At 58.2% G+C, this 113762-nt stretch carries 116 protein-coding genes, 1 tRNA gene and 1 pseudogene (2 of these 118 cut by a window edge); 63 read left to right on the top strand and 55 right to left on the bottom strand.

Going from position 1 to position 113762, the window contains the following annotated elements; translation table 11 throughout:
* The 4 genes from tig to clpP form a co-directional block, all read left to right on the top strand.
* On the top strand, window positions 1-316 hold the end of the coding sequence (gene tig / locus K6117_RS07675; protein ID WP_221793753.1) for a trigger factor. It extends 1265 nt beyond the left edge of the window; 316 of the gene's 1581 nt are visible here — the last part of the coding sequence; the start codon falls outside the window, past its left edge; its stop codon occupies window positions 314-316.
* Entirely contained in the window at window positions 313-2013 is a 1701-nt protein-coding gene (locus K6117_RS07670; RefSeq protein ID WP_221793558.1) for a hypothetical protein, read from the top strand. The genes tig and K6117_RS07670 overlap by 4 nt, the downstream gene beginning before the upstream one ends.
* Window positions 2006-2983, top strand: coding sequence for a glycosyltransferase family 2 protein (locus tag K6117_RS07665; RefSeq protein WP_246604935.1), 978 nt, complete (start codon window positions 2006-2008; stop codon window positions 2981-2983). The genes K6117_RS07670 and K6117_RS07665 overlap by 8 nt, the downstream gene beginning before the upstream one ends.
* A 115-nt stretch (window positions 2984-3098) precedes the next feature.
* Entirely contained in the window at window positions 3099-3722 is a 624-nt protein-coding gene (clpP, locus tag K6117_RS07660) for an ATP-dependent Clp endopeptidase proteolytic subunit ClpP (RefSeq protein WP_221793556.1), read from the top strand.
* Here clpP and ubiA read toward each other — a convergent pair.
* Window positions 3719-4657: a 4-hydroxybenzoate octaprenyltransferase gene (gene ubiA, locus K6117_RS07655; RefSeq protein WP_221793554.1), complete on the bottom strand. Its 939-nt coding sequence runs from the start codon at window positions 4655-4657 to the stop codon at window positions 3719-3721. The genes clpP and ubiA overlap by 4 nt on opposite strands.
* Before the next feature lie 15 nt (window positions 4658-4672).
* On the opposite strand from ubiA, the gene K6117_RS07650 reads away from it, so the two are divergent.
* Window positions 4673-5419 carry a 16S rRNA (uracil(1498)-N(3))-methyltransferase gene (locus tag K6117_RS07650; RefSeq protein WP_221793552.1) on the top strand — a complete coding sequence of 249 codons (747 nt, stop codon included), beginning with the start codon at window positions 4673-4675 and terminating at the stop codon, window positions 5417-5419.
* Between the two features lie 55 nt (window positions 5420-5474).
* The gene (locus tag K6117_RS07645) at window positions 5475-6848 is read left to right on the top strand and encodes a glutamate--cysteine ligase (protein WP_221793550.1); all 1374 of its coding nucleotides are present in this window, start codon (window positions 5475-5477) and stop codon (window positions 6846-6848) included.
* Window positions 6849-6990: 142 nt separating this feature from the next.
* Here K6117_RS07645 and ybgC read toward each other — a convergent pair whose 3' ends face one another.
* The 8 genes from ybgC to K6117_RS07605 form a co-directional block, all read right to left on the bottom strand.
* Window positions 6991-7443, bottom strand: coding sequence for a tol-pal system-associated acyl-CoA thioesterase (gene ybgC, locus K6117_RS07640; RefSeq protein ID WP_221793548.1), 453 nt, complete (start codon window positions 7441-7443; stop codon window positions 6991-6993).
* Window positions 7436-8464, bottom strand: coding sequence for a Holliday junction branch migration DNA helicase RuvB (gene ruvB / locus K6117_RS07635; protein WP_221793546.1), 1029 nt, complete (start codon window positions 8462-8464; stop codon window positions 7436-7438). Before ruvB ends, ybgC begins: the two co-directional genes overlap by 8 nt.
* Window positions 8461-9066 carry a Holliday junction branch migration protein RuvA gene (gene ruvA, locus K6117_RS07630; protein WP_221793544.1) on the bottom strand — a complete coding sequence of 202 codons (606 nt, stop codon included), beginning with the start codon at window positions 9064-9066 and terminating at the stop codon, window positions 8461-8463. Before ruvA ends, ruvB begins: the two co-directional genes overlap by 4 nt.
* Window positions 9067-9111: 45 nt before the next feature.
* Window positions 9112-9969: a formyltetrahydrofolate deformylase gene (purU, locus tag K6117_RS07625; RefSeq protein WP_221793542.1), complete on the bottom strand. Its 858-nt coding sequence runs from the start codon at window positions 9967-9969 to the stop codon at window positions 9112-9114.
* A gap of 87 nt (window positions 9970-10056) precedes the next feature.
* Entirely contained in the window at window positions 10057-10986 is a 930-nt protein-coding gene (locus K6117_RS07620; protein WP_221793540.1) for an electron transfer flavoprotein subunit alpha/FixB family protein, read from the bottom strand.
* Window positions 10983-11729, bottom strand: coding sequence for an electron transfer flavoprotein subunit beta/FixA family protein (locus K6117_RS07615; protein WP_221793539.1), 747 nt, complete (start codon window positions 11727-11729; stop codon window positions 10983-10985). The genes K6117_RS07620 and K6117_RS07615 overlap by 4 nt, the downstream gene beginning before the upstream one ends.
* A 117-nt stretch (window positions 11730-11846) precedes the next feature.
* Window positions 11847-13046 (bottom strand): ADP-forming succinate--CoA ligase subunit beta, encoded by a 1200-nt coding sequence (sucC, locus tag K6117_RS07610; protein ID WP_221793536.1) that lies wholly within the window; start codon window positions 13044-13046, stop codon window positions 11847-11849.
* Between the two features lie 158 nt (window positions 13047-13204).
* Window positions 13205-13522, bottom strand: a complete 318-nt coding sequence (locus K6117_RS07605) for a hypothetical protein (RefSeq protein WP_221793533.1) — start codon at window positions 13520-13522, stop codon at window positions 13205-13207.
* A 59-nt stretch (window positions 13523-13581) separates the two neighbouring features.
* On the opposite strand from K6117_RS07605, the gene K6117_RS07600 reads away from it, so the two are divergent.
* Window positions 13582-14085, top strand: a complete 504-nt coding sequence (locus K6117_RS07600) for a sterol desaturase family protein (protein ID WP_221793532.1) — start codon at window positions 13582-13584, stop codon at window positions 14083-14085.
* Here the strand turns inward: K6117_RS07600 and K6117_RS07595 are convergent.
* Genes K6117_RS07595 through K6117_RS07580 form a run of 4 tightly spaced genes read right to left on the bottom strand, consistent with a single transcriptional unit; the run spans window position 14082 to window position 18537 of the window.
* Complete coding sequence (locus K6117_RS07595; RefSeq protein WP_221793529.1) at window positions 14082-14624, bottom strand: hypothetical protein; 543 nt, start codon at window positions 14622-14624, stop codon at window positions 14082-14084. The two genes, K6117_RS07600 and K6117_RS07595, sit on opposite strands and share 4 nt — an antisense overlap.
* Window positions 14625-14660: 36 nt before the next feature.
* On the bottom strand, window positions 14661-15344 hold the full coding sequence (locus K6117_RS07590; protein ID WP_221793527.1) for a lysophospholipid acyltransferase family protein: 684 nt from the start codon (window positions 15342-15344) through the stop codon (window positions 14661-14663).
* Between the two features lie 17 nt (window positions 15345-15361).
* Window positions 15362-15667 (bottom strand): hypothetical protein, encoded by a 306-nt coding sequence (locus K6117_RS07585; RefSeq protein ID WP_221793525.1) that lies wholly within the window; start codon window positions 15665-15667, stop codon window positions 15362-15364.
* Complete coding sequence (locus tag K6117_RS07580) at window positions 15664-18537, bottom strand: M16 family metallopeptidase (protein ID WP_221793523.1); 2874 nt, start codon at window positions 18535-18537, stop codon at window positions 15664-15666. The genes K6117_RS07585 and K6117_RS07580 overlap by 4 nt, the downstream gene beginning before the upstream one ends.
* 140 nt (window positions 18538-18677) lie before the next feature.
* Here K6117_RS07580 and K6117_RS07575 point away from each other — a divergent pair, with 140 nt between their 5' ends.
* Entirely contained in the window at window positions 18678-19130 is a 453-nt protein-coding gene (locus tag K6117_RS07575) for a nucleoside deaminase (RefSeq protein WP_246604934.1), read from the top strand.
* Window positions 19131-19301: 171 nt separating this feature from the next.
* Here K6117_RS07575 and K6117_RS07570 read toward each other — a convergent pair whose 3' ends face one another.
* Genes K6117_RS07570 through K6117_RS07555 form a run of 4 tightly spaced genes read right to left on the bottom strand, consistent with a single transcriptional unit; the run spans window position 19302 to window position 21997 of the window.
* Entirely contained in the window at window positions 19302-19556 is a 255-nt protein-coding gene (locus K6117_RS07570; protein ID WP_221793521.1) for a hypothetical protein, read from the bottom strand.
* Between the two features lie 15 nt (window positions 19557-19571).
* The gene (gene zapE / locus K6117_RS07565) at window positions 19572-20738 is read right to left on the bottom strand and encodes a cell division protein ZapE (protein WP_221793518.1); all 1167 of its coding nucleotides are present in this window, start codon (window positions 20736-20738) and stop codon (window positions 19572-19574) included.
* A 9-nt stretch (window positions 20739-20747) separates the two neighbouring features.
* Window positions 20748-21215: a PaaI family thioesterase gene (locus K6117_RS07560; RefSeq protein WP_246604933.1), complete on the bottom strand. Its 468-nt coding sequence runs from the start codon at window positions 21213-21215 to the stop codon at window positions 20748-20750.
* Between the two features lie 2 nt (window positions 21216-21217).
* Window positions 21218-21997 (bottom strand): succinate dehydrogenase iron-sulfur subunit, encoded by a 780-nt coding sequence (locus K6117_RS07555; RefSeq protein ID WP_221793516.1) that lies wholly within the window; start codon window positions 21995-21997, stop codon window positions 21218-21220.
* A gap of 211 nt (window positions 21998-22208) precedes the next feature.
* Between K6117_RS07555 and plsY the strand changes: the two genes are divergently transcribed.
* The 9 genes and pseudogenes from plsY to lpdA all read left to right on the top strand — a co-directional run bounded on the left by plsY (window position 22209) and on the right by lpdA (window position 32827).
* Complete coding sequence (plsY, locus tag K6117_RS07550; RefSeq protein ID WP_221793514.1) at window positions 22209-22817, top strand: glycerol-3-phosphate 1-O-acyltransferase PlsY; 609 nt, start codon at window positions 22209-22211, stop codon at window positions 22815-22817.
* A gap of 36 nt (window positions 22818-22853) precedes the next feature.
* Window positions 22854-23639 (top strand): annotated as a pseudogene (gene dprA / locus K6117_RS07545) (DNA-processing protein DprA); the annotation flags it as partial.
* A gap of 289 nt (window positions 23640-23928) precedes the next feature.
* Window positions 23929-24732 carry a DUF7946 domain-containing protein gene (locus K6117_RS07540; protein WP_484771505.1) on the top strand — a complete coding sequence of 268 codons (804 nt, stop codon included), beginning with the start codon at window positions 23929-23931 and terminating at the stop codon, window positions 24730-24732.
* A 74-nt stretch (window positions 24733-24806) separates the two neighbouring features.
* Window positions 24807-25118 carry a DprA-like winged helix domain-containing protein gene (locus K6117_RS07535; RefSeq protein ID WP_343211755.1) on the top strand — a complete coding sequence of 104 codons (312 nt, stop codon included), beginning with the start codon at window positions 24807-24809 and terminating at the stop codon, window positions 25116-25118.
* Between the two features lie 210 nt (window positions 25119-25328).
* Entirely contained in the window at window positions 25329-26291 is a 963-nt protein-coding gene (gene mdh / locus K6117_RS07530; protein ID WP_221793508.1) for a malate dehydrogenase, read from the top strand.
* Between the two features lie 49 nt (window positions 26292-26340).
* Window positions 26341-27225, top strand: coding sequence for a succinate--CoA ligase subunit alpha (gene sucD / locus K6117_RS07525; protein WP_221793506.1), 885 nt, complete (start codon window positions 26341-26343; stop codon window positions 27223-27225).
* Window positions 27226-27372: 147 nt separating this feature from the next.
* Complete coding sequence (locus K6117_RS07520; protein ID WP_221793504.1) at window positions 27373-30189, top strand: 2-oxoglutarate dehydrogenase E1 component; 2817 nt, start codon at window positions 27373-27375, stop codon at window positions 30187-30189.
* Window position 30190: 1 nt separating this feature from the next.
* The gene (odhB, locus tag K6117_RS07515) at window positions 30191-31420 is read left to right on the top strand and encodes a 2-oxoglutarate dehydrogenase complex dihydrolipoyllysine-residue succinyltransferase (protein WP_221793502.1); all 1230 of its coding nucleotides are present in this window, start codon (window positions 30191-30193) and stop codon (window positions 31418-31420) included.
* Between the two features lie 12 nt (window positions 31421-31432).
* Window positions 31433-32827: a dihydrolipoyl dehydrogenase gene (gene lpdA, locus K6117_RS07510; RefSeq protein WP_221793500.1), complete on the top strand. Its 1395-nt coding sequence runs from the start codon at window positions 31433-31435 to the stop codon at window positions 32825-32827.
* Window positions 32828-32885: 58 nt separating this feature from the next.
* Here the strand turns inward: lpdA and K6117_RS07505 are convergent, their stop codons facing one another.
* The gene (locus K6117_RS07505; protein WP_221793498.1) at window positions 32886-33572 is read right to left on the bottom strand and encodes a DUF4197 family protein; all 687 of its coding nucleotides are present in this window, start codon (window positions 33570-33572) and stop codon (window positions 32886-32888) included.
* A gap of 136 nt (window positions 33573-33708) precedes the next feature.
* Here K6117_RS07505 and K6117_RS07500 point away from each other — a divergent pair, with 136 nt between their 5' ends.
* The 6 genes from K6117_RS07500 (at window position 33709) to rbfA (ending at window position 42242) form a co-directional block, all read left to right on the top strand.
* Window positions 33709-35892: a primosomal protein N' gene (locus K6117_RS07500; protein ID WP_221793743.1), complete on the top strand. Its 2184-nt coding sequence runs from the start codon at window positions 33709-33711 to the stop codon at window positions 35890-35892.
* Between the two features lie 170 nt (window positions 35893-36062).
* Window positions 36063-36587, top strand: a complete 525-nt coding sequence (gene rimP / locus K6117_RS07495; RefSeq protein ID WP_221793496.1) for a ribosome maturation protein RimP — start codon at window positions 36063-36065, stop codon at window positions 36585-36587.
* 9 nt (window positions 36588-36596) lie between these two features.
* Entirely contained in the window at window positions 36597-38213 is a 1617-nt protein-coding gene (nusA, locus tag K6117_RS07490; RefSeq protein WP_221793494.1) for a transcription termination factor NusA, read from the top strand.
* A gap of 127 nt (window positions 38214-38340) precedes the next feature.
* Window positions 38341-39036, top strand: a complete 696-nt coding sequence (locus tag K6117_RS07485; RefSeq protein WP_221793741.1) for a DUF448 domain-containing protein — start codon at window positions 38341-38343, stop codon at window positions 39034-39036.
* Window positions 39037-39045: 9 nt separating this feature from the next.
* Complete coding sequence (gene infB, locus K6117_RS07480) at window positions 39046-41823, top strand: translation initiation factor IF-2 (RefSeq protein ID WP_221793492.1); 2778 nt, start codon at window positions 39046-39048, stop codon at window positions 41821-41823.
* Window positions 41823-42242 (top strand): 30S ribosome-binding factor RbfA, encoded by a 420-nt coding sequence (gene rbfA, locus K6117_RS07475; protein ID WP_221793490.1) that lies wholly within the window; start codon window positions 41823-41825, stop codon window positions 42240-42242. Before infB ends, rbfA begins: the two co-directional genes overlap by 1 nt.
* 32 nt (window positions 42243-42274) lie before the next feature.
* Here the strand turns inward: rbfA and K6117_RS07470 are convergent, their stop codons facing one another.
* Window positions 42275-42673 (bottom strand): hypothetical protein, encoded by a 399-nt coding sequence (locus K6117_RS07470; RefSeq protein ID WP_221793488.1) that lies wholly within the window; start codon window positions 42671-42673, stop codon window positions 42275-42277.
* Between the two features lie 159 nt (window positions 42674-42832).
* Between K6117_RS07470 and K6117_RS07465 the strand changes: the two genes are divergently transcribed.
* Window positions 42833-43834 carry an adenosine kinase gene (locus K6117_RS07465; RefSeq protein ID WP_221793486.1) on the top strand — a complete coding sequence of 334 codons (1002 nt, stop codon included), beginning with the start codon at window positions 42833-42835 and terminating at the stop codon, window positions 43832-43834.
* A 23-nt stretch (window positions 43835-43857) separates the two neighbouring features.
* Here the strand turns inward: K6117_RS07465 and K6117_RS07460 are convergent, their stop codons facing one another.
* Together K6117_RS07460 and K6117_RS07455 are read right to left on the bottom strand one after the other, a co-directional pair.
* Window positions 43858-44073, bottom strand: coding sequence for a hypothetical protein (locus K6117_RS07460; protein ID WP_221793484.1), 216 nt, complete (start codon window positions 44071-44073; stop codon window positions 43858-43860).
* Between the two features lie 118 nt (window positions 44074-44191).
* On the bottom strand, window positions 44192-45175 hold the full coding sequence (locus K6117_RS07455) for a cysteine synthase A (RefSeq protein WP_221793482.1): 984 nt from the start codon (window positions 45173-45175) through the stop codon (window positions 44192-44194).
* Between the two features lie 92 nt (window positions 45176-45267).
* Between K6117_RS07455 and K6117_RS07450 the strand changes: the two genes are divergently transcribed.
* The 11 genes from K6117_RS07450 to K6117_RS07400 all read left to right on the top strand — a co-directional run bounded on the left by K6117_RS07450 (window position 45268) and on the right by K6117_RS07400 (window position 57896).
* Window positions 45268-45537 carry a DUF3297 family protein gene (locus tag K6117_RS07450; RefSeq protein ID WP_221793480.1) on the top strand — a complete coding sequence of 90 codons (270 nt, stop codon included), beginning with the start codon at window positions 45268-45270 and terminating at the stop codon, window positions 45535-45537.
* A 73-nt stretch (window positions 45538-45610) separates the two neighbouring features.
* A tRNA-Ala gene (locus tag K6117_RS07445) sits at window positions 45611-45686 on the top strand.
* Between the two features lie 559 nt (window positions 45687-46245).
* Entirely contained in the window at window positions 46246-46695 is a 450-nt protein-coding gene (locus K6117_RS07440) for a hypothetical protein (RefSeq protein ID WP_221793478.1), read from the top strand.
* A gap of 711 nt (window positions 46696-47406) precedes the next feature.
* Window positions 47407-47823: a hypothetical protein gene (locus tag K6117_RS07435; RefSeq protein WP_221793476.1), complete on the top strand. Its 417-nt coding sequence runs from the start codon at window positions 47407-47409 to the stop codon at window positions 47821-47823.
* Between the two features lie 21 nt (window positions 47824-47844).
* A complete protein-coding gene (locus tag K6117_RS07430; RefSeq protein WP_221793474.1) occupies window positions 47845-49425 on the top strand; it encodes an AAA family ATPase in 1581 nt (526 codons plus the stop codon).
* A 667-nt stretch (window positions 49426-50092) separates the two neighbouring features.
* Window positions 50093-52318 (top strand): TonB-dependent receptor, encoded by a 2226-nt coding sequence (locus K6117_RS07425; RefSeq protein WP_221793472.1) that lies wholly within the window; start codon window positions 50093-50095, stop codon window positions 52316-52318.
* Between the two features lie 33 nt (window positions 52319-52351).
* Window positions 52352-53152 (top strand): acid phosphatase, encoded by an 801-nt coding sequence (locus tag K6117_RS07420; protein WP_221793470.1) that lies wholly within the window; start codon window positions 52352-52354, stop codon window positions 53150-53152.
* A 57-nt stretch (window positions 53153-53209) separates the two neighbouring features.
* Entirely contained in the window at window positions 53210-53782 is a 573-nt protein-coding gene (locus tag K6117_RS07415; RefSeq protein WP_221793467.1) for an RNA polymerase sigma factor, read from the top strand.
* A 2-nt stretch (window positions 53783-53784) separates the two neighbouring features.
* Entirely contained in the window at window positions 53785-54720 is a 936-nt protein-coding gene (locus tag K6117_RS07410) for a FecR family protein (RefSeq protein WP_221793465.1), read from the top strand.
* 269 nt (window positions 54721-54989) lie between these two features.
* On the top strand, window positions 54990-57326 hold the full coding sequence (locus K6117_RS07405) for a TonB-dependent receptor (protein WP_221793463.1): 2337 nt from the start codon (window positions 54990-54992) through the stop codon (window positions 57324-57326).
* A 108-nt stretch (window positions 57327-57434) separates the two neighbouring features.
* Window positions 57435-57896: a terminase small subunit gene (locus K6117_RS07400; RefSeq protein ID WP_221793461.1), complete on the top strand. Its 462-nt coding sequence runs from the start codon at window positions 57435-57437 to the stop codon at window positions 57894-57896.
* Window positions 57897-57935: 39 nt separating this feature from the next.
* On the opposite strand, the gene K6117_RS07395 is transcribed toward K6117_RS07400, so the two are convergent.
* Window positions 57936-59096: a tyrosine-type recombinase/integrase gene (locus K6117_RS07395; protein WP_221793428.1), complete on the bottom strand. Its 1161-nt coding sequence runs from the start codon at window positions 59094-59096 to the stop codon at window positions 57936-57938.
* Between the two features lie 232 nt (window positions 59097-59328).
* A complete protein-coding gene (locus tag K6117_RS07390; protein ID WP_425514690.1) occupies window positions 59329-60078 on the bottom strand; it encodes an SDR family NAD(P)-dependent oxidoreductase in 750 nt (249 codons plus the stop codon).
* A gap of 310 nt (window positions 60079-60388) precedes the next feature.
* On the opposite strand from K6117_RS07390, the gene K6117_RS07385 reads away from it, so the two are divergent.
* Window positions 60389-61174: an SDR family NAD(P)-dependent oxidoreductase gene (locus K6117_RS07385; protein WP_221793424.1), complete on the top strand. Its 786-nt coding sequence runs from the start codon at window positions 60389-60391 to the stop codon at window positions 61172-61174.
* A 34-nt stretch (window positions 61175-61208) separates the two neighbouring features.
* On the top strand, window positions 61209-61994 hold the full coding sequence (locus K6117_RS07380; RefSeq protein ID WP_221793422.1) for an SDR family NAD(P)-dependent oxidoreductase: 786 nt from the start codon (window positions 61209-61211) through the stop codon (window positions 61992-61994).
* A 48-nt stretch (window positions 61995-62042) separates the two neighbouring features.
* On the opposite strand, the gene K6117_RS07375 is transcribed toward K6117_RS07380, so the two are convergent.
* A complete protein-coding gene (locus K6117_RS07375) occupies window positions 62043-62477 on the bottom strand; it encodes an acyl-CoA thioesterase (protein ID WP_221793420.1) in 435 nt (144 codons plus the stop codon).
* Between the two features lie 94 nt (window positions 62478-62571).
* Between K6117_RS07375 and K6117_RS07370 the strand changes: the two genes are divergently transcribed.
* Genes K6117_RS07370 through K6117_RS07360 form a run of 3 tightly spaced genes read left to right on the top strand, consistent with a single transcriptional unit; the run spans window position 62572 to window position 66723 of the window.
* Window positions 62572-63675 carry an NAD(P)/FAD-dependent oxidoreductase gene (locus tag K6117_RS07370; protein ID WP_221793418.1) on the top strand — a complete coding sequence of 368 codons (1104 nt, stop codon included), beginning with the start codon at window positions 62572-62574 and terminating at the stop codon, window positions 63673-63675.
* Window positions 63672-65291, top strand: a complete 1620-nt coding sequence (locus K6117_RS07365; protein ID WP_221793415.1) for a GMC family oxidoreductase — start codon at window positions 63672-63674, stop codon at window positions 65289-65291. The genes K6117_RS07370 and K6117_RS07365 overlap by 4 nt, the downstream gene beginning before the upstream one ends.
* Window positions 65284-66723 carry an NAD-dependent succinate-semialdehyde dehydrogenase gene (locus K6117_RS07360; RefSeq protein ID WP_221793413.1) on the top strand — a complete coding sequence of 480 codons (1440 nt, stop codon included), beginning with the start codon at window positions 65284-65286 and terminating at the stop codon, window positions 66721-66723. Before K6117_RS07365 ends, K6117_RS07360 begins: the two co-directional genes overlap by 8 nt.
* Window positions 66724-66733: 10 nt before the next feature.
* Here the strand turns inward: K6117_RS07360 and K6117_RS07355 are convergent, their stop codons facing one another.
* The gene (locus tag K6117_RS07355) at window positions 66734-67753 is read right to left on the bottom strand and encodes a LacI family DNA-binding transcriptional regulator (RefSeq protein WP_221793411.1); all 1020 of its coding nucleotides are present in this window, start codon (window positions 67751-67753) and stop codon (window positions 66734-66736) included.
* 105 nt (window positions 67754-67858) lie between these two features.
* Between K6117_RS07355 and K6117_RS07350 the strand changes: the two genes are divergently transcribed.
* Window positions 67859-68632: an esterase/lipase family protein gene (locus tag K6117_RS07350; protein WP_221793409.1), complete on the top strand. Its 774-nt coding sequence runs from the start codon at window positions 67859-67861 to the stop codon at window positions 68630-68632.
* A gap of 69 nt (window positions 68633-68701) precedes the next feature.
* On the opposite strand, the gene K6117_RS07345 is transcribed toward K6117_RS07350, so the two are convergent.
* From K6117_RS07345 to K6117_RS07300, 10 genes are all read right to left on the bottom strand, one after another.
* Window positions 68702-69292, bottom strand: a complete 591-nt coding sequence (locus K6117_RS07345) for a GNAT family N-acetyltransferase (protein ID WP_246604932.1) — start codon at window positions 69290-69292, stop codon at window positions 68702-68704.
* Complete coding sequence (locus K6117_RS07340; RefSeq protein WP_221793407.1) at window positions 69289-70368, bottom strand: alpha/beta fold hydrolase; 1080 nt, start codon at window positions 70366-70368, stop codon at window positions 69289-69291. Before K6117_RS07340 ends, K6117_RS07345 begins: the two co-directional genes overlap by 4 nt.
* Window positions 70365-70736, bottom strand: coding sequence for a hypothetical protein (locus tag K6117_RS07335; protein WP_221793405.1), 372 nt, complete (start codon window positions 70734-70736; stop codon window positions 70365-70367). The genes K6117_RS07340 and K6117_RS07335 overlap by 4 nt, the downstream gene beginning before the upstream one ends.
* 144 nt (window positions 70737-70880) lie before the next feature.
* Window positions 70881-71654: an SDR family NAD(P)-dependent oxidoreductase gene (locus tag K6117_RS07330; protein ID WP_221793402.1), complete on the bottom strand. Its 774-nt coding sequence runs from the start codon at window positions 71652-71654 to the stop codon at window positions 70881-70883.
* Window positions 71655-71694: 40 nt separating this feature from the next.
* Entirely contained in the window at window positions 71695-72228 is a 534-nt protein-coding gene (locus K6117_RS07325; protein ID WP_246604931.1) for a nuclear transport factor 2 family protein, read from the bottom strand.
* A gap of 7 nt (window positions 72229-72235) precedes the next feature.
* Complete coding sequence (locus K6117_RS07320; protein ID WP_221793400.1) at window positions 72236-73267, bottom strand: NADP-dependent oxidoreductase; 1032 nt, start codon at window positions 73265-73267, stop codon at window positions 72236-72238.
* A 37-nt stretch (window positions 73268-73304) separates the two neighbouring features.
* On the bottom strand, window positions 73305-74336 hold the full coding sequence (locus K6117_RS07315; protein ID WP_221793398.1) for an NADP-dependent oxidoreductase: 1032 nt from the start codon (window positions 74334-74336) through the stop codon (window positions 73305-73307).
* Window positions 74337-74439: 103 nt separating this feature from the next.
* The gene (locus tag K6117_RS07310; RefSeq protein ID WP_221793396.1) at window positions 74440-75201 is read right to left on the bottom strand and encodes an SDR family NAD(P)-dependent oxidoreductase; all 762 of its coding nucleotides are present in this window, start codon (window positions 75199-75201) and stop codon (window positions 74440-74442) included.
* Window positions 75202-75299: 98 nt separating this feature from the next.
* Window positions 75300-76505: a cytochrome P450 gene (locus K6117_RS07305; protein WP_221793394.1), complete on the bottom strand. Its 1206-nt coding sequence runs from the start codon at window positions 76503-76505 to the stop codon at window positions 75300-75302.
* A 158-nt stretch (window positions 76506-76663) separates the two neighbouring features.
* Window positions 76664-78448, bottom strand: a complete 1785-nt coding sequence (locus K6117_RS07300) for a carboxypeptidase regulatory-like domain-containing protein (RefSeq protein ID WP_221793392.1) — start codon at window positions 78446-78448, stop codon at window positions 76664-76666.
* A 405-nt stretch (window positions 78449-78853) separates the two neighbouring features.
* Between K6117_RS07300 and K6117_RS07295 the strand changes: the two genes are divergently transcribed.
* From K6117_RS07295 to K6117_RS07280, 4 genes are all read left to right on the top strand, one after another.
* On the top strand, window positions 78854-79396 hold the full coding sequence (locus K6117_RS07295; RefSeq protein WP_221793390.1) for a TetR family transcriptional regulator C-terminal domain-containing protein: 543 nt from the start codon (window positions 78854-78856) through the stop codon (window positions 79394-79396).
* 291 nt (window positions 79397-79687) lie between these two features.
* Window positions 79688-80320, top strand: a complete 633-nt coding sequence (locus K6117_RS07290; RefSeq protein ID WP_221793389.1) for a Dabb family protein — start codon at window positions 79688-79690, stop codon at window positions 80318-80320.
* Window positions 80321-80344: 24 nt separating this feature from the next.
* A complete protein-coding gene (locus tag K6117_RS07285; RefSeq protein ID WP_221793387.1) occupies window positions 80345-80650 on the top strand; it encodes a putative quinol monooxygenase in 306 nt (101 codons plus the stop codon).
* 60 nt (window positions 80651-80710) lie between these two features.
* Window positions 80711-81889, top strand: a complete 1179-nt coding sequence (locus K6117_RS07280; protein WP_221793385.1) for an aromatic ring-hydroxylating oxygenase subunit alpha — start codon at window positions 80711-80713, stop codon at window positions 81887-81889.
* Between the two features lie 9 nt (window positions 81890-81898).
* Here K6117_RS07280 and K6117_RS07275 read toward each other — a convergent pair whose 3' ends face one another.
* From K6117_RS07275 to K6117_RS07260, 4 genes are all read right to left on the bottom strand, one after another.
* Window positions 81899-82642, bottom strand: a complete 744-nt coding sequence (locus tag K6117_RS07275; RefSeq protein ID WP_246604930.1) for a TetR/AcrR family transcriptional regulator — start codon at window positions 82640-82642, stop codon at window positions 81899-81901.
* Window positions 82643-82736: 94 nt separating this feature from the next.
* Window positions 82737-83564 (bottom strand): SDR family NAD(P)-dependent oxidoreductase, encoded by an 828-nt coding sequence (locus K6117_RS07270; RefSeq protein WP_221793383.1) that lies wholly within the window; start codon window positions 83562-83564, stop codon window positions 82737-82739.
* 23 nt (window positions 83565-83587) lie between these two features.
* Complete coding sequence (locus K6117_RS07265) at window positions 83588-84082, bottom strand: VOC family protein (protein ID WP_221793381.1); 495 nt, start codon at window positions 84080-84082, stop codon at window positions 83588-83590.
* The gene (locus K6117_RS07260; RefSeq protein ID WP_221793379.1) at window positions 84079-85455 is read right to left on the bottom strand and encodes an aromatic ring-hydroxylating oxygenase subunit alpha; all 1377 of its coding nucleotides are present in this window, start codon (window positions 85453-85455) and stop codon (window positions 84079-84081) included. The genes K6117_RS07265 and K6117_RS07260 overlap by 4 nt, the downstream gene beginning before the upstream one ends.
* A 220-nt stretch (window positions 85456-85675) precedes the next feature.
* On the opposite strand from K6117_RS07260, the gene K6117_RS07255 reads away from it, so the two are divergent.
* The 4 genes from K6117_RS07255 to K6117_RS07240 are packed head-to-tail and all read left to right on the top strand — an operon-like array spanning window position 85676 to window position 91311.
* The gene (locus tag K6117_RS07255; protein WP_246604929.1) at window positions 85676-86143 is read left to right on the top strand and encodes an energy transducer TonB; all 468 of its coding nucleotides are present in this window, start codon (window positions 85676-85678) and stop codon (window positions 86141-86143) included.
* Window positions 86144-86198: 55 nt separating this feature from the next.
* Complete coding sequence (locus tag K6117_RS07250) at window positions 86199-88427, top strand: ATP-binding SpoIIE family protein phosphatase (RefSeq protein ID WP_221793377.1); 2229 nt, start codon at window positions 86199-86201, stop codon at window positions 88425-88427.
* Complete coding sequence (locus K6117_RS07245) at window positions 88411-88743, top strand: STAS domain-containing protein (protein ID WP_221793376.1); 333 nt, start codon at window positions 88411-88413, stop codon at window positions 88741-88743. Before K6117_RS07250 ends, K6117_RS07245 begins: the two co-directional genes overlap by 17 nt.
* 57 nt (window positions 88744-88800) lie before the next feature.
* Window positions 88801-91311 carry a patatin-like protein gene (locus K6117_RS07240; RefSeq protein ID WP_221793375.1) on the top strand — a complete coding sequence of 837 codons (2511 nt, stop codon included), beginning with the start codon at window positions 88801-88803 and terminating at the stop codon, window positions 91309-91311.
* 115 nt (window positions 91312-91426) lie between these two features.
* Here K6117_RS07240 and K6117_RS07235 read toward each other — a convergent pair whose 3' ends face one another.
* Window positions 91427-91600 carry a Flp family type IVb pilin gene (locus K6117_RS07235; protein WP_221793374.1) on the bottom strand — a complete coding sequence of 58 codons (174 nt, stop codon included), beginning with the start codon at window positions 91598-91600 and terminating at the stop codon, window positions 91427-91429.
* A 248-nt stretch (window positions 91601-91848) separates the two neighbouring features.
* Here K6117_RS07235 and K6117_RS07230 point away from each other — a divergent pair, with 248 nt between their 5' ends.
* From K6117_RS07230 to K6117_RS07210, 5 genes are all read left to right on the top strand, one after another.
* Window positions 91849-93120 (top strand): dipeptidase, encoded by a 1272-nt coding sequence (locus K6117_RS07230; protein ID WP_246604928.1) that lies wholly within the window; start codon window positions 91849-91851, stop codon window positions 93118-93120.
* 52 nt (window positions 93121-93172) lie between these two features.
* Window positions 93173-93577, top strand: a complete 405-nt coding sequence (locus K6117_RS07225) for a VOC family protein (protein ID WP_221793373.1) — start codon at window positions 93173-93175, stop codon at window positions 93575-93577.
* 108 nt (window positions 93578-93685) lie between these two features.
* Complete coding sequence (locus tag K6117_RS07220; protein WP_221793372.1) at window positions 93686-94153, top strand: ferritin-like domain-containing protein; 468 nt, start codon at window positions 93686-93688, stop codon at window positions 94151-94153.
* A gap of 34 nt (window positions 94154-94187) precedes the next feature.
* Window positions 94188-94478, top strand: a complete 291-nt coding sequence (locus K6117_RS07215; protein ID WP_221793371.1) for a hypothetical protein — start codon at window positions 94188-94190, stop codon at window positions 94476-94478.
* 36 nt (window positions 94479-94514) lie between these two features.
* Entirely contained in the window at window positions 94515-94904 is a 390-nt protein-coding gene (locus K6117_RS07210) for a c-type cytochrome (RefSeq protein WP_221793370.1), read from the top strand.
* A 9-nt stretch (window positions 94905-94913) separates the two neighbouring features.
* On the opposite strand, the gene K6117_RS07205 is transcribed toward K6117_RS07210, so the two are convergent.
* The gene (locus tag K6117_RS07205) at window positions 94914-95330 is read right to left on the bottom strand and encodes a cupredoxin domain-containing protein (protein WP_221793369.1); all 417 of its coding nucleotides are present in this window, start codon (window positions 95328-95330) and stop codon (window positions 94914-94916) included.
* A gap of 213 nt (window positions 95331-95543) precedes the next feature.
* Between K6117_RS07205 and K6117_RS07200 the strand changes: the two genes are divergently transcribed.
* Together K6117_RS07200 and K6117_RS07195 are read left to right on the top strand one after the other, a co-directional pair.
* The gene (locus K6117_RS07200) at window positions 95544-96596 is read left to right on the top strand and encodes an NAD(P)-dependent alcohol dehydrogenase (RefSeq protein WP_221793368.1); all 1053 of its coding nucleotides are present in this window, start codon (window positions 95544-95546) and stop codon (window positions 96594-96596) included.
* 50 nt (window positions 96597-96646) lie between these two features.
* Window positions 96647-97222: a hypothetical protein gene (locus tag K6117_RS07195; protein WP_221793367.1), complete on the top strand. Its 576-nt coding sequence runs from the start codon at window positions 96647-96649 to the stop codon at window positions 97220-97222.
* Here K6117_RS07195 and K6117_RS07190 read toward each other — a convergent pair whose 3' ends face one another.
* From K6117_RS07190 to K6117_RS07180, 3 genes are read right to left on the bottom strand one after another with little or no spacing between them, the layout of a single operon-like run.
* A complete protein-coding gene (locus K6117_RS07190) occupies window positions 97223-97447 on the bottom strand; it encodes a hypothetical protein (protein WP_221793366.1) in 225 nt (74 codons plus the stop codon).
* Window positions 97448-97777, bottom strand: coding sequence for a cupin domain-containing protein (locus tag K6117_RS07185; RefSeq protein ID WP_246604927.1), 330 nt, complete (start codon window positions 97775-97777; stop codon window positions 97448-97450). It lies immediately after the preceding gene.
* Window positions 97778-97800: 23 nt separating this feature from the next.
* A complete protein-coding gene (locus K6117_RS07180) occupies window positions 97801-98721 on the bottom strand; it encodes a LysR family transcriptional regulator (RefSeq protein ID WP_221793364.1) in 921 nt (306 codons plus the stop codon).
* A 103-nt stretch (window positions 98722-98824) separates the two neighbouring features.
* Here K6117_RS07180 and K6117_RS07175 point away from each other — a divergent pair, with 103 nt between their 5' ends.
* Genes K6117_RS07175 through K6117_RS07155 form a run of 5 tightly spaced genes read left to right on the top strand, consistent with a single transcriptional unit; the run spans window position 98825 to window position 101843 of the window.
* On the top strand, window positions 98825-99523 hold the full coding sequence (locus K6117_RS07175; protein ID WP_221793363.1) for a pirin family protein: 699 nt from the start codon (window positions 98825-98827) through the stop codon (window positions 99521-99523).
* Window positions 99524-99579: 56 nt separating this feature from the next.
* Complete coding sequence (wrbA, locus tag K6117_RS07170; RefSeq protein ID WP_221793362.1) at window positions 99580-100179, top strand: NAD(P)H:quinone oxidoreductase; 600 nt, start codon at window positions 99580-99582, stop codon at window positions 100177-100179.
* A 60-nt stretch (window positions 100180-100239) separates the two neighbouring features.
* Window positions 100240-100866 (top strand): YceI family protein, encoded by a 627-nt coding sequence (locus K6117_RS07165; RefSeq protein WP_221793361.1) that lies wholly within the window; start codon window positions 100240-100242, stop codon window positions 100864-100866.
* A gap of 40 nt (window positions 100867-100906) precedes the next feature.
* A complete protein-coding gene (locus tag K6117_RS07160; RefSeq protein ID WP_221793360.1) occupies window positions 100907-101137 on the top strand; it encodes a hypothetical protein in 231 nt (76 codons plus the stop codon).
* Between the two features lie 25 nt (window positions 101138-101162).
* Window positions 101163-101843 (top strand): spermine/spermidine synthase domain-containing protein, encoded by a 681-nt coding sequence (locus tag K6117_RS07155; RefSeq protein ID WP_221793359.1) that lies wholly within the window; start codon window positions 101163-101165, stop codon window positions 101841-101843.
* A 10-nt stretch (window positions 101844-101853) separates the two neighbouring features.
* On the opposite strand, the gene K6117_RS07150 is transcribed toward K6117_RS07155, so the two are convergent.
* The 11 genes from K6117_RS07150 to K6117_RS07100 form a co-directional block, all read right to left on the bottom strand.
* A complete protein-coding gene (locus K6117_RS07150; RefSeq protein ID WP_246604926.1) occupies window positions 101854-102468 on the bottom strand; it encodes a DUF938 domain-containing protein in 615 nt (204 codons plus the stop codon).
* Window positions 102469-102611: 143 nt separating this feature from the next.
* Window positions 102612-103262: an RBBP9/YdeN family alpha/beta hydrolase gene (locus K6117_RS07145; RefSeq protein ID WP_221793357.1), complete on the bottom strand. Its 651-nt coding sequence runs from the start codon at window positions 103260-103262 to the stop codon at window positions 102612-102614.
* A 194-nt stretch (window positions 103263-103456) separates the two neighbouring features.
* Window positions 103457-103888 (bottom strand): RrF2 family transcriptional regulator, encoded by a 432-nt coding sequence (locus K6117_RS07140; protein ID WP_221793732.1) that lies wholly within the window; start codon window positions 103886-103888, stop codon window positions 103457-103459.
* A 41-nt stretch (window positions 103889-103929) separates the two neighbouring features.
* Window positions 103930-104634 carry a glutamine amidotransferase gene (locus K6117_RS07135; protein ID WP_221793356.1) on the bottom strand — a complete coding sequence of 235 codons (705 nt, stop codon included), beginning with the start codon at window positions 104632-104634 and terminating at the stop codon, window positions 103930-103932.
* A 77-nt stretch (window positions 104635-104711) separates the two neighbouring features.
* On the bottom strand, window positions 104712-107132 hold the full coding sequence (locus K6117_RS07130; RefSeq protein ID WP_221793355.1) for a TonB-dependent receptor: 2421 nt from the start codon (window positions 107130-107132) through the stop codon (window positions 104712-104714).
* A 122-nt stretch (window positions 107133-107254) separates the two neighbouring features.
* Window positions 107255-107464 carry a YezD family protein gene (locus K6117_RS07125; protein WP_221793354.1) on the bottom strand — a complete coding sequence of 70 codons (210 nt, stop codon included), beginning with the start codon at window positions 107462-107464 and terminating at the stop codon, window positions 107255-107257.
* Between the two features lie 105 nt (window positions 107465-107569).
* Window positions 107570-108652, bottom strand: coding sequence for a sulfate/molybdate ABC transporter ATP-binding protein (locus tag K6117_RS07120; RefSeq protein WP_246604925.1), 1083 nt, complete (start codon window positions 108650-108652; stop codon window positions 107570-107572).
* The gene (cysW, locus tag K6117_RS07115; RefSeq protein WP_221793352.1) at window positions 108613-109455 is read right to left on the bottom strand and encodes a sulfate ABC transporter permease subunit CysW; all 843 of its coding nucleotides are present in this window, start codon (window positions 109453-109455) and stop codon (window positions 108613-108615) included. The genes K6117_RS07120 and cysW overlap by 40 nt, the downstream gene beginning before the upstream one ends.
* Window positions 109452-110303 (bottom strand): sulfate ABC transporter permease subunit CysT, encoded by an 852-nt coding sequence (cysT, locus tag K6117_RS07110; RefSeq protein ID WP_221793350.1) that lies wholly within the window; start codon window positions 110301-110303, stop codon window positions 109452-109454. The genes cysW and cysT overlap by 4 nt, the downstream gene beginning before the upstream one ends.
* A 42-nt stretch (window positions 110304-110345) precedes the next feature.
* Window positions 110346-111377 carry a sulfate ABC transporter substrate-binding protein gene (locus K6117_RS07105; protein ID WP_221793348.1) on the bottom strand — a complete coding sequence of 344 codons (1032 nt, stop codon included), beginning with the start codon at window positions 111375-111377 and terminating at the stop codon, window positions 110346-110348.
* Between the two features lie 197 nt (window positions 111378-111574).
* Window positions 111575-112177 (bottom strand): glutathione S-transferase family protein, encoded by a 603-nt coding sequence (locus K6117_RS07100; RefSeq protein ID WP_221793346.1) that lies wholly within the window; start codon window positions 112175-112177, stop codon window positions 111575-111577.
* A gap of 266 nt (window positions 112178-112443) precedes the next feature.
* Here K6117_RS07100 and K6117_RS07095 point away from each other — a divergent pair, with 266 nt between their 5' ends.
* Both K6117_RS07095 and K6117_RS07090 read left to right on the top strand, forming a co-directional pair.
* Window positions 112444-112962 (top strand): flavin reductase family protein, encoded by a 519-nt coding sequence (locus K6117_RS07095; protein WP_221793344.1) that lies wholly within the window; start codon window positions 112444-112446, stop codon window positions 112960-112962.
* 371 nt (window positions 112963-113333) lie between these two features.
* Window positions 113334-113762 carry the 5' end (the start) of a phosphoenolpyruvate carboxykinase (GTP) gene (locus tag K6117_RS07090; RefSeq protein WP_343211754.1) on the top strand. Its footprint extends 1416 nt past the window's final position, so 429 of the gene's 1845 nt are visible here — the first part of the coding sequence; it begins with the start codon at window positions 113334-113336; its stop codon lies off the right edge, out of view.

Genomic DNA, 113762 nt, shown 5'->3' with positions numbered 1-113762 from the left:
GGCCAGCATTTCCGACCGCGCCGTGACGCGTGACGAATTGGAAGCAGCGATCGAAGCCGATTCGGACGTCAAGCCGCACGTGCATGGCCCGAATTGTGGTCATGACCATGGCGACGCGCCAAAGGCGAAGAAGCCAGCCGCGAAAAAGGCTGCTGCTGCTGCTGCTGAACCTGCGGCTGAAGCTGCGGAGCCTGCCAAGAAGCCTGCGGCCAAAAAGGCCAAGGCAGCAGACGCCGAACCGGCTGCTGACGCTGAAAAGCCAGCCGCTAAAAAGCCTGCTGCCAAGAAAGCACCGGCCAAAAAGGCTGATGCATGATATCTGACGTGATTGGTGGCAGGGGGCGCAAATCGCGCTCCCTGCCACCGGTCGCGTTGATATGCGCATGGGCAGTGTTGCTCATGCTGCCGGAAATAATTGCCGGCCCGATTTATGTTGAAAGCGGTGGCTATAATCTTGTCTGGGGCGAGCAAATCGCGGCCCTGATGCGGCAAGGTGAATTTTACCCGCGCTGGCTGCCCGAATCATGGGACGGCTTTGGTAGCCCCAGCTTCTATTTCTATGCGCCGCTTTATTTTCTGACATTGGGACTGGTTAGCCTGTCCGGCGTCAAGCTGGTGGCTGCGTTGTCGATCACTTCCCTGTTTTTTCTTGGCCTGTCTGGCCTGACGATGCGGGCGTGGCTGGCGGGCTTTGCTTCGCCGCGTGTCGCCCTGATTGGCGCGCTGGCTTATATGGCCGCGCCTTATCACCTCCATGACATTTACGCCCGTGCGGCGCTGGCCGAGGCCTCCGCCTTTGCGATGGTCCCGCTGGTGGCGCTGGCGATGCGGCGAGTGGCGGCGCGGCAGTCCTATGGCGTGTCATTATTGGCGCTTGGCTATGCCTTGCTGCTCCTTGCCCATTTGCCGGTTGCCTTGTTGGCGACGGTGATATTGATCCCGGCCTATGCGGGGTTTTTGTTGATAAGTGAGGATGCAGGGCGGCGCGGTCTGGCCGGTCGGTTATTGATCGGCGGGGTGGTTGGCCTTGGCTTGAGCGCGGTATTTTTATGGCCTGCTTTGGCGCTCCAGCCATATATTTCCGTCGATAAATTGTTCGGGCCGTTTTTCCAGCCGCAGAACTGGCTGTTCCTGACCGGCAGGTTCGGGCTGTTCGGCGCGGAGTTGTTTGAGCGCACGCTTGGCGGTGCTGCGCTGGCGGCGGGCTGCGCTGTGGTGGCGGTGATGGCGTGGCGGGCGGCGGGCGATCGTAAGCCGGTCAAATTCTGGGCAGGATATATATTCATTTGCGTCATGCTGATGACCGGATTGGTGCCGTTTTTCTGGGAGTTGCCGGGCATCAGGCAGGTCCAATTTCCGTGGCGAATATTTCCGCTGGTCGAATTCGCGATGATCAGCCTGTTGGTCATGACAGGATTGCAATTTCCTCGCTTGGTCAGATTTTTTGCGGCGCAATTGCTAGCCATCGGCATGCTTTTTTATCTGTACATGTCGGGCGCGTTGGTAGGGCAGGCCTTTTCCAACGGTGCGCAGATGCGGGCCTATTATGTACACCGGAAATATGATGCGCCGGAATATCTGCCGCCGGGCTATCCCTTGGGGGTGGATGAATATGGGCGGCCCGCATCGTATATGATCGACCTGCCCAAGATGCCGCTGGCGGTTATTGGCCAAGGGCGCGTTTTGGAGGCCCGTGATTTTCCGGATGGCGCGATGGAGGTCCTTGTCACCGCAGAAGCGCCGACCGAATTGGTCGCGCGGCGATTCTTCTTTCCCCATTGGCGGCTGATGGAGTTGGAACGCACTTCCGCTGCCACTTCGCTGACCTATCATCGGGGGCCGCAGGGTCTGGTGCGTTGGCAAGTGCCCGAAGGGGTGCATCAATATCGGCTGGAGCGAGGCTGGGCACCTTTCGAACAGGCGGGCCTGGTGATTTCGGCGATTTCCTGCTTGCTCTTGTTGCTGGTCTCGCGCATCGACCGTGCAGGCAAGAACCGAATATTGCATGGGTAATTCTGCAATGATTGAAGGGCATTTCATGACCGCCAAGACAATATCATCGCCACGCGTGGCGGTGGTCCTGCCCTGCTATAATGAAGAAGCGGCAATTGGCCGGACGGTCGCTGATTTCCGCGCGGCGCTGCCAGATGCGGTGATTTATGTCTATGACAATAACAGCCGGGACCGCACGGTCGAGGTCGCGAAAGCCGCCGGGGCGATTGTGCGGAGTGAACGCGGGCAGGGCAAGGGCCATGTCGTGCGCCGGATGTTTGCCGATGTCGATGCCGATATTTATGTGATGGCCGATGGCGATGCGACCTATGACGCCGCCGCCGCGCCGCGCCTGATCTCCCGATTATTGGATGAGCAACTTGATATGGTCGTCGGCGCGCGCGAGAGCGAAGTGCAGGCAGCCTATCGTCGCGGACATCGTCTCGGCAATGCGATGCTGACCGGGATTTTGACGCAATTATTTGGCCGGTCGTTCAGCGATATTTTGTCGGGCTATCGCGTGTTTTCCCGCCGCTTCGTCAAATCCTTCCCGGTCTTGTCGCAAGGGTTTGAAATCGAAACCGAGATCAGCGTACATTCGCTGGAATTGCGGATGCCGGTGGCGGAAGAAGTGACGGCCTATGGCGCGCGCCCGGAAGGGTCGGAGTCGAAGCTGTCGACCTATCGCGATGGCTGGCGCATCCTGAAAACGATCCTCAACCTGTTCCGCTTGGAAAAGCCGATATTGTTTTTCGGGCTGATCGGGCTGGCGCTGTTGCTGTTGGCGATTGGTTTTGCGGTGCCGTTGGTGCTGACCTATCTCGACACCGGCCTTGTCCCGCGCCTGCCCACGGCGTTGCTCTCGACGGGCTTGGTGATTTTGGCGACGTTGAGTTTCATGACCGGGTTGATCCTCGATACGGTCGTGCGCGGACGGCGCGAAGTGCGTCGCCTTTTCTATCTCGCTTATCCGGCCCCCGGCACGGATTGAACGATCATGCTGCTGCATCCACTTGCGTTTGTGCAGGTGGGTGCCCATAACATAAGACGATCCGCCGCTTTTTCTCCCTTTCCGGGAATTCAGGCCAGCAAGGAAAACAAAACCGATGAATCCGATTGATGCTCTTGTCCCGATCGTCATTGAACAGTCCGCCCGGGGCGAACGCAGTTTCGACATTTTCTCCCGCCTGCTGCGTGAACGGATCATCTTCGTCAGCGGTGGCGTGGAAGACCAGATGGCGTCCGTCATCGTCGCCCAGCTTTTGTTCCTTGAATCGGAAAATCCGAAAAAGGACATCTGGATGTACATCAATTCGCCGGGTGGCGTGGTGACGGCGGGCATGGCGATCCATGATACGATGCAATATATCCGCCCGAAGGTCGGCACCGTGTGCATCGGTCAGGCTGCATCGATGGGCAGCTTCCTGCTCGCGGCGGGTGAGCCGGGGATGCGGATTGCGATGACCAATTCGCGCATCATGATTCACCAGCCTTCGGGCGGTGCACAGGGTCAGGCGACCGACATCGCGATTCAGGCGCAGGAAATTCTCCGCATCCGCGCCAGCATGAATTCGCTTTATTCGAAGTATACCGGCAAGGACATCGACACGATCGAGAAGGCGATGGAGCGCGACAATTTCATGACCGCCGAAGAAGCCAAGAGCTTTGGCCTGATCGATCAGGTATTCGACCGTCGCCCGGTGACCGGCGAGGACGAAAAGGCTTCTTAAGCCGTCGTCCCCAATACGCCGCATGCCAAGGCCATCAACAGCCCGGCGAAGCGATTAGACCGAAAACGGGCGAGGGCATTCTCGCCCGTTTTTGTGTCTGTGCGACTGGTTTCAAGCGTGATCGCCTGCCACGCCAGATGCGAGGCAACCGGCAGCAATGGCAGCAGGGCAATCACCTGTGGCCGCATCTGCCAAAAGGCGATGGCCCAGCATAGGATCGCCACCGCATAAAAGCCGCAGATTCCGGCGCGGGCATGTTCGCCCATCCGCAGTGCCGAAGACCGGATGCCGACCAGCGCATCGTCCTCGCGATCCTGCAAGGCGTAGATCGTATCATAGCCGATCACCCACGCGATCGCGCCGCCATACAGCCACAGCATCGCCGGGTGGATGGTCCCCGTTACCGCGACCCAGCCGGTCGGCAAGGCCCATGCAAAGACAAGGCCGAGCCATGCCTGTGGCCACCATGTGATGCGCTTCATGAACGGATAACCCGCGACAAGGCCAAGGCTGGCGAGGGCGACGAGTTGCGCTTCCCAGCGCAATTGCACCAGCACGACAAGGCCGATGGCGCACAGGATCATCAACCACGCCCATGCGGCTTTCAGGCTGACCCGACCGGAGGCAACCGGGCGGGCGCGGGTGCGGGCGACCATCCGATCAAGATCGCGGTCGACAATGTCATTATAGACACAGCCCGCGCCGCGCATCGCCCATGATCCGAGCGCGAACCACAACAGCAACGGCCAATGCGATCTGCCCCCGCCTGCGAGCAGGATCGCCCATGCGCCGGGCCAATAGAGCAGCCAGCTCCCAATTGGCCGATCGATCCGCGCCAATTGGATATAGGGTCGCCATGCGGCGGGCAGCAGGCCGAGCAGGCCATGATACTGCGTGTCTGGCACGATCAAGGGTTCATCTGCGGCTATTGTCATGATAAGCGCCTCTTTATGCCCGCAACGCCCGCCTGGCCACCGCAATCGACACCGCGCCTGTTCACCAGTGAAATGCTGGTCGAAGGGGGCAGTATTCGTATCGACGGCCCACAGGCGCATTATCTGGCCACGGTGATGCGGACCAAGATCGGTGATCCGGTCAAATTATGCGATAATGTCTCGGGTGAATGGCTCGGCGTGGCGGAGGCGGTTGGTAAGCGCGATCTCGTGCTGCGGGTGGAGCGATTGCTGCGGGCGCGGGAGATCGTGCCGGATTTGTGGCTGTGCTTTGCCCCGATCAAAAAGGGGCGGATCGAGTTTTTGCTCGAAAAGGCGTGCGAACTGGGCGCGGCGCGGCTGGTGCCGGTGCTGACCCGGCGCTGCGTTGTCGATAAGATCAATCATGAACGCGCGATGGCGCAATTGACCGAGGCGGCGGAACAATGCAGCCGCACGGCCCTGCCCGAACTGGCCGAATTGGTGAAGCTGCCGCCATTGTTGCGGTCATGGCCGGAAGATCGCGTGTTGTTTTTCGCGGATGAAACTGGGGGTGAAGCGTTTGCCAAGGCGGCTGAGGCACGGCGCGGCCAGCCTGCCGCGATCCTGATCGGCCCGGAAGGGGGCTTTGACCCGGACGAGCGCGAAGCGATTCGCGCCTTGCCACAGGCGGTTGGCGTTGGTTTGGGGCCGCGTATCTTGCGCGCCGAAACGGCGGCGGCGGCGGCGTTGTCCGTCTGGATGGCGGCGGCGGGGGATTGGTGAGTGCGCGCAACTATTGCTTTGCGAGCGCCGTATTAGATGGGTAAAGCACTGCCCCATGAGCACGAAAACAGAATCCGCCGGAGAGGAACCGATGATCGACAGCCGGGATGACCTGCTGTCCGTTTTTGCCAAGGGCGAAAAGCCGGCTGCACGCTGGCGCATCGGGACCGAGCATGAGAAATTCGTCTATCGCACCGCCGATCATCGCGCGCCGAGCTATGACGAAAAAGGCGGGATTCGCGATCTGTTGATGGCGATGACGCGCTTTGGCTGGGAACCGGTGATGGAGGGCGATAATGTCATTGCGCTCACCGGCGCGGATGGCGCGATCAGCCTTGAACCGGCGGGCCAATTGGAATTGTCGGGCGCACCGCTCGAAAATCTGCACCAGACCTGTGCTGAAACCGGACGGCATTTGCGGCAGGTGAAGGAAATCGGCGCGGAAATGGGGCTGGGGTTCCTCGGTCTTGGCATGTGGCCGGACAAAACCCGCGCCGAATTGCCGATCATGCCCAAGGGCCGTTATGACATCATGCTCCGCCATATGCCGCGTGTCGGCAATCTTGGCCTTGATATGATGCTGCGGACCTGCACGATCCAGACCAATCTCGATTATGCGTCCGAAGCCGATATGGTGCAGAAATTCCGGGTCAGTCTTGCGCTGCAACCGCTGGCTACGGCTTTGTTCGCCAATTCGCCCTTCACCGAGGGCAAGCCGAATGGCAAACTCTCCTATCGCAGCCATATCTGGACCGATACCGATCCGCATCGCACCGGCATGCTGCCATTCGTGTTCGAAGATGGCTTCGGCTATGAACGTTATGCCGATTATATGCTCGATGTGCCGATGTACTTTGTTTATCGCGACGGCAAATATATCGATGCCGCAGGCCAGTCTTTCCGCGATTTTCTGAAGGGCGAACTGCCTGCGTACAAGGGCCAAAAGCCGCATATCGGCGATTGGAACGACCATTTGTCCACCGCCTTTCCGGAAGTGCGGTTGAAGAGCTTCCTCGAAATGCGCGGGGCCGATGGGGGCCGGTGGAACCGCATTTGCGCGCTGCCCGCATTCTGGGTGGGGCTGCTGTATGATCAGGCCGCGCTTGATGCCGCATGGGATGTGGTCAAGGGCTGGAGCATCGCCGACCATCATCGCATTCGCGCCGAGGTGCCGACCTTGGGTCTCAAGACTCTCGCCCCGGATGGCCGGACGTTCCAGCAATTGGGGCGTGCCATTCTCGACATTGCGCGGGCGGGACTTACGGCGCGCGCGCAGGTCAATGCGTTGGGTGAAAATGAAGCGTCATTCCTCAACCCGCTCGATGAGATTATCGACAGCGGCAAGACCAAGGCGGAATTGCTGTTGGAGCGCTATCAGGGCGAGTGGCAGGGCGATGTCCGTCATGTCTATGAGGAAATGAGTTTTTAAGGGGGGGCTTTTTTGTTTTAGCCTCAGTCGCCGGCGGCAACATCCGCTGCCTTAGGCTTTCGCGCCAATAAGGTGCGGCGACCGTTCGGCCTTGCGGCGCTTTGCGCCGTTGGTGGATTTTACGCAGTGTATGCTTGTCGCTTTACTCCGCCAGCACGCGTTGAAAAGCGGCCATCCATGCAGGCGGCTGGCGTTGGGGGCGGCCATCAAGGGTGATAAATGCCGCCGTCACCTCGGCGCGGGTGAGCTGTTCGTCACCGCGCCAGATTGCCTGATGAATCTTGCAGCTCGCATTTTTCAACTGCGTCACCGATGATTTGACGATCAGATCGTCATCCAGTCGCGCCGGGCGGAGATAGCGCAGCGCAATGTCCGCGACCGTATAGACGCCTTGGCCAGTCTCGATGGCCGCGCGTTGATCGATGCCGATCACGCGCAGCATGTCGGAACGCCCGCGCTCCATGAAACGCAGATAATTGGCGTGATAGACGATGCCCGAAACGTCCGTGTCTTCATAATAGACGCGCACCGGGAAATGATGGACTGGGCCGATAAACACGCCCGATGCCGGGCTGGGCAGGGTCGGTTCACTCATCGAACAGGCTGTCTTGCACATTGATGTCGCTCGGTGGATTGAGGCCGAGATGTTTCCACCCGCGCGCGTTCAGCATCCGCCCGCGGGCGGTGCGGGCGATCAGGCCGAGCTGGATCAGATAAGGCTCGATCACTTCTTCCACCGTGTCGCGCGGTTCGGACAGGCCCGCCGCCAGCGTTTCCACGCCGACCGGCCCGCCGCGATAAATATCGGCGATCATCATCAAATAGCGCCGGTCCATCGCATCAAGGCCAAGCGCATCGACCTCCAGCCGATTGAGCGAGGCATCGGCGATTTGCGCGGTGACCACCGTTTCACCCGCGACATTGGCGAAATCGCGCACACGACGCAGCAACCGCCCGGCGATGCGCGGGGTGCCACGCGCGCGCCGCGCCACTTCGCGCGCGCCATCATCGGCGATGCCAAGGTCGAGCAACCCGGCAGCGCGGCGCACGACCTGTTCCAGTTCATCGACGGTGTAGAATTGCAGCCGCACCGGAATGCCGAAACGGTCGCGCAACGGTGTGGTGAGCAGGCCTTGGCGCGTGGTCGCGCCGACCAAAGTGAATTTCGGGAGGTCGATCCGCACCGAACGGGCGGACGGCCCTTCGCCGATCATCAGATCGAGCGCGCGGTCTTCCATCGCCGGGTAGAGCACTTCCTCCACCGCCGGATTGAGCCGGTGAATTTCATCGATGAACAGCACATCGCCATCTTCGAGATTGGTCAGCAGCGCGGCGAGATCCCCGGATTTCGCGATGACCGGCCCGGAGGTGGCACGAAAGCCCACGCCCATTTCGCGGGCGATGATCTGCGCCAGCGTCGTCTTGCCAAGGCCGGGCGGGCCAAAGAACAGCACATGATCGAGCGCATCGCCACGGCCGCGTGCGGCCTCGATAAACACGCGCAGATTTTCGCGCGCAGCCTTTTGCCCGACGAACTCATCGAGGGATTTCGGGCGCAGCGCCGCGTCCACATCTTCCGGGCGGCGATTGGCGGTGAGGAGGCGGTCGTCGGTCATCGTGAGGCCTTTTTCAGCGCGAGGCGCACCAGCGCATCAAGGCTGGCGCTATCGCCGAGTTCATCCTGTGCGGCCTGTACCGCATTGGCAGCCTCATTTGGCTTGAACCCGAGATTGGCGAGCGCCGAGACGGCATCTGCCGCATGGCTGCCCTTTGGCACGGGGGTGCTCCCCAATGCGCCGGGGCCAAGCAAAGCGAGCGACCCGACCTTGTCCTTCAATTCGCGCACGATGCGTTCCGCGAGTTTCGGGCCAACGCCATTGGCGCGGGCGACCATCGCCTTATCCTGTGCGCCGATGGCCCGGACCAGTTCATCCGGGGCGAGCGCGGTCAGGATGTTCAACGCGACCTTGCCGCCAACGCCTTGCACGCTGGTGAGCAGGCGGAACCAGTCGCGCTCCGCCGCCGAGCCAAAGCCGAACAGGGTGATCGCATCCTCGCGCACCTGCATATCGGTGAGGAGCAGCACATCATTGCCGATCTCGCCAATCGCGCTGAGCGTGCGTCCCGACAGCAGCACGAGATAGCCGACGCCTTGCACGTCGATCACCCCATGGTCCGTCCCTGTTTCGGCGAGTACGCCCTTGAGCCTTGCAATCATGTTATACGGGTTAGAGGGTGAAGGGGGGGCAGGGCAAGGGGAAGATCAGTCCTTGAATACGACCGTGCGATTGCCGTTCAGCAATACCCGGTCTTCGAGATGATGGAGCACGGCGGTGGACAGCACGCGGCGTTCGATGTCGCGGCCCTTGCGGACGAGATCGTCCGGGCTGTCGGCATGGCTGATCGCTTCGACATCCTGATGGATGATCGGGCCTTCATCCAGATCGGCGGTGACATAATGGGCGGTCGCGCCGATCATCTTTACCCCGCGTTCGAAGGCTTGATGGTAGGGCTTGGCCCCCTTGAAGCCCGGCAAGAAGCTGTGATGAATATTGATGCAGCGCCCGCGCAGGTCGCGCACGAATTCGTCGGAGAGGATCTGCATATAGCGCGCCAGCACCACCAATTCCGTGCCGCTGTCATCGATGATGCGGCGGATCATGGTCTCTTGTTCGGCCTTGTTGTCCTTGCTGATCGGCAGATGATGAAACGGGATATGATCGGCGAGCGTCAGGTTGAGCGCGCTTTGCGGATGGTTGGAGACAATGCCCGCCACATCCATCGGTAGTTCGCCGATACGGTGGCGGTACAAGAGATCGGCAAGGCAATGATCGAATTTGGACACGAGCAGCAATGTCTTGCGCGTCTTGTCCTTGGGCCGCAGATTCCAGTCGAGGCCGAGCTGCTGGCCGATCACGCCCAATTGGTGGCGTAGCGCATCGATGATCTGGCCGGGCGGCAAGGCGAACACGACCCGCATGAAGAAGCGCCCGCTCATCACATCGTTGAACTGCTGGGAATCGAGAATGTTGCCCTGATGATCGGCAAGGCAACCCGCCACGGCGGCGACAAGGCCGGGGCGATCATCGCAGGAAAGTGTCAGGATATGATGCGTCGACATGCGGGGCTTTATCCGTCGATATTAGTTTAAAAAGAAAGGGCGGCCATTGCTGACCGCCCTTTGCCTTATTCAGACTGATCTGACAATTCAGAGCTTGCCGACGAGTTCCGGTACGATCTTGAACAGATCGCCGACCAGGCCGAGATCCGCGACCTGGAAGATCGGGGCGTCTTCGTCCTTGTTGATCGCGATGATCGTCTTGGAGTCTTTCATCCCGGCGAGATGCTGGATCGCACCGGAGATGCCGATGGCGACATAGACTTCCGGGGCGACGATCTTGCCGGTCTGGCCGACCTGATAATCGTTCGGGACATAGCCCGCATCGACCGCAGCGCGCGATGCGCCGACAGCTGCGCCAAGCTTGTCCGCTAACGGGAAGATCACCTGCTGGAAGGTTTCTGCATCCTTCAGCGCGCGACCGCCGGAGACGATCACCTTGGCCGAGGTCAGTTCCGGACGTTCGAGCTTGGCGATTTCAGCACCAACGAACGACGATGTGCCTGCATCGCCCTTGCTGCCGATGGCTTCGATCGCCGCCGAACCGCCGGTGGCTTCTGCCTTGGCAAAAGCGGTGCCGCGCACGGTGATGACCTTCTTGGCATCCGCAGACTGGACAGTCGCAATCGCGTTGCCCGCATAGATCGGACGGGTGAAGGTGTCGGCGCTTTCGACCGACAGAATGTCCGAGATCTGCATGACATCGAGCAACGCGGCGACGCGCGGCGCGATGTTCTTGCCATGGGCGGTTGCCGGCGCAAGGAACGCATCATGATGGCCCATCAGGTCGACGACGAGCGTCGCGACATTTTCGGCCAGCTGATTGGCATAAGCCGCATCATCGGCCACATGGACCTTGGCAACGCCAGCGATCTTCGACGCCTGTTCGGCCACTGCGCCGCAGCCTTGACCGGCGACGAGCAGATGGACTTCACCGAGCTGCGAGGCAGCGGTGACGACGGCGAGGGTCGCATCCTTCAGCGATGCGTTGTCATGTTCGACATAAACGAGGGTCTTCATTGTGCGACTCCCATTTCTTTAAGCTTGGCGACCAATGCATCGACATCGGCAACCTTGATGCCAGCGCTACGCACCGGCGGCTCTGTGACGGTCAGCGTCTTGAGACGCGGCGCAACATCCACGCCGTAATCGGCAGGGGTCTTGGTCGCCAGCGGCTTGGACTTGGCCTTCATGATGTTCGGCAACGACGCATAGCGCGGCTCGTTCAAACGAAGGTCGGTGGTGATGATCGCCGGGGTCTTAAGGGCCACGGTTTCAAGACCGCCATCGACTTCGCGGGTCACGTTGACGGTGTCGCCAGCGACTTCGACCTTGGAAGCGAAAGTGCCCTGCGGACGGCCCGTCAGCGCGGCCAGCATCTGGCCGGTCTGGTTGCTGTCGTCATCGATTGCCTGCTTGCCGAGGATCACGAGGCCGGGCTGTTCTTCTTCGACAACCTTGGCGAGGAGCTTGGCAACGCCGAGCGGCTCCACATCTTCGGCGACGATCAGGATCGCGCGGTCCGCACCCATGGCGAGCGCGGTACGCAGGGTTTCCTGCGCCTTTTCCGGGCCGACAGAAATCGCGATGATTTCCGTGGCAACGCCCTTTTCACGCAGGCGAATGGCTTCTTCGACCGCGATTTCATCGAATGGGTTCATCGACATTTTCACGTTCGCCAGATCGACGCCCGTGCCATCGGCTTTCACCCGCGGCTTCACATTATAATCGATCACCCGCTTGACGGGGACGAGGATTTTCATGTCGCTTTCCTTTCCTGGACGGCGCGCCATTAAGAACGCTGCCCTAGTTTAAAGTAAGTCTGGTTGCCAAAACGCCGATAACGAACTGGAAGGGCCGATCAAGGCCCTTCCGTCGTATCAGGCGGCGTTGTTCACTTGTGCTACGATCTTTTGAGCGGCATCGCCCAGATCGTTGGCCGGGACAATCGGCAGGCCGGAATTGGCGAGGATGTCCTTGCCAAGCTGGACGTTGGTGCCTTCGAGGCGGACGACCAGCGGCACCGAGAGGTTCACTTCCTTCGCGGCGGCAACGATACCGGCAGCGATGATGTCGCACTTCATGATGCCGCCGAAGATGTTGACGAGAATGCCCTTCACGGCAGGATCGGACAAGATGATCTTGAACGCAGCCGTGACCTTTTCGGTGGTGGCGCCACCGCCCACATCGAGGAAGTTCGCCGGGAACGCGCCGTTCAGCTTGATGATGTCCATCGTGGCCATCGCCAGACCGGCACCGTTCACCATGCAGCCGATGTTGCCATCGAGCTTGATGTAGGCGAGGTCATATTTCGAAGCTTCGACTTCTGCCGCATCTTCTTCGGTTTCGTCGCGCAGCGCCATCACTTCCGGGTGACGGAACAGGGCGTTCGAGTCGAAGCTCATCTTGGTGTCGAGCACGAGCAGCTGGCCGTCCTTGCTTTCGACCAGCGGATTGATTTCGAGCATCGCGCAATCGAGCGAGACGAACGCTTCATACAGGCTGGCGGCAAGCTTTGCAGCCTGCTTGTTGAGGTCGCCCGACAGCTTCAGCGCGAACGCAACCGCGCGGCCATGATGCGGCATGAAGCCCTGTGCCGGGTCGATCACGATGGTCGTGATCTTTTCCGGGGTCGAGTGCGCGACTTCTTCAATGTCCATGCCGCCTTCGGTCGACACGATCATCGCAATGCGGCCGGTCTTGCGATCGACGAGCATCGAGAGGTAATATTCCTTGGCAATATCAACGCCATCGGTGACATAGAGGCGGTTGACCTGCTTGCCAGCGTCGCCGGTCTGGATGGTGACGAGCGTGTTGCCGAGCATTTCGGTTGCGTGGTCGCGGACTTCGTCCACCGACTTGGCGAGACGGACACCGCCCTTGGCATCAGCCGGCAGTTCCTTGAACTTGCCCTTGCCGCGGCCACCAGCATGGATCTGGGACTTTACGACATATAACGGCCCCGGCAGCGACTCGGTCGCCTTGACGGCTTCTTCAACGGTCAGCGCGGCAACGCCCTTTGGGATGGCGATGCCGAATTTAGCCAGCAATTCCTTGGCCTGATATTCGTGAATATTCATGTCGTTCGTGCCCCTTTCGGCTGCAATGCGATCTGGATCGCTTGGGGCTAAAGCATAGCTTGGCGAAAGAATCCAGCCCGCATTTCCGCTAAGTTCGCGTTTGCAGCATCGTAAAAGTGATAGGATCGAACATGTCTGCCCTTATGGTCGGGCGAGTCTTAGCCGTTCACCGCGCATAGCAATGCCGACGCGCTCGTCACCGACAGAATTTCCGGGTCCTTTAACGCACGGACATTGTGCAGAAATTGATCCATCGGCAGTTCGCGCCAGTCTTTGTCCTTCAAATTGCCAAGCGCGCCCAGTCGTTGCAACTGCGAGATCGACAAGCGCTCGACCATGCGCTTGGCCATGCAGCCCGCCATCGGGGGGCGTAGCCCTGCATTGATTAATCCGGTGCGGACCTTTTGTTCGGGCAGGCCGCATGCGGACAGCAACAACAAAGCGGGGACGATAAGGAGGCGTTTGTGTCGAAACATAAGGGCATGGATGCAGAAAATTGCTGACCGGCGCAAGCGGCGGGTTTAAGGCATGGGCCATGCATTCCATCCCCGGCCCTTTATTATTCCTGATGACCGTGATCGGCATGGAGGGCTTTGCCTATGCCGCCCATCGCTGGATCATGCACGGGCCGGGCTGGTTTCTGCACAAGAGCCATCACCGCCCGCGCACGGGCAGATTCGAACTGAACGATCTCTATGCGGTGATTTTCGCGCTGCCGTCGATCGGGCTGTTCTATTATGGCATCGGCCTTGGCCATGGGGCGGCATTTGCGTGGGTCGGTGGCGGGATTGCGGCCTATGGCGCGATCTATTTCGGGTTCCATGATGTGATCGTCCATCAACGGATCGGCCATCATTATGTCCCGCGTTCGGCCTATATGAAGCGGATCGTGCAGGCGCATCGGCTGCATCATGTGGTCGAAACGCGCGAGGGCAATGTCAGCTTTGGCTTTATCTATGCGCCAAGGCCGGAGGTCTTGAAGGCCGAACTGGCCAAGCGCGGGCGGGCAGGGGTGCGTGGCCCGCGCGATGGGGCCTAAGCGACTATTTCCCATCGATCAGCCGGGATGCGATTGAGCAGCAGCGGCCAGCCGAATTTGAACAGGATAAAGAGCAGACCGGCGTTCAACATCGGTTTCACCGGCAAAGTCGCGACCAGCACGAAGAGGGCTACCAGCCAGAGGCCCATTAGACCTGCGAACTTCGCCTCTTCCTCACGCGATAGGGCGGCTTGTAGCGGGCGGCTGTTGCGGGTGCGCCGGATCAGGAGGCGACCTTGATCGTCGCGGTTCTTGTATAAGGCCGACAGGCCATAAGCGCCCAATTGATGGAGCCAGCTATTATCACGCGGGGCAACGCCTGCCGATTCTGGTGGGCGGTTACTGGGCGAGGCGTTGGTCGTCGATACGGGTTCGGCCACCAGTCCATCGGGCTTGGCCATTGCACCGCCTTGCAGGTTCGCCTTGCCGCTTTCTGCCTGTGCCGCAAAGCCATTGACCGGCTGGCCATCGACCAGCACGATCAGCCGACCATGTTGTTCGAGCACCTGATAACGAGAGGGCGGCTTGTTCATCATCATGATCATATGGCTATATCAATCAGGTGAACAAGAGCTTTAGGCTTCCAACGCGTTGATCGCCTGATGCACTGCGGCCTCGATCTCTGCGCGGTCCTGTTTCGGCGGCAAGATCGGACGCAAGTCCCAATCCACCACGCCCGATTGTTTGATCAATCCGCGCGGCCATATTTTTCCGGCATTGAGCGCCACCGGCAGCACCGGCAGGCCGAGCATCTTGTACAAGGCGGCAAAGCCTGCGCGCACCGCTGGTTGTTCGCCGGGGGCGACGCGGGTGCCTTCCGGGAAAATGACGATGGAGCGGCCCGTTTTCACGGCCTCTTTCGCGTCCTGCATCAAGGCGCGTAGTGCGCTGGCAGATCCTTCGCGGTCCACCCCGATCACGCCATATTGCCGCGCGACCCAGCCCCAAAGCGGCATTTCCGACAATTCGCGCTTCATCACCACCACGGGATGATCGAAGATGATCAATGCCTCGATGGTTTCAAACATGGATTGATGCTTGCAGGCGATGAGATATTGGCCCGCAGGCACAGGCGCGGACAGGCGGCTGCGAATGCCGAGCAGAAAACGGGCGCAAAAGCGGTGCCAATGCGCCCAGACGATCACCACCCCGCGCACCGCGCGTGCGCCAAAAGGGGCCGCCGGAAAGCCCGACAGCACGATGAGCAGCGAGCCGGGATAGCAGATCAGCATGAACAGGAGCGAACGGATGAGCGCCATCGTCTTGAACAGCCCTGTCAGCGCCGCTTGGCCGAAATCGTGAACTGGCCAAAGCCGCCTGCCTTGGCATAGCCCTCCAACCGGTCCTCATCGATTTGCGCGGTGCAGATCAGCAGCATCTTCATTGGCTTGGTCAGGCGCATTTCCCAATGAATTTCATCGCCATCGATCCGTCCTGCCTCAATGTCGAGCGAACCCATTTCGGCGCTATTGATGCCGGTAAAGCGGTCGCCATCGACATCGAAATGCATTACCGATTTCTGTTCGCCCATCGGCGTTTCGGTCACGCAGTCCCAATCGCCTGCCAATATGATGCTGCTCATTCTGGTGCCTCCACATTTTCGACCGGGATTTTAAGTGTGCGCAATTGCGGGCCGACCTTGGCCGCATCGCCGACGATCACCCAAGTAAAGCGGGCAGGATCGATCACGGCGCGGACAGCCTTGTCGAGTTCGCCTGCGGTCATGCCGCGATAGCGGCTGGCGAGACCGTCGTAAAAATCGTCTGGACGCTGGAACAGGGCGTTGCGCTGCATCGCCGTCAGCACCGCGCCCGCCGTTTCAAAGCTGCCCGGCAGTTTCAGGATATTGTCCGAGATGCGGCGGCGGAATTCATCCGCAGTGATGCCCTTGGTCGTGCGGAATGCCATCACCTGCGACAGGATTTCGGCAATGGCCGGGCCGGTCTTGTCGGCCTGCACCGGGGCGGTGATGATGTACGGCACTTGCCCTTCAAACTGGGTCACGCCGCCGCGCACGCCATAGGACCAGCCCTTGGTTTCGCGCAGGTCCATGTTGAGGCGGGACAGGAAATTGTTGCTCAACACCTCGATCCCGGTCTGGAGCGGCAATAGTTCATCCGTGCCGTTCAACGGCAGTACCTGCCCGGCCAAGATCACCGATTGAGGCGAATCCGGGCGGTTGATGAGGATAATCCGCGATGTTTTCGGGGCCGCGACGGTCGCGTTGATCGGCTTGGCCGGGGCGGCAACACCTGTCCCCTGCCATGCGCCGAAACGCGCCTCCAATTTTGGTTGCAATTCGGCCAAGGGCAGATCGCTCACGACGAAGATCGACAGCTTTTCCGGTCGCAGCCATGATTGGTGAAAGGCGATCAGATCGTCGCGGGTGACGGATTTGACGCTCGCTTCGGTCCCGCTGCCGGAGAATGGAATGCCATAGGGATTGTCCTTGCCATATAAAAGCGGCGGCAAGGCGCGGCTGGCGATGGCGTTCGGTTCCTTGGCTTCCGCCGCGATGCCCGCCAATTGCTGGGCGCGCAGGCGTTCGACCTCATCCGGGGCAAAGGCCGGATGCTTGACGATGTCCTCGAACAGATCGAGCGACAGGTCGAGATTGGGCGTCAACGCAAAGAGCGAGAGGCTGGTGCGGTCCATGCTCGCGCCCGCGCTGATCGATGCGCCGAGCCGTTCCTGCTCCTCGGCAATCTGGATCGAATTGCGGCTGGTCGTGCCTTCATCCAACAAGGACAGCATCAGCGCCTGGGTGCCGAGCTTGTCGCGATTATCGGCGGCATAGCCCGCATCGAAACTGAGCGAGAGCCTTGTCGTCGGGGTCGATTGGCGCTGGACATAACGGATCGTCACGCCATTCGACAATGTGGCGCGTTCGACGGTCGGGAAATCGAGATCGGCCACGGGGGTGACCTGCGGCAATTTGCTGCGGTCGGCCTTGGCGATGGGCGCGACATTATCGGGGGCCGCGCCTTCGCCCGACCAATATTGGCGCGGGGCGATCTTGGCGTTCGAGGTTTTGGCCTCTTCATAGGCACCGCGCTGCCCCGGTTCGACCGTCAGATTATAGACCGGGCGCGACAGCCATTTCTGCATCACCGCCGTCACCTGCGCGGGCGTTGCGCTGCCATATTGGGCAAGCTCTGCGCGGTAATGATTGACGTCGTTATTATACAGCAGCCCCTCGGCCAGCACATTCGCCTTGCCGTTAAAGCCGCCGACCTGTTCCAGTCCCACGATGCTGCTCGCGAGTTCGCCAGTCGCCACGCGCTGCACCTCATCGGCAGTCGGGCCATTGGCGCGGAAATCGGCGATGATCTCGTCCAGCCGCTTGGCAACCAGCGCCGGATCGACGCCCGGCTTCACATCGGCGGTAACTTCGAACAGGCTCACTTTTTCGAAGGCTTGCAGGCTGGCGGTGACACTGACCGCGATCTGCTCCTTGCGGACCAGTGCATTATCAAGCCGCGAGCTGGACAGGCCGCCCAGCACCGAGGCGGCAATATCGAGCGGCACTGCATCCGCGCTATCGACCCCCGGCACCACCCAATTGCGATAAATGCGGGTGGTGGCGACGCGGTCCTTCAGCACCTCCGTTTTAGGCGTGGCAAGGGTCGGAATATCGACGCTGTCGGCCACCGGTTCCGGCCCGCGCGCAATATCGCCGAACCATTTTTCGACCAAGGGCTTGGCGGTTTTGGCATCGATATCGCCCGCCAGCACCAGCACGGCATTGTTCGGGCCATAATGGGCGCGGAACCAGTTTTTCACATCTTCCAGCGAGGCCGCATCAAGGTCCGCCATCGAACCAATGGTTGCGTGATGATAAGGATGGCCCGCCGGGAACAGCGCTTCCAACTGGGCATATTCGACCATGCCAAAGGGTTGATTATCGCCCTGACGCTTTTCATTCTGAACAACGCCGCGCTGATTATCGAGCTTGGCCTGCGTCACCGCGCCGAGCAAATGCCCCATGCGGTCGCTTTCGAGAAACAGCGCGCGTTCCAGCGCCGCCGTTGGGACGTTCTGGAAATAATTGGTGCGGTCGAACCATGTCGTGCCGTTGAAATCGGTCGCGCCGACCTCTTGCAAGGGTTCGAAATAATCGCCCGGCGCATTTTCCGAGCCGTTGAACATCAGATGTTCGAACAAATGGGCAAAACCGGTCTTGCCCGCCGGTTCATTGCGCGAACCGATATGATACCAGACCGACACCGCGACAATCGGGGCCTTGCGATCTTCATGCACGATGACGCGCAGGCCATTGGCGAGGGTGAACGTCTCGTTCGGAATATTGACCTGTGCGGCCAAGAGGCTGACCGGCACCGGACCGGGCTTGGCGATGACTGGCGCTGCGACAGGTGCGAGAGCTTTGGGCTGCGCCGCGCAACCTGCGACGAGCAACGGCGCAAGGCAAAGGGCAAGAACGGACGTACGCATGAAATACTCCCGATGAGATGATCTGGATCAGCCAGAGCTGGCCATCATGGCCGCGACCATAGCCGAGCCGGTTGAATTGGCAAATCATGAGATGATGAAACTGACTGGCAGATGAATAATGGACGCGATAGGGAGGGGCGATGAAAATGCCGGTCCCCACCCCGATGCGCCACGCCCTCGACCTTGCAGCCCAAGCGGCGGCAGCAGACGAAGTGCCGGTCGGCGCGGTGATCATGCGGGGTTCCGAGGTGGTGGCGGCGGTCGGCAATGCGATGCATGGTGGGCTTGATCCGACTGCGCACGCCGAAATCCTCGCGATCCGTGCGGCATGCGAGAAACTGGGCGATGGGCGGTTGATGGGCTGTGATTTATGGGTGACGCTGGAGCCCTGCGCGATGTGCGCCGCCGCGATCAGCCACGCCCGCATTGACCGCGTGTATTACGCCGCGAGCGATCCCAAGGGCGGCGCGATCGAACATGGCCCGCGCTGGTTCGACCAACCGACCTGCCATCACCGGCCCGAGGTCTATGCCGGGCTGGGTGAAATGGAAGCGGCGGCGCAATTGCGGGCGTTTTTTACGGCGCGGCGATAGTGGGTGCGAGTGCTTCCCCAAAATGCGCCATTCCCGCGCAGGCGGGAATCCATAAGCGCCATCGGATCGAAGGGCGCGCAACCGTGTTGGTCCGCCCTGTCTGGATTCCCGCCTACGCGGGAATGACGGCGGAGGGAATGTGGGGCGGGCGGCACAGGGCCGACACCGCGTCTACGACCGCTCCAGTTCCACGATATCAATCTCATAGCCCTTCCAGCCACGAATTTTAGCGCCTTCTTGCGCGGCGACCTTCTTCTTACGGGCCTCGGCAAGGGATTTGGTGTGGCCCCAGAAGACCTCGGTCTTGCCGTTCTCCAGCGTCGCGACAATGCGCCAATAATGCGTGAACTCGGTCGCGGTCGGGCCGATGGTTTTGACATAGCCATCGGGCAGGGTGGCAGTCAGCGTGTATTTCTTTTTGGCCATGAGAAGTGGAAGCCGTTACCCGGCCTCCGCCTCGGTCGCGAGTTGCGGTTCGTCTTCCGCTTCGCCATGGCCAAGGGCGAGATAATCCGCCGATTGCATTTCCATCAGGCGCGATACGGTGCGTTCAAATTCGAACGCCCCATCGCCGGTGGGGTAGAGGCTCGCCGGGGCGGCGGCGGCAGCGGCGAGGAGTTTGACGCGGTGTTCATACAGCGCATCGATCAGGGTGACGAAGCGGGCGGCTTCGTTGCGATTTTGCGGTCCCATGATCGGGATGGCGACGATGATCAGCGTGTGGAAATGCTGGGCAAGCGCCAGATAATCCGCCGCGCCGCGCGCCTCGGCGCACAGACGCTTGAAGGAAAAAACGCCCACGCCCTTGAAGCTTTTCGGGACATGGATGATGCGCCCACCCGGAATTTCAAGGTCTTCCGACGGGACATGCGCCTTGTCGTTGACGGGATAATCGGTCAGGCGGAAAAAGGCTTCGCTCAATGAGGCCGTGGCGACGGCATCTGCCGGGCTGTGCCATGTTTTGACCCCGGTCAGGCGTTCCAACCGATAATCGACTGGGCCGTTCAGGGTCATGATGTCGAATTGCGCTTCCAACAGATCGATAAATGGCAGGAAATGGGCGCGGTTCAGGCCGTTTTTATACAGATCGCGCGGGTGGCGATTGGAGGTGGTGACGACGGTCACCCCTTGTTCCAGCAGGGCCGTGAACAAGCGCGACAGGATCATCGCATCGGCGATGTTGTTGACCTGCATTTCATCAAAAGCGAGCAGGCGGAGATCGCGGGCAAGGTCGCGGGCGACGATCGGGATCGGATCGCCCTTATCCAGCGTGCGGGCCTGACGGATGCGGTCATGCACCTCCAGCATGAAGGCGTGGAAATGGACGCGGCGCTTGGCCTTGATGTTGAGGCAATCGAAGAACATGTCCATGATCATCGACTTGCCGCGACCGACCCCGCCCCACAGATAGAGGTGGCGAATGACGGGTCCGGCGCTCTTGCGCTTGAATAGGCCGAACAACCCGCCGCCCGCAGAACCTGCGCGGTCGGCGGCTTCCAACGCATCGGCCATCTGGCGCAGCCGTTCCATCGCCATGCGCTGATCGACATCCGGGCGCAGTTCGCCTGCCTCGACCATGATCTGATAGCGTTGGGCTATACCGCTCATATATCCACCTTAATTTTGCGGCACATATTTGCGGAAGGTGCCGTTGAAGGCGGCGATGAGGCGGCCTTGTTGTTCGATCAGGCCGCGAATGAATGCCATGCGGCCGGTTTCCCGCAGCAATTCAACCACCGCATCCACCGGCTCTCCGATGACTGCGCCGTCGATGAATTGGACGCCCGCATCAATGGTGAGGGCTTTCATCACCGGGCGGATGCCCAATTGATGCGCGCCTGCGAATAGCGCCATATCGACAAAGGCCATGATCGCGCCGCCATGGACATTGCCCGATGGATTTTGATGGGTGGCGCGGGGCCAGAACCGCACGCGGGCGCGGCCATCTTCATCGGTGCGCAGGCGGATGGGTTCGAATTGGGCGTTGAATGCCTGAACTGCCTCGGCTTCCCAAATGTGCCAGCCCGGCATGTCCGGGTCTGGCGCATATTTGAATGTGGGATAGCCGAGGGCTTGTTCCGTCAAGATCAGATCGCCCGTTCGGCCATCATCTTCTTGGTTTCGGCAATGGCCCGCGCCGGGGACAGACCCTTGGGGCAGACATTGGCGCAGTTCATGATGGTGTGGCAGCGATACAGGCGGAACGGATCTTCCAGTTCGTCCAGACGCTCGCCGGTCATTTCGTCGCGGCTATCCGCCAACCAGCGATAGGCCTGCAACAAGATGGCCGGGCCGAGGAACTTGTCGGAGTTCCACCAATAGCTCGGGCAAGAGGTCGAGCAGCAGGCGCACAGAATGCACTCATACAGACCATCCAATTTGTTGCGATCTTCCGGCGACTGGAGACGTTCCTTGCCCGAAGGCGGCGGGGTGACGGTCTGCAACCAAGGCTGGATCGACGCATATTGCGCGTAGAAATGGGTGAAATCAGGGACGAGATCCTTGATGACATCCATATGCGGCAATGGGGTGATGCGGACATCGCCCTTGCAATCTTCAATCGCGGTCGTGCAGGCGAGGCCGTTGCGACCGTTGATGTTCATCGAGCATGAACCGCAAATCCCTTCGCGGCACGAGCGGCGGAACGTCAGCGACGGGTCCTGTTCGGACTTCATCTTGATGAGCGCATCGAGCACCATCGGGCCGCAATCGTCGAGATCGATCTCGAACGTATCGTAATGGGGATTTTCGCCCGAATCAGGATCGTAGCGATAGACCTTGAAGGCCTTGACGCTGGCGCCATCGGTCTTGTGAACCTTGCCACCTTTTTTGATCTTGCTGTTGGTGGGCAGTGAGAATTCCGCCATGTGATCAACTTCCCCGTCGTGTCGCGTGGTCCGTGTGTGCGGACCTGTTGCAATCTTCTGGCAATGCCTAAAGCATGGACCATGCCGCGTTGCAATAGCGGATTGGTGCATAAACGCCGCTTGTGCGCCGTTGGACAGAAGATATGATGCGTGCTTGTATAAAGTGATAGGGTCTTGCCGCAGATCCGCAACGTGAAGAAGAGGGTTTTCGATGCCGTCATGGAGTGTGCCGCTGGAGGCATTGTTGCTCGGCTATTTGTTGGGATCGATCCCATTCGGGGTGATTCTGACGCGGATTGCGGGCGCGGGCGACCTGCGCCAGATCGGTTCCGGCAATATCGGGGCGACTAATGTGTTGCGCACGGGCCGCAAGGGTCTGGCGGCGGCGACATTGTTGCTCGACGGGGCCAAAGGCGCGGTGGCCATTTTGATTGCGGGCGCGATCTGGCCTGAGTTGCGGGGGCCAGATCTGCTGAGTCTGGCGGCTTTGGGCGCGTTTTTCGGGCATCTTTTCCCGGTCTGGCTTGGGTTCAAGGGTGGCAAGGGTGTGGCGACATTGCTTGGCATCGCGCTGGCGCTGGCATGGCCGGTCGGATTAGTGTTTGCAGGGGTCTGGCTATCGGCGCTGTATCTTTCCAAGCGATCATCGGTGGGTGGCATGGTGGCGGCCTTATCGACGCCATTGGCCGCGCTGGGGCTTGGCTTTGGCGGATATGCGCCGTTGTTTTTAGGGCTGGCGTTGGTGTGCGTGTTTAAACATGCGGATAATATCCGGCGCTTGATCGCCGGGACGGAGCCGAAAGTGGGTAGCAAAAGCTAGGGTGCATTTAAGGGAGTAAGCGTGTTGAGTGTTGCGTTGCTTGAAGACCGGATTGCCCGTTTGCGGCTGATCCGTTCGGCCAATATCGGGCCGATCACTTATTATCATCTGTTGCAGCGATTCGGTTCGGCAGACGCGGCGTTGCGCGCGATTCCCGATCTGGCGGCGCGCGGGCGCGGTAAAGCGCCGCGCCTTGCCGCGCGGGCGGAGGTGGAGCGCGAAATGGAGCGGGTGGACCAGCTTGGCGCGCGTTACCTGTTTTTGGGGCAGGGGCTATATCCGCTGGCCTTGGGCGAGATCGAAAATGCGCCGCCGGTCTTGGTCGTGCGCGGACATGAGGCGCTGCTCGATCGCCCGATGGTCGCGATGGTCGGCGCGCGCAATGCCTCTGCGGCGGCGTGTCGTCTTGCCCGTGATTTGGCGGTGCGGCTGGGCGAGCGTGGCCATGTGACGGTATCCGGCCTTGCGCGCGGAATTGATACGGCTGTGCATGCGGGATCGATTGACAGCGGCACCATCGCGGTGATCGCGGGCGGGATCGACAGTTATTATCCGCCGGAAAATCGCGAATTGCAGGAACGGATCGCGCACACTGGGTTGTTGGTGGCCGAACAGCCGCCGGGGCGCGAGCCGCAGGCGCGGCATTTCCCCTATCGCAACCGGATTATCGCCGGACTGGCGGGCGGCACATTGGTGGTGGAGGCCGCGCCCCGCTCCGGTTCGCTGATCACCGCGCGATTGGCGGCGGAATATGGGCGCGAGGTGATGGCCGTGCCGGGATCGCCACTTGATGCGCGGGCGCAGGGCTGCAACCAACTGATGAGTGTATACACAGGTAAGACTTGGGTCGAACTTAGATCGATCTTGGATTAACTGAATGATTTTCAATTACTATATTTGGTGTAACTGTATGCACACACAGAATATGCGGCTTTTGGCCATCGAGGAACGAGAGGGGAATCCTCGCGTCCGAGACGCGTGAATACTCAGCTTTCGACACCCAAGTGTTTCGGTAATTCACCTTTTCTTAGAGTTTGCGAGCGCAGTTGGCTCTGATAGGAGAAGTTGAGGGCAAGGGTCTTCGATATTCTGAATATGCACGGGGGCATGAATGTCTGTTAGGATACCACTTAGGGTGCGCTACGATGGTGGCACAGCTGCAGACGGCGTACTCCCATTGTATGATGGGACGACTTCCATTCAAGGTGTTGCCCAAGCCGTCCAGATCGCGACGCATGCCTTGCTGACGGGAAATATCGTCGCTCGTGCGACAGCAGCTCGGAGCGCCGAGTTCTATTTGCTTCCGTCGCGATCAGGTAGTTACTTGGTTGAGTTGGCGGCCTTTATAGAAGCCAATCCGGCTGTGGCTGGGATCACCGCGCCTATCGTCTATGACTGGCTCAAAACGATCTTCATGAAAGCGACGAGCCGTGCGCAGCCTGTCCCGGAAACGCCAAAGGTGAGGAAATGGATCGAACGGGACGAGCCATTCCTCGATGAATTGGCTGAAACGCTGGAAGGAAGCCTGCAGCGGGCACATCGCCCCATCGGACCGGACGTTACGACTATCACTTTCGAGCGACCGCGATCACAAATACTGACATTGAATGACGCCACGAAGGAGTGGGTTAACACTCGTGACGTCGCGGCTGGCGCTACGCCTCTGACAGGTCACATCACTCGCTTTAATTCAATTACCCGCAATGGTCGGGCCTTCATCGATCAACTCCACCGGGTCGTTCCTTTTAAACCAGACGGCGATTTCGCGATGGGTGGATTACAGTACCTCACCTGGTCCCTGCATGGCAGCGCAAACGAGCTACCGAAGTCTCTGACAATCAATGCTCGTGAGGTTAAGTCGGCCACCGGGGAAACGAAGCGCATTTTGTTGGTCGACTGCATGCGTGGCGAGTAATTTAAGAAAATGGATCAGTCTTATTCAATTTATCATATTGAAATATAATTATTTTATTTATTTTTTGCGTAACTGTGGATAGACTTATCCGCGATGGCGCCACCTTGGTCCAGAATGTCGATGATGTGATCGAGGCGATTGGCAGCTTTGCGGCGATGCCTTTTCGCCAGGCCGCGCAGGACTATCGCTTGGCTGCGCCGGTGGATGCGAGTGAACGGGATCGTGAGGCGGTGATCGGCCTGTTAGGCGCAGTTTCTGTCGCGGTGGATGAGATTGTGCGCCAGTCCGGCCTGCCGCCGATGATCGTCCAGATCGTGCTGTTGGAACTGGAATTGGCAGGAAGGTTGGAGCGTCAGGCAGGGGGAAGATGCAGCCTGATCGAATAGCTATTGACGGGGCTTTATTGCAATTTCGTCGCAATAGCGAAAAATAATTTGCGCCTGTCACGTTGTTAGGTTGATGCACCGCAAAAATCGGCCTAATCGGGCAACGTTTTTTGATCGCGGGCGGTAATTATTGCCGTCCGAATCGGTGGATTACGGTGTGCCAGTTTTTTGGCGCGCTTGTGGTTCAGACTTCTTGAAGGAGACGGCATCATGGCTCGTAAAAAGATTGCGCTGATCGGCGCTGGCAATATCGGTGGTACGCTGGCCCATCTGGCGGCTGCCAAGGAATTGGGCGATGTCGTCCTGTTCGACGTTGTAGAAGGCGTGCCGCAGGGTAAGGCGCTTGACCTGTCGCAGTGCGGCCCGGTCGAAGGCTTCGATGCCAAGATCACCGGCACCAATGATTATGCCGATATCGCAGGCGCCGATGTCATCATCGTGACCGCTGGCGTTGCTCGCAAGCCGGGCATGAGCCGCGACGATCTGCTCGGCATCAACCTGAAGGTTATGAAGGCCGTCGGTGAAGGCATCAAGAACAACGCGCCGAACGCGTTCGTCATCTGCATCACCAACCCGCTTGATGCGATGGTGTGGGCGCTGCGCGAATTCTCGGGCCTGCCGCCGCACATGGTCGTTGGCATGGCGGGCGTGCTCGACAGCGCGCGCTTCAGCCACTTCCTCGCCGAAGAATTCAAGGTCTCGGTGCGCGACGTGAACAGCTTCGTGCTCGGCGGCCATGGCGATACCATGGTGCCGGTCGTCGAATATTCGACCGTTGCCGGTATCCCGATCCCCGATCTGATCGAACAGGGCCGTTCCACCAAGGAGCGCATCGACGCGATCGTCGCCCGCACCCGTTCGGGCGGTGGTGAAATCGTCGGCCTGTTGAAGACCGGTTCGGCTTATTATGCGCCGGCGACCAGCGGTATTGCGATGGCGGAAGCCTATCTCAATGACCAGAAGCGTTTGCTGCCTTGCGCGGCCTATGTCGACGGCCAGTATGGCGTGAACGGCCTTTATGTTGGCGTGCCGGTGATCATCGGTGCGGGCGGTGTTGAGCAGATTGTTGAAATCAAGCTTGATGCCGAAGCCAAGAGCAACCTTCAGGTGTCGATCGATGCCGTGAAGGAATTGCTGGACGCCTGCAAGGCTATCGACGGATCGCTTGCTTGATCGCTGGCAATAGCCATTTCTTGATGCATATCTGAAAAGTGGAAATCTAATGTCCATTCTTATTAACAAAAACACCAAGGTCATCACCCAGGGGATGACCGGTGCCACCGGCACCTTCCACACCGAACAGGCGCTGGCTTATGGCACCCAGATGGTGGGCGGCGTGACGCCGGGCAAGGGCGGCACGACCCATATCGGTCTGCCGAACTTCAACACCGTGGCTGAAGCCAAGCATGCGACCGGTGCGAATGCCAGCGTGATCTATGTTCCGCCCCCCTTCGCGGCGGATTCGATCCTCGAAGCGATCGATGCTGAAATCGAACTGATCGTTGCGATCACCGAAGGTATTCCGGTGATCGACATGATCAAGGTGAAGCGTGCGCTTCAGGGTTCCAAGTCGCGCCTGATCGGCCCGAACTGCCCGGGCGTGCTGACCCCGAATGAATGCAAGATCGGCATCATGCCGGGTTCGATCTTCAAAAAGGGTTCGGTCGGCGTCGTTTCGCGTTCCGGCACCCTGACCTATGAAGCCGTGTTCCAGACCTCGAACGCTGGCCTTGGCCAGACGACGGCTGTCGGCATCGGCGGCGATCCGGTCAATGGCACGAACTTCATCGATATGCTGGAATTGTTCCTTGGCGACGATGAAACCAAGTCGATCATCATGATCGGTGAAATCGGCGGCAGCGCGGAAGAAGAAGCCGCGCAGTTCCTGATCGACGAAGCCAAGAAGGGCCGCAAGAAGCCGATGGTCGGCTTCATCGCCGGTCTGACTGCTCCTCCGGGCCGTCGCATGGGTCACGCCGGTGCGATCGTTTCGGGCGGCGAAGGTGGCGCGGAAGGCAAGATCGCTGCGATGGAAGCCGCTGGCATCCGCGTCAGCCCGAGCCCGTCGCTGCTTGGCGAAACGCTGCTTGAGGTGTTGAAGGGCTAAATTTTAAGCCTTTTCGACCGATATACTGCCAGGATAGCGGGTTATTCGGACCCGCTATCCTGTAGTGCCAAGGGATAGTTATTCCTTGTTGCTCAAACTCCCCCGGGGCCGCCGTGGCCCCGTTACCTTGGCTAGGAAAGAACGGACATGGGCATCGAAGGTCAAAGCTTCGACTTGAATGAAGAAAAGACCGGTCCAACTTGGGCGCGGACGAATTGGCCGCTGCACGATACGGATGCATTGACGGCTGCGCTTGATCCCACCCAGATGACGCCCGATGTGAAGGCGGCGTTGACGCAGGTGGCGAAGGCGGAAAAGGCCGCGACTGGCACTGCAACCGGGCCGGTCAGCGAGGCCGACGTCTCCCGCGCGGCGGATGACAGCATTCGCGCGCAATTGTTGATCCGCACCTATCGCGTCCGTGGCCATCTCGCCTCGAACCTTGATCCGCTCGGCCTTGTCCAGCGTGACCTGCCTGCGGACCTTACCCCCGAATATCATGGCTTCAAAGGCACGGACCTTGATCGCCCGATCTATCTTGGCGGTGCGCTTGGCCTGCATCAGGCGAGCATTCGCGAAGTCGTCGAGATCCTGCGCGCCAATTATTGCGGCAAGGTCGGCCTTGAATATATGCATATTGCGGATGTCGAGGAACGTCGTTTCCTCCAAGACCGCATGGAAGGGCGCGACAAGGCGATCCAGTTCACCGAGATGGGCAAGCGCGCCATTCTCACCAAGGTGATCCACGCCGAACAATATGAAAAATTCCTGGGCCGCAAATATGTCGGCACCAAGCGCTTCGGCCTTGATGGCGGGGAATCGATGATTCCGGCGCTGGAAAACATCATCAAATATGGTGGCCAGTCGGGCGTACGCGAAATCGTGATCGGCATGGCGCATCGTGGCCGGTTGAACGTGCTCGCGAATGTGATGGGCAAGCCCTATCGCGCCATTTTCCATGAATTCGCCGGTGGTTCGTCCAATCCGTCCGATGTCGGCGGTTCGGGCGATGTGAAATACCATCTCGGCGCCTCGTCGGATCGAGAATTCGACGGCATTTCCGTGCATTTGTCGCTGACGCCGAACCCGTCGCATCTTGAAGCCGCCGATCCGGTCGTTTTGGGCAAGGTCCGTGCCAAGCAGACGACGCTCGACGATCTCGATCGTCAGCAGGTGCTGCCGATCCTGATCCATGGCGATGCGGCCTTTGCGGGCCAGGGCATCATCATGGAATGCTTCGCCTTTTCCGGCATCCGTGGCTATAATACGGGCGGGACGATCCATTTCGTCATCAACAATCAGGTTGGTTTCACGACCTCGCCGCAATTCTCGCGTTCCTCGCCTTATCCGTCGGATATTGCGAAGATGGTGCAGGCGCCAATCATCCATGTGAATGGCGACGATCCGGAAGCGGTGACCTTCGCGACCAAGCTCGCGACCGAATATCGCCAGACGTTCAAGCGCGATATCGTGATCGATATGTGGTGCTATCGTCGCTTTGGCCATAATGAAGGCGATGAGCCGAGCTTCACCCAGCCGTTGATGTATGACCAGATTCGCAAGCATCCATCGGTGTCGAGCCTATATTCGTCGCGACTGGCGGATGAAGGCGTGATCGACCAGATCTGGTATGATGCGACGGTCGAAAGCTTCATCAAGACGCTTGATGGCGATTTTGAAGCGGCCAAGAGCTACAAGGTCAACAAGGCTGACTGGTTCGGCGGCGAATGGGCAGGTTTTGCCGAGCCGCAAGAAGCGATCAGCGACCGTCGTGCCGCTGTGACCGGTGCGGACCGCAAGCAATTGCTCGAACTCGGCACGCATCTGACGACGGTACCGGATGATCTGACCGTCCATAAGACGCTTGATCGCATCATCGCCGCCAAAAGGGCGATGTTCGAAACCGGCAAGGGCTTTGACTGGGCAACGGCAGAATCGCTGGCATTCGCGACATTGCTGACCGAACAATATGGCGTGCGCCTGTCCGGTCAGGATTCGGGTCGCGGTACGTTCAGCCAGCGTCATGCGGTGTGGACGGATCAAAAGTCGGAACGGAAATATATTCCGCTCTCGGCGCTGGATCGTCGTTTTCAGGTGCTGGATAGCCCGTTGTCCGAATTCGGCGTGCTCGGCTTTGAATATGGCTATGCCTCGACCGCGCCCAATACGTTGGTGATGTGGGAAGCGCAGTTCGGCGATTTTGCCAATGGTGCGCAGGTCATTATCGACCAGTTCATCGCGGCGGCAGAAGCCAAATGGCTGCGCGTCAACGGTCTCGTGATGCTGTTGCCGCATGGCTATGAAGGTCAGGGGCCGGAACATAGCTCGGCGCGGTTGGAGCGCTATTTGCAGCTTTGCGCCGAAGATAATTTGCAGGTCTGCAACATCACCAGCCCGGCCAATTATTTCCATGTGCTGCGTCGACAGATGCACCGCAAGTTCCGCAAGCCGTTGATCATCATGACGCCAAAGTCGCTGCTGCGTCATCCGCAGGCGGTATCGACGCTGGATGACATGACTGGCGACACGCATTTTATGCGCTTGCTGTCTGATCCCAACGCCCCGGCGGACAAGGATGTGAAGCGATTGGTGTTGTGTTCGGGCAAGGTCTTTTACGATCTCGCCGCAGCACGCGATGCGGCGGGTGACAAGAACACCAGCATCGTGCGTGTCGAGCAGATATATCCGTTCCCGGCGGATGCGCTGGTCAAGCGGATCGCCAAGATGACCAATCTCGAAACGGTCGTCTGGGCGCAGGAAGAACCGAAGAACAACGGCGCATGGTTCTTTGTCGAACCGTTGATCGAAGACGTGCTGACCGAGGCGAAGGTCAAGCCCGGACGGGCGCGTTATGCTGGCCGCAAGGCGAGCGCCGCGACCGCCACTGGTCTCGCCAAGACCCACGCAATGCAACAGGCCGCCCTCGTCGCTGACGCGCTCGGGCACGAAGTGAAGGATAAGTAACATGGCTGTCGAGATTGTTGTCCCGGCCCTTGGTGAATCGATCAGCGAAGCAACGCTGGGTGCCTGGTTGAAGCAGCCGGGCGAAGCGGTTGCCGCCGATGAACCCATTGCGAGCCTTGAAACCGACAAGGTGTCGATCGAAGTCAACGCCCCGACCGCGGGTGTGATGGGTACGCAGGTCGTGCCGGTGGGCGCGAACGTCAAGGTCGGCGCGGTGATCGCGACGCTTGAAACCGGTGGTGCGCCGGTCAAGGCTGCTCCGGCTGCTGCTGCTCCGGCCCCTGCGGCGGCGGTATCTGCCCCGGCATCTGATGCGGGTGATAATGAGCCATTGACCCTGTCGCCTGCCGTGCGTCGGCTGGTGCTGGAACATGGTGTCGATCCCTCGACGATCAAGGGCAGTGGCAAGGATGGCCGTCTGACCAAGGATGATGTGCTGGCGGCAGCGAAGTCGCAGGCTGCCCGTCCTGTGGCGGCGCCGGTTGCCGCTGCTTCGGGTGCGGTTGCCGCTGCACCGCGTGCGGCGGGTGCGCGTCAGGAAGAGCGCGTCAAGATGACTCGCCTGCGCCAGACCATCGCGACCCGTCTGAAAGAGGCGCAGAACACGGCGGCGATGCTGACCACGTTCAACGATGTCGACATGACGGCGGTGATCGAGGCGCGCAACAAGTACAAAGACCTATTCGAGAAGAAGCATGGCGTGAAGCTCGGCTTCATGGGCTTCTTTACCAAGGCGGCATGTCTCGCGCTGCGCGATGTGCCATCGGTCAATGCGACGATTGAGGGCGATGAAATCGTCTATCGCAACTATGCCGATATTTCGGTCGCGGTCAGCGCGCCGAACGGTCTGGTCGTTCCGGTGATCCGCGATGCGCATGACATGTCGGTAGCGGAAATCGAAAAGACCATCGGTGATTTCGGCAAGCGGGCCAAGGCCGGTTCGTTGACGATGGATGACATGAAGGGCGGGACCTTCACCATTTCCAATGGTGGCGTGTTCGGTTCGCTGATGTCGACCCCGATCATCAATCCGCCGCAGTCGGCGGTGCTGGGGCTGCACCGTATTGATCAGCGTCCGGTGGTGATCGATGGCGAGATCGTCGCGCGGCCGATGATGTATCTGGCGCTCAGCTATGACCATCGCCTGATCGACGGTCGCGAAGCGGTGACCTTCCTTGTCGCGCTCAAGAACGCGATTGAAGATCCGACCCGCCTGTTGATCGATCTGTAAGGAATACGCGACATGGCTGAATATGATTATGACGTGCTCATCATCGGTGCTGGCCCCGGCGGCTATGTCGCGGCGATCCGGGCGGCGCAACTTGGCCTGAAAACGGCCTGTGTCGAAAGCCGGGACACGCTTGGCGGCACCTGCCTCAATGTCGGTTGCATGCCGTCCAAGGCGTTGCTCCATGCGTCGCATCTGTATGAAGAGGCACATAGCGGGGCTTTGGCGAAGTTCGGGGTGAACATCTCCGGCGCGTCTTTGGACCTTGGCCAGATGCAGGCGGAAAAGAATGAAGTCGTGTCGTCGCTGACCGGCGGCATCGCGTTTCTGTTCAAGAAGAACAAGGTGACATGGCTGAAGGGCCATGGCCGCTTTACGGCTGCCCACACGGTTGATGTCGATGGCCAGACGGTGACGGCGAAGAATATCGTCATCGCCACCGGTTCATCGGTAACGCCGTTGCCCGGTGTCGCGATTGACCAGAAGGTCGTTGTCGATTCCACTGGCGCGCTTGCGTTCGACAAGGTGCCGGGCCATCTCGTTGTCATCGGTGGCGGCGTGATCGGGCTGGAACTGGGTTCGGTGTGGAAGCGTCTCGGCGCCAAGGTGACGGTGGTCGAATATCTCGATCAATTGCTGCCGGGCATGGATGGCGAAGTCCGCAAGGAAGCCGCCAAGATCTTCAAGAAGCAGGGCATGGAGCTGAAGCTCGGCACTAAAGTCACGGGCGTTGCCGTCAAGGGCGGGACCGCGACCGTGTCGATTGAACCGGCGGCGGGTGGTACGGGCGAAAAGATCGAGGCGGATGCCGTGCTGGTGGCGATTGGCCGTCGGGCGAATACCGAAGGCCTTGGGCTGGATGTGATCGGCCTTGAAACCAATGCGCGTGGCCAGATCGATATCGACCATGATTTTGCGACCAAGGTTCCGGGCGTCTGGGCGATTGGCGATGTGGTGCCGGGTCCGATGCTCGCGCACAAGGCTGAGGACGAAGGTCTTGCTGTGGCCGAAAATATCGCAGGGCTGACCGGCATTGTGAACCATGATGTGATCCCCGGCGTGGTCTATACCAATCCGGAATTCGCCAGCGTCGGCCTGACCGAAGAGCAGGCGAAGGAACGTGGCGAAATCAAGATCGGCAAATTCCCGTTCATGGCCAATAGCCGCGCCAAGGCGAACCGCGACACCGAAGGTTTCGTCAAGGTGATTGCCGATGCCAAGACTGATCGCGTGCTGGGTGTCCACATCATCTCGTCCCTTGCGGGCACGATGATCGCGCAGGCCGCGCAGGCGATGGAATTCGGCGCGACGTCGGAAGATATTGCCTATACCTGCCACGCGCACCCGACCCATGCAGAGGCGCTGAAAGAAGCGGCGATGGGCGTATTGGGCAAGCCGATCCATATGTAATCGGGCCGATAAGGTCATTTGAAAAAGGCCGGGGTGGTATTTGCCACCCCGGCCTTTTTTATTTCATCACGCCGAATACCGCCATCAACACCGGGTCATTGGTGTCGCGCGGATTGGCGCGGATGGCGGATTCTTCCCGGCCCATCGCGCGGAAGATGCTGGCGGCGGTTTGATGGGCGAGATCGTCGCGCAAGCCCGAAAAATTGATGCCGGTCGCGACGCGAAGCGCCTCATTCAATGCGCCATCGTCGAACAGGCGCAGTCCTTCATCTGCGCCGGGGACGAGCACGAAGAGCAAGCCATCCCCGACTTGGCGCTCTAACAAGGCGGTCGCGGCCATCGGTCCACCCCGGACAATTGCCTCGGCATCGATGATCGGCATATCGAGAATAGCATCCGCAATCACCGGGGCGGCGCGATCTGCGGCCTTGCCTGCCGCCCGGTTCAATTGTTTGAACAGGCGATAACGCACCGGTTCCGTCAGGATCAGCGCGCGCAGGATATTGCCACCGCCGCTGCCGCCAAAAGCGGACGGCAGATGGATTTGCGCCAGTTCATCGTTGAGGAAGCCATCGGGCGCCAATAATCGCGCAAAGGCACGTTGCGAAGACAGGTTGAGCAGTCGTCGGATGACATCGGTCAGGCGATAGCGCAGGCTGTCCGCGCAATTTGCCAATCCCAAGAGCGGCAGCAAGGCCGCGCCCTGCAATAGACGGCGCCGGGAAAAATCGGAGGTGATCTGCATGGCTTTGCTCTCCATATTGTTCGGTGGTGATTGTCTGCCTTTGCCCGCATCGACACAAGGGCCTAGCTTTGCCGCATCATGTTATCGGAAAACCGGTTCCCACTTTTCCGCACGATGCTCTATGGCAGATCCCAACATGAACAATGTGCCTGTCTTGTTGCTGAATAGCGGCGTTGCGATGCTCGATTATCGGGTGCCAATGGGGGTGTCTGCGCCGCCCGGTACGATTGTGCGCGCGCCGATAGGTCCGCGTCAGGTGATGGGCGTGGTCTGGGACCATCATCTGGACGATGGCCATCAGGATTTTGACGAGAAGAAATTGCGCCCGGTCCAGCCCATCGCGGATGCGCCGATGATCCCGCAGGCGTTGCGCCGGTTAATCGACTGGACGGCGGATTATTATGTGTCCAACCCGGCGATGGTCCTGAAAATGGCGATGCCGGTGCTGGATGCGCTCTCGCCGGACATGCAAGTGCCGGAGTATCAGCTCGCGGGCGATGCGGCGGGGGATGACAGCAAGGGCCGGATGACCGAGGGCCGGTTGCAGGCGATCACCGCGATTGGCGACCATCAAGGCACGGTCCGCGAATTGACGGTGCGCGCCAATGTGTCCGAGGCCGTGATCCGGGGGATGATCAAGACCGGGCTATTGATCGCCGCCGATCCGATGCCGGATCATGCGCTACCCACGCCCGATCCCGATTTCGATGCGCCGATCTTGTCTGCCGAACAACAGACGGTGGCTTCCGCACTGGTCGCGGCGGTGGAGGGGCGGGCCTTTGCGCCATTGGTGCTGCATGGCGTGACCGGATCGGGCAAGACCGAAACTTATTTCGAGGCGGTGGCGGCGGCGTTGCGGGCCGGGCGGCAGGTGATGATCCTGTTGCCGGAAATCGCGTTGACCGAACCCTTTGTCGATCGCTTCGTTACCCGTTTCGGGGTTGAGCCGATGGTCTGGCATAGCGATATGCGCCATGCCGAACGCCGTCGGGGTTGGCGGGCGATTGCCTCTGGCGAGGCGCGGGTGGTGATGGGGGCGCGCTCGGCGCTGTATCTGCCGTTTCCGCAGCTTGGCCTGATCGTCGTCGATGAGGCGCATGAAATGAGCTTCAAGCAGCAGGATGGCGTGACCTACCATGCGCGTGATGTCGCGGTGATGCGGGCGCGGATGGAGGGCTGCACGGTGATCCTCGCCTCGGCCACGCCTGCGCTGGAAACACGAGTGCAGGTCGCCAAGGGCCATTATCGCCAATTGGATCTGCCCAGCCGTTTCGGCGGGGCGACCATGCCGGAAATTACCGCCATCGACCTGTTGGCCGATCCGCCGATGCGTGGGACTTGGCTTGCGCCCGCGCTGGTCAATGCGATGACCGAGACGCTGGCGCGGGGCGAGCAGGTGTTGCTGTTCCTCAATCGCCGGGGCTATGCGCCTTTGACCCTGTGTCGCCATTGCGGTCATCGCTGCCAATGCCCGAATTGCAGCGCATGGATGGTCGAGCATCGCCGCACGCATCGTTTATTGTGCCATCATTGCGGCCATGTCGAACCGGTGCCGACCCACTGCCCGGAATGCAATGAGGCGGATGCGCTGGTCGCTTGCGGACCGGGGGTGGAGCGCATCGCGGAAGAGGCGGGGCGCTTGTTTCCCGATGCGACGATTGTGCAGGCGACGTCCGATACCTTGTCCTCGCCCGCCAAGGCGCAGGCCTTTGTTCATCGGATGGAATCGGGGGAGATCAATGTCGTGGTGGGCACGCAGTTGATCACCAAGGGCTATCATTTTCCCGAGCTGACATTGGTCGGGGTGGTGGATGCGGATCTGGGCCTGCAAGGCGGGGATTTGCGGGCGGCGGAGCGCAGTTTCCAGCAGATCGCGCAGGTATCCGGACGGGCAGGGCGCGGGGAAAAGCCGGGCAAGGTGTTTATCCAGACCCATGATCCCAAAGCCCCGGTGATCCGGGCGTTGGTCAGTGGCGATGAGGCGCGGTTTTATCGGGAAGAAACCGAGATGCGGCGATTGGCGATGGCACCGCCTTTTGGGCGCTTTGTCGCGATTGTCATTTCATCCGAAGATGCGGATGAGGCGACCGCGCTCGCCAAGGCGATTGGCCGCGCCGCGCCGCATGTGAAGGGGATGCAGGTCTTTGGCCCTGCGCCTGCGCCCTTGGCCAAATTACGCACCCGTTATCGCCATCGTTTGTTGGTGCATGCGGAGCGCCAAGTGGCGGTGCAGCGCGTCGTGCGCGACTGGCTGGGCGGCGTATTTGTACCCAAAGGGTGCCGGGTCGGGGTGGATGTCGATCCCTATAGCTTTATGTGATGTGGAATGGGCGGGGCACTCATGTTGCAGTGCGGCTGCTTTTCCTTGCGTTTCAACGGCAGTGAGGTTAAAGAGACTCATCTCTAGACATCGTCAGATTTCCTGAGGTCGGCAAGCTCCCGCTTTCCGGCGCTGGATTTGATATTGGCGATTCGTTGGAACGGAATTGAATGACGGATATTGCCGCCCTTACGGCCTTGATCGAACCGGAAGTGAAAGCCCTTGGGCTGGCGCTTGTCCGGATCGGCATGTTTGGCGGCAAGTCGGACCCGACGCTGCAGGTCATGGCCGAACGACCGGAAACCCGTCAGCTCGTGCTCGATGATTGCGCCGAATTGTCGCGCCGTTTGTCGGATGTGCTGGATGAGGCGGACCCGATTGAATTTCCGTATCGTCTTGAAGTCAGTTCGCCCGGTATTGACCGGCCATTGACCCGCCTGTCCGATTATCAGGATTGGGCCGGGTTTGAGGCGCGGATCAAGCTTGAAGAGGCGATTAATGGCCGCAAGCAGCTTGAAGGCCATTTGCTTGGCCTTGACGGCGAAACGATCAGATTTGACGTTGCCAAATTGGGCGAGATGGAAATTCCATTTAGCGCCATCAGCAGCGCCAAGCTTTTGCTCACCGACGCCTTGATCAAGGCGACGGCCCCCATTTCGGCTGATGGTGCCGATAAGATTGCCGTAGAAGGATAGGATAGCCCGATGTCCACTGCCATTTCCGCCAATAAGGCCGAACTGCTCGCCATCGCTGATGCGGTTGCGCGTGAAAAGCTGATCGACCGCGAAATCGTCATTGAGGCGATGGAAGACGCGATCCAGCGTGCTGCCCGCGCCCGTTACGGTGCTGAAAACGATATTCGCGCCAAGATCGATCCGCGCTCCGGCGATATGCGCTTGTGGCGTGTCGTTGAAGTGGTCGAAGAGGTCGACGATTATTTCAAGCAGGTCAATGTGGCCGATGGCCAGAAATTGCAGCCGGGCTGCGTTGTCGGCGATTATATCGTCGATCCGCTGCCGCCGATTGAATTCGGTCGTATCGCTGCGCAAGCCGCCAAGCAGGTGATCTTCCAGAAGGTCCGCGATGCCGAGCGTGAGCGTCAGTTCGAAGAATATAAGGACCGCGTGGGTGAAATCATCACCGGCGTCGTCAAGCGCGTCGAATTCGGCCATGTCGTGGTTGATTTGGGCCGTGCCGAAGGCGTGATCCGCCGTGATCAGCAGATCCCGCGCGAAGTTGTTCGCGTTGGTGATCGCATCCGTTCGGTCGTGTTGAACGTCCGTCGCGAAAATCGCGGGCCGCAGATTTTCCTCTCGCGCTCGCATCCTGACTTCATGAAGAAGTTGTTCGCGCAGGAAGTGCCGGAAATTTACGATGGCATCATCGAAATCAAGGCCGCCGCCCGCGATCCGGGCAGCCGTGCCAAGATTGGCGTGATCAGCCATGATGGTTCGATTGATCCGGTCGGCGCATGCGTCGGCATGAAGGGCAGTCGCGTGCAGGCCGTCGTGCAGGAAATGCAGGGCGAAAAGATCGACATCATTCCGTGGTCGCCGGATACCGCCACCTTTGTGGTGAATGCGTTGCAGCCCGCCACCGTCAGCCGCGTGCTGATCGACGAGGAAGAAAGCCGGATCGAAGTCGTGGTGCCGGACGATCAATTGTCGCTCGCCATCGGTCGTCGTGGTCAGAATGTCCGTCTTGCCAGCCAATTGACCGGTTCGGCGATCGACATCATGACCGAGTCGGATTCGAACGAAAAGCGCCAGAAGGAATTCGTGGATCGTTCCGCCATGTTCGAACGCGAACTGGATGTGGATGAAACGCTCGCCCAGTTGCTGGTGGCCGAAGGTTTCGGTGAACTTGAAGAAGTCGCTTATATCGAAGCCGAGGAATTGGCCGCGATTGAAGGCTTTGACGAAGAACTGGCCGCTGAATTGCAGAACCGTGCTGGTGAAGCGCTGGAACGTCGCGAAGAAGCAAGCCGCGTTGAACGTCGCGCACTCGGCGTGGAAGATGCGCTGGCGGAAATTCCGTATCTGACCCAAGCGATGCTCGTCACGCTGGGCAAGGCCGGGATCAAGACGCTGGATGATCTGGCCGATCTCGCCACGGACGAACTCGTTGCCCGCAAGTCGCGCACCGAACCGCGTCGCGGCGAACGCGGCGACCGTCCGGAACGTGGCAGCAAGGCCGATGACAAGGGCGGCGTGCTGGGTGAATATGGCCTGAGCGAAGAGCAGGGCAATGAAATCATCATGGCAGCCCGCGCCCATTGGTTCGAAAATGAGGGAGACGCTGTTGCGGACCCCTCGGCATGACACGGCGGTAACGCCTTCTGGCCCTGGGCCAGAGTCACAACCAGATACCAGACCGCCCCGCGCCAAAAAGCGGGGCGGTGCCGGTTATCGCGATATATTGGCAGCCGATGGTTCGGCGGCGGAAGGCATGGAGTCATCGGGTGATGATGCCGGGCCGGAGCGCCGCTGCGTCCTGAGTGGCGAGCGTGCGCCGCGCGATCTGTTGATCAGGTTGGCGCTTGGTCCTGATGGTGCGGTTGCACCGGATATTCGGGCCAAGGCGCCGGGTCGCGGCGCGTGGATCGGCGTTGCGAAAGACACGCTGCAAATCGCGCTCGACAAGGGCAAGCTCAAAGGCGCGTTGATTCGGGCGTTCAAGACCAGCCAGATCGTCATTCCCGATGATCTGGTGCAGCGGATCGAAGATGCGTTGCGGAAACAGGCGCTTGATCGGCTGGGGCTGGAGGCGCGTTCGGGAACGTTGCTGACCGGTGGCGACCGCATTGCCGATGCCGCCCGCAAAGGCACGGTGCGTTTGTTGATTCATGCGCTTGATGCGGGTGCGGATGGCAAACGCAAGCTGGATCAATTGTGGCGCGTGGGCCGCGATATGGAAGGTAGCGACCTCAAAGGCATGGTCGCGCCGCTGTCTCGCGAACTCTTGTCCATGGCATTGGGCCGCGAAAATGTGGTACATATCGCCATGATCGCACCTGCTGCGGCGACCCGCGTTTCGGGTGCGCTTCAACGGTGGCAAAATTTTGTCGGAAAGACTATGGGAACCGGCGAGCCAGAGGATGAATCCTCGGGCGAGTCCGGCTTTGATGTAGAGAATGAAGGATAATACAGGCTCATGAGCGACGATAACAAGCCAAAGCTGGGCACACGAGCGCCGTTGGGCCTGAAGCGGACTGTCGAAACCGGCCAGGTGAAGCAGAGCTTCTCCCATGGTCGTTCGAACACGGTGGTGGTCGAAGTCAAGCGCCGCCGCGTGGTGGGCAAACCGGGTGAAACGCCTGCTGCCGCTGCCGCACCCGAAGTGGAAATCGCACCTGCGCCTGAGCCGGTCGCTGCGCCAGCACCCGCGCCGGTGGTTGAAGCCGCGCCTGCGCCGGTGGTTGAAGCCGCACCGGTAGTAGAGGCTGCACCTGTAATCGAAGCTGCGCCAGTGGTTGAAGCTGCACCCGAGCCTGTAGCTGCACCTGCACCTGCGCCCGCGCCTGTTGTCGAAGTGACGCCGGTTGTCGAAGCTGCGCCGGTTGCACCGGTCGCTGCGCCCGCCCCTGCACCAAAGCCTGCACCTGCACCTGCGCCAGTGGCGCGGTCTGCCCCGTCGCGACCGATGGCTCCGGCACCGCGCACCCGCGCTCCGGCAGTGGGCGGCGATTTGATGAGCCGTCAGGAATTGCAGGCCAAGCTCCTGCGTGAAGCAGAAGAAGCCCGCATGACCGCGCTGGAAGAAGCGCGTCGTCGTGAAGAACGCGCCAAGCAGGAGGCCTCTGAAGAAGAGCGCCGCCGCATGGAAGAAAATCGCAAGGCCGAAGAAGCTGCGCGCATTCTGGCGGAAAGCCAGCCTGCGCCGGTCGCAGAAGCGGCCCCGGTTGGCGGCGTTGAATTGGAAGGCGAGAGCGAGAGCGAACGTCGTGCCGCCGCTGCCCGCCGTCCGGCTGGCGCGCAGCCTGCGCTCAAGCGGCCTGAACCGGCGCGGCCAAGCCGTGGCCGTGGTGGCGATGATCGTCGCCAGTCCGGCAAGCTGACCGTCACCCGTGCGTTGGACGAAGAGGGCGGCGATGCCCGTGCGCGGTCATTGGCGGCGCTGAAGCGTGCCCGTGAAAAGGATCGTCGCGCCCATCAGGGTGGTGGCCAGCAGGTCAAGCAGGTGCGCGATGTGCAGGTGCCGGAATCGATCACCGTGCAGGAACTCGCCAATCGTATGGCGGAACGTGGCGCGGCGCTGGTCAAGGCGCTGTTCAAGCTCGGCATGCCGGTGACGATCAATGCGACGATCGATCAGGATACGGCGGAACTGCTCGTGACCGAATTCGGCCACAACATTGTCCGCGTGTCGGATTCGGACGTTGAAATCGACAGCAATGCCGATGTCGATGCTGCTGAAACGCTGAAGCCGCGTCCGCCGGTTGTCGCGATCATGGGCCATGTCGATCATGGCAAGACCTCGCTGCTTGATGCGCTGCGCGGCACCGATGTGGTGTCCGGCGAATCCGGCGGGATCACCCAGCATATCGGCGCCTATCAGGTGACGATGAAGGACAAGTCGAAGATTACCTTCCTCGATACGCCGGGCCATGAAGCCTTTACCGAAATGCGCGCGCGCGGCGCGAATGTGACCGATATTGTCGTGATCGTGGTCGCCGCCGATGATGGTCCCAAGCCGCAGACGGTTGAAGCGATCAACCATGTGAAGGCGGCGGGTGTGCCGATGATCGTGGCGATCACCAAGATCGACAAGCATGAAGCCAATCCGCAGAAGGTGCGCGAGCAATTGCTGCAATATGATGTGGTGGTCGAAGCCATGTCGGGCGATGTGCAGGATGTCGAAGTCTCGGCCAAGACCAAGGAAGGTCTGGACGAGCTGATCGAGAAGATCCAGTTGCAGGCCGAAGTGTCGGAATTGCGCGCCAATCCGGAACGTCAGGCCGAAGGCCGGGTGATTGAGGCCAAGCTCGACAAGGGGCGTGGTCCGGTTGCGACCATCCTCGTGCAGCGCGGCACGCTCAAGACCGGCGATATTTTCGTGGTCGGTGCCGAAAGCGGTCGTGTCCGTGCGATGATCGACGACAAGGGTCGTCAGATCAAGGAAGCGGGTCCGTCGATGCCGGTCGAAGTGCTTGGCCTTGGCGGTGTGCCGTCGGCAGGTGACACGCTGACCGTGGTTGAAAGCGAAGCGCGCGCCCGTGAGGTTGCCGCTTATCGTTCCGATCTCGCGACCAAGAAGCGTACCGGCACTGGCCCGGCATCGCTGGAATCGATGTTCTCGGCGCTGAAGGAAAAGCAGGCGGTCGAATATCCGGTGCTCGTCAAGGGCGATGTGCAGGGTTCGGTCGAAGCGATCGTCAGTTCGCTGCTCAAGATTGGCAATGAAGACATCAAGGTCCGCATCCTGCATGCAGGCGTGGGTGGTATCACCGAAAGCGATGTGCAGCTTGCCGGTGCATCGGGTGCGCCGATCCTTGGCTTTAACGTCCGTGCCAATGCCAAGGCGCGCGAAATTGCCGAACGCAACAAGGTCGCGCTCAAATATTATGATGTGATCTATGACCTTCTGGACGATATTCGTTCGGGCATGGCGGGCGAACTCGGGCCGGAATATTTCGAAACGGTCGTGGGCCGTGCCGAAATCCGTCAGGTCTTCCCGGCAGGCAAGCATGGCAAGGCTGCGGGCTTGCTCGTTACCGAAGGCTATATCCGCAAGGCGCTGCGCGCGCGCGTCACCCGCGACGATGTCATCATCTACAACGGGTCGATCAGCAATCTGCGTCGCTTCAAGGATGATGTGGCCGAAGTGCGTGCTGGTCTCGAATGCGGGGTGACGCTGGAAGCCACGACCGACATCAAGGCGGGCGACTTCCTCGAAACCTTTGAAGTCGAAGAGCGCGCGCGGACGATCTGATGGTTGCCGCTGCACCACCAGAACGCTCTGTCCGCCTGCTCCGCGTTGGCGAGCAGGTCCGTCATGTGCTCTCCGAAGTCCTGGCGCGTGGCGAAGTCCATGATGACGTTCTCGCCAAGCATCCGGTGTCGGTGACGGAGGTCCGCATGTCGCCGGACCTTCGCCACGCGACCGTGTTTGTGAAGCCGTTGCTGGGCAAGGACGAAGAGGCGGTGCTGAAGGCGTTACGGACCAACACCGCCTATCTTCAGCGCGAAGTCGCACGCAAGGTGAAGATGAAATATGCGGCAAAGCTGAAATTCCTTGCGGATGACAGCTTTGATGAAGGGTCGCATATCGACCGGTTGCTGTCCAACCCGCATGTGGCGCAGGATCTTGACCGGGATGCGCCGAATGGCCCGGATATCGACGAGGATTGAGAACCGGGATTGCGGGCCGGGTAGGCCGGTCCTTATCGTCCGGTATAGAGTTTCAGACAATTCGCGAGATTAAGGTCTTCACCCGTCACGCGGCGGCTGTCGACATGCGTCACGACCAATTGGCCATTCGCGCGCAGCGGAAAGAGATAGGTGTCGATGACGCAGCCGTTGCGGCTGAATTGCAGCCGTTTCGCGCCACTTTCGATATTTTCCTGTGTTGGCGTTCCCAATTGACGGACGATCTCTGCCTCGGTCCTGCCGATGAGGCCACTCACCGGCTGCTGCGCCCGGATCACGGGCGTGCTGAGTGGCTTTAAAGCGGGGGCGTTGGAGCCGCCGCATGCGGTGAGCAACATGAGTGCTGCCAGAGAGGCGCCGGACTTGAAGAGATGGCGACCGAGGCCAGCGCGCGAGATGTAAGCATTTACCATGTGCCATTAGTGGCGGGCCAAGGCGGGCTGGTCAATCCTGCCCGCTCAATCCTACATTGCCAGTCGGCAGATAGGCCATTAGAGGACGGGCAGCACAAGGCGGTATTTCTGATGTTTTTCACTGATGCGCCGCTTATTGATCGATGACAGGAGTTTGCCTTGACCGCCCCCAGCCTTGATGTTGTTGCCATCGGTAACGCTATTGTCGATGTGATCGCACAGGCCGATGATCAATTCCTCCACGATCAGGGGCTGGCCAAGGGCGCGATGCAATTGCTGTTCACGCCGGAAGAGGCCGAAGGCCTATATGCCAAAATGGCGCCGGGGATCGAAGCGAGCGGCGGTTCTGCGGCCAACACCATTGCGGGTATTGCGGCGCTGGGAGGCAAGACCGGCTTTATCGGGCAGGTGGCGAATGACCAGCTCGGCAATGTGTTTCGCCATGATATTGCGGCGTTGGGCGTGGCCTTCACGACCGAACCGCGCGAAGGCAATCCGCCGACCGCGCGTTGCTTGATTCTGGTGACGCCGGATGGCCAGCGGACGATGAACACTTTTCTCGGCGCATCGCAATTTCTCCCGGCGACCGCGCTGGATCGGGATTTGATCGAATCGGCGGCGATTTTATATCTTGAGGGCTATCTTTGGGACCCGGCAGAACCGCGCGCCGCGATGCGCGAGGCGATTGCCATTGCCCGGGCCGCGGGCCGCAAAGTGGCATTTACCTTGTCCGATGGTTTCTGCGTTGATCGCCATCGCGACAGTTTTCTCGACCTCATCCGGGGCGGCGAGATCGATATTTTGTTCGCCAATGAAACCGAGATCAAATCGCTGCATGAGACCGATGATTTCGAAGCCGCAGTTGCGGCCACGGCGTTGCATGTGCCGGTGACGGTGGTCACGCGTTCGGAAAATGGCGCGATTGCGATGGTCGGCGATCAAATTTATTCGGTCAATGCCGAACCCATTGCGCAATTGGTCGATACGACCGGGGCAGGGGATTTGTTCGCCGCCGGGTTCCTTGCGGGGCAGGTGCAGGGCCGCAGCGTCGAACAGTCGCTGGCGATGGGCGCGATCTGCGCGGCAGAGGTGATTTCCCATTATGGCGCACGGCCAGAAGCCGACATCGCGGCATTGGTCGCGGCGAAGCTGGGTAGCTAAATCAGTTCGCTAAATTCACGCCATCAGCGATGGGCGCTTCTGTCCGTGTTGGGGGTTAAGCCCAGTTCGGCCAGCGGTTCCGTCGCTTCGGCGTGATTGGCCGTGTCGGCCTTATTGGCGGTGGCGCTATTGCCGCCACGCGTATCTTCACCGAACATGGAAAATATCGCTGCGCCCAGCAACACGACCAGAAATACGCTGGCCAGACCGGTAAGACCGATCCGAATGCGACCCATCATTTGGTTTCTCCGCACGTATTAAAATGGCTATTCGCCCGCATATATGGGCGACCGCGCAGATAAGCGCAAGCGAAGCGAGGGCGCATTGCTGCGGGGGCGCGCATCAGGAAGGCCGGGCTTACATCCAGGGGGCGGGTTCCAGTCCTTTTTCCTTCAACCACAACGGGTTGTAGAGGGTGGAAAGATAACGGAAGCCGCTGTCGCACAAGATGGTGACGATGGTATGGCCCGGCCCCATTTCCCGCGCCAGCGCCATCGCGCCCGCCACGTTGATGCCGGAGGACAGGCCCAGCGCCAGCCCTTCCTTGGCCAAGAGCGCATGGACCTGCGCCAGACCTTCGGCATCCGAAATGCGGAACTGGGTGTCGATTGGCGCATTTTCAAGATTGGCGGTGATCCGGCCTTGACCGATTCCTTCTGCGACCGAACTGCCCTCGGCCTTTAATTCGCCATGGGCATAATAATGATAGAGCGCCGCGCCATCGGGATCGGTGAGCGCGATGCGGATATTTTCATTAAATTCCTTGAGGCCAAGGCCCACGCCCGCCAGCGTCCCCCCGGTGCCGACCGCACAGGTGAAGCCGTGGATATCGCCTGCGGTCTGTTCCCAGATTTCCCGCGCGGTGGTCTGCACATGGGCGCGACGATTGGCGATATTATCGAACTGATTGGCCCAAAGGGCGCCCGGCGTTTCTTCGGCAATACGGCGCGAGGTGTGGACGAAATGGCCGGGATTGGAATAGGGGGCGGCAGGGACAAGCACCAATTCCGCGCCCAACGCCCGCAACGTATCCATTTTTTCCCGGCTTTGCGTTTCCGGCATGACGATGGTGGTTTTATAGCCCTTGGCATTGCCGACCAGTGCAAGGCCGATGCCGGTATTGCCTGCTGTCCCCTCGACAATCATCCCGCCCGGTTCGAGCAGGCCGCGCGCTTCGGCATCTTCGACGATGAAAAGCGCGGCCCGGTCCTTCACCGATCCGCCGGGATTCATGAATTCGCATTTGCCGAGAATCGTGCAGCCAGTGGCTTCACTCGGGCCTTTGAGTTTCACAAGGGGCGTGTTGCCGATCAGGGCAAGGGTATCGGATGCGATGGTCATGGCTCGTCAATAGCCTTGCGAAGCCATCAGGAGCAAGCAAGATCAGTGGTTCAGGCTTGACGTATCTGCGCAAATTGCCCATGCGCCAGATTATGACTGATAGCACATCCGATGTTTTGCCTGACCGTCTCTCGGTCGATCCGCGCAGCCCGTTTTTCAATGCCGAGGTGCTTCGCCGCGGTATCGGTGTTCGTTTCAAGGGCGCACAGCGCACCGATGTCGAAGAATATTCCCAGTCGGAAGGCTGGATTCGCGTGGCACTTGGCCGAAAAATGGGCCGGGATGGTCGCCCGTTGACGATCAAGCTCAATGGCGCGGTCGAAGTCTGGTACGAAAATCCGGCAGAAGACGCAGGCGCATAAGCCGCAGCGATGAATGCATAAAATGGGCGTTGCATCTGACTTTCTAGCCAGCTAAAGCACCGCCCATATATGTGGGGCCGTAGCTCAGTTGGGAGAGCGCGTCGTTCGCAATGACGAGGTCAGCGGTTCGATCCCGCTCGGCTCCACCATTTCATTTAAACAAGACATTGATAGTGCGCGCCTTTTTCTCGTAAGGTATGATCTCTCCCCACATTTATCCCCACGCTCTGATTTGGTTTATGATGATCGGTATTAACCGCTGCGGGACGGTGTTGGAAAACAAACCTGCTACTCAAGCCAGCCCATAAGATATTCGTTCTTGATCGTCTCAACTGCTATATGTTGAAGTGCACGCCTAGGATCAAAGCTAGACACGATCAGGTATTTTATCCGAAGGTAAGTCGTGGGCCGGGCCCCGCCCTAGGCCACCCCTCCCAGGGTGCCTCTAGCGCCGCCGCGTATTTGATATCCCCTAACCGCACTAATTTTTTTGATTTTCAAAATTTGCACTTATCCTATGCCGTCTATACCTAAGCTGCTGTGGATATTCCTGAACCAGCCTGTTTTCCAAAAACAGATCGCAAGACCCTTCTCCTCGCTCAGGATCTAGCATGGCGCGTTGGCGAAATCGTAAGGGAGTAGCTCCCTGACGATGCGACTTCTAATGATGCTGATGTCATGGCGAAGCAGGTCTTGTGGTGTGCAATCATGATGATTGACGGCTTGGATCCCACTGAGCCCTATGTGAAAAAGAAGTCGACTGGTCGAAAACCAACTGACTGGGACGATCTAACGGGCCATTCTATCCATCAGCTTATTTACTGGGTCAGAATAGAGAAGAGTAAACTGGATATAGCTGCGCGTAAAAATAGGGGGCTACAAAGCGGTACGCGTGCACAGTTGGGGCGTGTAAAACCAACTTGGGACCGCGCCTGCCGGAACATCCTCGACCCACTGGTAAAAACTGACTTCCCTGATGTTTCTAAACAAGAGGATTGTATGAGGCATTATGCTGAACAGCTTTGGCATATTATCAAGCTTATGGTCGGTAATAAGCCTATTATGACCTGGGATGAATATGCTGAAAAATCGGTAATCCATGAAGCACGTGAAATTTCAGAGATCCGAAACCGGAAAAATGTTTATCCAAAAAATTAAATATAGGAAATAATATCCTCAGTACTTTTTTCCCTATAATTGTGATTGTCCATAGTATGTTGTGGTAATAACTGGTCGTCCTCACCAACGTAGAGGACATCCAAAATGCCCATTCACTCTCCCATTGAACCAATTGCAGATTCGGTACCCATCGCGGCAAAACGCATGGGCGTCAGCCGGAGCTATGCATACCTAGAAATCAAGGCATGCCGCCTCGCTGCTCTTAAAGCTGGCTCACGCACTTTGATTTCACGCGCCGAGCAGCAACGATGGCTGACGGACTTGCCGCGATTGGAGGTGTCTCATGGACGTTGAGGCATGCATTAAGATCGAACATGTCGTTGACCAAAGTGTCACAGACCATCTTCCAGCTTCGCAGCACATCATATTTGCAATGCATGGATTATACAGCGGTAAGGGGAGTGCGACCCCAGATAGAGCTGCTTCAATAGTACTAGGCTGGGTCATAGCGGGCGCAGATAGGCTTAAGCTGACACAGTGCTGGGGAGACGAGCGGATAGACCGCGAAACGACCTTAAGATTATTATCGCACTGGGCTGGTGTGACGGCGTTTATACGTCCCTCGACAGCACGCTTAATCAACCGTCTTTGCATCCATATGCAAAGCTCAAATATGCCTCCTCCTAACGCGATGAAAGATCTTCGCAAAGAAGTCGATCGGCTTGACCGATGACAGTTTTCCCTCTCACAATGAATGGTGAACTGTGCGACCCGGTTCAGACTGAAGCCTATTTCACGCGCCTGTTTCAGCATGTCGATTTCGCGCAAGGCCAGCTTATCAGCCTGCTTGGCGTTGGCGAAAAGGGGACTGAGCGCGAGGGCATCAAGCCTGAGCGTCAGTTTCTCCCTCCCACATCGGGCGCGAAGATCATGGAGTGCCTGCGCCGCTGGGCTGAGTGGCATCTTGCCAGCTTCGCTGTCCCGGCGGTCCTGCACGGCAGCGCGGCAATCGCCGGGGACGTTAAGCTCGACAAGGTGGCGCTGATGACGGCGATCATCCTTGACATCGACAGCGGCGACATTGCGGGCAAGTGCGCATTTGTCACGGATCGGCTTGGCAAGCCGTCCATGACAATTGCATCCGGCGGCTCAACCTCTGAGGGATAGCAAAAGCTCCATCTTTATTGGATGCTGGATGAGCCAAGCGATGAGATTGACCGCATCGCGGCGCTGCGCAAGACGCTCGCGGCCAAGTGCGGGGGCGATCAATCCTTCGGGCGTGCAACGCAAATCATCCGCATCCCCGGCTCGGTCCATGCCAAGTATGGCATCGCGAGCGTCTGCACGATTATTGAGCAATGCGACAACGACTATTCGTTAGAGGACATGTCTGACATTATTACGGACATGTCCCCGATGAACAGCATCGAACAGGCTCCGCAGCTCATGCAGCTATTGCCGGGTGGCGTGATGAACTTCGCCCCTCCGCCGATGATGGATTTCAGCCCGCGCACCAATACCGCGGTTGCGGCCATGAACCGGGACGTTGCGGCCGGTGGCGACGAACTGACGCGCTGGGGGGAATTCTCCAAGGTCGCCGGGCTGAAGATCAGCGAGGCGCGGCGCGGGAACATATCGCCAGAGCAGGCTTATTCGGATGTCTGCGGCTGGGCGCTGGTGCATATGGTCCCGACATGGCCGCAAGCTCGCATCGATCAGGAATACCGCAGGCTGCTAGAAAAGGATGCAGCAACACATGTTATCTTTCCTATGGTTGCTCAGGAAACCGATATGAATGCCCTTCCTGTGGAATTTTTTGGGGACATTCAGCCATCACTCCTGAATTCATGGCTGGTTCGCGACTTTATACCTCAACACTCCCTCGCTTTGTTTTACGGCAACCCAGGGTCTGGAAAGAGCTTTTTAGCGCTCGATATTGCGTTGCGAGTAGCGGCAGGCATGGAGGTAGACGGCCGTGCGGTTAAACAGTACCCGACTGTCTATCTGGCAGCGGAGGGGCAGGGTGGCTTCAGGCGACGTGTTGCCGCTTTTCGGCAGCACCATAAACTTGACCCAAACACTCCATTTGCGTTGATACCCCAGGCGGTAAACTTACTTGATCCAAATACAGACCTGCCCCGTTTAGTTGCGGCGATAGAACAAGCGAGCGAACGTCTGGGTGGGCCGCCTGGCTTGATTATCGTCGACACGTTGGCAGCCACATTCGGAGGTGGTGATGAAAATACGTCGGCCATGGTGGGCTACTTAAACAATATGGCGCATCTCCGAGATGCCTTCACGTCGACAGTCGCTGTGGTTCATCATCGTCCAAAGGATCAACAGAACAATACGCCGCGAGGCCATAGCAGCCTTATGGGGGCAATGGACGTGATGTTCTGTGTGGAGGGAGGCAATGTGCACAGCGCCAATATAACGAAGCAGAAGGACGCTGAAGCTGGATCGCCACTTTGCTTTGCGCTAGAAAGTATCAACTTAGGCGCTGACGAGGAAGGTGAACCCGTCAATAGCGCGATAGTAAAATACTTGGCGCCAAAGGTGGAAGTAAATCTGAGTCCTCAGACGTTGAAGGTCTGGAAGGCATTAAGAGACGCAATTGCAGCTGGGCCCGGCGCTGGGAATGGTAGCTTAGATCCTGATCCGGCCACCTTATCCATCACAAAACTGCAATGGCGCAGTTATTGGATGTTGCTGGGCGAGACGGATGTAAAGGAAGATGCCCGGTCTAAAGCGTTTAATCGTGCATTTTAAGGCTCTTCTAGCCGCTGGTAAGGTGCGGCAATCAGGCGATCAATGCTTCGTTGTGGAAGAACAGCATGATCTTCCAGCTTCAGCGACAAATCCAGTTACGATGGATTTTTCTCCCCAATCCATTGGGGTATCCGAGCTTATGCACTGACGCTCTTTAAGCATGATGATATTTCTCATGTAGTTCCGGACATTGGACAGGGCTCTATACCCCTGTCCTGTCTGTCCGGTTTTACTGCATTTGCAGGGTGGACATGTCTGCTAATGTTCGGGACATGTCTCAATGTCTGGCGAGTTGGGCTTGCTGTGATCACTTCACCTAAGCCGATGTGTTGGCGGGGAATAGTATAGGAGGTGTGGTGATACTACCAATCACGATTCACGCCCTACCACTATCGTCAATAGCCTGCCTCATGCCAACGATCGGTACACCCGAACGAGCCAAGGCGCACGCAGCCGAATGTAGACTGAACCGTTCGCGATTTTGTCTCGCGGCATATAGGTATATCGGCTGAGATATTCTCAGAATTCCATTAGATTTAGGTAGGGCGTGATCCTGCGCTGACGCTTAACAATGGAGTGATGCGAAAAAAGAGTCCAGTCCACATACAGATTTCAATCTCCGGCTCGTCTTACAAACAGGACACTAATGTCCGGACGGGGAGAGAATATGATGAAGCGCATGACTCTGGCTTTGGTTTCAAGTTGCGCAGTGAGCGCAGTATCTTTGTGTGCATCTGCCCAAACGATAGGTTCGGAAACCGACGGAATCCAGGAAATCATCGTAACTGCACAAAAGCGCGCGGAAAATATGCAGGACACGCCTATTTCCATCGTGGCCATGAACGCTGAAACACTCGAAAAGCAGGGCATCAATTCGCTTAACGATATGTTCACGGGTTCAGTCCCGTCCTTGCGTGTGGCCCCCTTTATCGGTCGTGCCTCGGCGGTCTCAATCGGTATGCGCGGTCTTGTCCCGTTGGACGTAACGCAGGTAACCCGCGACCCGACCGTCGGCATCTACATCGACGGCGTTTACCTCGGTCGCGTTTCCGGTCTCGGCATGGATTTGGCCGATATCGAACGCATCGAAGTTTTGCGCGGACCGCAGGGAACGCTATTCGGCCGCAATACTATTGGCGGCGCGGTGAGTGTGGTGTCCAAAAAGCCAACCGGTGAGTTCGGTGTGGATTTGAAGGGCGGACTGGGCAATTTCTCCGACCGTTCGCTGTCTGCCCATATCAATCTTCCCAAGGTCGCGGGCATCAGCGTGAAGGTCGACGGCCTCTTCAACAAACGCTCGGGCCTGGTGCACAATCCCATGACGTCTGCCAAGGATTATGGCGCCATCGAGAAATACGGCATAAAAACAACCGCCCTTTGGGAGGCGACTGATAATTTTTCGATTTTATATTCTTTTGACTATTCAAAAGATAATTCGACCGGCAACTACTATTATATTTTCAAGACACAGCAGTCTGCAGCAGTTACCCCTTCGTTCATTACTGTGGGCTCTCCTCGTGTACGCACCGCCCCCGTTGGCCTGCCCAATTTCGAAAACCCTCAAAAGGCGCAGGGCCACAGCATCGTCGCCAATTTCGACGCGTCGGATCATCTTACCATCCGATCACTCACCAGCTGGCGCAGGCTGAACTCGGTCCAGTGGGAACAGGATAATGGCGGGTTAACCCGCTGGGGCGCCGGCCGTCTTTTTGGCCGGCTAAGCTATGCCAAGGTTAACCAGCATCAGTTCAGCGAAGAACTGCAGATTATTGGAAATATAAATAATTTTAAATATGTAGGTGGTCTATATTTCTTTGACGAAAAGGGCCGAGATACGGCAACAGTATACTCCTCGGGTACTTTGAATTCGACAGTATCCGGTATCAATTTGTTTTCGCAACTAGTTGCAGACGCCGGATTGGCTATCCCGGATCGCGCCTCTGCAGCAAAGGTGCGTTCGACTGCAGCCTTTGGACAGGCCACATGGTCCCCAATGGGAGATTTGGGTTTGCACCTCACTGCCGGCGCCCGTTACACCAAGGACAAGAAGTCTGGCCAGCTTGTCTACCTACGCGGGGTTGATCCTCATCTCAACTTCCAGTTTCGTTCATCACGGGTCGATCCGTCCGCTGTTATTGCCTATGACTTCACGAAGGACATCAATGCATATGTTAAATGGGGCCGAGCATATCGCGCAGGCGGCGCTAATACGCGCTCTGTAGCGCTGGCCCCTTTTGGTGAGGAAGAACTGACGTCGTGGGAAATTGGTGCTAAAAGCGATCTGTTTGATCGCAGGCTGCGCTTGAATATTGCTGCCTATAAGAGCACCTTGAGCAATCAGCAGGTGGACTTTGCCAATCCTCTGTTTATTTCAAACACTGAAACCAAGAATGCACCCGAAAAGCGCCATATAAAAGGCATTGAAGCGGATATTACTGTCGTTCCCTTCAGCGGTCTTACCGTGAATGCCAACTATGTATATACAAAGGCCCCGACTACCCCTGTAATTAATCCGTATACAGGTGGGACGGAATTTATCACATCCGCATATACACCAACCCATGCATATACCGCCAACTTCGATTATAACTTTCCGAAGTGGAGCTTTGGGCAGCTAAGGGCGCATGTCGATATCAACAGCGCGGGCGGGTACGTCTCGAACAATACACCATCCAACGATAATACGAAGAATGGGAAAACCCTGTTGACCAATGCCCGGCTATCGCTTGCCGATATCAAGATCTCTCAAGCGGAGATGGAATTGTCAGTTTGGGGCAAAAACCTGTTCAATAATACGTACCAACTGTTCGATGTGACGATCGCCGGACGAAATACCCATGGTATGTACAACGAGCAACGTACCTGGGGGGTAGAAGCCCGCATCAAATTCTAAGTCCGTCGAAGAAGAGGAACAACAATGAGAACGATGGCCGGCAAGAAAAAGACATTGCTTATGTCGATGTTGGGAATCTGGGCCTTGGGTATGGCGATACCCGAGGCTCTGGCAGCACCTTCCGATGTGCCGCAAAAGACTTTTACCTTGCCGGCCGTCAAAGGATATCTCTTGAAGGCGGAGGTGCCAAATAGCCTGCTTATCTTGAACTCGCCCCCAATAGCGGGTTCGGCCGCAGAGGCTCGCGACAAGGAGGCGAGCGAGGATGCGCTACGAATGGGTGCTGGCGCGCGTTGGTCGCAGGCTTCCGCCGACGCCAATCTAGATTTTCCGAATGCCGTTCATGCTTTTGATTGCGTGCTAGGCGTCGAAATCAGTGCAACATCAACCCCCAAGTTATATTTGCTCATGCAAAAAAGTATGCTGGATTTAGGCCTCTCCACCTACCCAACCAAAAAGGCATTTCAGCGGGCCAGACCATTTACCGTCAATAATCAGCCAATATGCACGCCGGAATATGAGACGGTGCTGAGACAAGATGGGTCATATCCGTCTGGTCATAGCGCTGTCGGCTTTGGCTGGGGGCTGATGATGGCTAACGTCGCGCCTGAAAAGTCAGCTGAATTAGTAAAACGCGGTGTTGAGTTCGGCGACAGTCGAAGGGTTTGCAATGTGCACTGGCTCAGTGATGTGGAGGATGGACGTCTGATGGGTGCCGCAGTGTTTGCCCGGCTGATATCAGTACCAGCATTCAGAAAGGACTTGGCCACCGCGACCAAGGAATATCGACATGCCGTTGCCGCTGGACGTCGGCCTAGCCGCACATGCTCTTGAGCATTTCGCAGGTGGAAGGCTGCATGACATGCATGGTCGCACAATGAGGTTGCCGAGATGATCGACGACGCGTGGCTCAGAAATTGGTTTATGGAGCACGTTCTCCCGTTGGAGCCGGCACTCAACCGCTTCATCAAGCGGCAATGGCCAGACCTCCATGACCTTCCTGATATTCGACAGGATGTCTACGAGCGCATGCTGATCAAGGCGTGTGAAGCGCAGCCAGCGAATGTGAGGGCTTATTTGTTCGCTGTTGCGCGCAACGCGATTGTCGACCGATCGCGTCTCCGCAGACCGGCAAATGCGGGAAGTGGATTTGATGGTATCAGCGAAGAGGATATGGAGTTGGATTGGCTCACGCCGGAGCGCTTCTTTGAAGCTCGCCAAGAAATGAGCAGGTTCGAGCGAGGCATGGAAAAATTACCGAGGCAGTGCCGAGCAGTCATTAAACTTCGAAAAATCGAGGGGCTTTCGGCAAAAGAAGTGGCTTTTAAATTGGGGGTTGGAATCGATTCCGTACACCATCAAACCATGTTGGGCATGAGGGCATTGGTAGACTTCTTGTTGGGTGGCGACGGGAAGATCCGTCGGCCCGGCAATACGAAGCGCAATCGAAAGGTAGGACCGTGAGTTTGAGCGCGGATGAAATCGAGACCCAGGCCATGGACTTCCTGCTGCGCCGCATGGATGATAGCTGGTCTGTCGAAGATCAGCGCCATCTCGATCATTGGCTTGCCGCTTCCATGGCTCATCGGGCGGCCTTCTGGCGGTTAGAATATGGCGACAACAAAATAACAAGGCTTGTAGGCGATCAGGCACTCAACGAACGAGAATCGCGGGTCCACCTTTGGAAAGGATTGGCCGCCAGCCTGATCCTCTTGGTGGGTATATCGGGTGGCTACTTCGTTCACGAGCATCTACCATCCACAGTGCCATCAAAATCGATCGAGTATGCGACGAGATTTGGCGGTATCAGCGAGGCTGTGCTGCCAGATGGCACCCGACTGACGCTAAATTCGGCGACAGCAGTACGTTTTGAGGAATCCAGTGCACAGCGCGTACTATGGATCAAATCCGGTGAAGCCTTTTTCAGCGTGACGCATGATGCCAAACGGCCCTTTGTGGTACATTCCGGTGATCAGGCGGTCACGGTACTTGGCACCAAATTCAGCGTCGAAAAACAGACGAACAAGACGGTCGTATCCGTATTGGAGGGACGGGTCAGGGTTAGTGGCCCCGGTGGAGCTGTGCTCACGCGAGGGCAGACTGCAGTCATGGGTAGCTCCTCCTCGCTCGTGTTTTCCGAAGACCCTAGCGTTCTTGAGCGGAGGCTTAGCTGGCGTACTGGCATCCTCACTTTCTCTGAAACGCCGATCCGTGAGGCCGTGGCTCAGTTTAACCGCTATAATGAACGCAAGGTCATTGTGGGGGATGATCAGGTTGGCGCCACGAAGATTGGGGGGGCATTCAATCTAGCCAACGAGGATCAGTTCGTTCATATTCTCGAGACTGCGTATGGCGTCAAGGTAAGGTCAAACGAGAGAGAGATCATACTCTCCGCACGATAATGAACATAGTCTTGGGTTGGTCGTGCGCACGGGAGAGGGCGCCAGAGGGGACAGATTCGTAAATGCGAATGCGGTTACCGCTTGTCATCGTGGGTGTGGCCCTATCATCGGGCGTGTCACACGCTGCTGACGCGCAACGAGTTCAGTTTGATATTCCTGAAGGGCGGCTTAGCGACGTTCTATCTGCCTATGCCAGGTTGACTGCCATACAGCTGATCTACAAGGCCGACGAGGTTGCATCGGTCGGAAGCAAGGGTGTCAAAGGGGCCATGTCTCCAGACAAGGCTCTTGCGATTATTCTACGTGGCTCAAACCTCACAGCCAAAAAATATGATTTTGGCGCAGTAGCCATCGTTCGGCGGGCCATCTCGTCAACGATAAAGCCGGAGACGCCGGCAATAAAAATATGCACCCCCTTTGATGAGGAGGCCTCATCGGCGGGCAAAGTGTCAGCCTGTCCTTCCCTGCCCGATATTGTCGTTACCGCTGAGAAACTGGAAACTCTTCTTCAGCAAACATCTGTGTCCATGGTGGCGCTGGAAAATGACGAGTTGGCGGGCCTTAATGTAAGGTCGCTGAAGGATCTCGGGTCAGGCATTGTTCCTGCCTTGAGGGTGGTACCTTTTCTTGGGCGATCATCTGCACTGACAGTTGGTATGAGAGGGCTCGTCCCCAGTGACGCCACGCAAATCACACGTGATCCTACCGTTGGGGTCTATCTGGACGGCGTTTACCTTGGTCGGGTGCAGGGGCTCGGCGCCTACACTATGGACGTGGAACGTGTAGAGATCCTGCGCGGGCCTCAAGGCACAATGTTCGGCAGAAACTCCATCGGCGGCGCAATCAATATCATCACGAGAAAACCCAGGGGTGAGTTCGCGACAGAGGGGAAATTTGGTGTGAGTAGTTTCTCCGGCAGGGAGGCCTCGCTTCGGGTCGACTTGCCGCGGCAGGGCAACATTAGTGCCAGCTTCACAGCATCATTGGATACCAATGATGGCTGGGTGAAAAATCCCCTGGCCAACCAGACCAACTGGCACCGAACTGATCGCCACGCGCTCAGGGCCTCAGCACTTTGGGAGATCGCCCAGAACCTTGAGTTATTGTACGACTGGGACAGATCGATTGATAAGAGTACGCCCGGATATTCGGTTCTGATGTCTCTCGATGCGACAGACCCTCCCATTGCGCCTATTTTCTCCGTGGAAGGTGAGCGCGTCCGGAGTGCACGTGGCGGATTTATCATGAAACCGAGTAGAGGTCTCGTCACAGGTCATACCTTGCGCGGCTCTTATCGTCCTTCTGACCGGCTGACCGTTAATGCGATCGCATCTTGGAGATCTCTGAAACAGGATCAATGGGATCAAAGTGCGGGTATATTTAATCCATATTCTCAAGGTGGCACGGGGGGGCGTCTCAGTTATTCGAATGTTGTCCAGGACCAGTTCAATGGAGAGTTGAACGCGAGCGGTCGCGCGGGGAATCTGCGCTATCTCGTCGGAATGTTTCATTTTGTGGAGTCGGGTGTTGATCGAGCCATTGTCGCCGACACGATTCAATTCAACGAAGAGGGCAATTCATATTCACAGATCCCCGGGATTGAATTGAAGGCGCTCTCGCCTAACCGCTCCAGCGAAGTGCATACTCGGTCTCGCGCATTGTTCGGAAAACTCACTTGGACTCCGCCGCTGGCCGGCAGTCGCATCATCCTTGATGCCGGCATAAGATATACCGAGGAAACCAAGCGTGGCCGACCTGTCTTGCGGGAGGGGCAGTCCGTTGAAACCAATGAAAATTCAATGCCGGTGATTTTCAAAAAACGGCGATTTGATCCCGCGATATCTGTTGCATACGACATCAATAGCGTTGGCCGTGTCTATTTAAAATGGAGCCGCGCCTTCAGATCCGGCGGCGCAAACACGAGATCCCCTACATTTCGTGTTTATGGCGCAGAGCAAAACGCTACATGGGAACTTGGATACAAGGCAGACCTTTGGGATCGCACTGTGAGACTGAACGTTGCAGCTTATAAAAGTGTCCTACGCCATCCGCAAATCGACATTCCCAACTATACGAATATATCAAAATCAGAGACAGTGAATGGATCTAATTCTGCGGAAATAAGAGGCGCAGAAGTGGATGCTATCTTTATTTTTCCATCTAGACTTAGAGTGGAAGCAAGTTTCATATATACCGACGTAGTAGGACATAGTCAGAATTTGAAATTAGATGAAAATGTGCAGTCCATTCCACTGACAATTTCCTACACTCCGAAGTACGCAGCCAGCTTGTCACTCTCGCACAATTTCTCGCTCGGATCGAACCTTGAGGCGCAGGCGCAAATTTACGGCAGTGTAAGAGGTCGAGAGCATGATTCTGGTATCACGAGTGATAAGTCCTCCCGTGCGGAAGATACGGGGGCACGCTTGGATCTGCATGGTATTCGCTGGCGAGGGATGAATATTGAATTAGGATTTTGGGTGAAGAATATATTTAATGAAAAGCACGAAATATGGAAATATAAAAATAAATGGAAAGGGGCCTATGACTTGAGGGTATTTAATGATCCTATTAGTTCCGGCATAGTTTTTGGTTTTAAATTTTAATTTTTATAAATTACAATTCTCATTGTGTTGTATAACAATTTTAATGGTTATGGATTGCCGCCCCAATCGCTTTGTGGTATCTGGATACCTTATTGCAGGAGGTCGACAATGCCATCTCCCACCGATCCGCAGCAGCGCTTCATAGATCATTTAGTAGCCACTGGCTGCACCCCCACGCAGGCTGCGCGAACGGCGGGTTACGCTGAGCCCGCACAGGAAGCATACCGGCTTATCAGGAAGCCGCACATAGTCGCGGCAATCCGAGAGTTGCGTGGGCGATTAATCTCAGCCCACGGGGCGAATGTTGCCATCAAGACATTGGTCGACATTATGCAGGATACCGCAGCTCCAGCTTCGGCCCGTGTGTCTGCCGGGCGTGCCATGCTGGAAGCGGCGGGTCACTTCAACAAAGGTGCTGTTGAAGAGCGAGAGGTGCCTCTGCATGAGATGACGAGTGCACAGCTCAACGACTTCATTGCCAAAGCACAAGTTGTTATCGATTCAGGCGGCGCAGCTCCGATGATCAAAGTGATTGAGCGCGAGAGGCAGGTGGTGCCAGCCATTCAATGAGTGCTTCTTTGCTCGCGCTATGCCGAGTGGCGCATCGTTTTATATAGCCGATCCACAATGAGTGGCCCAAGCAGCCATGAGATCAACGCGCATTTTTAGAAAATCGGTGCGGCGATAAGCTGCGCGGACGCGGTTAGTGTCCATATGGGCCAATGCAGCCTCTGACACTGCATCTGGAAAGCTTGTGGACTCAACGGCCCAATCCTTGAAGCTGGACCGGAAGCCGTGAACGGTCACCTTCAATTCCATGTCACGCAGAATTTTGGAGAGTGTCATGTCAGAGAGGGGCTTGCCGAGATTGCCTGGGAATAACGGGTCACTTTTTATGCCCGTCCTCGCCTCATGCATTCGCTTAAGGATCGCCAGTGCGGGCTCAGATAGCGGGACAATATGCTCTTTGCCTGCTTTCATACGTTCCGCCGGGATGGTCCATTGCTTCGCTTCAAGGTTGATTTCCTCCCATGTCGCGCCGCGGGTCTCCCCAGAGCGAGCTGCTGTATAGATCGTGAACAGTAACGCCAGGCGTCCGATAGTCTCAGGCGCGGCTTTGAGGGTTGCGCAGAAGTCTGGTATGTTTTCATAATCCATCGCCGCAAAGTGATTATCTGACTTCGGCTGGCGTGGCAGGCCCTTGCTCAGACCGCTCAGATCCAGCGAAGTGCGTAAGCCCTTAGTCGTTGCCCAGTCGAGCACGCCCTTGACCCTCTGGCGCACCCTGCGTGCCGTCTCAGGCTTCTCCAGCCAGATGGGAAGCAACAGTTCGCGCACCATCGGGCCATCAATCAAATCAATCCTGAGGTCGCCAATCGCGCCGAAAGCGTATCGTTCAAGACTCGATAACCAGTCCGCGCGATGCTTTACATTACGCCAGCCGCTCACAAGTTCCGCGTGAGCTGTTTCAGCCGCAACGCGGAATGTTGGGATCAAGATTTGTGCGCGCTTTTCTGCCTGGCGCTGAGCAACAGGATCAACGCCGCTTTTGTAAAGCTTGCGAATTTCATCGGCCTTGGTGCGTGCCTCAGAGAGGCCCACGCTGTTTGCAGATCCCAAGCCGAAGTCGCGGCGTTTGCCATCGGCTTGCACTCGTAACTGCCATGATCTTGAGCCGGACGGTTTGACCAAAAGCATCAACCCGCGCCCGTCTTGATAGCGGCCTGGCTGTGTTAATGCTTTGACGCCTAATGCGGTCATTTTTCCCATGCCGGCCTAGCTCCATATACCCACATTTATACCCACTTTATGTGGGTACTTGGGCTGGACGTCAATAGACAATGACGGACAGTTTCTATTTATATATACATGTTTTATAATGAATAATGTTCATTGTTGTATGTGGGTGGATAGGAGTTATGCTGAGCTCGGCTCCACCATTTTCTTTTTATTCTATATAATTTCGTCCTGACGAGTCTAAGCGACTGGCGAATCCCACTCTTCACAGGCTGCTGGTCAGATGCCCGCCATCCACGGCCACAACCGATCCGGTCATATAGGATGACGCGCCGGAGGCGAGCATCAGCAACGGCGCATCAAGGTCTGCCATCTGGCCGAGGCGGCGTTGCGGGATGCGGCGGATCATGGCTTTGCCGGGGTCGCTCGCCCAGAATTCCTCGTTGAGCTCGGTCTCGACATAGCCCGGGGCGATGGCGTTGACCTGAATATTGTACCGCGCCCATTCCAAGGCCAAGATCTTCGTCATCTGGATCAACCCGGCCTTGGACACGGCATAGGGCAAGACCATCCCCGCCTGACGCAGGCCAAGGACCGAAGCTATATTGATGATCTGACCGCCACGGCCATGGGCTTTCATGGCGCGTGCCGCCGCTTGCGCCATCAGGAAGCAGCCCTTGAGATTGGTGTCGATCACCGCATCCCAATCATCTTCGCTCTGATCAAGGGCAGATGCCTCGCGTACCAGCCCTGCGTTGTTGACGAGGACATCGAGCGTCGCCAGCCGGGGTTCGAGCGCCTGAATACTGGTCGGGTCAGTCACGTCGAGCCGGGCGACTTCAACCGATCCCCCGCTGGCGGCAATCCGTTCGGCCAAGGTCGCAAGCGCGGCCTCGCGCCGGGCGGCGATCAGGACATGCGCCCCGGCGGCGGCCAGCACCGATGCGAAATGCGCGCCCAAGCCGCTTGATGCGCCGGTGATGAGGACGGTTTTGCCGGCAAGTTGATTGGTCATCGTCATGCTCGCTTCAGATCGTGTGAACGGATGGGGGCTGCCTGTCTGGGACTTTGTCGCGACGATATAGGATATTCCCTTCCATCGGTCGATGCGGATTTCTGTTAGCGGCGGTTGCATCCTTGCCGTTGATGGCGACAATCGCTCTTGGCCTGATTTTGAATTGAAGCGCTTCAAATTTAACCCTATAAGCCCTTGGTCACGCCAAGAGCGGCGATCTTGCGCATCAGCAGTCCCGGTTGCTGGGGCTGATCCTGCTCAGGTGAATCAACGTTATTTCAATAAAATACATCATATAGAGGGATGATCGATGGCAGAATATCAATACGCTGGCCCAAGATTTGCGGGCAATGTCGCGCTGGTCACCGGGGGTTTGAACGGCATTGGTCGCGCGGTGGTGGAACGCTTGGCGGCGGAAGGCTGTCAGGTGGTGGTCGCCGACATTATGGATCAGGCGGCGGGTGAAGCCTCATTGGCGGAGATCGGGGACAAGGCGGTCTATTTGCGTCTCAATGTCTGCGTCGAGGCCGAATGGGAAGCTGCCGCCGCGATGATCGCCACGCGATTTGGGCGGCTTGATATTCTCGTGGCCAATGCGGGCGTGGGCGGCGTGTCGCCGGTCCGCGACATAAAGTTTGAAAGCTGGCGGCATACGATGTCCGTCAATCTCGATGGGGTGTTTCTGTCGACCAAGCATTGCATGGATTTGCTGGCGGCATCGGGGGCATCGCGGCGCGGGGGATCGAGTATCATCAACATGTCGTCTAGCATGGGATTGAACGGCCTTGCCAATGCCAGCGCCTATTCCGCGAGCAAGGGCGGGGTGCGGCTGTTTTCCAAATCGACCGCCGTTGAATTCGCGCAGATGAAATTGCCGGTGCGGGTCAATTCGATCCATCCGGGGTTCGTGCGCACGCCCTTGTTGGTCGCTAATGCCAGTGCGGAAGATGTCGCCTTTTACGAACGCGAGACCCCGGTCGGGCGTTTGGCCGAAGTGGATGAAATCGCGGCGGCCATCGCCTTTCTGGCGTCCGAAGACGCTAGCTATATGACGGGGTCGGAACTGGTCGTCGATGGCGGCTATAACGCCCATTGAGTTGCAGAAACACCCCTTTGGGGGCTTGGGGAGAATGACAGTGGAAATGGATTTGAAAAATAGCGTCGCGCTGATCACGGGCGCGACCGGCAATATTGGCCGGGCGATTTGCGAGGCGTTGGGCCGTGAAGGGGTGACGGTTATCGCGACCGACATCATGTCCGCTCCCGCAACGCCGATGGGCAGCGAATACCGCCAGCTCGATGTTACCAGCGAAAACGCATGGCAGGATCTGATCGCCGCCGTGCGCGCCGATCATAGGCGGTTGGATATTCTCATCAACAATGCCGGTATTGCGCCGATGGATCGGTTGCAGGATATGTCGCTCGCCGATTGGCGGCGGTGCCAGACGATCAATGTCGATGGCATTTTCCTCGGCCTCAAACATGCGATTGATCTGATGTGCGAGACTGGCCCGAAACGGCGCGGTGGATCGTCGATCATCAATATCGCTTCCGGTGCGGCGGATAAGCCTGCCGCATTCAGCAGCGCCTATTGCACCAGCAAGGCTGCCGTTCGCATGTTGACCCGCACCGCCGCCGTGGAATTCGGGAAATTGGGCTATCCGGTGCGCGTGAATTCGGTGCATCCGGGGGTTGTCCGGTCCCAGATGTTCGATGCCATTGTCGAGCGTTATTCCGAGATCACGGGCGGCACGCCGGTCGATGAACTGCATGCGGCGATCAAGGCCGGCCACCCGCTGGGCCGCTATGTCGAGCCGGAAGAAGTCGCGGATGTCGTGGTGTTCCTCGCCTCTGGTGCCGCGCGTTATGTTCATGGCGATGCGCTGCACATTGATGGCGGCTACGCGGCGGGCTGAACCGTTCTATTCCTCCCCGACATGCGATCCATGTCGGGGAGGAACACATTACGCGATAACGAGATCGGCCATCGCCTGTTTATGCACGGCATCAAGCGGCACCGGGCGGCGCTTGATCGGATCGACATAGACATGGACGAAATGGCCCACCGCCGCCGGTGCATCGCTATTGAGCGGGAAAAGGGCCACTTCAAAGCGAATGCTGCTGTTGCCCATCCGTCCGATGCGGACGCCCGCATCGACAGTTTCCGGGAATTCAATCGGGGCGAGAAAATCGCAACCGCTCGATACGCACAGGCCGATGGAATTGGATTGGGGCGAACGCAATACGCCGCGTTCGATCAGCATGGTTGTCACCGCCGTATCGAACCAATTATAATAAATGGCGTTGTTGACATGACCATATGCGTCGCAATCCGCCCATCGGCTGGAGATCTGCATCCACCAGCGATATTGATCACGGCGTTGGTCGGCTGGGGTCATGATGTGCTGTCCTTAAAACTGTGGATATGCTCTTGCATCGAATCTGCGGCTATGCCTATAGCGTAAAAATGAAGCGCTTCAAATATCTCTTGTCATGACCGGGAAAACGGATGCCATTGTGGTCGGTGCCGGGGTTGTCGGCATCGCTGTCGCCCGCGCCCTTGCGCTGAAAGGCCATGAGGTGTTGCTGCTCGAATCGACACGTGAATTCGGGTCCGGGACCAGCAGCCGCAACAGCGAGGTGATCCACGCGGGGCTATATTATCCGCAAGGCTCGCTCAAGGCCTCGACCTGCGTTGCGGGTCGCAAGCTGCTGTATGATTTTTGCGCGGCGCGCGGTGTGCCGCATCGCAGACTGGGCAAGCTGATCTTTGCGGCGGACGCCAGCCAGATCGGGGCGCTGGACAAGATTGCCGCCGCCGCCAACGCCGCAGGGGTGGACGACATGGTCCGGCTATCCGCGCAGCAGGCCCGTGCGATGGAGCCGGAACTTCAAGCCTATGAGGCGCTGTTTTCGCCCTCGACCGGGATCATCGATTCCCATGCCTTCATGCTGGCGATGCTGGGCGAGGCCGAGGCGCATGGGGCAACGCTGGTATGCGGGGCCGAGGTGCAGCGGGTGTCGCGCAATGGGGGGCTGTGGCAGGTGCATGTTACAGGCGAGGACGAGCCGGTTGTCGCGGCGCCGATCCTCATCAATGCGGCAGGGCTGGGCGCGCAGAAGCTGGCCGGGATGGTTGAGGAGATGCCGGTTGCACATGTGCCGCCGCTCTATTTGGCGCGGGGGGTGTATTTCACTTATTCGGGCAAGACGCCATTTTCGCATTTGATTTACCCCGTGCCGGAACCGGGCGGGCTTGGCACGCATCTGACCTTGGATATGGCCGGGCAGGCGCGCTTTGGGCCGGATGTCGAATGGATCGATGAGATTGATTATCGGGTGAACCCGGATCGGCTTGATGCCTTTGCAACGGCGGCGCGGCGGATCTGGCCGGGGCTGGACCCAGCGCGGCTTGCGCCCGGCTATGCGGGGATCAGGCCGAAGATTACCGGGCCTCATGAGGCGGCGGGCGATTTCATCCTATCCGGCCCGGCCCGTCATGGGTGCGAGGGGTTGGTCCATCTGTTTGGCATTGAATCGCCCGGATTGACGGCCTCGCTCGCGCTGGCTGACCTTGTTGTGAGAGAATTATCATGATCGACCGGGGCCATTTTGACTATGTGATTATCGGGGCCGGATCGGCTGGATGCGTGCTGGCCAATCGATTGAGCGCGGACCCGCGATTGTCGGTGTTGCTGCTGGAAGCCGGGCCTGCCGACCGCAATCCGTGGATTCATGTGCCGTTGGGCTATGGGCGGCTGTTCAATCATCCGGTGCTGAATTGGGGCTATAAAACCCAGCCGGAACCACAGCTTGAACATCGCCAAATTTCTCAGCCGCGTGGCAAGGTGTTGGGCGGTAGTTCGTCGATCAATGGGCTGGTCTATATTCGGGGCCAGCGCGAGGATTTCGACGATTGGGCGAATGCGGGTGCAACGGGCTGGTCTTATGCCGAGATGCTGCCCTATTTCAAACGATCGGAAAACCAGGCGCGCGGGGCGGATGCATGGCATGGGGTCGATGGCCCGTTGTCGGTGTCAGACCAATCGGAGCCGCATATACTGTGCGATGCCTATATCGCGGCGGCGGTGGAGGCGGGCTATCCGGCCAATCCCGATTTCAATGGGGCGGCGCAGGAAGGCGCGGGCTATTTCCAGACGACCTCGCATCGCGGCAGGCGGTGCAGCGCGGCGGTGGCCTATTTACGCCCGGCCCGGCAAAGGCCCAATCTGACGATTGTCACCAATGCCCATGCGCGGCGCATCCTATTTGATGGGGCGCGAGCCATCGGCGTGGAATGGACATCGGGTGGGCAGTTATTTTGCGCTTATGGTGGACGCGAGACGATTTTAGCGACGGGGGCGATCAATACGCCGCAATTGCTGGAATTGTCCGGGATCGGCGATGGCCAGCGCTTGCAATCATTGGGTATCGAGGTGCGCCACGACAATCAGGCGGTGGGCGAGAATTTGCAGGACCATATGCAGGTCCGCTGCGTATTTGAAACCAACCAGAAAGTGACGCTGAACGACGATATGGGGTCGCTGGCCCGCAAGATCCGGATGGTTGCGCGTTATGTGTTGCAGCGTAAAGGGCCGTTGACGGTATCGGCGGGCTATGCGGGCGGATTTTTCCGCACGGCAGCCGCCAAGGATATGCGCCCGGATATGGAGGTGCATTTCATCACGTTCAGCACGAACAAAATGGGTGACAGCCTCGATCCTTTTTCGGCATTTACGGCGTCATCCTGCCAATTGCGCCCGACCAGTCGCGGCCATGTCCATGCCGTGTCGCCCGATCCGATGGTGGCCCCCGACATTCTGGCGAATTATCTTTCGACCGAGGAAGACCGCGCGACCAATATTGCCGGTCTTCGGCTTATCCGCAATATCATGGCGCAGCCTGCGATGGCCCGATATATCACGAATGAACGGATGCCGGGGCCGGATTTGACCAGCGATGACGCATTGCTGGCCTATATCCGCCAGAACGCCGCGTCGCTTTATCATCCGACCTGCACCGCAGCGATTGGTCAGGTGGTCGATCCGCAGTTGCGTGTGATCGGGGTGGATGGCTTACGGGTGGTCGACGCCTCGGTGATGCCGTCGGTGGTATCTGGTAATTGCAATGCGGCGATCATCGCCATCGCCGAACGGGCCGCTGATTTGATCTTGGGCGTACCTATGTTGGAAAAGGAAATGGCCAATGGCTGAACAATATACGCGCCTTGAGATGGTCATCAATGGCCGCTTTATCACAGCCGGGGCCAATCGTATTTCAGAGCCGGTGATGAACCCGGCAACGGGCGACGTGCTGGGTGAATTGCCGCATGCAACCGCGCAGGAACTGATCGAGGCAGCGGATGCAGCGGTGGCGGCATTTCCGGCGTGGCGGGCGACATCGCCTTATGATCGCGCGATTATTCTCCGCAAGACGGCGACGATCCTGCGGGAACGCGCGGATCATATCGCGCAGGTTCTGACGCTTGAACAGGGCAAGACATTGGTCGAGGCGCAGGCCGAACTGGCGCATGCCATCGACCTGTTCGACTGGTTCGCCGAAGAGGGACGACGCGCCTATGGCCGGATCATTCCGGCGCGCGCGCTGCATATCCAGCAGGCGGCGATATTGCGCCCGGTTGGACCGGCGGCAGTGTTTACGCCGTGGAATTTCCCGGCGCTTACCCCGGCGCGCAAGCTGGCGGCCGGTTTGGCGGCGGGTTGCACCTTGGTATTGAAGGCCTCCGAGGAAACGCCGGGGACGGCGGTGGAAATCGTGCGCGCGCTGCATGATGCGGGCCTGCCTGCGGGCTGTGCCAATCTGGTGTTTGGCGTGCCGTCGGAAGTGTCCGAGAGCCTGCTCGCTCATCCCGGCATTCGCAAGGTCTCGTTCACCGGATCGACCCCGGTCGGCAAGCATTTGATGAAGCTCGCGGCAGATAGCGTCAAGCGCACGACGATGGAATTGGGCGGTAATGCGCCGGTCATTATCTTTGCCGATGCCGATTATGATCTGGCGCTGTCGTCGCTGGTTGCGGGCAAATTCCGCAATGCCGGTCAGGTATGCATCTCGCCCTCGCGCTTCTTTGTCCATGAAAGCCTGTATGATCGGTTCGTGCAGGATTTCACCACGCGGGCCGGGGCACTGGCGCTGGGCAATGGGCTTGATCGCCACGTGCAGATGGGGCCGCTCGCGAATGATCGGCGGTTGGAGGCGATGGAGCGGATTGTCGCCGATGCCGAAGGCCGTGGCGCGAAAATCTGCACGGGTGGGGGGCGAGTTGCCGGGAAAGGCTCATTCTTCGCGCCAACGGTGATGACGGATGTGTCATCCCAAGCCACGCTGATGTGCGATGAAACCTTCGGGCCGATTGTGCCGGTAGCGCCATTTGCGGACAATGCAGAGGTATTTGCGCGCGCGAATGCGGTCGATGCGGGCTTGGCGGGTTATGTCTTTACTCAGTCGATTGCCAATGCGCAGGCGGCGTCCGAGGGGGTGGATGTTGGCATGTTGGGGATCAACACATTGGCCGTCTCGACCCCAGAAACGCCCTTTGGCGGCGTAAAGCAGAGTGGCCATGGATCGGAAGGCGGGATCGAAGGCCTGCATGCCTTTATGGAAACGCGGCTGATCGTGCAGGGCTGATGGGGCGAGCCTAAACCGGCGCTGGCCCGGTACTCGCCCGCACCACCAGTTCAACCGGTAGCGATGGATGTGCGGGCATCGGTTCGCCCTGCAAGGTCGCGAGCAAGCTGGCGGCAGCCACCCGCGCCATTTCCACCACCGGGGTGCGGACGGTCGTCAATGCGGGCGTCAGGATCGCGGAGATGTCGATATCGTCAAAGCCGGTGACGGAGAGTTGCGCCGGGACGGCCACACCGGCAAGGGCGGCGGCATGAAGCACGCCCGCCGCGATGGTATCGGTGGCGCAGACCAACGCGGTCGCGCCGTCGCTTGCCTGTTGCCAGCGGGCGAAGCCTTCCTGGCCGCCCGCGATATGCAAAGGCACGTGATGGACTGAGCTTACGGTCATATAGTGCCGTGTCGCGGCCTCGCGCAGGCTGGCGATACGGGCGGCGGCGCGTTCATTGCTGTCGGGCGCGCCACTCAGCATCGCGATGCGGCGGTGGCCAAGTTTGGCGAGATGTTCGACGATCATCGTCATCGCGTCCAGATTGGAAAAACCGATATCCGTTGCACGCGGTTGCGCTTGCACCGACCATGTGACGACCGTCGGGATGCCCGCGCGCTTCAAGATATTCTGGGCTTCGGCTTCCTGATCGGACCCGATCAGAACGATGCCATCGGCCCGCCTGCGGACCAGCCGTTCAATATACATGGTTTCCGCCGCGCGGTCATATTCATGGGCGAGTACGAACAATGTATAGCCCTTGGCAGCCAGCTCCTTTTGCAGATGATGGACAAAGGCCGCGAAAATCGGGTTGTTGATCGTGGGCAGCACCACCCCGATCGACAGGGTGCGGCGGCTCGCGAGCGCGCGACCGCTTTCATCCGGGATATATTGCAGTGCCTCTGCGGCAGCGCGCACGGCGGCAAGCGTCTTGGGCTTGACGGCATCGGGATGGGACATGGCGCGCGATGCGCTACCCAGCGAGACCCCGGCCAATTTCGCCACATCGGCAAGGCGCGGTCGCGAATGTCCATTCGGCTTCATTGACATAGGGGCGTTCTAGCAGAGTCGGAAAATGGCGATAGTGCAATATTGTTGTGATTTGCGCGCAGATGTGTTGTGGTCCATATCAAGAATAAGGATCGCATCATGATTGCCCATTCAGATATTCGTCCACCTTCGCTGTTACTGACGGGGATGGAATTTATGCGAACCTCCATGGAATCCGTGAGTCTCGCGCTTTACCTGCCGTTTCTCGCCAATATGCCGGATGGCGATGGCCATCCTGTGCTGGTGTTGCCGGGCTTTGCGACCAGCGATAGCTCCACCGTGCTGTTGCGGAACTTCCTGTCCGCCAAGGGCTATGATGTTCAGCCTTGGGGGCTGGGGCGCAATTTCGATCACCGCACCGTCGGTTATAATGGTGAACGCGTGGCGCATCAGCTGGACCGCATCCTCGATAGCACTGGGCGCAAGGCGAGCCTGATCGGCTGGAGCCTTGGCGGCGTGATCGCGCGGGAGGCCGCGCGGCGCGACCCGCAGGCGGTCCGTCAGGTCATCACGCTCGGCAGCCCCTTTGGCGGCAATCCGCATGCGACGAACGTCAAGCTTATCTATGAATTGTTGAGCGGCAATCAGGTCGGCAGCGAACATCTCGATGAACGCTATCGCACCGGCGGTCTGCCGCTCGAAGTGCCGTCAACGGCGGTATACAGCAAGACCGATGGCATCGCGGCATGGGAAAATTGCATGGCACATCCGCATGAGCTGACCGAAAATGTCGAGGTGCATTCCAGCCATTTCGGGCTGGTCGTCCATCCGGCGGTCTATCATATCATCGCCGACCGATTGGCGCAGCCGGAGGGCGAATGGGCGCCTTATGAGGCGCCTGAGGGGCCGTCGCCGGTGCCGTTTATCTGGTAAGACTGCCATTTTCTGGTGATGACAGGGCGGGGTCGAGGCTTGTCCGCCCCGACCCTCGCTTGATCTTGTTTACGCTTCCGGCGAACCGAACACCGTGCGCTGGGATGCTGCGCGTTCGAGGTTCAGGCTGAATACCACAAGGTCGCTCAGATTCCCGCTGGACGGATCGCGGACATGGTCGCGCAGCAGCGCTTCCGGCACGAAACCCTCATCCTCGAACATCGCGATCCCGGCGACCTGATCGGGGGTCATGCTGGCCGTCACCTTGGTCAGTGACATATCGGCGGCGAGCGCGAGCAATTCCTTGAGCAAGATGCGCCCAAGGCCCGAACCACGGGCATCGGGGCTGATCAGGATGCGGATATCGCCGACATGCATCGACCAGCTCAGTTCATCGCGGGCAAGCGCCGCGCAACCGATGATTTTGCCACCGGACACCGCGAAAATCGTCCGTAGCATGTCACGATCATGCTGGTTGATCCAGGCGGCGACGACCTTGGGATTGCGGATGTCGCGGCGCAGGAACAACAGGTCATGCTTCGGGATACTTTGCGCGAAGGCGAGGATCGCCTCGGCATCATCATCGGCCAGAAAACGCAGCTGTATCTCGGCATCCCCGCTCTGAATGTTATAGGGTATGCGCGTGGTCGATTGGGTCAACAGGATCTCTCCCCAAGCCAGTTGTTGATGGAGGGCCAGACCCGCTTGACGGCGCCGGGGCCGGAAACGACGCTGACATGGCCGCCCTTGGTAACGATTTCTTCCTTATCGGTCGATGCGATCAATTCCATGATCGGATGGGCGACGGGGAAGGGGACGACATGGTCGTGCTGGGCGATGACGCTGATTGTCGGGACTTTGATGTCGCGCAGATCGACCTTACGGCCACCGATGACCAGTTCATTCTTGCACAAAGCATTCGCCCACATCAGGTCCTTGACGATCTGGCGGAAAAATTCGCCCGGCAATGCCAATGTTTCCGCTGCCCATCGGTCGAACATCCGATAAGACCTGACGTAATTGTCATCGAGCATATTGGTCCACAGATGCAGCACCCCCGCCGTGCGGTTCGCCGGTCGCATCATGTCGAACGCGCTCAATATCATGTCGGGCGGAATATTGCCGATCCGGTCGACCACATCATCGACATCGAAATAATCCGGGTTCGCCCAGTTTTTGAACAGGGTCATGCCGGTAAAATCAACCGGGGTCGTGAACAACACGAGATTGCGGACATGCGTGCCGCCATCCAGCGCGGCATAGATCAGCGCCAGCGTGCCGCCCATGCAATAGCCGAGCAACGTCACCTGCGATTGGCCAGTCACGGCCTCTACTTTGGCGACGCTTTCAGTGATGAAGTCGAAGACATAATCCTCGATTTTCAGGTGCTTTTCATTGTTGCGCGGCGGATTCCAGTCGATCATGAAAATGTCGAAGCCTTGGCCGAGCAGAAACTCGACAAAGCTTTGCTGGGGCGCGAGATCGAAAATATAGCCACGGTTGCTCGGCGGCGAGACGATCAGCACAGGTGTGCGATAGACCTCGCTCTCTACCGCGCAATAATGATAGAGCGAAAATGTGCCGCGCCGGATGAGTTCTTCCCGCGCCATCGCGCCCACGCGCTGTTTGGGCGCGGTGAGGAATTCGAGTCCCTTGATGTTGCGCTGGATCGCCCGCTCGACTTCGCGGCGAACCTGTTCGGCAACATCTTCCTCTGATGGCGCTTGTTCGGTCATGAGGCCTTCTTGGCCGGTTTTCTGGTGCGGGCAGGCGCGGGGGCATCGGCCTTCGACGCCGGGGCCGCAGCGCCAGTATTGGCCAGCATCTGCGCAATGCGATCGAGGCTCTCTTCGATCCGGTCGAGCCGGTCATTGATCTCGCCGATCTTGGAAAGGCTAGGCACATGCATCGTTTTCAGCAATTTATCCATATATTCGGAAAACTGCTTTTGCGCGACGAGAGAGACTTTGGACGTCTCGTTCATCATCGCGCTGAATTCTTCGCGCTGGCTGATTTTGGTGGAGAAATCGTTGATCTGATGCTCCCATTTGGTCACGAGCTTCTGCCACTCGGCCATGGGGTTGAATGACTTTCCCGACTCCATGTGAAGATCCTTCCAATTGTGACCAGCAGCATTATTTGTGCGCTGTTGTGACTAAGTTAGAAACTATAAAGTGATTATTAAAAGCTCAGGCTTTTGCCAGTTCCGCGATCGATGCGGGGCGTTATTATTCGCCCCGCAAGCGCATCAGGTGTTCGCCTGCCCGCCATCGACATGCAGCGCACCCGCATGGGTGTAACGCGCCGCGCGCGAGGCGAGGAACACAACCGCATCCGCCACTTCCGCCGGTTCGACCATGCGGCCCATCGGGTGGCCCGTGTTGATCGCGGCTTTCAGCTCATCCTTATTGCGGCCCGTCAGCTCGACATAGCGCGCCACAATCGAATCCATCATGTCGGAGGCGACCGCGCCCGGATGGACGGCGTTGACGCGCACCGGCATGCCCAAGGTCGAAAATTCCAGCGCCGTGGCGCGGGTGAACATCGAGACGGCGGCCTTGGTCGCGCAATAGCAGGCGTTAAAGGCGGCGGGCTTGTCGGCAGCGCCAGAGGCAATGTTGATGATCGCCGATCCACCTTCGCGCTTGGTCCCGCTTTCGGCCAGCAGCGCGGAGGCGACCTGCGTGCCGAGAAATACGCCCGCGACATTGATGTCAAAGGCGCGACGGAAATCGGCCAAGGGCATCGTGTCGATCCGGTCGGTCGGCGCGATCCCGGCATTGTTCACCAGAATATCGAGCCGTCCATATTTGGCGCGCACCGCAGCGATTACCCGCTGCCAATCCTGTTCATTCGTCACATCGAGCTTATGCCATTCCAGTCCGGCCTCGGGCGCGCCCACCGCCATATCGGTGGCGATGACCTGCACGCCCTCAGCGCGGAGCGCGGAGCAAACCGCCTGTCCGATATTGCCTTTTGCGCCGGTAACCAGCGCCACCGCGCCATTCAGACCAAGATCCATTGTCTATCCTTTATGTGGGTGGCGCGGTTGCATCCGATATTCAGTTCGTTGTCGCCTTTGGCGGGGCGTGGGGATGGTCGGGCGTGAGGTCGTCCGCCATGAGTACCGGCCCGTCACGGTCGTCGCTGTCGCGTTGGCGACTGTCGAGAAGATTGAGGAGATAGGTGAGGCTCGACAGCCGCCACACATCGCCACGCCGTTCTGCGGTGAACAGATAGCGGCCCCAGAAAATGTCATCGACTCCGCCGCCGTCATTATCCGTACGTGCGACAATGACGGAACAGGCATCGGCCCGTGCCTGATCGCCATCGAGATGAATACGCGGCATACCGAGCATGTGGAGGCGGCGGCGATAGCTTTCCTCCAGCGATACAACGATCGGCATGATGGCCGCCGTATCACCCTTGCAAAAGCCGTAGTCCAGAATGGCATCAGGCCAGAAGATCTTGTCCATCGCCTGCCAATCGATCCAGTCGACCGCATCGGTATAATCGGTGAGCAGATCGCGAATGGCGGATTCGTCGAACATTCGACGAATCCGCGTCAGGTCATCTTGCGTCAATGTGTTGGTCATTTGACGATTATCCCAAGGTGGTGATGCGGTCGTTCAACCGGACCAAGGTTTTGCCCGAGGTTTCGCCCGCCATCAGGCGGATGAATGCGGCGGGCGTGCTTTCGAGGCCGGTGCTGACATTTTCGGTGGCGATCAGTTCGCCGGATTTGAACCATGCGGCCAGTTGATCTTCTGCCTCATGCAGCATGTCGACGGCTTCATAAGCGAGGAAACCGCGCATCGTGATGCGATGGACCAGCACCTGCCATATGTTGCGCAGGAGATAAGGCTCGGTCTGGTGATTGTAGTTCGCGATCATGCCGCACACCGGAATCCGCCCGAAGTCATTCATCAGCGGCAAAATCGTGTCGAGCGTCTTGCCGCCGACATTGTCGAAATAGAGATCAATGCCATCCGGGCAGGCAGCCTTGATCGCGGCTTCGAGATCGGGGGCCGTCTTGTAATTGACGGCGGCATCCATCCCGAGTTCCTTGGTGATCATTTCGGCCTTTTCGTCTGACCCGACGATCCCGACGACGCGGCAGCCGCGCAGCTTGGCGACTTGCCCTGCAACGCTACCAACGGCACCTGCGGCGGCGCTGACGACGACGACATCGCCCGCCTTCATCGCGCCTGTGTCGAGCAGGCCGACATAGGCCGTGATGCCGGACCAGCCGAGCGCACCCATATAGGCGGTCAGCGGAATGGTCGGGTCGATCTTGACGTTTTCAAATGCGACGCTGGTGGGGTTGAGGACCGAATATTCTTCCCAACCGATAAAGCCGCGACCGTAATCGCCTTCCTTGAAGGCGGGGTTGCGCGACTTGATCACGCGGCCCAGCACCATCGTCGGGATCAGGCCGCCAATTTGCACCGGTGGCATATAGCTTTTCACATCGTCCAACATGCCGCGCACGGCGGGATCAATGGCAAAGACCTGATTTTCGAGCAGGACCTGACCATCTTCCAATTCGGGGATATCAGCTTCGACCAGCGTGAAATTTTCCGGGGTCGGAATGCCGGTGGGACGCGAGGCCAAGACGATGCGACGATTTTTCATGAGATAAGTTCCTGTTTAAAAATGGGGTTTAGGTTAGTTAGATTTGCGTTGGATCGGCCAATTTGACGACGGTTTTGCCGTCATTTTGGCCGGTGAACAGGGTGATGAAGGTCGCGGGCGCGGCCTCGATGCCATCGGCGATATGTTCGCGATAGACGAGCTTGCCGCTCAATATCCATTCTTCGATCTCGCGCAACGCGCAGGGGAAAATGTCCTTGAACGTGAAGGAGAGAAAACCTTCGACCCGCAGCACTTTGCCGACAATCGAGAACAGATTGACCATCGGTTCCGCATCTATGGTCTGATTATATTCCGAGATCAGTCCGCACACCGGAATGCGTCCGCCCCAGTTCATGCAGGCAAGCGCCGCATCGAGCTGGATACCGCCGACATTTTCGAAATACACATCCACGCCTTGCGGACATAATGCCCGAATTTCGGCGGTGAGCTGTTCGCGCGTCTTGCCCTTATAATCGATCGCGCCATCAAAGCCGAATTCCTCGATCAGGCGTCGGCATTTTTCCGGACCGCCCGCAAGGCCGACGACCCGACAGCCCTTGATTTTCGCCATCTGGCCGACAGCAGAGCCGACGGCCCCGGCTGCGCCCGATACCAGCACGGATTCGCCTTTGAGCGGACGCCCGACTTCCAACAAGCCGACATACGCGGTGAGACCCGTTGCGCCGAGGATGCCGAGGCTGTTGCTCAACGACAAACGCGAGGCGGGATCGACCTTCCATGTCATCGGACCCGGCGCATAGGCCGTATATTCCTGAAGATAGGCCGTCCCCGTCACCAGATCGCCCGGCTTGTAATCCGGGTGGCGCGATTCCAGCACCTTGCCGACGGTGTTCGTCGCCATCGGCTCGCCCAAGGGCGTCGGAATCCAATAGCCATCGGTGGCACCCAGCATCTTGCGGAGGCCGGGATCGAGCGATGCATAATAATTCTGGACGAGGATTTCCCCATCCTTCGGTGTCGGCATTGGCCGGTCGACGACTTCAAAATCTTCGACCTTGACCATGCCCTCAGGCCGAGATCGCAAGATCAAGGTCCGGTTATTCGGCATCGCACATTCCCTTGTATGTCATTTTATAATTGTAATTAATGACGTATTTTTCCGCGAGGGACCGCCGCCGCCGATCCGGCGGCAGCAGTCCCGAATATGCGGTTTAGAACTGAACGCGCTTGGTATAGCCGCCGTCGACGACGAGATTGACGCCGTTGATCCAACTGGCTGCCGGGCTGGCGAGGAAGGTCACGGCGCGCGCGATTTCTTCCGGCTTGCCCATGCGATGGGTCGGGTGGAGGGCGACATGGGTGTCGTACAATTCCGGCATGCCCTGTTCGATCTGTTCCCAGGCACCGCCCTTGAAGTAGATCGGCCCCGGCGAGACGACATTCACGCGGATGCCCTGCGCGCCGACATGCTGCGACAATTGCTTGGCATAAGTGATGAGCGACGCCTTGAGCGCATTATAGGCCATCGGTGCCATGAAGGTTTCAACCGAGGCGGTGGTACCGATGAAGATCACCGATGCTTCACCGGATTTTTCGAGATAAGGCGTGGCCGCTTCGACGCCACGCACCGCGCCCAGCACATCGGCCTCAAAGCAATTGCGCCAGCTCGCTTCGCCATCCATGCTGCCGCCTGCCGAGACATTATGGACGAAAATGTCGATGCCACCGAGCTTGTCACCCATGTCGGCGATCCAGCGCTGATAGGCTTCGCCATCCATCACATCGACGGCTGCGCCCACGGCCTTGCCCGGACGGCCAGCCAATTCGCCAAGCGCCTGTTCGACTTCATCCGCCTTGCGCGCGCCGATGGCGACATCGCAACCTTCTGCCAGCAGGCTTTCCACAATGCGCCGACCAATGCCCCGCGTGGAGCCGGTGACGATTGCCTTTTTGCCGGAGAGTCCCAAATCCATTTTAGCTTCCTTCGTGGTTCAAATGTGTACGTGATCTGTTGCTTAGGCCGATGATTGAAAGGCCTACACTCTGTAATGTGCCAAGTGCGCGCGACCGTTTAAAGATCCCATTCCAGACACAGGCGATTGATGCTGCCGACAATGCCGCCGCTGCAATGGGTGTCGGCATCAGGGGCAATCCGGAAATGCGGGATGCGTTTCAGCCATTCCTCGATGGTGATCGCGATTTCCATCCGCGCCAATTCCTGACCGGGGCACATATGCGGCCCGCTGCCAAAGCCGGAATGGCGGGTGCGGGGGCGCTTGAAATCGACTTTCATCGGGTCCGTAAAATTACGATCATCGATGCCGTGGACGACCGTCGGGATGCAGACCAGTTCCCCGGCCTTCAACTGGACGCCGTGAAATTCCATGTCCTCGCGCACCGTGCGGGCAATCGTCACCAGACCAAAGCGGCGGAACAATTCATGGGTGGCGGGCAGGATATTGGCCGGATCGGCAGCGAGTTCGGCGCAGGCTTCTGGATGTTCCGCCAGATACAGCATGACGAAGCCGAGGAAATTGACGACCGTATCCACGCCCGCGATCAATATCTGGGTCGAAATCGCCAGTGCCTGATCATGGTTCATCGGGCCATTGCCCATGTCCGCCGTGATCATCCGGCTGATGAGATCGTCGCCCGGATGGGCGCGGCGTTGTTCGAGGATCGGGCCGAGATAATCGTAAAAAGCCTGTTTGGCGGCATCGAACGACATGGTCGGTTCGGGCCGGGTCATGCTTTCCGCCCAGAGGCGAATTTTGGGCGCGTCTTCTTCCGGAATGTCGACCATCTTCATAAATACGCGGATCGGGAAGATACGGGCAAATTGTTCGGTGAAATTGCAGCGACCGTCCGCGACAAAGCTGTCGACCAATTCGATGACGGTCTGTTGGATCGCATCATGCATGCCGCGAATGGCGGACGGGGCGAGGCTATCGTTCAGCAGCACCCGATAGGGGCGATGTTCCGGCGGATCGATCGTCGTCGGGATCAGCCCGTGCATTTCGCCGATGGATTTGGGGATGATGATGATGCGGCTGGAAAAGCGCTTATAATCGGATTGGACCTCGGCCAAGATGTCGCCGCGCATCGCGATCCAATGGCCTTCATTCTGCGGCGTCCAGATGATGTCGGGCACGCTTTCCTGCAGGTTGCGCCATGATTGCTGATAGTCCTGCTCCATCCCCGGCAGGGCATAGATGTTGACATCCACCACGCGGTCCGGCGCGACATGATCGGGTATAGCAGTTGCTGTCTGGTTCATGGCGGGCGTCTCTCCTGACGATTCTATTTTGCGCCCTTTTGTTGGGGCTTGTCGGTCTTAGGTATCACTGCGGGCATGATGATTAGATAGCCTGATATTATGGTTAGGGGTCGCCCGGATCGGCTGCCCCCCCCAAGCCCTAAAGCCCTATGTCGCGCTCAATCCGGGATTTCGATGCGGACAAGTTGGGCAGCATTCTTGTTCGGCAACCATATGGTGGTTTTGGCAGCGCGGACATCGACCACGACCTTGCGGGCGTCATAGCTGACCGGCATCAGATATTGTACGATCTCGCCCGTCTTCGGATCGAGCCGCAGCAACCGGTCCGACCCGGTGGCCGATACCCAGATCCGGCCCTTGGCATCGGGGCGGGCATAATAAGGCGATATCCATTTCACCCCGACCGGATATTCGCGGATGACATCATTATTGAGGTCGATCACCCCGATCTTGTCGGCATAGAATTCGCCGAACCAGAAGCGGTTCTGCGGATCGCGATAACCGCGACGCGGATAGGCGATGGGCGTGGGCGTCGGAATAAACCGCGCCTTGCCGGTGTGCGCATTGGCCCGGACAATGCCCGATGGTTCCGGCGCGGTGCAGAGGAAGTCGCCATCGGCGTCCTGATCCATCATATAGCAATAGTTCAGCGGATTTTTATGCGTCGGGTCATTAGGCGCGGGCATGTCGTCGAACAGGGTGATGCCCTTCGACAATTGCCCGGTCTTGATATCGAGCCGGAATGCTTGCTCATGCCGCTTTTCACCCTCGGGCGGTGCGCCGAGGCCTGTTGCCCAGAGGCCGGTTTCACCTGGGCGCACGGGCCCAAGGAACGGGTTTTTCCAAACGACCGGCAGGTCGAATGTCTGCCATTTGCGGGTTTTCGGATTAAAGCGGGCATGTTTGGTGCCACCGATGGCGACCCAGACATTATCCTCGCCATCGACCTGAATATCCTGCACCCCGATGATGCGGTCGGTGCCGGGTGCATGGGCGGCAGGCAAGGCGTTAGGCGATGCCCATTCGCTGAACTTGCCGGTTTTCGGATCGAGCTTGCCGATGAAGTCCCAGCCGGTATTGCCATACCAGACATTGCCCTTGGAATCGACGTCGAGGTCGTGGATCACGCTCATCTCGCGCGGGATCGGGTAGACGGTCACGACCGCTTTGGTCGCCTCGCCGGTCGGGCGGGGCAGGGTTTTCAGTGGATAGGACCAATCCGTGCGTCCATTGCTCAGATTGACGGTGGAGAGCCAGTCGGCGATGGGTTTGGCATCGCGGCCAAACCATTGCAGATTTTCGGTAGGCTGTGGCGGCCAAGCGAGCTGGATACGATCGGCGGATGAATGGTCGGTTTCATAGGTCAGCATGCGCTGCATCACCGACAGGAAGTCTGTCGCGTCATGGCTGGACCGCGCGACTCGCTCCAGCGAGTGGCAAAAGGCGCAATTGACCATGTTGCGGATCATGACGTCCTTTTGGGCGTCGGTGCCGGGGAAGCTGTTGAGCCATTCGAGCGAGGTCAATTGCGAGGCGAGCGTGTCATTGTCCGTGACGGCGGTCAGCTGGAGGGGGAGCGCTGCTGGCTTGGCGCCGACTGTTACCTGTGTCGGGGCAAGTGCATAGCCGACCGCGCGGATCGTGATGTCGTATTTACCGGGCTTGAGATCTTCGCGGGCGAAACTGAAGCGTCCCTGAGCATCCGAGGTGACGGCGATCAGCACCGGGCTGTCGCTGCGCCGCGCGATGACGAGCACGCCCTCCATCGCACCTTCCTTGTCGGAGCGCACGTCTCCGACAATCGCGGTGTCGGCGCTTGGGATACCCGACTGGGCAGCATTTATCGCGGCATGCAAAAGCCGAGGCGTGAAGGGGGCGATGAGCGCGAGCGCAGCAACAGCCATCAGGCCGTGGCGCATCTTGAATCTTGTCCGGAAATTCATCGCATCTTCCCCCGTGATGATGTGTCGGGCGCATGATTATTTTGCTGCCCATGCATTTAATAATGAAACGAAAAGATACATCTTCAAACTGGTTAAAAACAGGGGCGTGCCGCTGATCCAACTGTGGAAACGGGACGGTTGTGGCTGCTACCCGCACGACCACCTTGTGACCTGACAAGGCAGTAGTTGCGTGTTGCATCTTGCTTTGTTGCGTCAACGTCGGCAGCTATATAATATGATAGCTGTCATATTAAAATGGAAGAGTGCCATGTGCCATCATGATATGGGGTGATGTACCCTATGGCTATGTTATTGAATATAAATTGTGTCGTAATCGCAAGAATATATAACTAAACGAGGGTATTGAAGGTGCCGATTGTCGTAGATCGAAAAGAGCGGCGGGAGATGGTGACGTCCATCGCGTTTGATTTGGTTGCTGAAATTGGCATTGAGCCGCTGACATTCAAAGAGATTGCGACCGCTGCCGGATATAGCACGGCTATTATTTCGAACTATTTTCATAACAAGAGCGAGCTCTTGTTCAAAGTATATGAAGTTGCGAACCTCAGGGCGCGTGATCGCATGATGGCGGCGTTTGAGGCTGGGGAATCGCTCCAGACATGCTTTGAATCGATTATGCCGATCTCGCCGGAGAGCAAGAAAAACTGGCGCGTGTGGATGAGCTTTTGGGGGCGCGTGCATCTCGATCCTTTATATGCGGCGGAACGGTCGCGCGCGGCCAAGGATTCGCTTGGTCTGTATCGGCAGATGCTTGCTTTTCGTTATGGCGATGCGCAGGGCGTGTGCAAATTCGACCTCGATACCGCGGCCTATCGCCTGTTGGCGGTGGTGGCAGGGGCATCACTGGAGGCATGCTTCGATCCGGAGGGCTGGCCGGATGAACGGTTACGGGCGCTGCTAGCCGCGGAACTCGACGCATTGAGTTGAGATAGATCGCGTCTCGTGACTCGTGCAAATCAGGGAATTTTCATAAGCTCACCTGTTACAATGGCGGGCTGACAGCTGATCTGTCATCTTCATATGATCGCCATCATAAATAAAAGCGCGTTTGAGCCGCTTGCTTGATGAGATCATATCTTCGGGCAATCTGGGGGAGGTAACGCACCGGCGGCACATGCCCGTTGGCGCATCATTGCATCCCTGCTTGGACGTGACCGGAATGCCGCCCTTTGAAAAGGCGATATAGTCGAACACGTAATGAAATAAGGAGAGATGCAAATGATCCGTCACGTCGTCATGATCAAGTTCAAGAAAGATGCCCCGCAGGACAAGATCGACACCTTTTTGACCGAGGTGAAGAAATTGTCGCATCTCAATCCCGAGGTGCGCGATTACAGCCATGGTCTGTGCGTCCGCGAACCGCGCTATCACAGCGGCGATTTCGATTTCGCCAATTGCTGCGATATCGACACCTATGAAGCGATGGAACGTTATATGTCGCATTGGTCGCATGTGCGCATGACGCCGTTCCTGCCTGACATTCTCGAAAACATGATCTCGTTCGACTGGGAAGTCGATTATTATGGCCCGGCCTTCAACGAAGAAGCCGCCAAGATCGAAGCCGAGAAGGAAACGAAGCGCGTCCTGCCGATCCATGAAGATCCGACCAAAGCCTATGTCCCGGAAATTCGTGGCCGCACCAAGGAACAGGCCAAGGAAATGCTGGCGAAGGTCGGTCTTGAACTGGGCGAAGTCGAAGAGATTCTCGGCTCGGTCTGGGCACCGAACCGCATCATGTTCGTGACGCCGGAATTCAACACCGAAGTCGCCAAGGGCACCAAGGTGAACATCGGCATTACCGGTAACTGGCTGACTGGCCCGTCGCTGCCCCATGGTCAGGCTGCCTGGTAAGTTTTTCCCTGTTTGAAGGAATAGATGATGATTTTCGTAGCAGGGTCGATGTCTGTGCAGCCTGCGCATATCGACGAATTTGAAGCCGCAGTCGCGGCGATGGTCGATGGCGTGCGCGAAGAAGACGGTTGCATCCATTATTCGCTGCTGGTCGAAAACCGCGCGGCGGGTCTGGTCAATGTGCTGGAGATGTGGGAGAGCGAGGAAAAGCTCAAGACCCACCTCCAGACCGCAGGGACGCAGGCGTTCTTTGGACGTTTCGGCCCATTGATGACCGGCATGAATGTGCAGGTTTATGATGCGCTCAATCCACGCGGCGTGCCGCTTTAAGGTCTAAACTCAAAGCCCAGCGGCGCGCTGGGCGGTCGATTTGACATAAGGGAATGCAGTATGAACAAGTTGGATGACAACCGCCGCGTCGCCGAGCAATTGGTGGAACTGGTCAAGACGGGCACCACCGATATGGCGCCCGATGTGATGCGGGTGCCTTCGGCGCATTATCTGGACCCGACCATCTGGCGGGGGGAAATCGACACGTTGTTCATGCGTCTGCCCTTGTTGGCGGGCGTTAGCGCCGAAATTCCCAATCCAGGCGACTACAAGGCCTATGATTATGTCGGTCAGCCGCTGCTGATCACGCGCCAGAAGGATGGCAGCCTGCGCGCGATGCTCAATGTCTGTAAGCATCGCGCGATGTTGCTGGCCGAAGAAGGCAGTGGCAATTGCCGCCGCTTTTCCTGCCCTTATCATGGCTGGACCTATAATGCGGATGGCAGCCTCATCGCTGTGGCCGAACGCAGCAAATTCGGTCAGGTCGAGCCTGAAGAACTGGCGCTGACCCAATTGCCAGTGTTTGAACGCCATGGCTTTATCTTTGTCGTGCTGACGCCGGGGCAGGAAGCTGATTTCGAAAACCATGTCGGGCCGATGGCCGATGACATGGCCTATTTGAATCTGGCGGGTGCGTATTTCGTCGGTACCCGTGAAATTCAGGGACCGAATTGGAAGGTCGCTTATGATGGCTATCTCGAAGGCTATCATTTCGCTGCTGCGCACCCCGAAACGATCAACCTGCGCACTTTTTCCAATGTGATGCAGTTCGATGCCTTTGGCCCGCATTTGCGCGTCGGCTATCCACAGCGTTCGATTTTGGAGCAATTGGGCAAGGTCGCACCGGAAAAATGGGGCGAATGCGAGACGGACGGCTATGATTTCGTGCGGACATTCTTCCCGAATGTCTCGATCTTCGCCGCGCCGGAAATCATCCAGATTTCCCAGATGATCCCCGGCAATACGCCAGAAGCCAGCCGGACGATCATGTATTTCCTTGGCCGCGATCCCAATCCGTCGGCGGACGAAATCGTCAAGCTGAATGAAATGGCCGACTTCCTGAGCGGCGTGGTCGAGCGTGAAGATTATGGCGCGGGTCTGAAGGTGCAGCGCGGTCTGGCTTCATCTGCGGCATCCCATGTCATTTTCGGGCGCAATGAGCTCGGCAACCAGCATTTCCACAAATGGGTCGAATATTATATGAGCAAGGACAAGAGCTTGCCGACCCCGGTACTTTGATGGCCTGATTTACGCGCTCGCTTTGTCATGAGGGTCATCAAGCCCCAGATAAGCGAGCGCCATTTCTAGCGCGGCTGCGGCAAAGCCGGGGTCGCTAAGCTGAAGTCCTTCGCCAAGCTCGCCACAATCGGGCAGCGCCGCCCATACCACCGCGCCGCGAATGATGCTGTGCAGATAGAATACCTGTTGGCGCAATGTCGCGGGGGCCCGATCAGGCAATTTGGCGATCAGCAAATCCGCGATCATCGCCGCGACTTCATCATTTGCGTTGCTTTGATCGAGATGGGTCTGGCGATCTTCCAGCCGACGGCGCTCAATCAGGCGCAATAGCCCGGCATCGGTGCGAAACGAGCTGAAGATGATGTTGACGTGCAGCGTCACCACCTCGGCAGGACTGGCCTTGAGGGTTTGTTCAGCGCTGATAAACCCCCGAATTTCCCGCATGCGCAGGGCGCGAAAGCCTTCGATAATGGTTTGAAGGATCGCTGATTTGTCGGCAAAGCGCTGATACACCGTGCCGATCGGCACGCCCGCCTCAAGCGCGATTTCATTGACCTTGGTCGCTTCAAAGCCCTTGGCCGCGAAGAGGCGCAGCGAGGCCGCGACGATGCGTTCGAGCGCCAACCGGCTGCGCTGTTGGTGCGGGATGACATAGCTGGAGGAATTGGCCAGCCAGACCGCCGGGTCCCGTTCAAACGGGAGTACGCCGAGATATGCCTTCATCTGTGCCTTATGCTGGGCTGTATCCGTCATAATTGTCCCTTATCTGCAAGGAACCCGTTGCACCAGAGGCTTTGGGGGCAGGGACGCGCCGCGATCAGTCGCATTCGTGGCGCGTCCGCGTGCGTCAATATTTCACGTTTTTCGTGAAGCCGCCATCGACGGTGAGGTTGACCCCCGTGATCCACGAGGCCCGCGCCGAGGCGAGATAGAGGACCGCGTCCGCAATCTCGTCAGGCCGACCGAAACGGCCAGCGGGATGCCGCAGGCGATTGGACTCATAATAATCGGGCATATTTTCCTGCAAAAAGCCCCAGCTGCCATCCTCGACGAAAATCGGGCCGGGGCAGACGCAATTGCAGCGGATGCCGAATTTCATGTAATCCTGCGCCAGTTGATGGGTGTAATTGATCAGCGCGGCCTTCATCGCGCCATAGCTGAGACCAGCCTCGCCAAAGGCGTGGTTCTCGATCGCGGTGATCGTCGACATCTGGACGAACGCGCCATTGCCCGCGGCCTTGAGGAAGGGGAGCGCCGTGTCGAACATCGCCACCGCCGACATCAGATCGACATTGTAATTAATGTCCCAGCCCTTGCGGCTGCGCGGGATGCCGCCCAGAGCGCTGGCGTTGGACACAACGATGTCGATCCCGCCCATGTCCTTGGCGGCCTGTTCGACCCAGGCCGTGACCTGATCGAAATAGCCGCAATCGACGACTGAGCCGAATACCGTGCCGCGCTTGGATAGCGCCGCGACCGCCTCTTCGACCCCTTCGCCGTGCAAGGGATTGGCGAAGACCTCTTCATCGCTGGGATTGGGCTGTTCGCCGCGCGCGCGACGGCCACAGAAGCTGACAATCGCGCCTTCATCCAGAAAACGTTCGACCATGCGGCGGCCCAGCCCGCGCGTCGCCGCGCTGACTATGACTTTCTTGCCCTTCAGTTCAAGATCCATGTGTCTCTCCTCGGATTATATTTTTAGATCGATGGTAGTTGATCGTTTGCGTGGATTTCGATCAATTCGAACACATTGCCGAAAAAGTCGCGGCCATAGGTCGCGGCATAGCCGGATTTGCTGCCATCGGCGGCGGTGACGATGTGGCTTGGATCGGGCGCAGTGTGAAAGCGGATGCCCGCTGCCAACATCTTGTCATAGACCGTCATGATGTCATCCACCTGCAAGCAGAAATGGGTATAGCCAAAGCGATTGACCCCCTCATTCGGATCTTGCGGGGCGGCGCGGGGCGAGAGATATTCAAACACTTCGATAAAGACATTGCCCAAACGGGCGACGAATTGCTTGCCCGCGCAGTCCTTCAATCCCACAATCGCATCGATCATGGCATTGCCTGCCTCCCATGCGACGGCGGAGATTTCTTCCGCGCCGAGCAGATCAATGTAAAATTGCCGCGCCCGATCAATGTCAGGCACCGACACCGCGATATGGTGTACGCCCTTGATATGCGACCTCACTTCTTGCCCTCCAGATATTTGTCGAGCGTGTCCTGCACATGGCGGAGACGCGATTCCTGATAGATGGACAATGTCGCCGCGCCCTTGTGGCTGGCGTACATGCCTTCACGTTGCCAACGCATGATGTCGGTATCCTGATCGAGCACGCTGGCGAGGAACGGGTCCATGCCTTCGACGCTGGCAAAGGCTTCATCTTCGCCGATTTCAATCAGTTCCCCGACATCGAATGCACCATTATTGGCGGGCTTGGGCCTTAGCACCATCTGGTCGAAGATCGACTTGTCCGGATCATGGCCATCGGGTCGGAACAGCTGGATCAGCGCCAGCCCCGGTGCGGGGTAGAAGGCCACATTCGGGAAGACGTTGTATTTCAGCGAGTCGATCATTTCCGGCACGGAGAATTTGGAATAATCCAGACCATAATCGGCCAGCATCTGCGCCTTTACCTGTTCGGCCATGACCCAGCGCGCGGTCTTGCCCTCTGGCACCAATGTGCGTTCGCCGACAATCGACCCATCGCCGACCAGCATGGAATCGAGCAATGCCTGCTGGCTCATTTCCATCGTCGATGTCGGGCTGGGCGTTGCCATGGCGCACAGGTCGCGGCTGATATGATCGCTGAAAATATCGTGCTGCATATTGTGGTCGCCGACCACATGGGTCATTTCAGGATGAACATAGGGCGTGTGATACGCCTCCATGAACGCATCCTGCGCCAGCTTCCAATTGCCGGGCAAATGCTTGCGGACATGGGTGTGGACATACCAGCCGGTCAGATCCCAATTGCGGAAATGTTCGGGCAGGACTTCGAGATAGTCCAACAGGCTGGGCGCTTCCTTGTCGAAATTGATGAAGACAAAGCCGTTCCAGCTTTCGACCCGGACTTCCGGCAGACAGGCCTTGGCGCGGTCGAGTTGCGGGAATTCCCATTCGCATGGGATATTCTTGACCGTGCCTTCGAGATTCCATTCCCATGCATGATAAGGGCAGCGCAATGAAGGCGCCCAACCGGCATCGCCCGATGGCTTCAGCTTGGTGCCGCGATGCAGGCAGCTGTTGTAATAGCCTTTGAGGCCGTTTTCCGTGCGGACGATGACAATCGACAGCCGCGCCAGATCATAGACATAATAATCGCCGACTTCGGCCACATGTTCATCACGGCAGGCGAATTGCCATACCCGCTTCCACATATGTTCGATTTCGCGGTTGAAGAAATCAGGGCTGGTGTAACGGTCGAACGGGATGTCGCGCAGATTTTGATCGGGGTTCGATTGCGCCTTCAGCACCTCCGGCAAGGCGCCATCGCGCTGCGCGATGTCCTGCCATGTGTTGTCGGGATAATGCGCACGCACCAGCGCCTGAATGTCATTCATTTTTCCGCTCCTCCGGGAGAATCACCTTGTCTGGCGTTCAATCCATGCGGTTAAATATGAACCATCGCTCATATTTGTCAATGGGCCATATTCGCGTTGTTGCGTGCGCCTCATGCCCTTGAATTTACTTCATCCCATCTTACGTCTTTTGTGTTAGACTTCATTAAACCCGTCTGTGCGAGCGGGTACGAAGATGCGTCATACCGGGCAGCAATTGTTCATGGAGAACAAGATGCAATCTATGCGGTATTACATTGCTCTGGCCCCTTTTTGGTGCCGAAGGCTGTTGCATCCAGCAGGTTTGGTCCTGGCGGTGGCGCTGATTATTGGCGGATTGAATATCGGCCTTGCGCCCGGTGTTGATGCCCAGCCCAACAAGCCTGCCGCATCTGGCCCTGCTGGCGTGTACATCCCAGCCGTTCCCTTTCGCAACCGCAACAGATTTCCACCCTATCCGCATGATTCTTTCGAATTAGGCGAGGAAGGGACGGTATCGCTCAAGCTTATCGTATCGGCAAATGGTCGGGTCAGCGACATCAAGGTGGTGAAATCCAGCGGCAGTTCAAGGCTCGATCGCGCGGCTGCCATCTGGATCCAGTCGCGCTGGCGTTACCATCCTGCCATGCTCAATGGGACGCCGGTCGCCTCGACCGTTGCGTTCAAAGTGTCCTTTGTCCTCAAGAAGTAAATGGGCGTGGCGTATGGCGTGCTTTGAAAATTAAAATCAACCCTGAGTGCAAACAATGAACAGCCATCCCGCACTTGAAATATCGGAACCTGTCGTCGTCAACGATGTTGTCTCGGCCAACCCCCGGATTATCTGGTGGCTGAAGGCGATATCGCTGGCGATCAGCGTGTTGGCGATGACGGTCGGCGGTCTGGTGGTGATTGGTGGATTGCTGGATGTCATCTGGTTGAAAAACCTCCTCACCGGGCAGGAAACGGCATCCCCCAACGCTGCTATCGGGATTGGGCTGACTGGCGTCGCCTTGTGGCAATTGCAGGATCAGGGGTCTGATACCAATGAAGTGCAGTTGAAGTCGCAACTGTGGCTGGCAAAGCTATGCGCGATTGGCGCGGCCATGATCGGCATGATCACCATCTCCGAATATATTTTCGATCTGGATTTAGGGGTCGACCATCTGTTGTTTGACGAGCCGCAAGCCTCTGTCGGAACAACGATGATGGATCGCATGGCCCCCGGCACTGCCCTCAGTCTGGTGATCCTTGGTGGCGCGTTGCTGCAAATGAGCAGGCGGAAGGCGCATTGGTCGACGCAGGTGCTGGCGCTGGCGGTCGGCTGGATCGCGTTTCTGGCGTGTCTCGGGCATCTTTACGGGGCGGAATTGCTCTATGGCGTTGTGTGTATCGGCGGGGATTGCGAGGCGACGAGCAACCTGCCGCGTTATGCGGCGGTGGCCCTGCCGACCGCGTTGATGCTGGGGCTGCTCGCTTATGGCTTACTCGCGAGTAGGCCGCATGACGGCCTGATGAAAATCATCAGCTCTGACAGCACTGGCGGTCTGGTCGCGCGGCGGATCTTGCCAGCGGCCATCATCTTTCCGACAGGTTTCGGCTGGTTGAACGTGTCGTTGCTGGACACGGATTTCATCCAGCCAGACCTTGGCGCGGCACTGGTGGCGGGCATCGACGTGATTGCCGTGGGCGGCGTGCTGTGGTGGAGTTCTTGGTCACTGTACCGGATCGATGTGCAGCGCCGCCAGACGGAACGGGAACTGGCGCAAGTCCGCGAACGGGAAATCGAGATCGGCTATCGCATTCAGCGTACCTTGTTGTTCGATTATCCGCCGCATGATTTGCCATGGGCGCGCTTTGCGGCGCTCACGATCCCGTCCGACCGCATCGACGGCGATTTCTTCGACTTTCTCATCCATACGGATCGACAGATTGATGTCATCCTTGGTGATGTGATGGGCAAAGGCGTGCCTGCCGCTTTGTTGGGCGCGGCGACCAAGACGCACTTGCTCCGCGCGTTCAGCCATTTGATCGCGATTGGCAATGATCGCGCGGCGCTGCCGGAGCCGAAAGACATCATCACCCTCGCCAATTCCCATATCGCCAATGAGTTGATTGCGCTCGAAAGTTTCGTGACCGTTTGTTACGCACGGTTCGATCTGGATCGTGATCGTCTGATCTTTGTCGATTGCGGCCATACCCATACGATCCATTATCAACAGCAGAGCGGGACTTGTGTCCTGCTATCGGGCGAAAATATGCCGCTTGGTCTCGATGCCCATGAAATCTACACCCAATATGAAATCCAGATCATGCCCGGCGATCTGTTGGTGTTCTATTCGGATGGCGTGACCGAGGCCCGCAATCGCACGGGCGAGTTGTTCGGCGTCGAACGGCTGATCGATCTGGTGCAGACCCATGCCGATCTTGACCCTGAAGAACTGACCAAGCGCCTGCGCGCGGCGGTCGAGGGCTTTTCCGGCTCCGGCAATTTTGCGGACGATCTGACCTGCGTCTCGGTGAAGCTGAAGGAGCATCGTTTGCCCGGGCCATTGCGCCGCGCGGAACTGGCGATCTCCAGCGATCTCAAGGAATTGGCGACGGCCCGCGACTTTGTCGAGCAAATGGCGAGCAAGGGCGTGCTGAGCGAGGACAAGGTCAGCAGCCTGAAACGGGCGGTGTCGGAGGCCGCGAGCAATATCATCATTCACGCCTATGATCGCAGGCCGGATCGCCGGATTGAACTGGATGTCGAGGTGTTTGCCGACCGCGTCGTGGTGCGGCTGCATCATCTGGGCATGAGTTTCGACCCGGCACAAGTCTCGGCCCCGAAATTCGACGGATCGCAAGAAGGGGGATTTGGCATCTATATCATCGCCCAATCCGTTGATGAAGTGCGCTATTATGTCGACGACCGTGGGCGGAACTGCATCGCGCTCGTCAAATGGGCGGATCAGCCGGATGAAAGGAGGAGTCACGATGGAAGTGACATCTGAATTGGTCGGCAATGTCCATATTGTCACCCTGAATGGCGAATTGGATGCGAGCAACGTCAATTATTTCAAGGAGATGGTGCTGCCATTATTGACCTCGCCAATCAAGCTGTTGATTGATTTGTCGGGTATCCGGTTTATCGACAGTTCCGGCATGGGCGCGATGATTTCATGTCAGCGCCATGCAGCGGCGGTGGGTGGTCGATTGAAATTGTGCGGCCTGTCGCCCGTTGTCCGCGCGGCGTTTGAACTGCTGCGTCTTCAGGCTATTCTGGACATCAACAATACGCGCGAAGAGGCGCTGCAAAGTTTTGCGTAAAGGGTCCAAGGAATAGTTCGGCATATATAATCAAATCATATTGATGAGGGGAATATCGTGTCGGATGCGCCATCCATTCCACAGATCAAGGAGAAAGACCTTCGGCTGGCAATGGTATGTTATGGCGGGATTTCGCTAGCGATTTATCAACATGGGATCACCAAGGAGATCCTCAAGCTGGTTCGCGCCTCCAAAGCCTATCACAGCGATCTGGGCGATGATGAGAAAACCCATCCGGCGCGCAGTTTTCAATCGGTTGTCGGCGATAGCCCGGAATATAATACCGAAGCGGTCTATTTCGATCTGTTAAAGGCGATTGGCCGCCAAAATCTCGATCTCAGAGTCATTGTCGATGTGATCGCCGGTTCATCTGCCGGGGGGATCAACGGGGTCGTGCTGGCCCGCGCCCTTGCCCATGATCTGCCGATCGAGCCGTTGACCGATATGTGGATCACCGAGGCCGATATTGCCCGTGTGCTGGATATGAAGGCCAAGGCGCGGTTCTGGAATAAATGGTATTTGCGGCCCTTTATCGGCCCGTTGATCTGGCTCTTGTCCAAGCGGCGGTTGATGCCGTTCGTGCCGGACCGGGAAACGCGGAAAAAACTGTCTTTGTTCCTGCGGTCGCGCTGGTTTCAGCCGCCATTGGATGGACCGGGATTTTGTAATTTGCTGCTCGATGCGCTGGGCGCGATGGGGGAACCGCGCTTCAGCACGGCATCTTTGCTGCCTGCGGGGCACCGGCTTGACCTGTTGGTGACCGTGACCGATTTCTATGGCACCGAACGCTCGATCTATATTCATGACCCGCCGATTGTGCGGGAGCGTGAGCATGGGCATATTTTTCGCTTCGCCTTTGAACAATTCAAAGGCGGGGCGGTGCAAAGCGACTTTGATTCTTACAACCTCCCGTCTTTGGCCTTTGCGGCGCGGGCGACAGCCTCATTTCCGGGGGCATTTCCGCCGGTGCAAATCCACGAAATGGATGCGGCGCTGGCGGCGCGGCGGCAATCATGGCCCGCACGAGAGCAGTTTCTACGGACCAACTTCCGCCATTATCTGTCTTTCAACATGAACCCGGAAAGTGCCGTTTTCGTCGATGGCAGCATCCTCAACAACAAGCCCGTGTTCGAGGCAATGGAGGCGGCCAGCGCACATCCGGCCTTTCGTGAGGTGGACCGGCGGCTGGTCTATATCGATCCCCATCCAGGCAAGGCGCTCAGGTCACGGCTGGGCGTCATGCCCGGCTTTATCCCGACCATCACTGGGGCCTTATCCGATCTGCCGCGGTACGAGCCGATCTTTAACGAACTGTCGCGGATCGAAGTCTTCAATGCCAATATCGGCCGGTTGAAAGAGGCGTTCGATTCCGCGACCCCGCGCGTGTTGAAGATGGTCGATGGTGTGGCCGGGGAAGGGCTGAATCAAGTGGCCGATGCGCCCCAGATCCGTCAATGGCGATTGCAAATGGCGCATTGCGTCAGCGCGCAAACCGCTCTGTTATACAATAATTACATGCAATTGATGATCGGCGCAGGGCTGGATTATCTTACCCGGTTGATCTGCGCCATTTGCACTTATCCGATCGGGTCGGCCCGCGCCCATTGGGTGGCAAAGATGTTGCGCCTATGGGCGAGGCAGACCGAGATATATCGCAGTTGTTATGAGGTGCCGGCGCAACTGGCCGATGATGCCGCCCTGCCAAGCTTCTTGCGGTTTGTCAGCAGTTTTGACCTGAGCTTTCGCCATCGGCGCATCCAATCGGTGATGCGCGCGATCAATCGCCTGCACCAGAGATCTAGCGAGGTGGATGACGTAACCCGGTTGCGGGCCGCGCTTGATGCCCTGAAACGGCGATTATATCGGCAAGCAGGGGCAATGCGCGCTTATCACAAGCATGATTTTCTGCGCGGCCAGACGGTGTCGCATACACGCGATCTGTTTAGTCGCAACCAATTTGTCTCGCCGATAGATGACCTTCCCGAAGTGTCGGAATTCGTCACGTTCAACCGCAATGAAATCAGCGCGATCATCGAACAAATCGGTCTGGAATGCGATTTTGCGCGATTTACCCATGAAACCGATGAAATCATGGGGTCAATCGATGTGCAGGGGATTGATCCGCTGTTGCGCCGTGAATTGCTCGTGACCTATTTGGGGTTCGATGTCTGGGATATGGTGTCTTTCCCGATGATCAGCATGCAAGACCCGCATGAAGCGCTGCAATTGACTGAGCTGCATGAAATTATCGTCGATCGAATCAGCCCGGATGATGCAACCATTTTTGCCAGTAACGAATCGGTGTTGAAAGGCGGGGGCTTTGGCGGTTTCGCCGGATTTTTCAGCCATGCTGCGCGCGAAAATGACTATCTATTGGGACGACTCCATGCCGTGGATCGGTTGATGGACATATTGGCGAGTTCGGTCGCACAGGATTTGCCCGACGGCATCGACATGCGTCCCTTCAAAAAACGCGCCTTTGACATCATCCTGCGTGAAGAGGCGAAGCGGCTGCCGAATATGGCGGGCCTGATTGCCGATCTGCAGAAAAAGGTCGAGGATTTATAGGGTCAAGGCCTGTTGGATGGCTAGGTTGCTGCAATTTATGCATAAAAATAGGGCCGAAACATCATGTTTCGACCCCATTTTTTTGCGTTTTGATAAACTTGGATAAATGCGCCGATTAAGCGGCAGCAGCACCCAGGTTGGTCGAGACGTTGTTGAAGGTCTTCGACAGATTGTTGCCAAGGCTCTGCATCGCAGTGATGGCAGCAACAGCGATCAGTGCCGCAATCAGGCCATATTCAATAGCCGTTGCGCCCTTATTGTTCTTCAACATTTTGCGAATGAATTTCATGTGATGGCTCCCAGTTCCAAAGTGTCAGTCAAGCTGAAATCCGCACCTTGCTTAAGGGCTTGGATTAAGTTGAACCTAGATTATGAAAGTTGATAAATTATTAAATTTAAACATTCTCGCCGGGGGTGGTGATGGGGGCCTTGTCGTCGATCTTTTCACGCTGCCTTGCAGGAAATGCGGTTGTCGGCGACAGTCGCTGTCATAGGCTGAAGCTTGGAATGTGACGCGCAAGGGAAGTGCATGTGTCGATGATGAAGAAGAAACTTGCGCGCGCCTTCATGCTGGTGTTGGCGGCACAATTGCCGGTACATGCGCAGGCAGATGCGCAGGCTGACATTGGCGCTGGCACGAAAGCGAGCGCGCGGTCGGTGGCGATACATCGGCGCTTGCTTACGCTCGACACCCATCTTGATACGCCCATTCATTTTACCCGTCCCGGTTGGGACTTTGCGGATCGCCACCAACTGGCCAGCGATCCATCGCAGGTCGATCTCCCTCGGATGAAGCGTGGCGCGCTTGATGGCGGTTTTTTCGTCATCTACACCCCGCAAGGCGCGCGCACGCCGGAAGCGACCGCCAAGGCGCGCGATCATGCGTTGGTCCGCGCAGTAGAAATCCACGAGATGGCGGCGCGGTTGCATGACAAGGTCGCGCTGGCGACGCGGGCGGACGATGCCGCCAGCATTGCGGCGCAGGACATGGCCGTCATCTATCAAAGCATTGAAAACGCCTATCCGCTGTCCGGTGATCTGGGCTTGCTCGACAGTTTTTACGCATTGGGTGTGCGGATGGTCGGGCTTGTCCATTTCCGCAATAATGACTTTGGCGATAGCTCGACCGATCCCAAAGGGGCGGAGTGGCACGGGTTAAGCCCATTAGGTCGCCAATTGGTCGCGCGGGCCAATGCGCTGGGCATGATCCTTGATGCCAGCCATGCCTCGGATGATGTGCTGGATCAAATGCTTGACCTCTCGAAAGCGCCGATCATCCTGTCCCATTCCGGTTGCGAGGGCGTGTACGACCATCCGCGCAATGTCGATGATCCCCGGTTGAAGCGGCTGGCGGCCAAGGGTGGGGTTATTCAGATCAACAGCTTTGGCGCCTATCTTGCGGCAAGCGGTCCCAATCCCGAACGCGATGCCGCGCTCAATCAACTCAATCTGCAATATGGTGATCATCATGCGATGACGCCGACCCAAACCGCGCAATTTGTCGCGGCGCGTGCGGCGATCTTGCGGCGCTATCCGGGTTTTGAACGCAGCTACGCCCAGTTCGCAGCGCATCTGATCCATGCGTTACAGGTGCTTGGGACGGATCATGTCGGCATAGGGCTTGATTGGGATGGCGGTGGCGGCGTGATCGGCATGGCGGATGTGACGGCCATTCCGCGTATTACCCAGACGCTGCTTGACGCGGGCTATACTGAAGGCGACATAGCCAAGATCTGGGGCGGCAATGTGTTGCGTGTGATGAAGGCGGTAGAGGCCGTGGCCGATACCAATAGTACACCGGCCAGTTAATCCCCGGTTTTCATCAAGCCCGGTGGCGCAGTTTTAAGGATGGGGAAAGCCAATGGGCGTGGATACGATTGATCATGTGAATATCCGCACGGCTGATGTGGTGGGCACGGCGCAGTTTTTCGCCGATGTGCTGGGCATGGACATTCAACCATCCCCCGGTTGTGCTGATCGCAACAAGGCCGCATGGATATGCGATGCGGCAGGGCAAGCCGTCATCCATCTCGCCGCCGTCGAATTGCTCTACCCATGGGAAGAGAGCGCCTCGCTTGCGGCATCGGGGAGTGCGCGCATCCATCATGTCGCGCTCAAATGCAGTGGCTATGAAGAGATGGTGCAGCGCTTAACTGCACAGCAACGGGTGTTTCATGCCAATGATCTGCCCCAGATCGGGCTGCGGCAGATTTTCATCGAAGACACCAATGGGATCATGCTGGAGCTGAATTTTTTCGGCGCATAACTAAGGGATGATAGCGCTTCTACTGCGGCCTATAAGGGAGTATATTTTAGCTTCGAGGCGACTCTGCTTCTCGGGCTGATTTAGTCGCTTCCCGATAGGAGGTAGGCTATGGCCAGCTACGATAGAGAGCAGGTGGTTGCGATCCTGAATAATATCCTTGAACAGGAATTGGCGGGTGTCGTGCGCTACACCCATTATTCGCTTCTGATCTTCGGACATAATCGCATTCCCATCGTATCTTGGTTGCGCGCGCAGGCGATGGAATCATTGCGCCATGCGGAACAGGCGGGGGAGATGATTACCCATCTTGGCGCGTATCCCTCGCTTGAAATAGGCGCGTTGCTGGACAGCCATCGCACCGATGTCACGATGATCCTGCGGGAAGCACTCGAATCCGAGGGGCGGGCTTTGGCATTATACGCGGCGCTATTGGATGCGGTGGCGGGCAAATCGGTGATGCTGGAAGAATATGCCCGCACGATGATTATGGCCGAAGAGCTGCATGCGGGCGAGGTCGACAAGATGCTGCGCACGCCCGGCCAGATCAAGGATAGCGGCTTAAGGGCCAAGGGTTAGAGCCGGGGAGCAATTCGCTCCATAGGAGGGTGTGATGACGATCAAATCTCTCTCGATTGAAGACTGCGAACAGGCGCTGCTTGATCCGGCATCGGTGTTCGCCTGCCCCGGCGATGTCGTGGCGGCGCAAGGTATTACCGACAGCCGCAAAATCGATATCTTGCGGCGTTGGGAATATGATGTGCGCGAACAGGAAGTCGCGCAGGAAGAAAATATGGCCGGGGATGTGCCGGTGACCCTGTCCCATGTGCTGGATGCGCTGCATGCGCTGGGTGCGGCGGCGGGACATCATCATGAATCTCCGACCAAGCAAGGGGGGGAATGAACGCGTTTACCTGCATATTCCTTGAGGAGAGACGCAATGAAACACGCCCTTTCTTTTGTTCTGATCTCCCTTTCCATGTCGCTGGCGATGCCATTGAGCGCGCAAACACCGGTGCAGGGCAAGACCTTGTTTCTCATGCGTTGCGCATCATGCCATGTCCCGCCTGATGCGCCGGTACAGGCCACGCGCGTCGGTCCGTCATTGCGCGGGGTCGTGGGGCGGAAATCCGGCACGCTTGCGACTTTCCCCCGATACACAAGGGCGATGAAGGCCTATGGGCAGGTCTGGACCCCGGCGGCGCTGGATCGTTACCTCAATGCGCCGCAACAGGTGGTCAAAGGGACGGCGATGTCCTTTCCCGGCCTGAAAAAACCGCAGGAGCGTGCTGCTGTCATCGCCTATCTCAAGGCGAATTCGACGCGTTGATGGGGCGGGTCAGCGGATAGAAATGCGGCCTTTCATACCAAAGCCCGAATGGAGAAAATGGCTGCATTTGAGCTTGTACGTGCCGGGCGTCATCGCGATGAACGCCAATTCTATTTCTGCGCCCTTGGCCACCTCGATCTTGCCATTGCGCACGATATTCTGGCTAACTGGATTGATTGATACGGCTTCAAAAAAGGCCTTTGCCGAAAAATTATGCCCACCCGATCCACGGTTGATGAGGTGCAGCACATAGGGCTGGCCCGTGCGCAACTCGAACATGGACGGCGTGAAGGAAAAATCCTTGAGCACGACAATGAGCGTTTCCGCTTTGGATGTCGCCGCTTCCTGTGTGTTTGTTTGCGCGGCTGTGGCCGTGGTTGACGCGAGGCATGAAGCCATCAGCAAGGTGAAGATCGATCTTGGCATGGCCTTCAATCCTTATCCCCAATAAAGCTGAATAATATCATATTTGGATGGTCACGTATATGCGCGCACATGGCGGATGCAGGTGCTTATTGGTGGCTGTCTCGACAAAAAAAGCAGTCGCAAAAAGGCCGCGTCTTACGTAGACCCGATTTTCCGGGCGTGATCCCTGTTCGCTGCCCATCCAAATTATCCAATTTCAACTGGAGCCTGTCGATGATTGTCAAAGCCTATGGCGCTTATGCTGGTGATAAGCCCCTTGAACCGATGGACATTGAACGCCGCGCGCCGGGAGCCGAGGACGTTGAAATTGCCATCGCTTTTTGCGGGGTCTGCCATTCCGATCTGCATCAGGTCCGCGCCGAATGGGCGGGGACACTTTACCCCTGCGTGCCGGGTCATGAAATCGTCGGCCATGTGACGGCGGTCGGCGCGCATGTTGACGGTTTCAAGGTCGGCGACATGGTGGGTGTCGGCTGCATCGTCGATAGCTGCCGCCATTGTAACCCTTGTGATGAGGGGATGGAGCAATTTTGCGAAAAAGGCCTGACCGGCACCTATAACAGCGTGGTGGCGGATGCGCCGGGCCATACGCTTGGCGGCTATTCGGAGCGGATCGTCGTCAATGGCAAATATGTACTGAAAATCAGCCACAAGGAAGAAGATCTTGCGGCTGTTGCGCCATTGCTGTGCGCGGGCATCACCACTTATTCGCCGCTGCGTCATTGGCAGGTCGGCCCCGGCAAGAAGGTCGGCGTGGTCGGCATTGGCGGGCTTGGCCATATGGGTGTCAAGCTTGCCCATGCGATGGGCGCGCATGTCGTCGCCTTCACCACCTCGGAGTCCAAGCGTCAGGCCGCGATTGATCTGGGTGCGGATGAGGTTGTCGTCTCTACCAACCGGGATGAAATGAAGGCGCATGCGGGCAGCTTCGACTTCATCCTCAACACCGTCGCCGCAAGCCATGACCTCAATCCGTTTCTGATCCTGCTCAAGCGCGACAGCACCATGTGCCTGGTCGGCGCGCCGGAGCATCAGCATCCGTCGCCCAATGTCATGTTGCTGCTTTTTGGCCGCAAGTCGATTGCCGGTTCCTTGATCGGCGGCATCGCGGAGACGCAGGAAATGCTCGATTTCTGTGCCGAAAAGAACATTGTCTCCGACATTGAGATGATCCCGATCCAGCAGATCGACGCAGCCTATGATCGGTTGGTGAAGAGCGATGTCAAATATCGCTTCGTGATCGACAACGCATCGCTGCGCGCCTGAAAATGCGGATGATCGGGTGGTAGTCGCGAATATGTTGATAGACATTGGGCGTGGCTGAATATCCGATCATCTTTGATCCCAATGCGATGCGCGCCCTGTTGGCGGGGCGCAAAACGCAGGCGCGGCTGATTGCCACATCGCCGCTGCACCAATGCCGCGCCGGGGATCGACTATGGGTCAAGGAAACCGGCACCGGGGGCCGGCAGGCGCAATCTGGGCCGGGAGAAGTCTTTGCCGCGCCGCGCGATGCCGAATTCATGGTGTTCATGGATGGCTGGCGACAATATCGCGATGGCCGGGGACATCAGGGCGTTGTCCCGACCAGCCCGTTATTGGAATGGCTTCCGGCAATTCACATGCCGCGCTGGGCTGCGCGGGTGCAATTGGTGGTGGAGGCGGTGCGGATCGAAACATTACAAGACATCACTTGCGCTGAGGCGATGGCCGAGGGTGAATTGAACGCGGCCTTGGGTCTATGCTGGCGCTGGGCGAGGCCGAACCGGGGCGTGTGGCTTAATCCACGCCATGGTTTTGCATCAGGCTGGAACCTGAAACACGGCACCAAGGGCGAGCGATGGGAGGACAATCCGCAAGTGGTTGTCCTCGATTTTCGCATGGAGAGATAATCAGTCGCTACCGGGGGCGGCCCATTCGTCGATCAGATCGAGATAGCAGACGACATCATTATCGGTGGCGATGAACAGCCCTTCCTGCACATCTTCGGTCTGTTGGGCCGCGATGGTCATCGCCTCGCCAAAGCTGCCGTAAAAAAGCGTGGTGGCCGCGCCGCCTTCGACCTGAGCATCAAGATGGTAGAGCCGGACGGAGACTTGATCGGATGTAGAACGCATTCAATAATCCTCGAAATGGATCGCGAGCCAGATGGTGGGGGCATTTTCCAACGTCCATGTCACCCGGTGCGGGATATGGGCCGGGATCAACAGATGATTGCCGGGGAGAAGATCTCGCTCGCCATCCGAGGCGGTCCACAGCCGGGCGGCCCCGGCCAGCAACAGCACCCATTCATCAACCGGCTGGATATAGGGCGCATCTACAGGCGTGATCTGGCCATGCGAGACGATCCGCTCGATCCGCACGCCGGGACGGGTGAGGAGGGTGTGAAACTGCTCCTCCGCCATCATGCGGGCGGCATCGGGCAGGTTGTTGAAGATATTATCCATGCGCATGCGCGATGATAGCTGCTTTATGGCGCAAAGGGTAGGTCCTGATCGGCGGCTTGTTGCGCGAAACGCTGCAACAGCCATGAGGCGGCGGGGCCGGGGGGCGTGTCGCTGCGGTAAATACCGGCCAGCGGATAATCGACGCCAGGGTGATCCGGCATCGCCAATTGCATCAATGTCCCCGCCATCAGATCCGCCTCGACCATCGACAGCGGCATATTGCCCCAGCCAATCCCTTCGCGCAGCAGGGCATGTTTCGCGCCAAGATCCGCCAGCCGCCATGTATGCGGGCTGACGACCGAAAAATCGCGGCCTTCGGTCAAGGGCGAACGGTCGGACAGCACCAATTGGATATGATCGCGGCCCATGCCGGGGCGCAATGTCCCGGCTTGCGCCAGCGGATGATCGGGCGCGGCCACCGGGATCAGCCGCACCGGGCAAAGGGCGATGCAATCAAGGCCGGGCAATTCGCTTGCCAGCGGCCCCGCCACGCCGATCACGGCGGATTTTTGCAGGACGAGATTGCTGACCGCGCCCAAGGCCTCGACATGGAGACGCAGGGCCACGGTCGGGAATTGGGCTGCAAATTCACGCAAGACGGTGGCGAGCTTATGCGATGGCAGCATGACATCGACCGCAAGGCTGACTTCGGCCTCCAGCCCTTCCAACAAGCCTTTCACCTTGGCGCGCAGGCCGTCAATCCCCTGACCGATGGCGCGTGCCTCGGCCAGCACGGCCCGACCGGCGACGGTCATTTGCGGCTTGCGCGTCGTGTGGCGTTCAAACAGGGCCACCCCCAATTGCGCCTCCAGATTGGCAATGCCATAGCTGATGACCGAGGTTGCCCGGTTCAATGCCCGGCCTGCACCTGCAAAGCTGCCGGTTTCCACGACCGTAAGAAAGATGTGCAATTGGTCGAAACTGGGGGTGCCGGGATTAGACATATCTAAAAACTCGAATAGTTCGATCTATTTTATGCATCTAATCAGAAAAGAATAACGGCGCTAGAAGGATTTCCAGACACCCATTCCAAGCGAGGAGATCGCGATGATTGACCACCGACCCTTTTCGACCCTTGGCAGTGCCGATCATGGCTGGCTCCATGCCAAGCATCATTTCAGCTTTGCCGATTATATGGATCGCAATCGCATGCATTGGGGCAGGTTGCGGGTGTGGAATGATGATGTGATTGCGCCGCAGACTGGCTTTCCGCCGCATCCGCATCGCGACATGGAAATCATCACCTATGTCCGCGAAGGCGCGATTACCCATGAAGATAGCCTTGGCAATCATGGCCGGACCGAAGCGGGCGATGTGCAGGTCATGTCGGCGGGCAGCGGGATCATCCATTCGGAATTTAATCGCGAAACGGTCCCGACCCGGCTGTTCCAGATCTGGATTCAGACGGATGAGCTCGGCGCGGCCCCGGCTTGGGGGGCGCGGCCTTTTCCCAAGGCGGATCGCGCGGGCAAGTTCGTCATTCTCGCATCTGGGTCTGCGGAAGATACGGAGGCCCTGCCGATCCGGGCGGCGGCGCGGGTGGCGGGGGCGACCCTGAAAGCGGGCGAGACGGTAAGCTTCCCTTTGGGGGCCAATTGTTTCGGCTATCTGGTGCCTGCGACCGGGCTGATCGAGATTGACGATATTCGTATTCATCCGGGTGATGGCGTCGCGATCAGTGATGTAGATGTGCTGGTGATCACCGCGATTGAAGACAGCGAAATCGTGCTGGTGCAGACGGCATAGAGCCACGCCCAACCTACCCCATTTATTCTTCTCAACACTCAAAAAGGATGACGCAAATGAGCAAGGTGCTGGTTCTTTATTATTCCGCTTATGGCCATATCGAACAAATGGCCGAAGCTGTCGCCGCTGGCGCACGCGAGGCGGGTGCCGAGGTCGATATTCGTCGGGTGCCGGAATTGGTGCCGGAAGAAATCGCCCGCAATGGCCATTTCAAGCTCGATCAAAAGGCCCCGATCGCCACGGTGGCTGAGCTGGAACATTATGACGCGATCATCATCGGCACCGGTACGCGCTTTGGCCGCTTGTCGTCGCAAATGGCGAATTTCCTCGATCAGGCGGGTGGCCTGTGGGCGCGGGGCGCATTGAATGGCAAGGTCGGCGCGGCCTTCACCTCGACCGGTAGCCAGCATGGCGGGCAGGAAACGACGTTGTTCTCGTTGATCACTAATATGCTGCATTTCGGCATGACGATTGTCGGGCTGGATTATGGCTATGCCGGGCAGATGGGCCATGACAAGGTGCGCGGTGGCGCGCCTTATGGGGCGACGACCATCGCGGGTGGCGATGGCAGCCGTCAGCCGGATGAAGATGATCTGGGCGGCGCGCGTTATCTGGGACGTCGCGTGGCGGAAACGGCGACCAAATTGTTCGGCTGATCCTGTCGGGCGCGGTGGCAAAAGTTTGTCGCGCCCGATCACTTTTTGAGGAGAAACAACATGAAAAACACCCATCTCGCACTGGCGGTGGCCTTGGCCTCGATCACCGTGATTTCATTGCCCTCGCTGGCGTTGCCGCCCGGCGCAAACCCCAATCCCAAGGCGGTGGAGGCAGGCCATTATGTGGTCGAACCCAGCCATACCCGCGTGACCTTTGGCGTGTCGCATCTCGGCTTCAACGATTATTTCGGCGAATTTGTGGGCGCGAGCGGCTCGCTGGTCCTCGATCCGAAAAACCCTGCCGCCAGCAAACTTGATGTCAGCGTCCCGACCGCAGGCATTTCCACCACCAATGCCAAGCTCGATGGTGAGTTGAAGAGCGCCGACTGGTTCGATGCGGCCAAATATCCCACGATCAATTTCACCTCGACCAAGGTGATTGTGACCGGGCCGGGCCGCGCCAATGTGCTGGGCAATCTCACCCTGCATGGGGTGACAAAGCCGGTGGTCCTGACCGCCAAGTTCAACGCAGGCGGCATCAATCCGCTCAGCAAAGCCTATACTACCGGCTTTCATGTGACGGGCAAGATCAAGCGGTCGGACTTTGGGGTCAGCACCTATGTGCCGCTGATCGGGGACGAGGTCAGCCTTAACATTAGCGCGGCGTTTGAAAAGCAGGCCAAATAAGTTCGTCGCGATCTGCGCCTGATGCTGTTATGGGGCGACCATGACGGCCAGCAACCTGCGCGACCTTTTGGTCAATATGCTGACGCGAGACGTTGGCGGCGATCGTCGCCGCTGGCGGATCGCGGTCGGTGATGTGCGTGTGTATAGCAGGGCCACTCATCCGCATTGCAACTGGGCGGTCGCCCCGTCTGGAAGCAATAGAGAGATCGCCGAAGTTGAACGCCTCGTCGATGATTTGCGCGCACGCCATCCGATTGTTGCGGCTGGCTGAGCGTCAATAGGCAAGGAACAGCAACGTGATACCTCTCGAACTGATCGATACGGCGGATTTGCCGGATGGTGGCCAGCTCCGTCTGATGCACCGTGGGCAGGATTATTCGATCCTGTTCGGGCGCAATGAATTGATGAGCAGCCGGTTGCGCGGGTCCGAAGAGGCGCTGGCGACCTTGGCATGGGAACCGATTGCCAATCGCAGCAAGCCCAAATTCCTGATTGGCGGGTTGGGCATGGGCTTTACCATGCGTGCCGCGATCAAGATCCTGCCGCCGGGTGCAAAGATTATCGTGTCGGAACTGGTGCCAAAGGTATTGGAATGGGCGAAGGGGCCGCTGGCACATATCTTTGGCGATAGCCTGTCCGATCCGCGCGTCGATGTGCAGATCGAAGATGTGCGCGCGATGATCGCCGAAACCAACGGCAGCTATGATGCGATTTTGCTCGATGTCGATAATGGCCCGGATGGCTTGATCCATGCGGAAAATGACCGGCTATACAGCAAATATGGCCTGCGTTCGGCCTATGCGGCATTGCGGGCGGGCGGGGTATTGGCCGTGTGGTCGGCCTATCCTGATCACGCCTTTGCCCAGCGCCTACGCGGGGCCGGGTTTGAGGTGAACGAGGTCAAGGTCCGCGCGACCGGCGGCAAAAAGGGCGCGCATCACATCGTCTGGGTCGCGATCAAGCCGGGCAATAAATAGGGCTGCGGCCCTATGACTTGCGGAAGATGGCGGACAAATTGTTGGCGGGCATTGCAATGCTCTGGATCAGTGCCAGACCGTGAGATGCGGCGCAGGCGGTGACGGCCTCCAGATCGCGTAGGCCCCATTCGGCATTGCGCATCCGCAGATTGCTGTCGAATGCTTCGTTGCTCGGCGCGGTTTCGACGCCCGCGACCCGGAACGGGCCATAGATATAGAGCAACCCGCCCGCGCCAAGGATCGCCGCCGCCCCGCGCATCAGGCCTTCGGTCGCGGCCCAGGGGCTGATGTGCAGCATATTGATGCAGATGATCGCATCGGCCTGTTGGATCGGCCAATAGCTGGCGCTGGCATCGAGATCGAGCGGGCGGCGCACATTGCCGGTCTTTTCAGCGCGGCTCCATGCTTCAATCGAGGCGCGGGCTTCCAATGACGGGTCGGATGGCTGCCAGATCAATTGCGGCATTTGTTGCGCGAAATGGACAATATGTTCGCCGGTGCCGCTCGCGATTTCGAGGACAAGACCGGTGTCCGGCAATAAGGGCCGCAGCGTATCGAGGATCGGGTCGCGATTACGCGCAATGGCGGGCGCGAATAGCCGGGCCTCAATGGGGGAATGCGACAATGTCATGCTCCTGATGCGAACTGATCGCAGACTCTAGCATGAATCTTCCCGGATTTAACGCCGCGTGGCGGAGAAAATTGCCGGGAGAAACCAGCCGAGCGACACGGACCCGCCGAGCAGGAGAATGGGAACGGAAAGGTCGGTCATGATGCGCTCACTTGTTGATCGAAATGGGGGGCGGCAGATGCGGCCTGTGTTGTGGCTACCGGTTCCGATGCAGGGAGGTTGCGTTCCAATTGCGCGAGCAGGAACTGGCCGAAATCCCATGTGCCAATGCCGGACGCCGCGTTGATATGGCCGATCTCGCCTGCATCGGCGAAACGACTGCCCCAATGTTGGGCAAGGGCGCGCGCGCCATCAAAGCTCATATAAGGGTCGTTGCGGCTGGCGGCGACGATGGAGGCAAAGGGCAAGGCTGTTTTCGGTGTTGGGCCAAAGCTCGCCAGACGGCTATCCAGCGGGGCGTGATCGACCTCTGGCGGGGCGACCAGCAATGCGCCGATCACCGGCCCATCATGGCCGGGCTGTTCCAGCGCCGCCCACCAATTGACCGCATGGCAGCCAAGGCTATGGGCGACGAGGATGACCGGACGGCCCGCCCGCTTTATCGCGAGGTTGAGCTGGTTCACCCAAGTGTTGCGATGCGGGAGATCCCACATGCCGAGATTGACCCGCGCGATATCGTCGCGCTGTTGCTCCCACAACGATTGCCAATGGTCAGGGCCGGAATTGTTGAGACCGGGAACGATGAGGATCAGCGGGCGCTTGGCGCTGCCTTTTGGGTCATGTGTCAATGTCTATCTCCAGTGGTTACTAGTGATATCGGTCGACTTGGCGCACGTCCCGATTTTTGGCCCTATTCTTTGACCCGACTCAGGGTCTTTAATACAATTGAAAATGTAGACTTTTGGCCCGTAGCTCAAGATGGATCTGCGATGCGGGGGGCAAGTTAAAGTTTATTGGTGCTGTAACGGCCTAAAAACGCGCCTTATTCAGCGAATAGGGGTTCCAGCGCAATCGGATCGGCCAGCGTGATGCCGTCCAGAATTGCGGCGGTTTCGTCGCGCACCTTGATCATCAGGCTGCGCAACCGGCATTCGGACTCGGTCACGCAATTCTTGCAGGTTTCATGTGCCAGACGGCTGGCGCAAGGCACCAAGGCCAATGCACCATGTGTAAAGCGGATGATATCGCCATAACGGATTTCAGCCGGTTTTTTCGCCAGCCAATAGCCGCCATCGCGGCCCCTTTTGGTGTCGACCCAGCCTTCGCGCGACAGTTCCGACAGGATGACGGTGAGGAATTTGGCGGGGATATTTTGCTGTTCGCTGATTTCCGTTAACTGCACCGGACCCTGATCATAGCGATCGGCCAGATGTTGCAATGCGCGTATGGTGTAACGGGTCTTTTGCGAGAGCATGTCATTCACATGGCCCGAAGGGCGCTTTGACGCAAGGGCGATTAATCCAATTGTTGCAACCACTCTGCAATCATTTTGCGCCCGGCGGCCACGGCGACCGGGCCATGCAGATCATGGGCGGCGCGCAGGCTGGCCTCATCGCCACCGGCCTCGATGACAGAACCCGGCCATTCTTCGATCCATGCATCGAACCTTGGGTCTTGCCCCATTTCCGCATGAAATTGCACGGCGAGGATATTGTTCCCCCGGCGAAAGGCCTGATGCTCATAGACATGGCTGGACGCCAATAATTCGACATTATCGGGCAAGGTGAACGTATCGCCATGCCAATGCAGGATCGGCACTTCTGTCAGATGCCGCAGCGGCGTTTCCTTGGCGTGATCATGGACCTGAATGGGATGGAAGCCGACTTCCTTGTGCGGGCCTTCATAGACATCGGCACCCAGTGCCGCCGCCATCATTTGTGCGCCAAAGCATACGCCGAGCGTGGGCCGCCCTGCATCCAGCCGATGGGCAAGCCGCCGCATCTGGCAGCCGATCCACGGATAACGATCCTGTTCGTAAACGCCCATCGGGCCGCCCATCATGATCAGCAAATCCGGCTCGCGCAGATCGAGCGTCGGGAAAAGAGGGTCGGTCACATCGATGCGGTCGACCAGATAGCCCGCATCCTCGATCGGCTGACGGTAACCGGCCACCCCTTCATAAGGCACGTGACGAATGATGAGGGCGGTCTTTTGGTTCATGGTCTCGATGTTGAAATGGCTGTCAGCCCTTTAAATGAGGGGCTGACAGCCATTTGGCAAGTTAATAGGTTTTGATCCTAGAACGTCGCCTTCACGGTGACGCCATAGGTGCGCGGGTCGCCCGGTTGACCGATGATCAGGCCGGTGCTGCCTGATTGGGTCGCCAATTGTTCGATATATTTCTGGTCGAACGCATTGCGGACCCAGCCATAGACATCCCATTGCTTGTTGGCGCGATAGCCAAGACGGACGTTGGAGAGCGCATAGCCCTTCACATCGGTATAGATCGAACGCGCCGGGTTGGACGAGAATTTCGAGCGATAGCTGCCGTCATAGCCGAGGTAAAACTCGCCATCGGTGCTGAACAATTGTGCAGGCACTCGATATTCACCGCCGAACGAGAAGGCCCATTTCGAAATGCCCGGCAGGATCGAACCGGAGATGTTGCAGCTCAATGGGCTCAACGCGCCCGGTAAGCCCGCCGCGCCCGCGACCTGCGATCCGCTGATCGCGGTGCCGCCGGTCAGTTCGGGCGGGCAGGGGGAGTCGACGAACTTCTTGTATTTCGCATCCGTAAAGGCGGCGTTGACATAGAGGTTCAGATCCTCCGTGGGGCGGGCCGAGAAATCCGCCTCGACCCCGCGCACCCGCACCTTATCGGCATTGGCGAGATAGCCGCGTACCACGCCCGGCGCATTGTCGTTGACGATAGCCTGGAAGTCCTTGACGTTCGTCCAGAAGCCCGAAAGGTTCAGCGTCGCCCTGCGATCGAACAGCTGGGTTTTCAGGCCGAGTTCGAAATGGTCGACTTTTTCCGGCTTGACCGTGGTCTTGCTCGTGACGGGCAGGCCGGTAGTCCTGTCGGTCGGAATGCCGTTCAGATTGATGCCACCCGATTTGAAGCTCTTCGCATAGGTCGCAAAGGCCAGCACATCGTCCGTCACATCATAAGACGCGGTGAAATCATAAGATAGATTCCAGTCGCTGAACTTCGGGCTGTAATTAAGGTTCGGCAGGCCCGCATCCGACAATTTGGTTGGGTTGGTGACAGCCACGCCATTTTGCGTGACGGTCGAGATATAGCTGCCGCTCTTTTTATCATAATTCACGCGTATGCCGGGCTGGAGGTGCAGGCGATCGGTGGCATGATAGGTCAGCTGGCCAAAGGCGGCGAGGCTGGTGTTTTTAAAGTCGATGTTGTTGTCCGACTGCACCCCGTTCAGATAGGCTGGATTGTTCGCATTGGCATTGGTGGGATTCAGCAGCCATTTGCTCGCCGCCGATCCCAAAGTCTGGATGCCATCGGTATGCACCGATTGTTGAAAGCCGAACAGGCCGACCACGAAATCGAGCTTGTCGCTCGTCTGCGCATAGCGGAATTCCTGCGTCCACTGGCGCTGGGTCGATGGGTTGTTCACTTTGGTGAAGATCGGCAGGCCGGTAAAATCGCGGTCATTGGACGGCAGCCAATTCCAGAAACGCCATGCGGTGACCGAGGTCAACTCACCCGCGCCGACTTCCCATTTCGCGCGCAACGACACGCCGCCCAGCGACTGTTTCGCCCGCAGATCGGCATCGACATCGGTCACCCGGTCGAAAATGTCGGTGCTGGGCACGGCATAGCCTTGTGCGGCGGCAAGGGCTGCATATTGTCGGTTCGAAGCGCGCTGTGTGCTGCCGGTCTTGTAATAGATCTGGGCGCAGCATTCCGGGTCCTGACGGTTGTAATCGCCCGCCAGCGTGAGGTTGAGCGTATCGGTCGCCTTCAGCAGCAATTGCGCCTTGAAGCCGATATTTTCCTGTTCGTTGATCCGGCTGTTGGTCGCGACATTATACACGGTGCCGCGACGGCTGGTGGCCGATGCCGCCAGACGCACCGCGAGCTTGTCGTCGATCAGCGGGCCAGAGATCGAGCCCTTGGCCTGTACAAAACCGAGATTGCCGAACGAGGCTTCCACCCGGCCTTCCGGGGTGAAGCTCGGCGCACGCGAGGTGATGTTGATCGCGCCTGCGGTGGTGTTTTTGCCATACAGCGTGCCCTGCGGCCCGCGCAGGATTTCGATCTGGCCAACATCGAGGAAATCGAACGTCGTCGATGCGCTGCGGGAATAATAGACCTCGTCGACATAAATGCCGACGCCTTGTTCGATGCCGTCATTGGTCAGGCCGAAAGGCGCGCCAAGGCCACGGATGTTCGCGGCGGAATTGCGCGGGTTGGAGGAATAGAATTGGACGGTCGGTTGAAGCTGTTGCAGCTTTCCGACGTTAAAGCTGCCGGTGGCTTCCAACGCATTGGCATTAATGACCGAAATGGCGAGCGGCACATCTTGAATCTGTTCTTCGCGGCGGCGGGCCGTGACGAGAATTTCCGAGGATGCGGCTTCGGCCTCGGCTTCGGTCGCTGCGGCTTCGACGGCATAGGCCTGCGATGGTGCAAGGCTGAGGGTGGCAAGGCTAACGGTCGCCACGCTGGCGAGCAAAAGAGGTCGTGCGATCATGTGGATTTCCCTGATGATGTTCGCGACGCCTCCGGTGGTCCGGTCAGCAGCGGTTGTTGTTGGTTGGTAGTGGGTTGATATGGTCGCCTTTTGGCGCGTGAAACTCAGTGCGGTTGGCGCACTCAATGAGGCTTGAGGCGCTTCTTCTCCGTGACGTCGATCTGCACAACGCGCCCTTCATGAACGGTCAGCGAGACATTGCCGAAACGCAGGCCTTCAAGCGCCTCGCGGACGCTATTGAGGCTTTCATTGAGGATGCGGACATCCTCGCTGCTGAGGTCTTGTTTGGCCCGCTCTTGTTCGGCTCGGTCTTGTTCGGATTTCTGTGTCATGGTCCGATGCTCCAATCTTGATGAAAACGGATATATTATCTATTATTATTATAGACAATAAACTTACTCTTCTGCCCCTTGAACAATCGCTTTATGGAAGCGTCTTTAACGTCCTGTGGTGTGGAAAATCCGCGATTTCGTCGGGCGGACAACCAGTTCTGCCCCGACATGGGGCGGGGTATCCGTGGCATCGAGATCAATCTCGATCACGCGATCAAGCGTGCCGCATTGGCCCTCGACCCGCCATTTGCCGCCCTTGCGGAACAGGTTGCTGACAATGATCGGCAGGCCGCCCGCATCCGCCCCCGCCAGTTCCACATCATGGGGGCGGAAGTGCAATTGCGCCGGGCCATCGGCATAACCATTGGCGGCAATGTCGAGTTGCCGGTCGTTGAGCCGGATCAGGCCGTTGGTCACGGTCACGTCCACCCGGTTGATCTCGCCGACAAAGTCGGAGACGAACGGGCTGGCTGGTTCCATATAGACCTGTTCCGCCGTGCCGACCTGTTCGATCACGCCATGATCCATCACGACGATCCGGTCCGCGAGTTCCAGCGCCTCTTCCTGATCATGGGTGACGAAGATCGAGGTCAGGCCCATTTGTTCATGCAGCCCGCGCAGCCAGCGGCGCAGATCCTTGCGGACCTTGGCATCCAATGCGCCAAAGGGTTCATCGAGCAATAGCAATTGCGGTTCGACCGCGAGCGCGCGGGCCAATGCCACGCGCTGACGCTGTCCGCCCGATAATTGCGCCGGATAGCGATTGCCCAAGCCGCCAAGCTGGACAAGGCCGAGCAATTCTTCGGCCCGCGCCTTGATGTCGATCTTGGATGGGCGGTCCTTGCGCTTGCGCACCGACAGGCCGAACGCGACATTTTCGGCGACGGTCATGTGCTTGAACAACGCATAATGCTGGAACACGAAGCCGACGCCGCGTTCGGCGACCTTGCGTGTCGACACGTCTTCGCCATCGAACAGGACGTGGCCGCTATCCTGGAATTCCAGACCGGCGATGATCCGCATCAGCGTCGTTTTGCCCGAACCGGAAGGGCCGAGCAGGGCAATGAATTCGCCCGGTTCGATCGTCAGGTTGATATTGTGGAGCGCCGGATAATCGCCGAAACGCTTGGAAATATTCTGGACGGTAATCAATGTCCCGCTCCCCCATGATGATAGTCGAAGCGCCATTCGAGCACGCTCTTGGCGACCAAGGTGACCAATGCAAGCACGGCCAGCAAGGACGCCACGGCAAAGGCACCGACAAAGTCATATTCATTGTACAAAATTTCGACATGCAGCGGCATGGTGTTGGTCAGTCCGCGGATATGGCCGGAAACGACCGATACCGCGCCAAATTCCCCCATCGCCCGCGCATTGCAGAGCAATACGCCATACAGCAGGCCCCAACGGATATTGGGCAAGGTCACATGCCAAAATGTCTGCCAGCCATTCGCGCCCAAGGACACCGCAGCTTCTTCATCATCCTTGCCCTGTTCCATCATCAGCGGAATCAATTCCCGCGCGACAAAGGGGAAGGTGATGAACACGGTGGCGAGGATGATCCCCGGCACGGCGAAGATGATCTTCACATCATGGGCGCTGAGCCAAGGCCCCAGCCAGCCATGCGCACCGAACAACAATACGAAAATCAGGCCCGATACCACCGGCGACACGGAAAAGGGCAGGTCGATCAGGGTGATCAACAGGCTCTTGCCGCGAAAGCTGTATTTGGTGATCGCCCATGATGCCGCAATGCCGAACACGACATTGAGCGGCACGCTGATCGCCGCGATCAACAGGGTCAGACGGATGGAGGCCAGCGCATCCGGCTCCTTCACGGCATCCCAAAAAGTGCCGACGCCTTGTTTCAACGCTTCCGAAAACACCGCCACCAATGGCAGCAGCAGGAAGAAACCGAGAAACGCCAGCGCACTGCCGATCAACAGGCCGCGCGCAAATCTGCTTTCGGTGACAATCGCACGCTGGCTCATGCGCCCGCCCTCCCGCGTGACCAAGCCTGCACCAGATTGATGCCGAGCAAGATCGCAAAGGAGGCGATCATCATCACCGTCGCAATCGCGGTGGCGCCGTCATAGGCATATTGTTCAAGCTGGGTGACGATCAGCAATGGCGCAATTTCGGTCTTGCCGGGCATATTGCCGGAAATGAAGATGACCGAGCCATATTCCCCGACCCCGCGCGCAAAAGCGAGCGCAAAGCCGGTGAGCAACGCCGGGCCAATCGCCGGAAAAATAACCCGGGTGAAGGTCTGCCGCCGGGTTGCGCCCAAGGTGGCGGCGGCTTCTTCCACATCCTTGCCAAGATCGGCGAGGACCGGTTCGACCGACCTGACGACAAAGGGCAGGCCGATGAACACCAAGGCGATGATGATCCCGATGCGGGTGAATGCGATCTTGATGCCCAAGGGATCGAGATATTGGCCGATCCAGCCATTGGGCGCGTATAGCGCCGTGAGCGCGATCCCCGCCACGGCCGTGGGCAAAGCAAAGGGGAGGTCGACCAGCGCGTTCACGATCTTCTTGCCGGGAAAGCTGTAGCGCACCAGCACCCACGCCACGAGCAGGCCGAATATGGCGTTGACCAGCCCGGCAGCCGCCGCCGTGCCGAAGCTCAGGCGATAGGCCGCCACGGCGCGTTCGGAGAAACCGACCTTGATGAAATCGGACCAGCCCATGCCCGCCGATTTGAGGAAGATCGTCGCCAATGGAATCAGGACGATCAGCGTCAGCCAGCCAAGGCTGAACCCGAAGGTCAGGCCAAAGCCGGGCAGTACCGATGGCTGACGCCATCGGTTGCGCTTTGAAAAGGGGCGGTTCATCTGCAGTGGCCTGCTCGATTTAGAGTGAAGGGGGCGGTCAGATTATTTCTTGGTGGTGACGCGGTCAAACACGCCGCCGTCATCGAAATAATAGGTCTGCGCCTTTTTCCAGCCACCAAAATCATTATCGATTGTCACGAGGTTGAGACTGGGGAATTTGTCCTTGAACTGGGCGGCAACCTGCGGATCGCGTGGGCGATAGAAATTGCGCGCGATGATCGTCTGGGCTTCCGGGGTGTAGAGGAAACGCAGATAGGCGTCCGCCACCTTTTCCGTGCCATGCTTCTTGGCATTTTCCGTCACGACCGCGACCGAAGGTTCGGCGAGGATCGAGATGCTTGGCACGACGATTTCAAACTTGCCCTTGCCCAATTCCTGTTCGGCGAGGAACGCCTCATTTTCCCAGGTGATCAGCACATCGCCAATGCCGCGTTCGGCAAAGGTCGTGGTCGAACCGCGCGCACCGCTATCCAATACCGGGACATTGGCGAACAGTTTCGTGACGAATTGTTCGGCAGCGGCCTCGGACCCGCCCGCCTTGCGGCCATACGCCCATGCGGCGAGGAAGTTCCAGCGCGCGCCGCCGCTCGTCTTCGGATTGGGGGTGATGACGCCGATGCCCGGCTTGACCAGATCGCCCCAGTCCTTGATTGCCTTAGGATTGCCCTTACGGACCAGAAATACGATGGTCGAGGTGTAAGGCGCGCTGTTTTCCGGCAATGACGCCTGCCAAGTGGCGGGCAGCAATTTGCCCTTTTCGGCAATCGCGTCGATGTCATAAGCGAGACCAAGGGTCGCGACATCCGCCTCCAGCCCATCGATAATCGCGCGGGATTGCTTGCCGGAACCGCCATGGCTCATTTTGAAGGTGACATTCTGGCCGGTGTCGGCCTTCCATTTCCGGGCGAAAGCGTCGTTGATCGCCTTGTACAATTCTCGCGTCGGGTCATAGGACACGTTGGTCAGTTCGATGCTGGTCGCATCGCCCGATGATTTGTCGGACTTTGAACATGCGCCAAGCCCCACCAACAGGCCCAAGGTCACGCTCGCCAGCAAAATTCTGCGGTTGATCATCGACGGTCTCCAAATTTCCTGCATCAGAGTTACAATCTATCTAATAAGTAGACAATAAAATTGAAGTTCATCCGTCGATACTTTTTCTATCAGATAGATAGATTTGGATTAATGACGTATTTCAAGGGGATGAATAATTTAACGGCCCTGATCGGGACTGGCCCATCATGCGAGCCAGCCACAATCAGGCATGTTTTTCAGCGGGTGCAGGTCTTTTGAAAGGCCGAACGAGCCGCCATGCGTTCATAATGCGCGATCACGCTGTCCGGATATATGTCCTTCAGGCCAAGCATGTTGATCGCCACGCCCACGGCAAACGCGACCGATATATCCGCTGCGGTGAAGCGATTAGCGGCGAGATAATCCGAATGTTGCAGCTTTTGATCTAGGATTTTGGCGCGGCGCTTCAGCTTGTCGATAATGGCGCGGGTGGTGAAATTTTCCTTTTCGCCTTCCGGTGCCTTGAAGGTGGTGCGGATCAGCGCATCGAGCGGGGCCAATAGCCCGGCCTCGCCCAGCACCATGAATTGGAGATAATCGGCATAGCCTGATTCGCCCGGCCCGATGCTCAATGACGTTGGGCTGTGAAGGGCGGCGATATATATCAGCGCCGCGATGGACTCAGAGATGGCATGGTCGCCATCCACCAGCACCGGGACCGTGTGGCTGGGGTTCAGTGCCTGCAATTCCGACGGTTGGTTGCGCATGTCGACGTTAATGATCTCAATCGGCACGCCAATTTCTTCGCACAACCAGGTGATGCGTTCGGACCTTGATTTCCGCACATGGTAAAGCCGCATTTTGTCATCCTCTTGTCGTCTGTGGTCGTTGGTCGTTGGTCGTTGGTACATGATAGACGGCATATGCCGACTTCTGCCAGCACATCGCGTTTGTTTGCGGATAGCCGCTTTTCCATTATTTCCATCTCGTCCTGGCTCTAATGACGCTATTGCGTCGCGGATGGTCGCCAACGCATAAGGGCCATCGATTTACGCAGATACGCGTCTGGCCTTCAGAATCGAATGATGCTGGCGCAAAGTTGAAATGGCGATGGAGAAGCAGGGAAATGAGTTCCGTGACCGAGGTAAAGATGGCGCATGAAGAGATCGCATCCGCGCTAAAAATCGCCATGCGGCACATGCCAAGCCCGGTGGCGTTGATTACCGCGACCGATCCGGAAAGCGGCGCACCGGTGGGTCTGGCGGCGACGGCATTTGTGCCGGTGGCGATGGACCCTGCGTCGATGCTGGTGTGCATCAATCATTCGGGCAGCGCCTATGCGGCGATCAAGGCAACGGGCGCGTTCTGTATCAATATATTGGGGCTGGAACATACAGCGACGCTTGCGCCCTTCGCGAGCAGCGACCGGCGCGAGGAACGGTTTGAAGGCGCGCATTGGCAGACGCGCAATGGCATTCCCTATCTGGAAGGCACGGCGGCGAATATCTTTTGCCGCAATGTCCGCAGCGACATTTTCGGCACGCATGAAATCTTCATCGGTGAGGTGTTCGACATCATGGTCGAAACATCGGCCACCCCGGCCTTGTGGCATGCGGGTAAGGTGGTCGGCCTGACTGGCGCTTGAATGGCTGGCGCTTGATTGGTTGGGGTCTGATTGAGTCGGCCCTATTGGAGTCGCCACAGGCTGAAATAAGCGTGGCGATTTCAAGACCTCATCAATGCATTCGATTGCATAAACCGATTGCATAAACGAGCAATGAAAAACATTGCAATCGAAATGGCCAAAGCCATCGCCCCAATTGTCGAGCTATTCGGTCTGATTCCAGCGATTAACCTGCCATTGGGTCGCGCGGCGGCAACATAATTTCCCCAAAAAGCGCATTTGGCCCTTAAAAAATAGGCTTCGGCGTTGTAAGGGGCGTGCCAACAGGGCCTTGAGGGGGATCAGGGAGACCTGCATGCCCGTCCACATGTGATAGAGAAAGAGACATGACCGTGAGCAACTCTGAAGCCGCGACATTGGCCAGAACGGTCGGCAATGTGCCAACCAATCATGAAGCACTGGTCGCCTGGGTACAGCAGATCGCGGAACATGCGCAGCCCGATGCGATCCGTTGGTGCGATGGTTCCGATGCGGAATGGACTGAACTGACCAACGCCTTGGTCGATGCCGGCACTTTGGTGCGCCTCAACGAGGAAAAGCGTCCGAATTCTTTCTACGCCCGTTCCGCGCCGAGCGACGTCGCTCGCGTAGAAAGCCGCACCTTCATCTGTTCCGAGCGCGAAGAAGATGCTGGTCCGACCAACAACTGGCGCGACCCGGAAGAAACCCGTGGCACGCTCGCTGGCCTGTTCGCGGGCTGCATGCGCGGTCGCACGATGTATGTCATTCCCTATTCCATGGGCCCGCTGGGTTCGCCGATC

Source organism: Alteraquisediminimonas sediminicola (assembly GCF_019740335.1).
Lineage (GTDB): Bacteria > Pseudomonadota > Alphaproteobacteria > Sphingomonadales > Sphingomonadaceae > Alteraquisediminimonas > Alteraquisediminimonas sediminicola.
This window is presented reverse-complemented; position numbering and strand designations above follow the sequence as displayed.

Coding starts and splice junctions, on each gene's coding strand:
- K6117_RS07350 (WP_221793409.1), top strand. CDS start 67,859: ATGATTGCCCATTCAGATATTCGTCCACCTTCGCTGTTACTGACGGGG.
- K6117_RS07600 (WP_221793532.1), top strand. CDS start 13,582: ATGCATTCCATCCCCGGCCCTTTATTATTCCTGATGACCGTGATCGGC.
- K6117_RS07245 (WP_221793376.1), top strand. CDS start 88,411: ATGGAAGTGACATCTGAATTGGTCGGCAATGTCCATATTGTCACCCTG.
- K6117_RS07395 (WP_221793428.1), bottom strand. CDS start 59,096: ATGGGAAAAATGACCGCATTAGGCGTCAAAGCATTAACACAGCCAGGC.
- K6117_RS07430 (WP_221793474.1), top strand. CDS start 47,845: ATGCTGGATGAGCCAAGCGATGAGATTGACCGCATCGCGGCGCTGCGC.
- K6117_RS07230 (WP_246604928.1), top strand. CDS start 91,849: ATGATGAAGAAGAAACTTGCGCGCGCCTTCATGCTGGTGTTGGCGGCA.
- K6117_RS07375 (WP_221793420.1), bottom strand. CDS start 62,477: ATGACCCCAGCCGACCAACGCCGTGATCAATATCGCTGGTGGATGCAG.
- K6117_RS07520 (WP_221793504.1), top strand. CDS start 27,373: ATGGGCATCGAAGGTCAAAGCTTCGACTTGAATGAAGAAAAGACCGGT.
- clpP (WP_221793556.1), top strand. CDS start 3,099: ATGAATCCGATTGATGCTCTTGTCCCGATCGTCATTGAACAGTCCGCC.
- K6117_RS07335 (WP_221793405.1), bottom strand. CDS start 70,736: ATGGAGTCGGGAAAGTCATTCAACCCCATGGCCGAGTGGCAGAAGCTC.
- K6117_RS07360 (WP_221793413.1), top strand. CDS start 65,284: ATGGCTGAACAATATACGCGCCTTGAGATGGTCATCAATGGCCGCTTT.
- K6117_RS07185 (WP_246604927.1), bottom strand. CDS start 97,777: ATGGATAATATCTTCAACAACCTGCCCGATGCCGCCCGCATGATGGCG.
- K6117_RS07400 (WP_221793461.1), top strand. CDS start 57,435: ATGCCATCTCCCACCGATCCGCAGCAGCGCTTCATAGATCATTTAGTA.
- K6117_RS07595 (WP_221793529.1), bottom strand. CDS start 14,624: ATGATGATGAACAAGCCGCCCTCTCGTTATCAGGTGCTCGAACAACAT.
- K6117_RS07135 (WP_221793356.1), bottom strand. CDS start 104,634: ATGAACCAAAAGACCGCCCTCATCATTCGTCACGTGCCTTATGAAGGG.
- K6117_RS07095 (WP_221793344.1), top strand. CDS start 112,444: ATGAGTTCCGTGACCGAGGTAAAGATGGCGCATGAAGAGATCGCATCC.
- K6117_RS07160 (WP_221793360.1), top strand. CDS start 100,907: ATGACGGCCAGCAACCTGCGCGACCTTTTGGTCAATATGCTGACGCGA.
- K6117_RS07380 (WP_221793422.1), top strand. CDS start 61,209: ATGACAGTGGAAATGGATTTGAAAAATAGCGTCGCGCTGATCACGGGC.
- K6117_RS07370 (WP_221793418.1), top strand. CDS start 62,572: ATGACCGGGAAAACGGATGCCATTGTGGTCGGTGCCGGGGTTGTCGGC.
- zapE (WP_221793518.1), bottom strand. CDS start 20,738: ATGAGCGGTATAGCCCAACGCTATCAGATCATGGTCGAGGCAGGCGAA.
- K6117_RS07645 (WP_221793550.1), top strand. CDS start 5,475: ATGAGCACGAAAACAGAATCCGCCGGAGAGGAACCGATGATCGACAGC.
- K6117_RS07105 (WP_221793348.1), bottom strand. CDS start 111,377: ATGATCAACCGCAGAATTTTGCTGGCGAGCGTGACCTTGGGCCTGTTG.
- ruvB (WP_221793546.1), bottom strand. CDS start 8,464: ATGACCGACGACCGCCTCCTCACCGCCAATCGCCGCCCGGAAGATGTG.
- infB (WP_221793492.1), top strand. CDS start 39,046: ATGAGCGACGATAACAAGCCAAAGCTGGGCACACGAGCGCCGTTGGGC.
- K6117_RS07225 (WP_221793373.1), top strand. CDS start 93,173: ATGGGCGTGGATACGATTGATCATGTGAATATCCGCACGGCTGATGTG.
- K6117_RS07500 (WP_221793743.1), top strand. CDS start 33,709: ATGAACAATGTGCCTGTCTTGTTGCTGAATAGCGGCGTTGCGATGCTC.
- nusA (WP_221793494.1), top strand. CDS start 36,597: ATGTCCACTGCCATTTCCGCCAATAAGGCCGAACTGCTCGCCATCGCT.
- K6117_RS07130 (WP_221793355.1), bottom strand. CDS start 107,132: ATGATCGCACGACCTCTTTTGCTCGCCAGCGTGGCGACCGTTAGCCTT.
- K6117_RS07365 (WP_221793415.1), top strand. CDS start 63,672: ATGATCGACCGGGGCCATTTTGACTATGTGATTATCGGGGCCGGATCG.
- ybgC (WP_221793548.1), bottom strand. CDS start 7,443: ATGAGTGAACCGACCCTGCCCAGCCCGGCATCGGGCGTGTTTATCGGC.
- ruvA (WP_221793544.1), bottom strand. CDS start 9,066: ATGATTGCAAGGCTCAAGGGCGTACTCGCCGAAACAGGGACGGACCAT.
- K6117_RS07200 (WP_221793368.1), top strand. CDS start 95,544: ATGATTGTCAAAGCCTATGGCGCTTATGCTGGTGATAAGCCCCTTGAA.
- K6117_RS07205 (WP_221793369.1), bottom strand. CDS start 95,330: ATGCCAAGATCGATCTTCACCTTGCTGATGGCTTCATGCCTCGCGTCA.
- cysW (WP_221793352.1), bottom strand. CDS start 109,455: ATGAGCCAGCGTGCGATTGTCACCGAAAGCAGATTTGCGCGCGGCCTG.
- rimP (WP_221793496.1), top strand. CDS start 36,063: ATGACGGATATTGCCGCCCTTACGGCCTTGATCGAACCGGAAGTGAAA.
- K6117_RS07180 (WP_221793364.1), bottom strand. CDS start 98,721: ATGTCTAATCCCGGCACCCCCAGTTTCGACCAATTGCACATCTTTCTT.
- K6117_RS07290 (WP_221793389.1), top strand. CDS start 79,688: ATGATCCGTCACGTCGTCATGATCAAGTTCAAGAAAGATGCCCCGCAG.
- K6117_RS07580 (WP_221793523.1), bottom strand. CDS start 18,537: ATGCGTACGTCCGTTCTTGCCCTTTGCCTTGCGCCGTTGCTCGTCGCA.
- K6117_RS07285 (WP_221793387.1), top strand. CDS start 80,345: ATGATGATTTTCGTAGCAGGGTCGATGTCTGTGCAGCCTGCGCATATC.
- K6117_RS07100 (WP_221793346.1), bottom strand. CDS start 112,177: ATGCGGCTTTACCATGTGCGGAAATCAAGGTCCGAACGCATCACCTGG.
- K6117_RS07450 (WP_221793480.1), top strand. CDS start 45,268: ATGACTGATAGCACATCCGATGTTTTGCCTGACCGTCTCTCGGTCGAT.
- K6117_RS07255 (WP_246604929.1), top strand. CDS start 85,676: ATGGAGAACAAGATGCAATCTATGCGGTATTACATTGCTCTGGCCCCT.
- K6117_RS07190 (WP_221793366.1), bottom strand. CDS start 97,447: ATGCGTTCTACATCCGATCAAGTCTCCGTCCGGCTCTACCATCTTGAT.
- K6117_RS07470 (WP_221793488.1), bottom strand. CDS start 42,673: ATGGTAAATGCTTACATCTCGCGCGCTGGCCTCGGTCGCCATCTCTTC.
- K6117_RS07555 (WP_221793516.1), bottom strand. CDS start 21,997: ATGGCGGAATTCTCACTGCCCACCAACAGCAAGATCAAAAAAGGTGGC.
- K6117_RS07280 (WP_221793385.1), top strand. CDS start 80,711: ATGAACAAGTTGGATGACAACCGCCGCGTCGCCGAGCAATTGGTGGAA.
- mdh (WP_221793508.1), top strand. CDS start 25,329: ATGGCTCGTAAAAAGATTGCGCTGATCGGCGCTGGCAATATCGGTGGT.
- K6117_RS07215 (WP_221793371.1), top strand. CDS start 94,188: ATGACGATCAAATCTCTCTCGATTGAAGACTGCGAACAGGCGCTGCTT.
- K6117_RS07220 (WP_221793372.1), top strand. CDS start 93,686: ATGGCCAGCTACGATAGAGAGCAGGTGGTTGCGATCCTGAATAATATC.
- K6117_RS07165 (WP_221793361.1), top strand. CDS start 100,240: ATGAAAAACACCCATCTCGCACTGGCGGTGGCCTTGGCCTCGATCACC.
- sucD (WP_221793506.1), top strand. CDS start 26,341: ATGTCCATTCTTATTAACAAAAACACCAAGGTCATCACCCAGGGGATG.
- K6117_RS07320 (WP_221793400.1), bottom strand. CDS start 73,267: ATGAAAAATCGTCGCATCGTCTTGGCCTCGCGTCCCACCGGCATTCCG.
- K6117_RS07670 (WP_221793558.1), top strand. CDS start 313: ATGATATCTGACGTGATTGGTGGCAGGGGGCGCAAATCGCGCTCCCTG.
- K6117_RS07460 (WP_221793484.1), bottom strand. CDS start 44,073: ATGATGGGTCGCATTCGGATCGGTCTTACCGGTCTGGCCAGCGTATTT.
- K6117_RS07485 (WP_221793741.1), top strand. CDS start 38,341: ATGGAGTCATCGGGTGATGATGCCGGGCCGGAGCGCCGCTGCGTCCTG.
- K6117_RS07330 (WP_221793402.1), bottom strand. CDS start 71,654: ATGGATCTTGGTCTGAATGGCGCGGTGGCGCTGGTTACCGGCGCAAAA.
- K6117_RS07305 (WP_221793394.1), bottom strand. CDS start 76,505: ATGAACCAGACAGCAACTGCTATACCCGATCATGTCGCGCCGGACCGC.
- K6117_RS07590 (WP_221793527.1), bottom strand. CDS start 15,344: ATGGCGCTCATCCGTTCGCTCCTGTTCATGCTGATCTGCTATCCCGGC.
- K6117_RS07295 (WP_221793390.1), top strand. CDS start 78,854: ATGGTGACGTCCATCGCGTTTGATTTGGTTGCTGAAATTGGCATTGAG.
- K6117_RS07125 (WP_221793354.1), bottom strand. CDS start 107,464: ATGACACAGAAATCCGAACAAGACCGAGCCGAACAAGAGCGGGCCAAA.
- K6117_RS07585 (WP_221793525.1), bottom strand. CDS start 15,667: ATGAGCAGCATCATATTGGCAGGCGATTGGGACTGCGTGACCGAAACG.
- K6117_RS07355 (WP_221793411.1), bottom strand. CDS start 67,753: ATGAAGCCGAATGGACATTCGCGACCGCGCCTTGCCGATGTGGCGAAA.
- K6117_RS07260 (WP_221793379.1), bottom strand. CDS start 85,455: ATGAATGACATTCAGGCGCTGGTGCGTGCGCATTATCCCGACAACACA.
- wrbA (WP_221793362.1), top strand. CDS start 99,580: ATGAGCAAGGTGCTGGTTCTTTATTATTCCGCTTATGGCCATATCGAA.
- K6117_RS07385 (WP_221793424.1), top strand. CDS start 60,389: ATGGCAGAATATCAATACGCTGGCCCAAGATTTGCGGGCAATGTCGCG.
- sucC (WP_221793536.1), bottom strand. CDS start 13,046: ATGAATATTCACGAATATCAGGCCAAGGAATTGCTGGCTAAATTCGGC.
- K6117_RS07270 (WP_221793383.1), bottom strand. CDS start 83,564: ATGGATCTTGAACTGAAGGGCAAGAAAGTCATAGTCAGCGCGGCGACG.
- K6117_RS07540 (WP_484771505.1), top strand. CDS start 23,929: ATGTCTGTTAGGATACCACTTAGGGTGCGCTACGATGGTGGCACAGCT.
- K6117_RS07620 (WP_221793540.1), bottom strand. CDS start 10,986: ATGAAGACCCTCGTTTATGTCGAACATGACAACGCATCGCTGAAGGAT.
- rbfA (WP_221793490.1), top strand. CDS start 41,823: ATGGTTGCCGCTGCACCACCAGAACGCTCTGTCCGCCTGCTCCGCGTT.
- purU (WP_221793542.1), bottom strand. CDS start 9,969: ATGTCGACGCATCATATCCTGACACTTTCCTGCGATGATCGCCCCGGC.
- K6117_RS07415 (WP_221793467.1), top strand. CDS start 53,210: ATGATCGACGACGCGTGGCTCAGAAATTGGTTTATGGAGCACGTTCTC.
- K6117_RS07235 (WP_221793374.1), bottom strand. CDS start 91,600: ATGAAATTCATTCGCAAAATGTTGAAGAACAATAAGGGCGCAACGGCT.
- cysT (WP_221793350.1), bottom strand. CDS start 110,303: ATGAACCGCCCCTTTTCAAAGCGCAACCGATGGCGTCAGCCATCGGTA.
- K6117_RS07505 (WP_221793498.1), bottom strand. CDS start 33,572: ATGCAGATCACCTCCGATTTTTCCCGGCGCCGTCTATTGCAGGGCGCG.
- K6117_RS07405 (WP_221793463.1), top strand. CDS start 54,990: ATGTCTCCAGACAAGGCTCTTGCGATTATTCTACGTGGCTCAAACCTC.
- K6117_RS07390 (WP_425514690.1), bottom strand. CDS start 60,078: ATGACCAATCAACTTGCCGGCAAAACCGTCCTCATCACCGGCGCATCA.
- K6117_RS07275 (WP_246604930.1), bottom strand. CDS start 82,642: ATGACGGATACAGCCCAGCATAAGGCACAGATGAAGGCATATCTCGGC.
- K6117_RS07210 (WP_221793370.1), top strand. CDS start 94,515: ATGAAACACGCCCTTTCTTTTGTTCTGATCTCCCTTTCCATGTCGCTG.
- K6117_RS07650 (WP_221793552.1), top strand. CDS start 4,673: ATGCCCGCAACGCCCGCCTGGCCACCGCAATCGACACCGCGCCTGTTC.
- K6117_RS07605 (WP_221793533.1), bottom strand. CDS start 13,522: ATGTTTCGACACAAACGCCTCCTTATCGTCCCCGCTTTGTTGTTGCTG.
- K6117_RS07440 (WP_221793478.1), top strand. CDS start 46,246: ATGATGATTGACGGCTTGGATCCCACTGAGCCCTATGTGAAAAAGAAG.
- K6117_RS07425 (WP_221793472.1), top strand. CDS start 50,093: ATGATGAAGCGCATGACTCTGGCTTTGGTTTCAAGTTGCGCAGTGAGC.
- odhB (WP_221793502.1), top strand. CDS start 30,191: ATGGCTGTCGAGATTGTTGTCCCGGCCCTTGGTGAATCGATCAGCGAA.
- K6117_RS07455 (WP_221793482.1), bottom strand. CDS start 45,175: ATGACCATCGCATCCGATACCCTTGCCCTGATCGGCAACACGCCCCTT.
- K6117_RS07570 (WP_221793521.1), bottom strand. CDS start 19,556: ATGGCCAAAAAGAAATACACGCTGACTGCCACCCTGCCCGATGGCTAT.
- K6117_RS07665 (WP_246604935.1), top strand. CDS start 2,006: ATGGGTAATTCTGCAATGATTGAAGGGCATTTCATGACCGCCAAGACA.
- K6117_RS07250 (WP_221793377.1), top strand. CDS start 86,199: ATGAACAGCCATCCCGCACTTGAAATATCGGAACCTGTCGTCGTCAAC.
- K6117_RS07340 (WP_221793407.1), bottom strand. CDS start 70,368: ATGACCGAACAAGCGCCATCAGAGGAAGATGTTGCCGAACAGGTTCGC.
- plsY (WP_221793514.1), top strand. CDS start 22,209: ATGCCGTCATGGAGTGTGCCGCTGGAGGCATTGTTGCTCGGCTATTTG.
- K6117_RS07615 (WP_221793539.1), bottom strand. CDS start 11,729: ATGAAAATCCTCGTCCCCGTCAAGCGGGTGATCGATTATAATGTGAAG.
- K6117_RS07175 (WP_221793363.1), top strand. CDS start 98,825: ATGATTGACCACCGACCCTTTTCGACCCTTGGCAGTGCCGATCATGGC.
- K6117_RS07435 (WP_221793476.1), top strand. CDS start 47,407: ATGAATGGTGAACTGTGCGACCCGGTTCAGACTGAAGCCTATTTCACG.
- K6117_RS07140 (WP_221793732.1), bottom strand. CDS start 103,888: ATGCTCTCGCAAAAGACCCGTTACACCATACGCGCATTGCAACATCTG.
- K6117_RS07575 (WP_246604934.1), top strand. CDS start 18,678: ATGAAAATGCCGGTCCCCACCCCGATGCGCCACGCCCTCGACCTTGCA.
- K6117_RS07120 (WP_246604925.1), bottom strand. CDS start 108,652: ATGGCGCTTCGACTATCATCATGGGGGAGCGGGACATTGATTACCGTC.
- K6117_RS07300 (WP_221793392.1), bottom strand. CDS start 78,448: ATGAATTTCCGGACAAGATTCAAGATGCGCCACGGCCTGATGGCTGTT.
- K6117_RS07325 (WP_246604931.1), bottom strand. CDS start 72,228: ATGACCAACACATTGACGCAAGATGACCTGACGCGGATTCGTCGAATG.
- ubiA (WP_221793554.1), bottom strand. CDS start 4,657: ATGACAATAGCCGCAGATGAACCCTTGATCGTGCCAGACACGCAGTAT.
- K6117_RS07420 (WP_221793470.1), top strand. CDS start 52,352: ATGGCCGGCAAGAAAAAGACATTGCTTATGTCGATGTTGGGAATCTGG.
- lpdA (WP_221793500.1), top strand. CDS start 31,433: ATGGCTGAATATGATTATGACGTGCTCATCATCGGTGCTGGCCCCGGC.
- K6117_RS07315 (WP_221793398.1), bottom strand. CDS start 74,336: ATGCCGAATAACCGGACCTTGATCTTGCGATCTCGGCCTGAGGGCATG.
- K6117_RS07310 (WP_221793396.1), bottom strand. CDS start 75,201: ATGGATTTGGGACTCTCCGGCAAAAAGGCAATCGTCACCGGCTCCACG.